This is a genomic window from Stenotrophomonas sp. YJH_SMC_65 (genome assembly GCF_059369475.1).
The window spans coordinates 397,121-510,198 of the sequence record NZ_JCAFSR010000001.1 but is presented as its reverse complement, the minus strand read 5'-3'; the positions used below and the strand labels follow the sequence as shown (position 1 = coordinate 510,198).

The 113,078-nt window shown below is 67.2% G+C and carries 102 protein-coding genes and 2 tRNA genes (2 of these 104 running past the window's edge); 51 read left to right on the top strand and 53 right to left on the bottom strand.

Annotation, left to right across the window (positions count from 1 at the left end; translation table 11 throughout):
* Positions 1-719: the 5' portion of a class II fumarate hydratase gene (locus AC5P7A_RS02305; protein ID WP_478409025.1), read on the bottom strand. The gene continues 709 nt to the left of window position 1, outside the view; 719 of the gene's 1,428 nt are visible here — the first part of the coding sequence; its start codon is at positions 717-719; its stop codon lies off the left edge, out of view.
* Positions 720-1,011: 292 nt separating this feature from the next.
* On the opposite strand from AC5P7A_RS02305, the gene purB reads away from it, so the two are divergent.
* From purB to lpdA, 6 genes are all read left to right on the top strand, one after another.
* Positions 1,012-2,379, top strand: coding sequence for an adenylosuccinate lyase (gene purB / locus AC5P7A_RS02300; RefSeq protein WP_495219849.1), 1,368 nt, complete (start codon positions 1,012-1,014; stop codon positions 2,377-2,379).
* A 752-nt stretch (positions 2,380-3,131) separates the two neighbouring features.
* The gene (locus AC5P7A_RS02295) at positions 3,132-4,544 is read left to right on the top strand and encodes a ribosomal protein uL16 3-hydroxylase (protein WP_134809078.1); all 1,413 of its coding nucleotides are present in this window, start codon (positions 3,132-3,134) and stop codon (positions 4,542-4,544) included.
* Positions 4,545-4,553: 9 nt separating this feature from the next.
* Positions 4,554-5,450, top strand: a complete 897-nt coding sequence (locus AC5P7A_RS02290) for a GNAT family N-acetyltransferase (RefSeq protein WP_495219848.1) — start codon at positions 4,554-4,556, stop codon at positions 5,448-5,450.
* A gap of 186 nt (positions 5,451-5,636) precedes the next feature.
* Entirely contained in the window at positions 5,637-8,468 is a 2,832-nt protein-coding gene (locus AC5P7A_RS02285) for a 2-oxoglutarate dehydrogenase E1 component (RefSeq protein ID WP_014647701.1), read from the top strand.
* Positions 8,469-8,508: 40 nt separating this feature from the next.
* The gene (gene sucB / locus AC5P7A_RS02280; RefSeq protein WP_014647702.1) at positions 8,509-9,711 is read left to right on the top strand and encodes a dihydrolipoyllysine-residue succinyltransferase; all 1,203 of its coding nucleotides are present in this window, start codon (positions 8,509-8,511) and stop codon (positions 9,709-9,711) included.
* Between the two features lie 63 nt (positions 9,712-9,774).
* On the top strand, positions 9,775-11,211 hold the full coding sequence (lpdA, locus tag AC5P7A_RS02275; RefSeq protein WP_014647703.1) for a dihydrolipoyl dehydrogenase: 1,437 nt from the start codon (positions 9,775-9,777) through the stop codon (positions 11,209-11,211).
* Positions 11,212-11,359: 148 nt separating this feature from the next.
* On the opposite strand, the gene AC5P7A_RS02270 is transcribed toward lpdA, so the two are convergent.
* The 11 genes from AC5P7A_RS02270 to AC5P7A_RS02220 all read right to left on the bottom strand — a co-directional run bounded on the left by AC5P7A_RS02270 (position 11,360) and on the right by AC5P7A_RS02220 (position 25,045).
* Positions 11,360-11,608 carry a hypothetical protein gene (locus AC5P7A_RS02270; RefSeq protein WP_053495588.1) on the bottom strand — a complete coding sequence of 83 codons (249 nt, stop codon included), beginning with the start codon at positions 11,606-11,608 and terminating at the stop codon, positions 11,360-11,362.
* Positions 11,605-11,817 (bottom strand): hypothetical protein, encoded by a 213-nt coding sequence (locus AC5P7A_RS02265; RefSeq protein WP_495219847.1) that lies wholly within the window; start codon positions 11,815-11,817, stop codon positions 11,605-11,607. Before AC5P7A_RS02265 ends, AC5P7A_RS02270 begins: the two co-directional genes overlap by 4 nt.
* Positions 11,818-12,027: 210 nt before the next feature.
* Positions 12,028-13,620, bottom strand: a complete 1,593-nt coding sequence (locus AC5P7A_RS02260) for an alkaline phosphatase D family protein (RefSeq protein WP_495219846.1) — start codon at positions 13,618-13,620, stop codon at positions 12,028-12,030.
* On the bottom strand, positions 13,620-15,863 hold the full coding sequence (locus AC5P7A_RS02255; RefSeq protein ID WP_495219845.1) for a TonB-dependent receptor family protein: 2,244 nt from the start codon (positions 15,861-15,863) through the stop codon (positions 13,620-13,622). The genes AC5P7A_RS02260 and AC5P7A_RS02255 overlap by 1 nt, the downstream gene beginning before the upstream one ends.
* A gap of 173 nt (positions 15,864-16,036) precedes the next feature.
* On the bottom strand, positions 16,037-17,467 hold the full coding sequence (locus AC5P7A_RS02250; RefSeq protein ID WP_014647708.1) for a replicative DNA helicase: 1,431 nt from the start codon (positions 17,465-17,467) through the stop codon (positions 16,037-16,039).
* Positions 17,468-17,765: 298 nt separating this feature from the next.
* On the bottom strand, positions 17,766-18,326 hold the full coding sequence (locus tag AC5P7A_RS02245) for an NADPH-dependent FMN reductase (protein ID WP_014647710.1): 561 nt from the start codon (positions 18,324-18,326) through the stop codon (positions 17,766-17,768).
* Between the two features lie 66 nt (positions 18,327-18,392).
* The gene (gene asnB, locus AC5P7A_RS02240; protein WP_049442440.1) at positions 18,393-20,336 is read right to left on the bottom strand and encodes an asparagine synthase (glutamine-hydrolyzing); all 1,944 of its coding nucleotides are present in this window, start codon (positions 20,334-20,336) and stop codon (positions 18,393-18,395) included.
* Positions 20,337-20,339: 3 nt separating this feature from the next.
* Positions 20,340-22,619, bottom strand: coding sequence for a thiamine pyrophosphate-dependent enzyme (locus tag AC5P7A_RS02235; protein WP_046431612.1), 2,280 nt, complete (start codon positions 22,617-22,619; stop codon positions 20,340-20,342).
* Between the two features lie 78 nt (positions 22,620-22,697).
* A complete protein-coding gene (locus AC5P7A_RS02230; RefSeq protein WP_495219844.1) occupies positions 22,698-23,354 on the bottom strand; it encodes a glutathione S-transferase family protein in 657 nt (218 codons plus the stop codon).
* Between the two features lie 176 nt (positions 23,355-23,530).
* Positions 23,531-24,073, bottom strand: a complete 543-nt coding sequence (locus AC5P7A_RS02225; protein WP_053495598.1) for a GNAT family N-acetyltransferase — start codon at positions 24,071-24,073, stop codon at positions 23,531-23,533.
* Between the two features lie 126 nt (positions 24,074-24,199).
* Positions 24,200-25,045 carry a glycine zipper 2TM domain-containing protein gene (locus tag AC5P7A_RS02220; protein WP_046431690.1) on the bottom strand — a complete coding sequence of 282 codons (846 nt, stop codon included), beginning with the start codon at positions 25,043-25,045 and terminating at the stop codon, positions 24,200-24,202.
* A 163-nt stretch (positions 25,046-25,208) separates the two neighbouring features.
* Here AC5P7A_RS02220 and AC5P7A_RS02215 point away from each other — a divergent pair, with 163 nt between their 5' ends.
* Together AC5P7A_RS02215 and AC5P7A_RS02210 are read left to right on the top strand one after the other, a co-directional pair.
* Positions 25,209-25,424 carry a DUF6116 family protein gene (locus tag AC5P7A_RS02215; RefSeq protein WP_014647716.1) on the top strand — a complete coding sequence of 72 codons (216 nt, stop codon included), beginning with the start codon at positions 25,209-25,211 and terminating at the stop codon, positions 25,422-25,424.
* A complete protein-coding gene (locus AC5P7A_RS02210) occupies positions 25,421-26,194 on the top strand; it encodes a TatD family hydrolase (RefSeq protein WP_046431615.1) in 774 nt (257 codons plus the stop codon). The genes AC5P7A_RS02215 and AC5P7A_RS02210 overlap by 4 nt, the downstream gene beginning before the upstream one ends.
* Positions 26,195-26,228: 34 nt before the next feature.
* Here the strand turns inward: AC5P7A_RS02210 and AC5P7A_RS02205 are convergent, their stop codons facing one another.
* Positions 26,229-27,053, bottom strand: a complete 825-nt coding sequence (locus AC5P7A_RS02205) for a tRNA threonylcarbamoyladenosine dehydratase (RefSeq protein WP_049442438.1) — start codon at positions 27,051-27,053, stop codon at positions 26,229-26,231.
* A gap of 79 nt (positions 27,054-27,132) precedes the next feature.
* Here AC5P7A_RS02205 and AC5P7A_RS02200 point away from each other — a divergent pair, with 79 nt between their 5' ends.
* On the top strand, positions 27,133-27,567 hold the full coding sequence (locus AC5P7A_RS02200) for a cytochrome c (protein WP_014647719.1): 435 nt from the start codon (positions 27,133-27,135) through the stop codon (positions 27,565-27,567).
* 136 nt (positions 27,568-27,703) lie between these two features.
* A complete protein-coding gene (locus AC5P7A_RS02195) occupies positions 27,704-28,198 on the top strand; it encodes a glycine zipper 2TM domain-containing protein (protein WP_005417545.1) in 495 nt (164 codons plus the stop codon).
* Positions 28,199-28,270: 72 nt separating this feature from the next.
* Here AC5P7A_RS02195 and AC5P7A_RS02190 read toward each other — a convergent pair whose 3' ends face one another.
* On the bottom strand, positions 28,271-28,480 hold the full coding sequence (locus tag AC5P7A_RS02190; RefSeq protein ID WP_014647720.1) for a cold-shock protein: 210 nt from the start codon (positions 28,478-28,480) through the stop codon (positions 28,271-28,273).
* 235 nt (positions 28,481-28,715) lie between these two features.
* Between AC5P7A_RS02190 and AC5P7A_RS02185 the strand changes: the two genes are divergently transcribed.
* The 3 genes from AC5P7A_RS02185 to arsC all read left to right on the top strand — a co-directional run bounded on the left by AC5P7A_RS02185 (position 28,716) and on the right by arsC (position 30,815).
* Complete coding sequence (locus AC5P7A_RS02185; protein ID WP_495219843.1) at positions 28,716-29,201, top strand: DUF456 domain-containing protein; 486 nt, start codon at positions 28,716-28,718, stop codon at positions 29,199-29,201.
* A gap of 118 nt (positions 29,202-29,319) precedes the next feature.
* Positions 29,320-30,474: a phospholipase A gene (locus tag AC5P7A_RS02180; RefSeq protein WP_032958894.1), complete on the top strand. Its 1,155-nt coding sequence runs from the start codon at positions 29,320-29,322 to the stop codon at positions 30,472-30,474.
* Positions 30,474-30,815 carry an arsenate reductase (glutaredoxin) gene (gene arsC, locus AC5P7A_RS02175; protein WP_049406119.1) on the top strand — a complete coding sequence of 114 codons (342 nt, stop codon included), beginning with the start codon at positions 30,474-30,476 and terminating at the stop codon, positions 30,813-30,815. The genes AC5P7A_RS02180 and arsC overlap by 1 nt, the downstream gene beginning before the upstream one ends.
* A gap of 71 nt (positions 30,816-30,886) precedes the next feature.
* On the opposite strand, the gene AC5P7A_RS02170 is transcribed toward arsC, so the two are convergent.
* The 3 genes from AC5P7A_RS02170 to AC5P7A_RS02160 all read right to left on the bottom strand — a co-directional run bounded on the left by AC5P7A_RS02170 (position 30,887) and on the right by AC5P7A_RS02160 (position 33,559).
* Complete coding sequence (locus AC5P7A_RS02170; RefSeq protein ID WP_049442437.1) at positions 30,887-31,522, bottom strand: glutathione S-transferase family protein; 636 nt, start codon at positions 31,520-31,522, stop codon at positions 30,887-30,889.
* A gap of 55 nt (positions 31,523-31,577) precedes the next feature.
* Positions 31,578-31,916, bottom strand: coding sequence for a hypothetical protein (locus tag AC5P7A_RS02165; RefSeq protein ID WP_014647725.1), 339 nt, complete (start codon positions 31,914-31,916; stop codon positions 31,578-31,580).
* Between the two features lie 125 nt (positions 31,917-32,041).
* Complete coding sequence (locus tag AC5P7A_RS02160; RefSeq protein WP_014647726.1) at positions 32,042-33,559, bottom strand: fumarate hydratase; 1,518 nt, start codon at positions 33,557-33,559, stop codon at positions 32,042-32,044.
* A 146-nt stretch (positions 33,560-33,705) separates the two neighbouring features.
* Here AC5P7A_RS02160 and AC5P7A_RS02155 point away from each other — a divergent pair, with 146 nt between their 5' ends.
* From AC5P7A_RS02155 to AC5P7A_RS02140, 4 genes are all read left to right on the top strand, one after another.
* A complete protein-coding gene (locus tag AC5P7A_RS02155; protein ID WP_288496563.1) occupies positions 33,706-34,602 on the top strand; it encodes an RNA polymerase sigma-70 factor in 897 nt (298 codons plus the stop codon).
* A 36-nt stretch (positions 34,603-34,638) separates the two neighbouring features.
* Entirely contained in the window at positions 34,639-35,091 is a 453-nt protein-coding gene (locus tag AC5P7A_RS02150; RefSeq protein WP_134809081.1) for a carboxymuconolactone decarboxylase family protein, read from the top strand.
* A gap of 239 nt (positions 35,092-35,330) precedes the next feature.
* A complete protein-coding gene (locus AC5P7A_RS02145; protein ID WP_075076679.1) occupies positions 35,331-37,202 on the top strand; it encodes an ABC transporter ATP-binding protein in 1,872 nt (623 codons plus the stop codon).
* 79 nt (positions 37,203-37,281) lie between these two features.
* Positions 37,282-38,061: a ferredoxin--NADP reductase gene (locus tag AC5P7A_RS02140; protein ID WP_014647730.1), complete on the top strand. Its 780-nt coding sequence runs from the start codon at positions 37,282-37,284 to the stop codon at positions 38,059-38,061.
* 75 nt (positions 38,062-38,136) lie between these two features.
* On the opposite strand, the gene AC5P7A_RS02135 is transcribed toward AC5P7A_RS02140, so the two are convergent.
* A complete protein-coding gene (locus tag AC5P7A_RS02135; RefSeq protein ID WP_046431634.1) occupies positions 38,137-38,616 on the bottom strand; it encodes a glutathione peroxidase in 480 nt (159 codons plus the stop codon).
* 130 nt (positions 38,617-38,746) lie between these two features.
* Between AC5P7A_RS02135 and AC5P7A_RS02130 the strand changes: the two genes are divergently transcribed.
* Positions 38,747-40,915 carry a M3 family metallopeptidase gene (locus AC5P7A_RS02130; protein ID WP_197605013.1) on the top strand — a complete coding sequence of 723 codons (2,169 nt, stop codon included), beginning with the start codon at positions 38,747-38,749 and terminating at the stop codon, positions 40,913-40,915.
* A 151-nt stretch (positions 40,916-41,066) separates the two neighbouring features.
* On the opposite strand, the gene cfa is transcribed toward AC5P7A_RS02130, so the two are convergent.
* The 3 genes from cfa to AC5P7A_RS02115 are packed head-to-tail and all read right to left on the bottom strand — an operon-like array spanning position 41,067 to position 43,423.
* Positions 41,067-42,182: a cyclopropane fatty acyl phospholipid synthase gene (cfa, locus tag AC5P7A_RS02125; RefSeq protein ID WP_126411165.1), complete on the bottom strand. Its 1,116-nt coding sequence runs from the start codon at positions 42,180-42,182 to the stop codon at positions 41,067-41,069.
* Between the two features lie 19 nt (positions 42,183-42,201).
* The gene (locus tag AC5P7A_RS02120; RefSeq protein ID WP_134809088.1) at positions 42,202-43,083 is read right to left on the bottom strand and encodes a DUF3298 and DUF4163 domain-containing protein; all 882 of its coding nucleotides are present in this window, start codon (positions 43,081-43,083) and stop codon (positions 42,202-42,204) included.
* 37 nt (positions 43,084-43,120) lie between these two features.
* Complete coding sequence (locus AC5P7A_RS02115) at positions 43,121-43,423, bottom strand: GNAT family N-acetyltransferase (RefSeq protein ID WP_006455911.1); 303 nt, start codon at positions 43,421-43,423, stop codon at positions 43,121-43,123.
* Between the two features lie 208 nt (positions 43,424-43,631).
* Between AC5P7A_RS02115 and AC5P7A_RS02110 the strand changes: the two genes are divergently transcribed.
* Positions 43,632-43,793, top strand: coding sequence for a hypothetical protein (locus AC5P7A_RS02110; RefSeq protein ID WP_288496565.1), 162 nt, complete (start codon positions 43,632-43,634; stop codon positions 43,791-43,793).
* 43 nt (positions 43,794-43,836) lie between these two features.
* Here the strand turns inward: AC5P7A_RS02110 and AC5P7A_RS02105 are convergent, their stop codons facing one another.
* On the bottom strand, positions 43,837-44,463 hold the full coding sequence (locus AC5P7A_RS02105; protein ID WP_014647735.1) for a rhomboid family intramembrane serine protease: 627 nt from the start codon (positions 44,461-44,463) through the stop codon (positions 43,837-43,839).
* Positions 44,464-44,470: 7 nt separating this feature from the next.
* A complete protein-coding gene (locus AC5P7A_RS02100) occupies positions 44,471-46,036 on the bottom strand; it encodes a POT-type proton-dependent oligopeptide transporter (protein WP_495219842.1) in 1,566 nt (521 codons plus the stop codon).
* 162 nt (positions 46,037-46,198) lie between these two features.
* Between AC5P7A_RS02100 and AC5P7A_RS02095 the strand changes: the two genes are divergently transcribed.
* On the top strand, positions 46,199-47,047 hold the full coding sequence (locus AC5P7A_RS02095; RefSeq protein ID WP_049405898.1) for an endonuclease/exonuclease/phosphatase family protein: 849 nt from the start codon (positions 46,199-46,201) through the stop codon (positions 47,045-47,047).
* 131 nt (positions 47,048-47,178) lie between these two features.
* Here AC5P7A_RS02095 and AC5P7A_RS02090 read toward each other — a convergent pair whose 3' ends face one another.
* Entirely contained in the window at positions 47,179-47,790 is a 612-nt protein-coding gene (locus tag AC5P7A_RS02090) for a superoxide dismutase (protein WP_005410310.1), read from the bottom strand.
* A 219-nt stretch (positions 47,791-48,009) separates the two neighbouring features.
* Here AC5P7A_RS02090 and AC5P7A_RS02085 point away from each other — a divergent pair, with 219 nt between their 5' ends.
* Both AC5P7A_RS02085 and AC5P7A_RS02080 read left to right on the top strand, forming a co-directional pair.
* Positions 48,010-48,462, top strand: a complete 453-nt coding sequence (locus AC5P7A_RS02085) for a guanyl-specific ribonuclease (protein ID WP_041863621.1) — start codon at positions 48,010-48,012, stop codon at positions 48,460-48,462.
* Complete coding sequence (locus AC5P7A_RS02080; RefSeq protein ID WP_014647739.1) at positions 48,462-48,875, top strand: barstar family protein; 414 nt, start codon at positions 48,462-48,464, stop codon at positions 48,873-48,875. The genes AC5P7A_RS02085 and AC5P7A_RS02080 overlap by 1 nt, the downstream gene beginning before the upstream one ends.
* An 83-nt stretch (positions 48,876-48,958) precedes the next feature.
* On the opposite strand, the gene AC5P7A_RS02075 is transcribed toward AC5P7A_RS02080, so the two are convergent.
* Both AC5P7A_RS02075 and AC5P7A_RS02070 read right to left on the bottom strand, forming a co-directional pair.
* Entirely contained in the window at positions 48,959-50,719 is a 1,761-nt protein-coding gene (locus AC5P7A_RS02075) for a hypothetical protein (RefSeq protein WP_445978824.1), read from the bottom strand.
* A gap of 10 nt (positions 50,720-50,729) precedes the next feature.
* A complete protein-coding gene (locus AC5P7A_RS02070; RefSeq protein WP_495219841.1) occupies positions 50,730-51,329 on the bottom strand; it encodes an NfuA family Fe-S biogenesis protein in 600 nt (199 codons plus the stop codon).
* Positions 51,330-51,419: 90 nt separating this feature from the next.
* On the opposite strand from AC5P7A_RS02070, the gene AC5P7A_RS02065 reads away from it, so the two are divergent.
* The 3 genes from AC5P7A_RS02065 to zupT all read left to right on the top strand — a co-directional run bounded on the left by AC5P7A_RS02065 (position 51,420) and on the right by zupT (position 53,091).
* On the top strand, positions 51,420-51,770 hold the full coding sequence (locus AC5P7A_RS02065; protein WP_197621052.1) for a 4a-hydroxytetrahydrobiopterin dehydratase: 351 nt from the start codon (positions 51,420-51,422) through the stop codon (positions 51,768-51,770).
* On the top strand, positions 51,767-52,183 hold the full coding sequence (locus AC5P7A_RS02060) for an energy transducer TonB (RefSeq protein ID WP_014647742.1): 417 nt from the start codon (positions 51,767-51,769) through the stop codon (positions 52,181-52,183). Before AC5P7A_RS02065 ends, AC5P7A_RS02060 begins: the two co-directional genes overlap by 4 nt.
* 98 nt (positions 52,184-52,281) lie before the next feature.
* Positions 52,282-53,091 (top strand): zinc transporter ZupT, encoded by an 810-nt coding sequence (gene zupT, locus AC5P7A_RS02055; protein WP_014647743.1) that lies wholly within the window; start codon positions 52,282-52,284, stop codon positions 53,089-53,091.
* 102 nt (positions 53,092-53,193) lie between these two features.
* Here the strand turns inward: zupT and AC5P7A_RS02050 are convergent, their stop codons facing one another.
* Positions 53,194-54,168, bottom strand: coding sequence for an RluA family pseudouridine synthase (locus tag AC5P7A_RS02050; RefSeq protein WP_495219840.1), 975 nt, complete (start codon positions 54,166-54,168; stop codon positions 53,194-53,196).
* Between the two features lie 407 nt (positions 54,169-54,575).
* Here AC5P7A_RS02050 and rne point away from each other — a divergent pair, with 407 nt between their 5' ends.
* Positions 54,576-57,827: a ribonuclease E gene (rne, locus tag AC5P7A_RS02045; protein ID WP_495219838.1), complete on the top strand. Its 3,252-nt coding sequence runs from the start codon at positions 54,576-54,578 to the stop codon at positions 57,825-57,827.
* Positions 57,828-57,996: 169 nt separating this feature from the next.
* On the opposite strand, the gene AC5P7A_RS02040 is transcribed toward rne, so the two are convergent.
* The 10 genes from AC5P7A_RS02040 to AC5P7A_RS01995 form a co-directional block, all read right to left on the bottom strand.
* On the bottom strand, positions 57,997-58,884 hold the full coding sequence (locus AC5P7A_RS02040; protein WP_032960121.1) for an endonuclease/exonuclease/phosphatase family protein: 888 nt from the start codon (positions 58,882-58,884) through the stop codon (positions 57,997-57,999).
* A 2-nt stretch (positions 58,885-58,886) separates the two neighbouring features.
* Positions 58,887-62,054 (bottom strand): discoidin domain-containing protein, encoded by a 3,168-nt coding sequence (locus AC5P7A_RS02035; RefSeq protein WP_495219837.1) that lies wholly within the window; start codon positions 62,052-62,054, stop codon positions 58,887-58,889.
* On the bottom strand, positions 62,051-62,887 hold the full coding sequence (locus tag AC5P7A_RS02030) for a carbohydrate ABC transporter permease (RefSeq protein ID WP_006456347.1): 837 nt from the start codon (positions 62,885-62,887) through the stop codon (positions 62,051-62,053). Before AC5P7A_RS02030 ends, AC5P7A_RS02035 begins: the two co-directional genes overlap by 4 nt.
* On the bottom strand, positions 62,884-63,765 hold the full coding sequence (locus AC5P7A_RS02025; RefSeq protein WP_005410323.1) for a carbohydrate ABC transporter permease: 882 nt from the start codon (positions 63,763-63,765) through the stop codon (positions 62,884-62,886). The genes AC5P7A_RS02030 and AC5P7A_RS02025 overlap by 4 nt, the downstream gene beginning before the upstream one ends.
* Positions 63,762-65,102, bottom strand: a complete 1,341-nt coding sequence (locus tag AC5P7A_RS02020; RefSeq protein ID WP_014647749.1) for a sugar ABC transporter substrate-binding protein — start codon at positions 65,100-65,102, stop codon at positions 63,762-63,764. The genes AC5P7A_RS02025 and AC5P7A_RS02020 overlap by 4 nt, the downstream gene beginning before the upstream one ends.
* A 4-nt stretch (positions 65,103-65,106) precedes the next feature.
* Positions 65,107-66,711: a glucoamylase family protein gene (locus AC5P7A_RS02015; protein WP_014647750.1), complete on the bottom strand. Its 1,605-nt coding sequence runs from the start codon at positions 66,709-66,711 to the stop codon at positions 65,107-65,109.
* Positions 66,712-66,954: 243 nt separating this feature from the next.
* Entirely contained in the window at positions 66,955-70,035 is a 3,081-nt protein-coding gene (locus tag AC5P7A_RS02010) for a TonB-dependent receptor (protein ID WP_046431674.1), read from the bottom strand.
* 78 nt (positions 70,036-70,113) lie between these two features.
* On the bottom strand, positions 70,114-71,151 hold the full coding sequence (locus AC5P7A_RS02005; protein ID WP_014647752.1) for a LacI family DNA-binding transcriptional regulator: 1,038 nt from the start codon (positions 71,149-71,151) through the stop codon (positions 70,114-70,116).
* A gap of 148 nt (positions 71,152-71,299) precedes the next feature.
* Positions 71,300-71,575 (bottom strand): BolA family protein, encoded by a 276-nt coding sequence (locus AC5P7A_RS02000; RefSeq protein ID WP_014647753.1) that lies wholly within the window; start codon positions 71,573-71,575, stop codon positions 71,300-71,302.
* Complete coding sequence (locus AC5P7A_RS01995; RefSeq protein ID WP_014037825.1) at positions 71,572-71,871, bottom strand: YciI family protein; 300 nt, start codon at positions 71,869-71,871, stop codon at positions 71,572-71,574. The genes AC5P7A_RS02000 and AC5P7A_RS01995 overlap by 4 nt, the downstream gene beginning before the upstream one ends.
* Before the next feature lie 375 nt (positions 71,872-72,246).
* On the opposite strand from AC5P7A_RS01995, the gene AC5P7A_RS01990 reads away from it, so the two are divergent.
* The 3 genes from AC5P7A_RS01990 to AC5P7A_RS01980 are packed head-to-tail and all read left to right on the top strand — an operon-like array spanning position 72,247 to position 75,674.
* A complete protein-coding gene (locus AC5P7A_RS01990; RefSeq protein ID WP_014647754.1) occupies positions 72,247-73,155 on the top strand; it encodes a segregation and condensation protein A in 909 nt (302 codons plus the stop codon).
* A 13-nt stretch (positions 73,156-73,168) separates the two neighbouring features.
* Positions 73,169-74,044 carry an SMC-Scp complex subunit ScpB gene (gene scpB, locus AC5P7A_RS01985; RefSeq protein WP_014647755.1) on the top strand — a complete coding sequence of 292 codons (876 nt, stop codon included), beginning with the start codon at positions 73,169-73,171 and terminating at the stop codon, positions 74,042-74,044.
* Positions 74,037-75,674 (top strand): pseudouridine synthase, encoded by a 1,638-nt coding sequence (locus AC5P7A_RS01980; protein ID WP_053495348.1) that lies wholly within the window; start codon positions 74,037-74,039, stop codon positions 75,672-75,674. The genes scpB and AC5P7A_RS01980 overlap by 8 nt, the downstream gene beginning before the upstream one ends.
* A 115-nt stretch (positions 75,675-75,789) precedes the next feature.
* Here AC5P7A_RS01980 and AC5P7A_RS01975 read toward each other — a convergent pair whose 3' ends face one another.
* Positions 75,790-76,578 carry an AraC family transcriptional regulator gene (locus AC5P7A_RS01975; protein ID WP_495219836.1) on the bottom strand — a complete coding sequence of 263 codons (789 nt, stop codon included), beginning with the start codon at positions 76,576-76,578 and terminating at the stop codon, positions 75,790-75,792.
* A gap of 90 nt (positions 76,579-76,668) precedes the next feature.
* On the opposite strand from AC5P7A_RS01975, the gene AC5P7A_RS01970 reads away from it, so the two are divergent.
* Positions 76,669-77,796, top strand: coding sequence for an MFS transporter (locus tag AC5P7A_RS01970; RefSeq protein WP_495219835.1), 1,128 nt, complete (start codon positions 76,669-76,671; stop codon positions 77,794-77,796).
* Here the strand turns inward: AC5P7A_RS01970 and AC5P7A_RS01965 are convergent.
* The 4 genes from AC5P7A_RS01965 to AC5P7A_RS01950 form a co-directional block, all read right to left on the bottom strand.
* Entirely contained in the window at positions 77,783-78,217 is a 435-nt protein-coding gene (locus tag AC5P7A_RS01965) for a hypothetical protein (protein WP_014037831.1), read from the bottom strand. The genes AC5P7A_RS01970 and AC5P7A_RS01965 overlap by 14 nt on opposite strands.
* 111 nt (positions 78,218-78,328) lie before the next feature.
* Positions 78,329-79,135, bottom strand: coding sequence for an amidohydrolase (locus tag AC5P7A_RS01960; RefSeq protein ID WP_111187907.1), 807 nt, complete (start codon positions 79,133-79,135; stop codon positions 78,329-78,331).
* A gap of 64 nt (positions 79,136-79,199) precedes the next feature.
* The gene (locus AC5P7A_RS01955; protein WP_111187908.1) at positions 79,200-79,817 is read right to left on the bottom strand and encodes a DUF4304 domain-containing protein; all 618 of its coding nucleotides are present in this window, start codon (positions 79,815-79,817) and stop codon (positions 79,200-79,202) included.
* Entirely contained in the window at positions 79,817-80,965 is a 1,149-nt protein-coding gene (locus AC5P7A_RS01950) for a pyridoxal phosphate-dependent aminotransferase (protein WP_032960092.1), read from the bottom strand. Before AC5P7A_RS01950 ends, AC5P7A_RS01955 begins: the two co-directional genes overlap by 1 nt.
* A 178-nt stretch (positions 80,966-81,143) precedes the next feature.
* Between AC5P7A_RS01950 and ccmA the strand changes: the two genes are divergently transcribed.
* The 11 genes from ccmA to AC5P7A_RS01895 all read left to right on the top strand — a co-directional run bounded on the left by ccmA (position 81,144) and on the right by AC5P7A_RS01895 (position 89,543).
* The gene (gene ccmA / locus AC5P7A_RS01945) at positions 81,144-81,773 is read left to right on the top strand and encodes a heme ABC exporter ATP-binding protein CcmA (protein WP_014037834.1); all 630 of its coding nucleotides are present in this window, start codon (positions 81,144-81,146) and stop codon (positions 81,771-81,773) included.
* Positions 81,770-82,465, top strand: coding sequence for a heme exporter protein CcmB (ccmB, locus tag AC5P7A_RS01940; protein WP_014647762.1), 696 nt, complete (start codon positions 81,770-81,772; stop codon positions 82,463-82,465). Before ccmA ends, ccmB begins: the two co-directional genes overlap by 4 nt.
* 43 nt (positions 82,466-82,508) lie before the next feature.
* A complete protein-coding gene (gene ccmC, locus AC5P7A_RS01935) occupies positions 82,509-83,279 on the top strand; it encodes a heme ABC transporter permease CcmC (protein WP_495219834.1) in 771 nt (256 codons plus the stop codon).
* A complete protein-coding gene (gene ccmD, locus AC5P7A_RS01930) occupies positions 83,276-83,464 on the top strand; it encodes a heme exporter protein CcmD (RefSeq protein WP_019660476.1) in 189 nt (62 codons plus the stop codon). The genes ccmC and ccmD overlap by 4 nt, the downstream gene beginning before the upstream one ends.
* Complete coding sequence (gene ccmE, locus AC5P7A_RS01925; protein WP_014647764.1) at positions 83,461-83,922, top strand: cytochrome c maturation protein CcmE; 462 nt, start codon at positions 83,461-83,463, stop codon at positions 83,920-83,922. Before ccmD ends, ccmE begins: the two co-directional genes overlap by 4 nt.
* On the top strand, positions 83,923-85,842 hold the full coding sequence (locus tag AC5P7A_RS01920; RefSeq protein WP_495219833.1) for a heme lyase CcmF/NrfE family subunit: 1,920 nt from the start codon (positions 83,923-83,925) through the stop codon (positions 85,840-85,842). It begins immediately after the preceding gene.
* 8 nt (positions 85,843-85,850) lie between these two features.
* Positions 85,851-86,468: a DsbE family thiol:disulfide interchange protein gene (locus AC5P7A_RS01915; protein WP_014647766.1), complete on the top strand. Its 618-nt coding sequence runs from the start codon at positions 85,851-85,853 to the stop codon at positions 86,466-86,468.
* Between the two features lie 4 nt (positions 86,469-86,472).
* The gene (locus tag AC5P7A_RS01910; RefSeq protein WP_049405998.1) at positions 86,473-86,922 is read left to right on the top strand and encodes a cytochrome c-type biogenesis protein; all 450 of its coding nucleotides are present in this window, start codon (positions 86,473-86,475) and stop codon (positions 86,920-86,922) included.
* Positions 86,916-87,905: a tetratricopeptide repeat protein gene (locus AC5P7A_RS01905; protein WP_126411176.1), complete on the top strand. Its 990-nt coding sequence runs from the start codon at positions 86,916-86,918 to the stop codon at positions 87,903-87,905. Before AC5P7A_RS01910 ends, AC5P7A_RS01905 begins: the two co-directional genes overlap by 7 nt.
* Before the next feature lie 180 nt (positions 87,906-88,085).
* On the top strand, positions 88,086-89,198 hold the full coding sequence (gene metX / locus AC5P7A_RS01900; RefSeq protein ID WP_111205996.1) for a homoserine O-acetyltransferase MetX: 1,113 nt from the start codon (positions 88,086-88,088) through the stop codon (positions 89,196-89,198).
* Complete coding sequence (locus AC5P7A_RS01895) at positions 89,199-89,543, top strand: DUF1294 domain-containing protein (RefSeq protein WP_075076331.1); 345 nt, start codon at positions 89,199-89,201, stop codon at positions 89,541-89,543.
* A gap of 112 nt (positions 89,544-89,655) precedes the next feature.
* Here AC5P7A_RS01895 and cydC read toward each other — a convergent pair whose 3' ends face one another.
* Together cydC and cydD are read right to left on the bottom strand one after the other, a co-directional pair.
* Entirely contained in the window at positions 89,656-91,335 is a 1,680-nt protein-coding gene (cydC, locus tag AC5P7A_RS01890) for a thiol reductant ABC exporter subunit CydC (RefSeq protein WP_075076330.1), read from the bottom strand.
* Positions 91,332-93,077 carry a thiol reductant ABC exporter subunit CydD gene (gene cydD / locus AC5P7A_RS01885; protein ID WP_197605032.1) on the bottom strand — a complete coding sequence of 582 codons (1,746 nt, stop codon included), beginning with the start codon at positions 93,075-93,077 and terminating at the stop codon, positions 91,332-91,334. Before cydD ends, cydC begins: the two co-directional genes overlap by 4 nt.
* 228 nt (positions 93,078-93,305) lie before the next feature.
* Between cydD and AC5P7A_RS01880 the strand changes: the two genes are divergently transcribed.
* The 10 genes from AC5P7A_RS01880 to pgaD all read left to right on the top strand — a co-directional run bounded on the left by AC5P7A_RS01880 (position 93,306) and on the right by pgaD (position 103,995).
* Positions 93,306-94,895 carry a cytochrome ubiquinol oxidase subunit I gene (locus AC5P7A_RS01880; RefSeq protein ID WP_005410352.1) on the top strand — a complete coding sequence of 530 codons (1,590 nt, stop codon included), beginning with the start codon at positions 93,306-93,308 and terminating at the stop codon, positions 94,893-94,895.
* A gap of 15 nt (positions 94,896-94,910) precedes the next feature.
* Entirely contained in the window at positions 94,911-96,062 is a 1,152-nt protein-coding gene (cydB, locus tag AC5P7A_RS01875) for a cytochrome d ubiquinol oxidase subunit II (protein WP_014647773.1), read from the top strand.
* Positions 96,063-96,120: 58 nt separating this feature from the next.
* The gene (gene cydX, locus AC5P7A_RS01870; protein WP_005410354.1) at positions 96,121-96,237 is read left to right on the top strand and encodes a cytochrome bd-I oxidase subunit CydX; all 117 of its coding nucleotides are present in this window, start codon (positions 96,121-96,123) and stop codon (positions 96,235-96,237) included.
* 55 nt (positions 96,238-96,292) lie between these two features.
* Positions 96,293-96,369: transfer RNA gene (locus AC5P7A_RS01865), tRNA-Pro, on the top strand.
* A 140-nt stretch (positions 96,370-96,509) separates the two neighbouring features.
* A tRNA-Pro gene (locus AC5P7A_RS01860) sits at positions 96,510-96,586 on the top strand.
* A gap of 221 nt (positions 96,587-96,807) precedes the next feature.
* A complete protein-coding gene (locus AC5P7A_RS01855) occupies positions 96,808-98,013 on the top strand; it encodes a CynX/NimT family MFS transporter (protein WP_032956113.1) in 1,206 nt (401 codons plus the stop codon).
* 341 nt (positions 98,014-98,354) lie between these two features.
* Complete coding sequence (pgaA, locus tag AC5P7A_RS01850; RefSeq protein ID WP_032956114.1) at positions 98,355-100,382, top strand: poly-beta-1,6 N-acetyl-D-glucosamine export porin PgaA; 2,028 nt, start codon at positions 98,355-98,357, stop codon at positions 100,380-100,382.
* Between the two features lies 1 nt (position 100,383).
* Positions 100,384-102,270, top strand: a complete 1,887-nt coding sequence (gene pgaB / locus AC5P7A_RS01845) for a poly-beta-1,6-N-acetyl-D-glucosamine N-deacetylase PgaB (protein ID WP_075076327.1) — start codon at positions 100,384-100,386, stop codon at positions 102,268-102,270.
* Between the two features lie 7 nt (positions 102,271-102,277).
* Positions 102,278-103,528, top strand: coding sequence for a poly-beta-1,6-N-acetyl-D-glucosamine synthase (pgaC, locus tag AC5P7A_RS01840; RefSeq protein ID WP_172412062.1), 1,251 nt, complete (start codon positions 102,278-102,280; stop codon positions 103,526-103,528).
* Entirely contained in the window at positions 103,525-103,995 is a 471-nt protein-coding gene (pgaD, locus tag AC5P7A_RS01835; protein ID WP_014647778.1) for a poly-beta-1,6-N-acetyl-D-glucosamine biosynthesis protein PgaD, read from the top strand. Before pgaC ends, pgaD begins: the two co-directional genes overlap by 4 nt.
* Before the next feature lie 112 nt (positions 103,996-104,107).
* Here the strand turns inward: pgaD and AC5P7A_RS01830 are convergent, their stop codons facing one another.
* From AC5P7A_RS01830 to AC5P7A_RS01790, 9 genes are all read right to left on the bottom strand, one after another.
* Positions 104,108-105,379, bottom strand: coding sequence for a glutamate-5-semialdehyde dehydrogenase (locus AC5P7A_RS01830; RefSeq protein ID WP_014647779.1), 1,272 nt, complete (start codon positions 105,377-105,379; stop codon positions 104,108-104,110).
* The gene (gene proB / locus AC5P7A_RS01825; RefSeq protein ID WP_014647780.1) at positions 105,376-106,533 is read right to left on the bottom strand and encodes a glutamate 5-kinase; all 1,158 of its coding nucleotides are present in this window, start codon (positions 106,531-106,533) and stop codon (positions 105,376-105,378) included. The genes AC5P7A_RS01830 and proB overlap by 4 nt, the downstream gene beginning before the upstream one ends.
* Positions 106,534-106,544: 11 nt before the next feature.
* A complete protein-coding gene (locus AC5P7A_RS01820; protein ID WP_014647781.1) occupies positions 106,545-106,808 on the bottom strand; it encodes a YciI family protein in 264 nt (87 codons plus the stop codon).
* The gene (gene argH / locus AC5P7A_RS01815) at positions 106,808-108,103 is read right to left on the bottom strand and encodes an argininosuccinate lyase (protein ID WP_014647782.1); all 1,296 of its coding nucleotides are present in this window, start codon (positions 108,101-108,103) and stop codon (positions 106,808-106,810) included. The genes AC5P7A_RS01820 and argH overlap by 1 nt, the downstream gene beginning before the upstream one ends.
* Before the next feature lie 20 nt (positions 108,104-108,123).
* Positions 108,124-109,077 (bottom strand): N-acetyl-gamma-glutamyl-phosphate reductase, encoded by a 954-nt coding sequence (argC, locus tag AC5P7A_RS01810; RefSeq protein WP_014647783.1) that lies wholly within the window; start codon positions 109,075-109,077, stop codon positions 108,124-108,126.
* Positions 109,074-109,673 carry a GNAT family N-acetyltransferase gene (locus AC5P7A_RS01805; protein WP_014647784.1) on the bottom strand — a complete coding sequence of 200 codons (600 nt, stop codon included), beginning with the start codon at positions 109,671-109,673 and terminating at the stop codon, positions 109,074-109,076. The genes argC and AC5P7A_RS01805 overlap by 4 nt, the downstream gene beginning before the upstream one ends.
* 4 nt (positions 109,674-109,677) lie before the next feature.
* Positions 109,678-111,006 (bottom strand): acetylglutamate kinase, encoded by a 1,329-nt coding sequence (locus tag AC5P7A_RS01800; protein WP_049406136.1) that lies wholly within the window; start codon positions 111,004-111,006, stop codon positions 109,678-109,680.
* 75 nt (positions 111,007-111,081) lie between these two features.
* Positions 111,082-112,170 carry an acetylornithine deacetylase gene (locus AC5P7A_RS01795; RefSeq protein ID WP_014647786.1) on the bottom strand — a complete coding sequence of 363 codons (1,089 nt, stop codon included), beginning with the start codon at positions 112,168-112,170 and terminating at the stop codon, positions 111,082-111,084.
* Between the two features lie 151 nt (positions 112,171-112,321).
* A protein-coding gene (locus tag AC5P7A_RS01790; protein ID WP_014647787.1) for an argininosuccinate synthase crosses the window boundary here: on the bottom strand, positions 112,322-113,078 show its 3' portion. It continues 440 nt past the right edge of the window; 757 of the gene's 1,197 nt are visible here — the last part of the coding sequence; its start codon lies off the right edge, out of view; it ends in the stop codon at positions 112,322-112,324.

Here is a 113,078-nt window from a genome sequence, read left to right as displayed (position 1 = left end):
GCATTGATGCCGGTACCGATGGCGGTGCCGCCCAGCGGCAGCCGGCGCACACGCTTGAGGCTGTCTTCGATGCGTTCCTGTGCCGAGGCCAGCTGTGCCGACCATGCGCCGAACTCCTGCTCGAAGGTCAGCGGCATCGCATCCATCAGGTGCGTGCGGCCGGTCTTGACCACCTTGCGCAGGCTGCGGCCCTTCTTGTCGAGGGTCTTGCGCAGGTGCACCAGCGCCGGCAGCAGCTGCTCATGTGCCGCCAGTACCGCCGATACGCGCAACGCGGTCGGGATCACGTCATTGGAGCTCTGCCCCTGGTTGACGTGGTCATTGGGGTGCACCGCGGTCTTGCCCGCCTTGCCGGCACGGTTGGCCAGGGTGGCGATGACCTCGTTGGCATTCATGTTCGAGGACGTGCCAGAACCGGTCTGGTAGACGTCGATCGGGAACTGCGCGTCCCAGGTGCCGGCGGCCACTTCGGCGGCAGCGGTCTGGATGGCCTTGGCCACGTTCTTGGGCAGATGGCCCAGCTCGGCGTTGATGCCAGCGGCAGCGCCCTTGACCAGGCCCAGGGCACGGATGAAACCGCGCGGCATGCGCTGGCCCGACACCGGGAAATTCTGCACGGCACGCTGGGTCTGCGCGCCCCACAGGGCGTCGGCAGGCACCTGCAGCTCGCCCATGCTGTCGTGTTCGATTCTGAAACCCTTGCTTGCAGCTCTGCTCATTGCATCAACTCCGCACTACTTCAGTTGGGGAAAGGGAAGCGGCGGCTGGCAGGGTGTCGCTTCCCGGGCTGGCGGCTGCGCCAACGATACTCCCTTGCCCGCAGCGTGGGATGACGAGGACGGGCCAGATCGTTCCGTCCGCAGGGCCGTGTTGTAGAGCCGAGCCCATGCTCGGCTGCCCGCGGGGCGCCGGATTCTCCGAAGCAGCCGAGCGTGGGCTCGGCTCTACAGGGCACGCCCCGCCGGCACGTCGTAGAATATCGGCCCCGCCGCTCGTCCCAGCCCTGCCGACATGTCCGATTCCGCCCTGCTCACCCTGTCCCCGCTCGATGGCCGCTATGCCGGCAAGGTCGACGCCCTGCGCCCGATCTTCTCCGAGTACGGCCTGATCAAGGCCCGCATCACGGTCGAGGTGGAATGGCTGCTGGCCCTGGCCGCCGAGCCGGGCATCGTCGAACTGGCCCCGTTCTCCGACGCTGCCATCGCCCGCCTGCGCGCGCTGGCCGCCAGCTTCAGCCCGGCCCAGGCCGCGCGCGTGAAGGAGATCGAGCGCACCACCAACCATGACGTCAAGGCGGTGGAGTACTTCATCAAGGAACAGCTGAAGGACGACGCCGAGCTGGCGTCGGCGCTGGAATTCGTGCATTTCGCCTGCACCAGCGAAGACATCAACAACCTCAGCTACGGCCTGATGCTGGAACAGGCGCGCCGCGAGGTGCTGTTGCCGACCCTGGACGGCATCGCCAGCACCCTGCGCACCCTGGCCCACACCCAGGCTGGCCAGCCGATGCTGTCGCGCACCCACGGCCAGACCGCCTCGCCGACCACCCTGGGCAAGGAACTGGCCAACGTGGTCGCGCGCCTTGAGCGCCAGCGCCGGCAGATTGCCGCGGTCGAACTGACCGGCAAGATCAACGGCGCGGTGGGCAACTACAACGCCCACATCGCCAGCTACCCGGACGTGGACTGGCCAGCCTTCGCCGAGCGCTTCGTGACCGGCCTGGGCCTGGTGTTCAACCCGTACACCACGCAGATCGAGCCGCACGACAACATCGCCGAGATCGGTGATGCCGCACGCCGCGCCAACATCATCCTGATCGACCTGGCCCGTGACATCTGGGGCTACGTTTCGCTGGGCTACTTCAAGCAGCGCCTGAAGGAAGGCGAAGTTGGTTCGTCGACGATGCCGCACAAGGTCAACCCGATCGATTTCGAGAATGCGGAAGGCAACTTCGGCATCGCCAACGCGCTGTTCGAGCACTTCAGCGCGAAGCTGCCGATCAGCCGCTGGCAGCGTGACCTGACCGATTCCACCGTGCTGCGTGCGCTGGGCACCGCGTTCGGCCACAGCCAGGTGGCACTGGATTCGCTGGCCAAGGGCCTGGGCAAGCTGGAAGTGAACCCGCAGCGCCTGGACGCCGATCTGGACGCGGCCTGGGAAGTGCTGGCCGAGGCCGTGCAGACGGTGATGCGCCGCCACGGCCTGCCGAACCCGTACGAGCAGCTGAAGGCGCTGACCCGCGGCCAGGGCATCACCGCCGAGTCGATGCGTGCGTTCGTGCAGGGGCTGGAGCTGCCGGCGGATGCGAAGCAGCGCCTGCTGGAGATGACCCCGGGCAGCTACACCGGCCTGGCTGAGTCGCTGGCGAAGAAGATTTAAGGGGATTCCTTTGCGGCGGCGGCCGCGGGCGCTGCCTGCGGCAGGCAACGGCAACGGCAACGGCAATAGCAACGTCAAGAGCGGCTCTGGATTGCTGCTAGCTGGGTGGGGCGGGAGGGGCCAGCGGGACACGCCGTGAACCCATCCATGGGGGCTCGATGGCGCCATCCATGGCGCCAACGGTCCCGCTGGCCCCTCCCGCCCCACCTCTGGCAGATTCCCGGTGACGGATCGAAGAGCATTGGGTTGTCGGGACGGAATTTGAAAGAGGGACGCGGCTTCGCCGCGTCCGTCTTTGTTTGAGGGTCTTTTGTAGAGCCGAGCCCGTGCTCGGCTGCTTTTGGGCGTGGGCAACAGCAAGCCGAGCGTGGGCTCGGCTCTACAAGGGCATCAGCAAGCGCAGCGCGCGACCCGCTGTTGCCTTTGATCTTCTTCTTCCATTCCGTGGCGGGCCGCGCAGGAAACTGTCAGGGGCCGGGCGGGTGGGCTGCGCGGGGGTGTCCGCCGCATGGATGCGGCGGCCAAGCTTACAGGGACGTACTTGCAGCGTCCCCCGCGCAGCCCACCCGCCCGGCCAAACCCGGCTTTTGCTTTCAGCGACCAACCCAGACCCCGCCACGAGGGGCTCCGCCGTTGGCCGGACACCCCGCGACAAACCACCGCACGTGCGCAATCCCGACGAACGGCGGACAATGGAACCCTTGGCGGCTCGCCACGCCGCCCCTCCCGCTTTCCGCTGCAAGGATTCCCCCATGGCCGCCCGCAAGTCCTCCGCCCCCCTGATCGAAGTCACCGCCCGCCCCGGCCAGCCGCTCGGCATGGCGCCGGCCACCTTCCTGCGCGACTTCTGGCAGAAGCGCCCGCTGCTGATCCGCAATGCCTTCCCGGATTTCCAGACCCCGGTACAGCCGGAAGACCTGGCCGGGCTGGCCTGCGAGGAAGGTGTGCTGGCGCGCCTGATCGAGCACGACAAGGCCCAGGACGGCTGGCGCGTGCGCACCGGCCCGTTCCAGGAAGACGTGTTCCCCGCCCTGCCCGACCACGACTGGACCCTGCTGGTGCAGGACGTGGACAAGTGGGACCCGGACGTGCGCGCCCTGATCCAACACTTCAGCTTCCTGCCGCGCTGGCGCATGGATGACGTGATGATCAGCTTCGCCGCCACCGGCGGCTCGGTCGGCGCCCATGTCGATCAGTACGACGTGTTCCTGCTGCAGGCCCACGGCCACCGTCGCTGGCAGATCGATGCGAGCGAATCGATCAAGGGCAGGCAGCCGCCGCTGGGCTTCCGCCCGGACGTGGAGCTGAAACTGCTGAAGGTGTTCAAGCCCACCCACGACTGGGTGCTGGCGCCGGGCGACATGCTGTACCTGCCGCCGAACGTGCCGCACCACGGCGTCGCCGAAGACCCCTGCCTGACCTTCTCGTTCGGCATGCGTGCGCCGTCTTCTGCCGAGCTGATCAGCGACTATCTCGACACCCTGATCGCCGATGCCGATGAGAACATCCGCTACCAGGATGCCGACCTGAAGGTGCCGGCCGACCCGAACGAAATCGACACGGTGGCGATGGCGCGGGTGATCGCCGCCCTCAACGCCATCCGCATGAACGACCCGGACAAGCTGGGTGACTGGTTCGGCCGCTTCATCACCACCTACCGCGCCGCCGGCGAAGTGATGGCCCACCAGGCTGCGCCGGCCGCGGAGCAAGTGGTCGAAGCGCTGGCCTCGGGCATGCTGCTGCAGCGCCACCCGTGGGCCCGCCTGGCCTGGCGCCGGGCCAAGCGTGGCGCCAGCCTGTATGTCAGCGGCCAGGACTTCGCGCTGCCGGTGAAGGACGCGCAGCGACTGGCCGGCGCCGAGCAGCTCGACGCCGCCGCCTATCGCGGCCTGTCCGACAAGGGCCGTGCCGTGGTCCAGCAGCTGCTGGTCGGTGGTGTGTTCCAGCTGATCGACCCGAATGAGGTGTACGAGGCCGAAGACGAGGAAGACAGCGAGGATGCCGTGGTGCTCGGCGAGGTCGTCGAAGGCCGCGACCGCGTCGAGGCGATCGACGCCGACGCGGTGTCCGACGATGTCCACTCCGTGACCGTGCACGACGACGGTATCGAGGTCATCGTCAACTTCGAGGACGACGACGAAGACGACAGCACCGGCCGGGCCTGAGCCATCGTCATGATCCGGGTCCAGCAGGTCAGCCACGCCGACGCCCACGTTGCCATCCACGACGTGCGCCAACGCGTGTTCGTGCAGGAACAGGGCATCGCCGCCGAGCTGGAACGCGATGCGCTGGACCCGGTCAGTGCCCATGTGCTGGCGCTGGACAGTGACGGCCAGCCGGTCGGCACCGGCAGGCTGGCTCCGGACGGCCGCATCGGCCGCATGGGCGTGCTGGCCACCCATCGCAGCAACGGGGTCGGCGAGGCCCTGCTGGCGGCCCTGGTCGAAGCCGGGCGCCGGCTCGGCCTGGCCGAACTGCACCTGCACGCCCAGCTGCCCGCGCGCGATTTCTATGCACGCCAGGGCTTCCTGCCCGAGGGCGAGGTGTTCGAGGAAGCCGGCATCGGACACCAGCAGATGCGCCGCCGGCTGGGCGTGGCCAGCGCCATCGACAGCCGCGTCGAGGCGGTGGCGATCACCACGGCCATCATCCACCGCGCCCGTCGCCAGCTGTGGCTGCACAGCCGCCAACTGGACCCGGGGCTGCTCGACGCGCCCCCGGTACAGTCCGCCCTGCGCCGCTTCGTCACCGCCCGCCACGACAAGCAGCTGCGGGTGATCGTGCACGACGCCGCCGCGATCGCGTCTGCCGGGTCGCCGCTGCTGGCGCTGGCCCAGCGCCTGCCCAGCGTGGTCCAGTTCCGCGAGGTCAGCGATCCGGTCGACCGCGCGCTGGCCTCGGCCTGCCTGCTCAACGATGCGGGCGACTTCTACTTTCGTCTGATCGGCCATCGCCTCGACGGCGAGGCCGGCATCGCGCTGCCAGCACGTTCGCAGCCGTTCGAGCAGCAATTGCAGCGTGTCTGGGACCGTTCGCGCGTCTGCAGCGAACTGCGTGCGCTCGGCATCTGAGTCGGCACAGCCGACCGAACCTGTCTGGAACCGGCATCGGCGGACGCGGGATACCTGTGGTGGTGCCCCTTCGTGTCCGGTTGGGGGTACAATTTGGCTGTTTGAACGCGCCCGCGCAGGGCTATTCATCTTCCTGCCGGGTCCTTCTGAAGCCATACCCCACAAAGCGAATCAACACCCTCCATCGTGGACAATCAACTGAAGCAGTTTGCGCAATCTTCGCAACTCGCCGGCGGCAACGCCTCCTATGTCGAGGACCTGTACGAGCAGTACCTGGTCTCCCCGGATAGTGTCGATCCCAAATGGAAAACCTACTTCGACGGCTTCAAGGGCCGCGAAGCAGGTGACATTCCGCACTCGGCCGTCATCTCCCACATTGCGGACGCGGCCAAGGATGCGCTGAAGGCCGGTACCGGTAACGGTGCAGGCGACGAGCGCGAGCGCAATGTCGGTCGTCTGATCACCGCCTACCGTTCGCGCGGCCACCTGGACGCCCGCCTCGATCCGCTGGGCCTGGCCGCACCGGTCAATACCCCGGATCTGGGCCTGCCGTTCCACAGCCTGTCCGATGCCGACCTCAACAGCGAGTTCAGCACCGGCGGCGTCGGCGGCCAGCCGCGCATGAAGCTGCGCGACCTGCTGGCACGCCTGAAGGCGACCTACACCGGCTCGATCGGTGCGGAGTTCATGCACATCTCCGAGGTCGAGCAGCGCCAGTGGATCTACAAGAAGCTGGAAGCGGCCGGTGGCAACTACCAGCTGGACGCTGACACCCAGCGCCGCACCCTGGAGCGCCTGACTGCGGCCGAAGGCCTGGAGCGCTACCTGCACACCAAGTACGTCGGCCAGAAGCGGTTCTCGCTGGAAGGCGGCGATTCGCTGATCCCGATGATGGACACCATCATCCGCAACGCCGGCAAGGATGGCGTCAAGGATGTGGTGATCGGCATGGCCCACCGTGGCCGCCTGAACGTGCTGGTCAACACCCTGGGCAAGAACCCGCGCAAGCTGTTCGACGAGTTCGAAGGCAAGTTCGAGCACGACGAGCACGCCTCGGCCGGTGACGTGAAGTACCACATGGGCTTCTCCGCCGACGTCGCCACCGATGGCGGCCCGGTGCACCTGGCGCTGGCGTTCAACCCGTCGCACCTGGAAATCGCCGACCCGGTCGTGGCCGGTTCCGTGCGCTCGCGCCAGGAGCGCCGCAAGGACACCGCGCGCAAGCAGGTCATGCCGATCCTGATCCACGGCGACGCGGCCTTCTCCGGCCAGGGCGTGGTCATGGAACTGTTCCAGATGTCGCAGGCCCGCGGCTTCGCCGTCGGCGGCACCGTGCACATCGTGGTCAACAACCAGGTCGGCTTCACCACCTCCAACCCGCTGGATACGCGTTCCACGCGCTATGCCACCGACGTGGCGAAGATGATTGCCGCGCCGGTGCTGCACGTGAACGGCGATGACCCGGAAGCAGTGGTGTTCGCCGCACAGCTGGCCTTCGAGTTCCGCCAGACGTTCGCCAAGGACGTGGTCATCGACCTGATGTGCTACCGCCGCTGGGGCCACAACGAGGCCGACGAACCGGCGATCACCCAGCCGCTGATGTACCAGGTGATCCGCAAGCACCCGACCACCCGCGAGATGTACGCCGAGCAGCTGGAAAAGGCGGGCGTGATCGCCGCCGGCGCCGGCAAGGCGATGGTCGATGCCTACCGCGAGAAGCTGGACGCCGGTGAAGTGACCACCGAGCTGGCCAAGGTCGAGAAGACCCCGCCGAGCAGCCCGCTGTTCGTCGATTGGCCGAAGCTGCTGGAAGGCAAGCTGTCCGACCCGGTCTCGACCAAGGTCGAGAAGAACAAGCTGGTCGAGCTGGCCAAGCTGATCAACACCATTCCCGATGAAGTGCAGCTGCACTCGCGCGTGGCCAAGGTCTATGACGACCGCCGCAAGATGGCCGCCGGCGAGATCCCGGGCGACTGGGGCTTTGCCGAGAACCTGGCCTACGCCACCCTGCTCGACGAAGGCCATGCACTGCGCCTGGTCGGCCAGGACGTGGGCCGCGGTACGTTCACGCATCGCCACGCGATCCTGCACGACCAGAAGACCGACAACTACTACATGCCGCTGCGGCAGCTGGTGGATTCGCCGGAGAAGGCCACCGTCATCGATTCGCTGCTGAGCGAAGAAGCGGTGATGGCCTACGAGTACGGCTTCTCCACCACCGATCCGAACACGCTGTGCATCTGGGAAGGCCAGTTCGGCGACTTCGCCAACGGTGCCCAGGTGGTGATCGACCAGTTCATCGCCGCCGGTGAAGCCAAGTGGGGCCGCATTTCCGGCCTGACCCTGCTGCTGCCGCATGGCTATGAAGGGCAAGGCCCGGAACACAGCTCGGCGCGCCTGGAGCGCTTCCTGCAGCTGTGCGCGCTGGAGAACATGCTGGTGGTCGTGCCGTCGACCCCGGCCCAGGCCTTCCACATGCTGCGTCGCCAGCTGCACATGACCACCCGCAAGCCGCTGGTGGTGATGTCGCCGAAGTCGCTGCTGCGCCACAAGCTGGCCGTGTCGACCCTGGACGAGCTGGCCAACGGCGAGTTCCAGCACCTGATCGGCGACGCCAACGCAGACGCCAAGAAGGTCAAGCGCGTGGTGCTGTGCTCGGGCAAGGTCTATTACGACCTGCTGGAGGACCAGATCAAGCGTGGCCAGGACGACGTGGCGATCATCCGCGTGGAGCAGCTGTATCCGTTCCCGCGTGCGCTGCTGGCGGCCGAACTGAAGAAGTACGGCAAGGCCACCGACGTGGTGTGGACGCAGGAAGAACCGCAGAACCAGGGCGCGTGGTACCAGATCCGCCACCATCTGCAGTTCTGCCTGGCCGATGGCCAGAACCTGCACTACGCCGGTCGCGCACGTTCGGCCTCGCCGGCTGCCGGTCACATGGCTGACCACGTCCGCGAGCAGCAGCAGCTGATCGCCGACGCACTGGTCAACCCGTTCAACGACACGTTCGCTGAATAATCCTCCCCCTATTTAGAAGACAAACCAGGAAGCTCCCGCAATGGCCACCGAAGTCAAAGCCCCGGTACTGCCCGAATCCGTCGCCGACGGCACCATCGCCACCTGGCACAAGAAGGTGGGCGACGCCGTCAAGCGCGACGAAAACCTGCTTGACCTGGAAACCGACAAGGTCGTCCTGGAAGTGCCGTCGCCGGTCGACGGCGTGCTGAAGGAAATCAAGTTCGCCGAAGGCTCGACCGTGACCTCCAGCCAGGTCGTGGCGATCATCGAGGAAGGCGCCGTTGCAGCTGCTCCGGCACCGACCGCCGAGGCCGCTCCGGCCGCTGCTCCGGCCGCCGCCGCTCCGGCTCCGGCCGCTGCCGCTGCGCCGGCCCCGGCCGCCAAGTCGGCCGCCGATGCGCTGCCGCCGGGCGCCCGCTTCACCGCCATCACTGAAGGCGTGAACCCGGCCGATGTCGACGGCACCGGCCGTCGCGGCGCGGTCACCAAGGAAGACATCGTCAACTTCGCCCGCAACGGCGGCGCCGGCAAGGCCGGTGGCGCACGCCCGGAAGAGCGCGTGCCGATGACCCGCATCCGCAAGCGCATCGCCGAGCGCCTGATGGAGTCGAAGAACTCCACCGCGATGCTGACCACCTTCAACGAAGTCGACCTGTCCAAGGTGTCGGCGGCGCGCAAGGAACTGCAGGACGAGTTCGTCAAGGCACACGGCATCAAGCTGGGCTTCATGAGCTTCTTCGTGAAGGCCGCCGCCAACGCGCTGCAGCGCTTCCCGCTGGTCAACGCCTCGATCGACGGCGACGACATCATCTATCACGGCTACTCGGACATCTCGATCGCCGTCTCGACCGAGAAGGGCCTGGTCACGCCGGTGCTGCGCAACGTCGAGCGCATGTCGTTCGCCGACATCGAGAAGACCATCGCCGACTACGCCAAGAAGGCCCGTGACGGCAAGCTGGGCCTGGAAGAACTGCAGGGCGGCACCTTCACCGTGACCAACGGCGGCACCTTCGGTTCGCTGCTGTCGACCCCGATCATCAACCCGCCGCAGAGCGCCATCCTGGGCATGCACGCCATCAAGGAGCGTCCGATCGCCCAGAACGGCCAGGTCGTGATCGCGCCGATGATGTACCTGGCGCTGTCCTACGACCACCGCATCATCGACGGCAAGGACTCGGTGCAGTTCCTGGTGGACATCAAGAACCAGCTGGAAAACCCGGGCCGCATGCTGTTCGGCCTGTAAGACACCTCCCGCCCCTCCGCGCCTGCGCGGAGGGGTTCTGGTAATGCATCAAGGAATAATTCAATGGCTGAACAATTCGACGTCGTCGTCATCGGTGCCGGCCCGGCCGGTTACCACGCTGCCATCCGCGCGGCCCAGCTGGGCCTGAAGACCGCCTGCATCGATGCAGCGCTGGGCAAGGACGGCAAGCCGGCCCTCGGCGGCACCTGCCTGCGCGTGGGCTGCATCCCGTCCAAGGCGCTGCTGGATTCCTCGCGCCAGTTCTGGAACATGGGCCACATCTTTGGCGACCACGGCATCAGCTTCAAGGATGCCAAGATCGACGTCGAGGCGATGGTTGGCCGCAAGGACAAGATCGTCAAGCAGTTCACCGGCGGCATCGGCATGCTGTTCAAGGCCAACAAGGTCGCCGCCTACTACGGCTTCGGTGAACTGCAGCCGGGCAACGTGGTCAAGGTCACCCAGCATGACGGTTCCATCGTCGAGCTGAAGGGCACCAACGTCATCATCGCGGCCGGTTCGGATTCGATCGAACTGCCGTTCGCCAAGTTCGACGGCGAGACCATCGTCGACAACGTTGGCGGCCTGGACTTCACCGAAGTGCCGAACCGCCTGGCCGTGATCGGCGCCGGCGTGATCGGCCTGGAACTGGGCAGCGTGTGGAAGCGCCTGGGCGCTGAAGTCACCATCCTGGAAGCCATGCCGGAGTTCCTGGCGGCTGCCGATGCCGAAGTGGCCAAGGCGGCTGCCAAGGAATTCAAGAAGCAGGGCCTGGACATCAAGCTCAATGCCAAGGTCTCCAAGACCGAGATCACCGGCAAGGGCAAGAAGAAGGAAGTCATCGTCACCTACACCGACGCGGAAGGCGAAAAGACCCTGACCGTGGACAAGCTGCTGGTGGCCGTTGGCCGTCGCGCCGCCACCAAGGGCCTGCTGGCCGAAGGCACCGGCGTCAAGATCAACGAGCGCGGCCAGATCGAAGTCGATGCGCACTGCCACACCGGCGTCAACGGTGTGTGGGCAGTCGGCGACTGCGTGCGCGGCCCGATGCTGGCGCACAAGGGCTTCGAGGAAGGCATCGCGGTGGCTGAGCTGATCGCCGGCCTGCCGGGCCACGTCAACTTCGACACCATCCCGTGGGTCATCTACACCGAACCGGAACTGGCCTGGGTCGGCAAGACCGAAGCGCAGCTGAAGGCCGAAGGCATTCCGTACAAGGCCGGCAGCTTCCCGTTCGCCGCCAACGGCCGTGCCGTGGCGATGATCGAGCCGGCAGGCTTCGTGAAGATCCTGGCCCATGCCGAAACCGATCGCATCCTCGGCATGCACCTGGTCGGCGCCAACGTCTCCGAGCTGGTGCACGAAGGCGTGCTGACCATGGAGTTCAGCGGTTCGGCCGATGACCTGGCCCGCATCTGCCACGCCCACCCGTCGCTGTCGGAAGTGGTCCACGACGCGGCGATGGCGGTCAGCAAGCGCGCCATCCACAAGGCGAACTGATCGGCATCATGGTAGGTGCCGACCGTTGGTCGGCACTCACCTGCAGACGAAAAACCCCGCCCCGGCGGGGTTTTTTGTTGCCCGTTTCCCTGTAGCGCCGAGCCCACGCTCGGCTGCCCTGCAAAGGCCGCCGAGCATGGGCTCGGCGCTATACCTTTCCAGCCGGCTTCTTCGGTGGATCCTCACAGACCCTGTGCTGTACCACCGTATCGCCGGCCTTCCATTGCTTGACCACCCGGCAGCGCGCCTCGGCTTTCGGCGCAGGGACCGCCGCTGCATTGGCTTCGTCAGCCGCAGCGCTCTGCTCGCGCTCCAGCCACGCCGACGGGGGTACCGGGGGTGCGGCCAGCACCGGGCCTGGCAACAGGACCAGACCGGCCAGCAGCACCCTCCTCATGCGGGAACCGCCCGGCCGCCAAGCAACCGCACCGGCAGCATGAACAGCGCGCGCAGGAAGGCGAACAACGCCGAGAAGGTGATGCCGACCAGGCGGAACGGCAGGCTCAGCAGCCACACGAGCGGCCAGGCGATCAGGGCGAGGATCGCCAGCGGCCAGCACAGCACGAACAGCAGGCACCACACACCGAGCGCGAACAGGGTCTTCATCACGGTCTCCTTGGGGCGGCACCCTGCCGCCTGCGGACACCTTGGCGCCCTGCCCTCGCCGCCGGCAAACGGTTTGCGACGAAACCCGGGCTGGGGGCGATGAAATCCGGTGCAGGGCCGTCGTTGTAGAGCCGAGCCCGCGCTCGGCTGCTCTTCGTTGCGATCACAGAAAACCCGCGCTGCGCGCGACAGCCGAGCGTGGGCTCGGCTCTACAGGAGCTGCACCGCGCCCGGGCGGCCATGGGTCACCTGGAATCGCGCCGCGGTACGCACTGCGGCATCCGGGCGCAGCACGCTGTCGGCGAAGCGGAGCTCGGCGTCCACGGTCTGCCGGTTCAGCTGCAGCTCCCACCAGCCGCGGCGGTCGCCGTCGAAATAGCGGATATGCGGGTTCTGCGGAATCGATGGCCCGTAGTACGGCCCGTACGGCGTGTCGTCGCCGCCACTGCTGATCGCCGGGGCGATGAATTCGGTGGCCACGACCGGCGCGCTGGCCGCGTCGAAATCCAGCTTCAGGTCGTTGACGAAGGTGGAATGCCAGTCGCCGCCCAGCACGATGGCATTGCCCTGCCCGCCCGCCTGCATCGCCTGCAGCAGACGCCTGCGTGCGGTGGGATAGCCATCCCAGGCGTCGTTCCAGAAGCGCTCGCGTGGCGTGCCGCCGTCCAGCCGCAGCTGCGACATCAGCAGCTGCTGCACCACGACGTTCCAGCGCGTGCCCTGCGCGGCGGCCATCGACTGCGTGAACCACGCTTCCTGCCCCGTGCCGAGCATGCTCATGCGCGGATCCAGCGCCGCTTCGCAGCGCGGTGACTCGCCCACACCGCAGGGATTGGCCGGGCGGAACTGGCGGCAGTCGAGCAGGGTCAGCTGTGCCAGATCGCCGTAACGCAGGCGCCGGTGCACGCGCAGGCCGCCATTGCCCGCAGGCGTGCTGCGCATCGGCAGGTGTTCGTAGAACGCGCGGTAGGCCACCGCGCGGCGAACGATGAAGTCCTCGATCGACACGCCGGGCTTCTCCGGATGGATGCCCGAGTAGTCGTTCTGCACCTCGTGATCGTCCCAGATCACCGCGAAGGCGTGTGCGGCATGGGCCGCCTGCAGATCCGGGTCGAGCTTGTACAGCGCGTACTGGTCACGGTAGCGCTCCAGGCTCACCGTCTCGCCACTGAAACGCGCCGCGTCCAGCATGGTGCCACGCACGTTCTGCAGCGGGCTGTATTCATACAGGTAGTCGCCGGCATGCAGCACGAGGTCGACATCGCTCCGTGCGATATCGCGCAGCACCGGATAGTAGCCACTGTTCCAGGCCTGGCAGGTGCACAGGGCCAGCCGCAGCTGCTGCAGCTGCGTGTCCGGTAGCGACGCGGTGCGGAAGTGGCCGACCGCGCTTTCCTCATCGCCATCGCAGGCGAAGCGGTAGTAGTAGTCGCGGCCCGGGCGCAGGCCATTGACCTCCACGTGCACCGAATGGGCCAGCTCCGGCACCGCGGCTGCAGTACCCCGCTGTACCAGCCGGCGCATGCCGGCGTCTTCGGCCACGAACCAGCGCACCGGCACCGCCCGCGACGGCATGCCGCCGCCGTTGAGCGGGTCCGGCGCCAGCCGCGTCCACAACACGGCCCCCTGTGGATCCGGATCACCGGCGGCGACACCAAGGGTGAACGGATCACGCCCCAGCCGCGGCCGTGGGCCGGCCGTGGCCAGCCCCGGCATCGCCGCCAGCGCGATCGCCGCCCCCGTGCCCTGCCACGCCATGCGCAGCAGGCGACGACGGCGTTCCGGATCCACAGGCCCGCGCATCAGAAGCGCACGGTGGCGGTGGCCATCACCTGGCGCGGCGCGCCGACCTGCATGGTCGCCAGGCTGCGGGTCGGGTCGGCGGCGTAGGTGCCGTTGGTGTTGATCGAGGACAGGTAGCGCTTGTCGGTCAGGTTGGTCAGGTTCAGCGACATGGTCAGGTTCTGCGCCGGGCCCAGCGCGCCGAAGTCATAGGCCACGGAGGCATTGACCAGCCAGTAGCTCGGCACCGACGCGTCGTTGGTATAGGTCACGTAGCGCTTGCCGACGTGGTTGGCCGACAGGCGCATGTCCCAGGGGCCCGGGGTCCAGGCCAGGGTGCTGGCGAACATCCATTCGGGGGTGTCGACGGTCTTCTTGCCGCGGGTCGGCACCACGCCATTGTTCACGTAGTCGTTGTCGTAGGTGCTGTCATTCCAGGACAGCGCGTTGGACCAGGCCAGGTCCTGCATCGGCTTCAGCTGCAGTGTCGCCTCGGCGCCGCGGCTGGTCACCGAACCGACGTTGGAGAACAGCGCCGGGCAGCCGAGGATGCCCACGCACTGGGCGATCGCCAGCAGGCGGTTGTCGAACTTGACGTCGTACACCGCAACCGAGGCTTCATAGCCCTTCCCGTAGCCGCGCCAGCCCAGTTCCAGGGTGCGTGACTGTTCCGGCTTCAGGTCCTGCGCGCTGGCATCGAACGCCGCCTGCGGCACGTTGAACGGGCTGCCCACGCCCAACGCGTAGGCGGCGATGTTCCTGGCGAACGAACCGAAGATCTCGTTGCCTTCGTTGAGCTTGAAGTTGAATCCCGCCTGAGGCAGCAGGCCCTTCTTCGAAGTCAGGCTGCTGTTGTTGGCATAGCTGCCCAGTGGCGTGCGCACGCGGGTGCGGGTGTGCGGCGACTTCGCACCGATGTCGATGGTCAGCCGGTCATCGAACAGGCGGAAGCGGTCCTGCACGTAGAACTGGCGGGTAATGGTGGTGTAGCGCTGGTGCCACACGCGCTGGTCCGGGTTGCGCAGGAAGAAGTCGTCGGTGACCGGGCCGTCGATGTAGTAGAAGTTGCGCTGCACGCTGTGGCCGTTGTCCTCGTACCAGAGACCGGCTTCCAGGTCGTGGCCACCGACGTTCCAGGTGAACGCCGAGGTCACGCCGGTACGGTCGATCGCGTACTCGGTGGTGCGGATCGAGATCGGAATCTCGCGACCGGTGCCCGGGTTGGACGGATTGGACGGGCTGAACCAGTGGCCCTGGCCACGGTTGCTGTGGTTGTAGACGTTGACCTTCAGCCGCATCGACTCGTTCAGGCCGAAATCGCCGGCGATGCTGGACAGGTCATCGTTGCGCAGGCCGTGGCCGGAGTAGTACGCATCCCAGGGGCTGTTGACGCCGCCCGTGAACCTGCCGCGCGCGGCGGCGACGGCACGATCCCAGTCCGGCGCGTAGTTGTCCCAGTCCCAGCCAAGGCGATCGATCATCTCCAGCGACAGGTCCTGGTAGTCCGCCTCGACGCGGCGCGAGGCGTTGAACAGCGCGGTGATCCTGCTGTCCGTTCCGAAATTGTAGGTGGCCTTGCCGTTGAACTGTTTCAGCTCCTGCGAGCCCTTGCCCTTCCACTTGTCGCCTTCGGAGTACACGCCGGACAGGTAGGCCGCAAAGCCCTGGTGCTCACCGGTCTCCAGGCGCGCATAGCTGCGCCGCGCGCTGTCGCTGCCGAAGCCCTGCGCCAGCACCACGCCGTACTCGGTGGACGGATCGATCGAATAGAACTGGAACACGCCACCGAGGTTGCTGGTGGACGGCGTACCCAGCGCGCCGATGCCGGTGGACACTTCGGCTCCGCCCAGGTTCTCGCTGATCACGGCACGGCTGATGTGCAGGCCGTTGCTGTTGCCATAGGCCATGTTGCCCAGCGGGATGCCATCGAGCGTGTAGCCCAGGCGGCTCTGGTTGAAGCCACGCAGGCTGATGGTGGTGGACCATTCGTAGGCGCCGGTGGCATCGGCCGACTCGAAGTGAACGCCCGGCTTGCTGGCCAGCAGCTTCAGTGGGTTCGCACCGGGCGGCAGGATCTTCATGTCCTCGGCGGTCACGCGCTGCACCTGGCGGGCTTCACCGCGGCCGATCACCGAGATCGAATCGAGGGTGGTCGCCGACGGTGCGTCGGGGGCGGGGGCGGGTTCAGCGGCAGCGAGCGACGGCAGCGAAGCACAGACCAGCAGGGCCAGCAGATTGCGGCGAAGCGGAGCGTGGGACGACATGGAGGCGGATTCCTTGGGCACGCTGGACGCCGAAGGGCGGCGTCGAAGGGCAGCAGCGGCGGAATCGTAGAAGCGGCGCGTTACATGTCATTTACACGCCACATGCGGAATCCTTGCGTTCCGAATGGTTTACCGTCCGGAAGGCGATTGCCGGCCAGCGGCCGGCATGGCCGTTATTCGAACGAGCCGACCGAATCGTGGGCCAGGTTGTCGAAGCGGGTGTACTCGCCGAAGAACTTCAGCTTGCACGAGCCGGTCGGGCCACCACGGTGCTTGCCGATGATGATCTCGGCCAGGCCCTTGTCCGGCGAGTTTTCCTTGTTGTAGTAGTCGTCGCGGTAGATGAACACGATCATGTCCGCGTCCTGCTCGATTGCGCCCGACTCGCGAAGGTCGGCCATCACCGGGCGCTTGTCGGTACGCGTTTCCAGCGAGCGGTTGAGCTGTGACAGCGCGATCACCGGCACATTCAATTCCTTGGCCAGGCCCTTCAACGAACGCGAGATCTCCGAGATTTCGGTCGCGCGGTTTTCGCTGTTGCCGGGCACGCTCATCAGCTGCAGGTAGTCGATCACGATCAGGCCGAGGTCATGCTCGCGCTTGAGGCGGCGGCACTTGGAGCGCAGCACTTCCGGCGACACGCCCGGCGTATCGTCGATGAAGATCTTGGTTTCCTTCAGCATCTTGATCGCGCTGGTGACGCGGCTCCAGTCCTCGTCTTCCAGCTGGCCGGTACGCAGGCGCTGCGCGTTGATGCGGCCATTGGAGGAAATCAGGCGCATCGCCAGCTGCGATGCCGACATTTCCATCGAGAACACCGCCACGCCCTTCTTTGACTTGATCGCCGCGTACTCGGCGATGTTCAGCGCGAAGGTGGTCTTGCCCATGGCCGGGCGCGCCGCGAGGATGATCAGATCGGTCGGCTGCAGGCCGGCGGTCATCGCATCGAAATCGGTGTACCCGGTCGGCAGGCCGGTGATGTTGCCGCCGTTCTCGAAGCGGTTGCGCAGCTCCTCGAATGCATCCTTCAGCGCACCGGGCATGGCCACGAAATCGGTGCGACCACGTGCGCCCTGTTCGGCAATGGCGAACACGCTCTTTTCCGCCGAGGCCAGCAGCTCGCTGCTGTCGCGGCCTTCGGGCTGGAAACCGTCGTTGACGATGTCGGTGCCCACCTGGATCAGCTGGCGCAACACTGCCTTGTCACGCACGATCTCGGCGTAGGCCACGATGTTGGCAGCCGACGGCGTGGTACTGGCCAGTTCGATCAGGTAGGCGCCGTCGCCCACCAGTTCCATCTTGCCCTGCGACTCGAACCACTCGCCCAGGGTCACCGCATCGAACGGACGCTCGCGCTCGGAGAGCTCGCGGATCGCCCGATAGATCATCTGGTGGTCGCGACGGTAGAAGTCGCCTTCGGTCAGCTGGTCATTGACCCGGTCATACGCTTCGGGCGCCAGCATCAGCCCCCCCAGCACCGCCTGCTCGGCTTCCACCGAATGCGGCGGTACCCGCAACTGGTCGATGCGCGACTCGTCGCGATCGCGATCGAAGCCATCACCGCGCTCTCTGCGGTTGGAACGGAAGCCGGGACGAGCGGACATGCTGCGGTGTTTCCTGCAAAAGTGGGCCAGACGAGTGTAGGCATGCGCCGACCCCGGCGACCATGGACAAGCCTGTGGATAAGCCGTGGAGAAACGGGGGATATCCGCCGGCGCCTGGCCAGACTGGCGTGGGGGCGTCGCACTGCCTGCGACAGGCGCCATTGCGGCACCCGAGCGGAGCATTATCGCAGATCAGGCGCCACGGGTCGGAGCCCGTCGCTGCGCGTCAGGATCCGACCCCGGGGCGTGGTTGGGGTCGGATCCCTCTGCGACGCAGGGAACTCCGACCCCGCAGGCGTCAATCGCCCTTGACGTGCACCGCGATCAGCGCCAGGAACCGGTCCACGTAGCCCTGCAGGAACTTCTGCGTGCCCTCGTTGTGGATCGTGCCGTCGGCATCGATCAGGCCCTCCTTGAAGTGGATGAACGCCTCGGGCTGCCCAAGCACATGCATGTCCAGGAAGGCCAGGGTGTTGCGCAGGTGCTGCTGGGCCACGGCGGTACCGATCTGCCCGATGGAGGCGCCGATCACCGCCGCCGGCTTGCCGGCAAACGCACTGTCACCGTAGGGACGCGAGCCGATATCGATGGCGTTCTTGAGCACGCCCGGCACCGACCGGTTGTATTCGGGGGTGACGAACAGCACCGCGTCGGCGGCGCGCACCTGGTCCTTCAGCCGGGTACCCTGCGCCGGGTACTGCGCGTCGAAGTCCTGGTCATACAACGGCAGGTCGCCGATCTGCACGTACTGGAAGCGTGCGCGATCACCGGCGATCTTCTCCAGCGCATGGGCCAGCTTGCGGTTGCACGAGTCCTTGCGCAGGCTGCCGACGAACACGGCGATGGTGGGGACGGACATCGGGACATACTCCTCATGGTGCGGGAGGCCCAGCCTAGTCGCCGGGCCCGTGCAGGCCGGTGAAGATCAGCCGCCCACAATGCCTGCGCGCACCTGCCGCCAATGCGCCTGCCAGGCCTGGAACATCAGCACGTTCCACAGATGGGTATGCCACTTGCGCTGCCCTCCCAGGAACTGCTGCCACAGCGGCTGCACCGCCGCCGCCGACAGCACGCCCTCACGCTCCAGCCGCGCCGGCTGCAGCAGGTCCTCGGCCCAGGGCCGCAGGTCGCCTTTCAGCCAGTCACTGACCGGCGCGCCGAAACCGCGCTTGGGACGGTGCACCATCGAATGCGGCACGTAACGGCCCAGCACGCGCTTGAGCAGCACCTTGCTGGTGGTCTCGCTGCGCTTGAAGCCCAACGGCAGCGACCAGGCGAACTCGGCCACCCGCCAGTCCAGCAGCGGTGCGCGCGCCTCCAGGCTGACCGCCATCGAGGTGCGGTCGACCTTGCACAACAGATCGTCCGGCAGGTAGGTCACGAAATCGGCCAGCATCATCGCGTCGGCCGGCGTACCCGCGCCGTGCAGCGGATCGGCCAGGTCGTAGAAGCTGCCGGCGGCCCGCGCGCCGGTCACCGCCGCGGCCGGGTCGCGCCAGCGCGAGATGCGGTTGCGGTAGACGTCGCCGATGCCACGCGCACCGGTCTCGGCCAGCAGCGCGGCCAGGCCGCCGGTGCGCGAGGCTTCGCCCTGCTGCTGCGCACGCGCGCCCATCCAGCGCCGCAGCGGCCCCGGCACGCGGCCGAGCATCTGCCAGTTGCGCAGCGCGCGTACATACCGGGTATAGCCGAAGAACAGCTCATCGCCACCGTCACCAGACAGCGCCACGGTCACGCCCTGCCGCGCCAGCCGGGCGACCAGCGCGGTCGGCACCTGCGACGCGTCGGCAAAAGGCTCATCGAACATCGCCGGCAACTGCGGCACCACCGCCAGCGCGTCGGCGCCGCTGACGTACAACTCGGTATGGTCACAGCCCAGGTGGGCCGCCAGCTCCCGGGCCAGCGGCGCCTCGTCATGTCCCGAATCGGTGAAGCCGATGCTGAAGCTGTGCACCGGCTGCCCGCTCTGGGCCTGCATCAGCGACGCCACCAGTGAGGAATCGGTGCCACCAGACAGGAATACGCCGACCGGCACGTCGGCCACCATGCGTAGCGCCACCGCGTCGCGCAGCAGCGTGTCCAGCTGTTCCTCGGCGTCCTCGATGCGGCCCTGGAAGGGTGCGGCCAGCGCCGCCTGCATGCGCGCGCGCGCATCCCAGTACGGCCGCTGTGCCTGTTCCGGACGATGCGCGGATGCGCCGGCAGCGACGGCCGCCGCGTCCAGGCGCAACACCCGGCCCGGCATCAGCTTGTAGCAGCGCTGGTGGATGCTGTGCGGCGCCGGGATGTAATCCAGCCGCAGCAGCAAGGTGAGCGCATCGCGGTCGATGTCGTTGTCGAACGCCGGGTGCTGCCAGAGCGCCTTCAGTTCCGAACCGAACACCAGCGTGTCGCCGGCCCAGCCGTAGTACAGCGGCTTCTTGCCGACGCGATCGCGGGCCAGCCACAGGCAACGCTCCTGGCGGTCCCACAGCGCGATGGCGAACATGCCGTTGCAGCGCTGCAGGGTGTCTTCCACGCCCCATTGCAGGATCGCCGCCAGCAGTACTTCGGTGTCGGAATGGCCGCGGAAGGCATGCCCCAGCGGCTCCAGTTCCTCGCGCAGGGCGGCGAAGTTGTAGACCTCGCCGTTGTAGGCCATCACGTAGCGGCCGTCGGCCGAGGCCATCGGCTGGTGGCCCAGCGGGGACAGGTCGAGGATGCTCAGGCGGCGATGCGCCAGCGCGATGCCCGCCTCGGCATCGACCCAGCTGCCGCCGTCATCGGGCCCGCGGTGGTGCAGCGCCAGGCCCATGGCCAGGGCCTGCGCCTGCAGCGCCTCGGCCGACGCCACCGGCGCCGGCAACAACATTCCCGCCAATCCACACATGCATCAGGGTTCCTGCGCCAGGTCGAGGGCGGCGCCAATCACCGCATTGTCGCTTGGAAGCCCGAACATTGCTGCCCCCGCCAGTGGCGTGTAGGTGTCGGCACCGCAGACCCGGCGCAACGGCAGATGGCCGAACCCGGCCTCGACCAGCGCGGTGACCACGCCCTCGCCCACCCCGCCGCTGTGGCGGCCTTCATCCAGCACCAGCACCCGCCGTGCGCTGGCGGCCTGGGCAGCGATGAAACCGGCGTCCAGCGGTACCAGCCAGCGCAGGTCGACCACCCGCACCTGCCAGCCCAGCTGCTGCTCGATCGCCCGCGATGCGCGCAATGCCATCGGCACGCCGTTGCCATAGGTATAGATCACCAGATCGCCGGCCTCCGGCGCATAGACCCGGCCCTCCCCCGGCACCAGCGACTGGCCCTGTGCGGGGAAGTCGAACAGCCACTGGCCATCGCCGGCTTCGTGCAGGTCCTTGCTCATGTACAACGCGATCGGCTCCAGGAACACCGCCACGCGCCCATCCACCCGCGCCAGTGCGGCCAGCGTGCGCAGCATCATCACCGCATCGTCGCCACGCGACGGGCAGCCCACCACCAGCCCCGGGATGTCGCGCAACGCGGTGATCGAGTTGTCGTTGTGGAAGTGGCCACCGAAGCCCTTCTGGTACCCCAGCCCGGCCACCCGCACCAGCATCGGGTTGCGGTACTGGTCGTTGGAGAAGAACTGCAGCGAACACGCTTCGCCGCGCACCTGGTCGATGGCGTTGTGCAGATAGGCCAGGTACTGGATCTCCGGAATCGGCAGCATGCCCAGGTTGGCCAGGCCCTGAGCCATGCCCAGGATCATGGTCTCGTCCAGCAGGGTGTTGAACACCCGGCGTGGGCCGAAGCGGCGCAGCAGATCCTTGGTGACGGTGTAGACACCGCCCTTCTGTGCGACGTCCTCACCGAACAGCAGGCTCTGCGGATACTTCGCCAGCAGTTCCTGCAGGGCATGGTTGATCTGGATCGCGAGGTGGCGTGGCGCCTGCCGTTCGGGCAACGCCTCCGCACCGCCATACAGCGCTTCACGCGTTCCGGCGGGCACCTCGCGCCGTGCTTCGGCCTGCACCGCAGCCGGCGTATAGGGCGCAAGCGGCTCCATCACTTCCCGCAGCGACTGCAGCTTCGGCCGTCCTTCGGCATCGGCGGCGGCGGCCATGCAGCGCGCGCGCATCGTCTCGTAGGCCACCTCGATGGCGGCCGCATCCATCCAGCCCGATTCCATCGCGATCTGTGCCGAGCGCAGCAGCGGATCCTGCGCCTCGGCCGCGCACAGCTCCGGCAACGCGCGCCATTCCACCTCGAAGTCGGTGCCGGCGTGCCCCATCAGGCGCGTGGTGCGCAGATGCAGGAAGGTCGGCCGCCGCGTACGCCGGCAGTGCTCCACCGCCGCCTGCACCTGCGCATGGCCGGTGGCCAGGTCGAGGCCATCGGCGTAGAAATAGTCCAGCCCGGGCTGACCGCTGAAGCGTTCGGCGATCCAGCCTTCAGGCGTTTTCACCGAGATGCCCAGGCCATTGTCCTCGCAGACGAACAGGACCGGTGCCGGCAGCTTCTGGTAGGCCGACCACATCGCGGTGTTGAACGCGGTCTGCGCGGTGGCATGGTTGGCCGAGGCGTCGCCGAACGAGCACAGTACGATGCTGTCGGCCGGAATCGGCAGTTCGTGGCCCAGCCGCTTGCCGCTTTCGAGGGCCAGCGCGGTGCCCAGCGCTTTCGGCAGATGCGAGGCGATGGTCGAGGTCTGCGGCAGCACCCACAACGGTTTGCTGCCCCACACCTTGTGCCGCCCCCCGCTGGCCGGGTCATCGGCGCTGGCAGCAAAGGACAGCGCGGCATCGCGCAGCGGGTCGATCCCCGGCACCTGGCGTGAGCGCTCGGCCATGAAGGCACCGGAGCGATAGTGCAGGAATGCTGGATCCGTATGCCGGCAGGCCCGCGCCAGCAGCGCATTGCCTTCGTGGCCGGATGAACCGATGGTGTAGAAGACCTTGTTCTGCACGCGCAGCACGCGCGCCATCAGGTCCAGCTGGCGGCTGGCCAGCTGCGAATCGAACAGCTCGCCAAACGCGGCGGCGGTAAGCGTGCTGCCCGGCAGGATCGGCGCATCCGGCGCCGGGCGCGGGCGCGGGGTACCGCGCCAGCCACGCACCGCGTCGAGGAAATTGGCGTCGCACACGTCGGCGCGGTTGAGCACGCGCATGCGTGCGGGAATCGGATCTGGAACCACAGCGAACATCGAACACCCTCCGTGTCGTTGTTGCATTCCGCCCGGGGTTGGCCAGGCGCTACCCTGTGGGGATCACCTTGGTGAGAGTCATGCGGCCTCGAAGCGGGCGCGCACCTCGGCGGTCACCGCCGGCATCGGCAGGAAGCGCGGCTGCCCGCGCACGCGCTGCAACCAGGCGCGAACTTCCGGGAACGGCTGCAGGCTGATTCCACCCTCGCCTGCGACGTCGGTGTAGGCGAACAGCGCGATGTCGGCGATGCCGTACCCACTGCCGGTGAACCATTGCGCATCACGCAGGTGCTGCTCCATCACCGCCAGTGCAGCGGCGGCGCGCTCGTGCAGGCGTGGCAGTTCGGCGCGGCGCGGCGACCCAGGCGGGGTCCAGCCGCGGATGAAGCGCGCGACCGCTACGCACGGCTCGTGCGTGTACTGCTCGAAGAACATCCAGCTCAGTGCCTGCGCGCGCTCCCAGCCATCGGTGGGCAGGTAGGGCGTGCCTTCGGCCAGCCAGAAAAGGATCGCATTGGACTCGGTCAGCACGCGGCCATCGTCGCGGACGATCAACGGCACCTTGGCATTGGGATTGAGCGCGAGGAACTCAGGGGTGTGGGTCTGGCCGTGGGCACTGTCCACTTCCACCCAGCGGTAGCGGCTGCCGAGCTGCTCCAGCAGCAGGCGGACCTTGTGGCAATTGCCTGACACCGACATGCCGTGCACCGTCAACGGGACGCTCTCTTCCACCATTGCCTGCTCCCTCGGATCCGGCCGGCGGCCGGCTGCGTGCAGTCTGGCAAGCACGCCAGTGAATGCCAAGCGCGGGTGCAGCATGACTACACGGTAGTGCCGGCCGCTGGCCGGCATCCTCGATGCAGCTGGATCCAAGCGATTGCCGGCCAGCGGCCGGCACTACCAAGCCACGCTCAGCGCGCGCGTTGCCGCCACTGTTCGCGCGACTGGCCCCAGATCTGCATGGGCTTGTCGTTGTATGGCGCTGGCAACTCCCCCATGCGCAGCAGGGTGCTTCCCAGCTTGCGTGCCACGGCCCGCGAGTTGTCGTTGTCCTCGGCGATGGTATGGATCACCTCAGCCCAGCCCAGCGTATCGAACGCCCAGTCGATCGCCGCGACCGCCGCCTCCGGCGCATAGCCCCGGCCCCAGCTGGCATGACGGATGCCCCAACCAACCTCGGTACCCGGCCAGTCCTGCGGCTGCCACGGTCCCATCCGCCCGATCCAGTCGCCGCTGGATTTCTCGATCACGCTGAACATCGAGAAGCCGAACAGCTGCCAGGCGCCAGCCAGGCTGCAGAAACCGCGCCAGGCCACCGAGGGTGGCTGCACGCCGCCCAGGGTACGCATCGTGGCCTCGTCGGCGCAGAACGCCAGGTACGGCTCGTAGTCCTCGCGAAGCAGCGGGCGCAGGATCAGCCGCTCGGTTTCGATGCGCAGGTCGAAGATGCTCATGCCGGCTCCATGTCGAAGGGGGCACCCATGATGGAGGATGGCTTCCCTGCGCGGATGAATATCGCCGGTCGCAATGAAACGGGCCGGCATGAGCCGGCCCGTCAGGTACTGCATGCTGCGCCGGGATTACTGGCGCGTGGCTGCGGCAGTGGCACCGGCGGCAGCGGTCTGCGTGACCAGCTGGCCATCGACCACCGGCAGGCGATCGCTGGCCGGCTTGTTGTCCATGCGCACGGTCTTCTCCGCGCCGTCATAGCGGTAGGTCACGTTGTAACCCTTCACCACGTCGTTGGTACCCATGGCAATGCGGTTGCCCGGCTTGCTGGCCATGCGCATGGTGCCGGTGGTGCCATCCTCATTGCGATAGGTCACGTTGTAGCCGGTGACGCGGCTCGACTCGGAGGTGGCGGTCTCGGTGTGGCACTGGCGCTCGGTGCGGTTGACCACGCGGCCACCCACATGGCGCTTGTCGATCTGGTTGCCGATGAAGCCGCCGGCCACGGCACCGGCGGCGGTCGCGGCCTTCTTGCCGTTGCCGCCACCGACCTGGTTGCCGAGCAGGCCACCGACCACAGCGCCGACCACGGTGCCGCCGACGTTGCCATCACGTTCCGGCAGGCGTTCCTGCACCGTCACGTCCTGGCAGACCTCGTGCGGGGTCTGGGTGGTGGAGGTCTCGCGCACTGGATCGGTGCCGATCACAGTGGCGTAGGCCTTCTGCTTCTCGGTGATCGGGTCAACCTTCAGCACATCGGCATATTCAAGCCCGCGCGGCGCGGACGGGTCCAGCTTGTCACCACGTGCGCCGTCGTCAGAAGCGTTACCTTCAACGAGGCGCGATTCACCATTGGGGGTTCCGGCGCTGATGGAATCGGGCGACTTGTCACCACTCTTCATGAAGGCGGCGGTGGCGATGCCACCGACCAGCAGCGCGCCCGCTGCGACCAGGACAGTTGTAGTTGTGCTTTTCATGACCTGCTCCTTGCGGACCATCCGCAACGTTCTCGGGGCAGATTGCAGCATGCGCTGCCTGAACGGAATCTCCACATTTCCTGCTCATTCCGATAACCCATTCAGCATCGGGAAATGCTGGGCCCGTGGTAGCGTTTGCACATTCCCCACGAGGCTCCCCGCCATGGCCAACCCGATGCTGCTGCCGGTACTGCAATGGGCCCGCCGGCTGCGCTACCCCACCCTGTTCAAGCTCACCGCCGGCCTGTTCGTGCTGACCTTGTTCATCCCGGACCCGATCCCGTTCGTCGATGAGCTGGTGCTGGGCTTCGGCACGCTGCTGCTGGCCAACTGGAAGAGCCGCAACGCCGCAACACCTCCGCCGCTGGAACAGCGTTGAGCATCCTGGTTGACAGCCACTGCCATCTGGATGCCAGCGGGTTCGACCGTGACCGCGCTGCGGTGATCGAGCGTGCGCAGGCCGCGGGGGTGCGCCAGCAGGTGGTACCGGCGGTGACCGCGGCCAGCTGGCCGAAGCTGCGTGAGGTCTGCCAGCAGGCGCCGGGGCTGTACCCGGCCTACGGCCTGCATCCGATGTTCCTGGCCGATCACCAGCCCGGGCACCTGCCACTGCTGCGCGAGTGGATCGAGCGCGAACGCCCCTGTGCGATCGGCGAATGCGGCTTGGACTTCTTTGTCGAAGGGCTGGACGCCGACGCCCAGCAGGCGTATTTCATCGGCCAGCTGGAACTGGCCCGCGAATTCGAGTTGCCGGTGATCGTGCACGCGCGACGCGCGGTGGATGCGGTGATCGCCGCCATCCGCCGCGTCGGCGGCCTGCGCGGCGTGGTGCACAGCTTTTCCGGCAGCCCGGAACAGGCCGCGCAACTGCACAGGCAGGGCTTCCTGCTCGGCCTCGGTGGCCCACTGACCTACGATCGCGCGCAACGGCTGCAGCGGCTGGTGCGCGAGATGCCGCTGGAACAGCTGCTGCTGGAAACCGACGCGCCCGACCAGCCCGACGCCGGCATCCGCGGCCAGCGCAACGAGCCAGCGCGGCTGGCGACCATTGCCCGGCACGTGGCCGCATTGCGCGGGATGGAGCTGGAAGCCGTGGCCCAGGCCACGACGGAGAATGCGCGGCGATTGTTCGCGCTGCCGGCAATGTAACGGGTAGGTGCCGGCCGCTGGCCGGCACGATCCATCACACCGCGCTGGCCTCTACCGCATCCACCTTCACCTTCTTCGGCTCCAGCAGCATCTCCAGCGCCTTGCCAACCGCCGCGAAGGCGAACGCGCCGGTGATGTGGGTTGCCGCGCCCAGGCCGGCACCACAGTCCAGCTTCAACGCCGCATCGGCGCCCAGGTTCGGACGGATGCCGCAGACGCTGCCATCGGCCTGCGGGTACTTCACATTCTCCAGCGAATACACCGCCGGTACGCCGAAATAGCGCTTGGCGTTCTTCGGGAAGTTGAATTCGCTGCGCAGCTTCTTGCGGATCAGCGCCAGCATGGCGTCGTGCTCGGTGCGAGAGACATCGCGGATGCGCACCAGGGTCGGATCGGTACGGCCACCGGCGGCACCGACGGTCAGCAACGGCAGCTTGCGGCGGCGGCACCATGCGATCGTCTCGACCTTGACCCGGAAGCTGTCGCAGGCATCGATCACCAGATCGAACCCCCGGTCCAGCAGCTCGGCCATGTTGGACACGGTCAGGAATGCCTGCACCGCGTCGACCCCGATGTCCGGATTGATCGCACGGCAACGCTCGGCCATCGCCTCGGCCTTGTTGCGGCCGTAGTTGCCTTCCATCGCCGGCAGCTGCCGGTTGGTGTTGGACACGCAGATATCGTCGGCATCGATCAGGGTCAGGTGGCCGACGGCCGAACGGGCCAGCGCCTCCACCACCCACGAGCCGACGCCGCCCATGCCGACCACCGCCACGCGGCTGCCCTGCAGGCGCTCGAGTGCACCCACGCCGTACAGCCGTTCGATGCCGGCGAAGCGTTGTTTGACCTGTTCGTTCATCGGGCTATTTTAACGTGCAGGTGCTGGCGCCCGCAGTACGCCGGCGTCGAACCCACCGTTGCACGCCCGGAGTGCCCGCATGAATGCCAGCCCGCCCCGCCGCCTGTCCAGCGCCCATCGCTACCTGTTCGTGCTCTGCCTGGGCCTGCTGATCGGCCTGATCGCCACGGTAATGGTCGGCCGCGCCCTGCAGGCGCGTCGCGATCCGTTCCCGGGCAGCCTGATGCAGGTGATGCAGCGGCAGTCACAGCTGCTGCAGCAGGCCCAGCTGCAGAACCGCTGCAGCCTGGCTGACAGCGTGCCGCGGCTGCAGGTGCTGCGCCTGCTGTCCAATGACCTGGACCAGGCGTTTCCCGGGCTGAAGGACAGTGCGCAGTTCCAGCAGCACGCCAGCCAGCTGCGCGGCAACCTCAACACGGCGCTGGCCTCACCCCCCGGCGACTGCAGGGCCCTCGCCCAGCTGGTGGAAACACTGCAGGCGGACTGCCGCGCCTGCCACCAGGATTTCCGCTGAGCCGCATTCATCCTGCAGCCGGGCAGCACGCACACGGTTGGCGCGTTGTTCACGTTCGAAAGGAGAGGATTCGTCCACCCTGCTGCACGACGCAGTACCACCCAACCCACCCGCCTTCACGGCCAGGAGACGCCCCATGAAGATCCAGCTCATCGCCGCCAGCGCCATCGCTACCCTCGCGCTGGCTGGCTGTGCCACCTCGCCCGGTTACAGCGGCGGTGGTTACAACAACGGCTACAACAACGGCGGCTACGGCAACAATGGCGGCTACAACCAGGGCCGTTGCGCTGACTGTGGCATCGTCACCCGCATCAACACCGTGCCCTCGGGCCGCACCGCGCCCAGCGCGACCGGCGCGATCCTCGGCGGCATCGTCGGCGCCGTGGCCGGCCATGAAATCTCCGACCACACCGGTGGCAGCCGTGGCAACAAGAACATCGCCGCCGCCGCAGGCGCGGTCGGTGGTGCCCTGGCCGGCAACCAGATCCAGAAGAACGTCACCAGCGATACCTATGACATCAGCGTGCGCATGGATGATGGCCGCACCATCGTGGTCAACCAGCGCGATCTCGGCGGCATCCGCGAGAACACCTACGTGCGCGTCGTCAATGGCAAGGTCATCCTGCGCTGACCTGCACCGGGCCAACGGCAAAGAAAAAGGCCCGCTTGCGCGGGCCTTTTTCATGCCGACGGGCGGCGGGTATTACACCGGCTGCACCTTGTCAGCCTGCAGGCCCTTCTGGCCCTGCACGACTTCGAAGCTCACAGTCTGGCCTTCCTTGAGGCTCTTGAAGCCCTGGGTCTCGATGGCGCGGAAGTGCACGAACACGTCCTCGCCATTCTGCCGGCTGATGAAGCCGAAGCCCTTCGCATCATTGAACCACTTTACGGTACCGGTCTCGCGCTCAGCCATCTCACTAACTCCCTTTGACTCTCTCTTGTTGTTGGAAACGCCCGGTGGGCGGCTGACAAGCAAGGGGGAAGCGAGGTGCATCGATGCAGCGGATCGGAAAGATCTTGCTTCATCAGGCCACGATCCACGGTGACCTTGCCAAGCTCAGCGACTGCAACTTAACCCGCCCAAAACGAAAAAGCAACTGGCAAAATCTTTCACTGTCAACCCCAAAACGGCCACCATACGGGACAGCATGGGACTCTCATTCATCTTATATCTGCTAGCGGTCATTTTTGTCCTGATCGGCATCGCCGGCATCATCCTGCCGGCCCTCCCGGGCATCCCGCTGGTGTTCATCGGGCTGCTGCTGGCGGCCTGGGCCGACGGCTTCGCCCACGTCGACTGGCCCACCCTGGTCGCGCTGGGCGTGCTGACCCTGCTTTCACTGTTGGTGGACGTGCTCGCCACCGTAGTTGGCGCGCAGCGCGTCGGCGCCAGCCGCAAGGCCCTGTGGGGCACCTTCGTCGGCAGCATCGTCGGCCTGTTCTTCATGCCCATCGGCCTGTTTGCCGGACCGCTGGTCGGCGCCCTGCTCGGCGAGTACTGGCACACCCGCGAACTCGGCCGCTCGACCAAGGTGGGCCTGGCGACCTGGCTCGGCATCCTGCTCGGCCTGGCACTGAAACTGGCGGTGGTGATCGCGATGCTGGGCCTGTTCGCGTTCGCCTGGTTCTTCTGAGCCACCTAGCCTTCACGCCACGCGCACGCCGTGGCCGTGCATAAACGGTGGGGCTGGCCGCGATCCGGTGCAGCCGCCACACTGTGCGATTCCCGTATCCATCGAAGGGCCTGCTGCAATGACCCTCCCCACGCTGCTTCCCCGTCTGGCGCCGCTGGCGCTTGCCCTGGCCAGTGCACCGTTGGCTGCGCAGGAGTTCGCGCCCAGCGCCGACACCTCGCCGGCCGCCTGCGCGGCGATCACCACCGACGCGGCCCGCCTGGCCTGCTATGACCGCCTCTTCGGGCACACCCCGGAGGCCACCGCCGCCGCCGATGCCGCCGCCGAATCGGCTGCGCAGGCGCGCCGCGAGGAACGACAGACCGCGCGCGTGAGCCAGGGCGAGGAAAAGCTGCGCGAGCGGGTCAGCGACCTGTTCCGTCCGGCGGCACCGGACAGCGCGCTGGCCAATGCTGGCCGCGGTTCGCTGCTGGACAGCCGCTGGGAGCTGGCCGAGGACTCCAAGCTGGGGCCCTTCCAGCTGCGTGCCTACAAGCCGGTGTACCTGCTGCCGGCGTTCTGGACCAGCGACCGCAACACCACGCCGCATTCGCCGAACCCGGCCAACAGCGTGACGACCCCGCAGGTACTCGACAGTACCGAGCTGAAGTTCCAGATCAGCTTCAAGACCAAGATCGCAGAGAACCTGTTCGGCGACAACGGCGACATCTGGGCTGGCTACACCCAGAGTTCGCGCTGGCAGGCCTACAACAGCGAGGATTCGCGCCCGTTCCGCGAAACCAACTACGAACCCGAAGTGATGATGGTGTTCCGCAACGGCTACTCGATCGGTGGCTGGCGCGGGCGCATGACCGGTATCAGCCTCAACCACCAGTCCAACGGACGGGCCGATCCGCTCTCGCGCAGCTGGAACCGGGTCATGCTCAACATCGGCCTGGATCGCGAGAACTGGGCGCTGGTGCTGCGCCCGTGGTACCGCATCCCGGAAAGCCGCAGCGAAGACAATAATCCGGACATCGAGGATTACATGGGCCGGGGTGACGCGACCCTGATCTGGAACCGCAACGGGCATGAGGTCGCGCTGATGGCGCGTCATTCGCTGCGCACCGGCAGCCGCTCCCACGGTGCACTGCAGCTGGATTACGGCTTTCCGATCAGCAATCTGCTGCGTGGCCATGTGCAGGTCTTCGACGGCTATGGCGAGAGCATGATCGACTACAACCACAAGGCCACCTATGTGGGCGTGGGCGTGTCGCTGCTGGAGTGGTTCTGATGGACGTGACGATCTGGCACAACCCGGCCTGCAGCAACTCGCGCGGCGCACTGAAGCTGATCCGCGATGCGGGCTTCGACCCGGTGGTGATCGAGTACCTGGGCACCCCACCCGACGCGGCCACGCTCCGCCAGGTGCTGGCCGAGTCGGCCCTGAGCGCGCGCGACCTGGTGCGCAGCAAGGAGACCCAGTTCGCCGCACTCGGGCTGGAAGATGCCGACGATGCCACCCTGCTGGCTGCGATGGCCGAACACCCGCGCCTGATCAACCGCCCCGTGGTGCGCACGCCCAAGGGCACACGGCTGTGCCGCCCGCCGGAAACGGTGCTGGAGATCCTGTAACGGAAAAGGGGACGGAGGGGATTAAGTCGTTTGTGCACAAACGACTTAATCCCCTCCGTCCCCTTTTCTGGTTACCGCCAGTCGGTGATGCCTTCGCGGCGGTAGGCCTCGGCGAACGCCGGGCGCGCCTTCATCGAGGTGGCATGTGCCTTGAGCGACGGCCAGGTGTCACTGGGCCTGGGCATGTTGCGCGACCAGCGCATCAGCATCACCAGCATGTAGTCGACCACGCAGGGCGTGGCGCCCAGCAGGTAGGGCCCATGCGCCAGCAGGTGCGTGGCCACATGCTGCCAGGCCGCTTCCAGGCGCTGTCGCGCCATCTCGCGACTGGCCTCCACGTTTGCCTCGCCCGCCACCTCGTGCGGATAGAACCAGGCGCGATAGGCCGGCTGCAACGTATTGGCACACCAGAACATCCAGCGGTAGGCATCGGCGCGCTGCGGCGTGCCCAGTGCCGGCAACAAACCGGCGTCCGGATGGCGGTCGGCCAGGTACAGGGCGATCGCCGCCGCTTCAGTCAGTACCAGGCCATCGATCAGCAGCGTCGGCACCACGCCGGCCGGATTCAGTGCCAGGTACTCCGCCGACTTGTGCTCGCGCGCGTCGAAATCCAGCAGCACCAACTCGTGCTCGATGTCGAGCTCGATCAGCAGCCAGTGCACCACCAGCGCGGCGGTGCTTGTCGAACCATACAGCGTGGTGCTCATGCGGCGGATCCTGTGCAGGTGGGCCGGCCGATTGCGCCCGTGCGGGAGCCGTCGCTCAGCCGCAGCTGCTCATGCAGGTATCGCGGCGCTCGCCACAGGACATCATCGGCGCGCGCAGCGTGCAGTCATGCGTCTTCAGTTCGCAGGCACGGCGCAGGTCCGGGTTGTCCACGTCCTTGCAGCGCTTGTCCGGCGCCGGCACCATCCGCTGCTCGCAATTGCTCTGGCGGCTGCCGAGAGAGTCATTCTGCGCCATGCAGCTGCGGTAGCTGGCCTGGCACTGCATGCGGCATTGCGCCGATGCAGGGAAATCCGCGCCTTCGTACGACGCCGGGGTGCTGCAGCCGGCCAGGGCCAGCAGCACGCCGGCCACGATGAAGCGATGCAGGGCCATGGACACGTCCTGTGCGAGGGTGTGCCAACCGTAGCAGAGCCAGGGCTACAGGCGCGTTAATCCTGCCTCCAGATACAGCAACGGCGCCACACGGGCGCCGTTGTCTGGACCGAAGCGTGCGGGAATTACTCCACCACCACCGGAATCTTGCCGATGCGGGCCTGCCACTCGCGCGGGCCGGTCTTGTGCACCGATTCGCCGGCGGAGTCGACGGCCACGGTCACTGGCATGTCCTGCACGGTGAACTCGTAGATCGCCTCCATGCCCAGGTCAGCGAAACCGACCACCTTGGCCGCCTTGATCGCCTTGGACACCAGGTAGGCCGAGCCACCGACGGCCATCAGGTAGGCCGACTTGTGCTTCTTGATCGCCTCGATCGCGGCCGGGCCGCGCTCGGCCTTGCCGACCATGCCCAGCAGGCCGGTCTGTGCCAGCACCTGCTCGGTGAACTTGTCCATGCGGGTCGCCGTGGTCGGGCCGGCCGGGCCCACCACTTCGTCACGCACCGGATCGACCGGGCCGACGTAGTAGATGAAGCGGCCCTTCAGATCGACCGGCAGCTGCTCGCCCTTGTTGAGCATGTCGACCATGCGCTTGTGCGCGGCGTCGCGGCCGGTGAGCAGCTTGCCGTTGAGCAGCAGGGTCTGGCCCGGCTTCCAGCTGGCCACGTCTTCCGGGGTAATCGTATCCAGGTCCACCCGGGTGCCCTTGGATGCGTCGTAGGTCAGCTTCGGCCAGTCTTCCAGCGACGGCGGGTCCAGCATCACCGGGCCGCTGCCATCCAGGGTGAAGTGCGCATGGCGGGTGGCCGCGCAGTTCGGGATCATCGCCACCGGCAGGTTGGCCGCGTGGGTCGGGTAGTCGTTGATCTTGATGTCGAGCACGGTGGTCAGGCCACCCAGGCCCTGCGCACCGATGCCCAGCGCGTTGACCTTCTCGTACAGCTCCAGGCGCAGCTCCTCGATGCGGTTGGATGCACCACGGGCCTGCAGCTCGGTGATGTCGATCGGCTCCATCAGCGCTTCCTTGGCCAGCAGCATCGCCTTCTCGGCGGTGCCACCGATGCCGATGCCCAGCATGCCCGGCGGGCACCAGCCGGCGCCCATGGTCGGCACGGTCTTCAGCACCCAGTCGACAATCGAGTCGGACGGATTGAGCATGGCGAACTTGGTCTTCGCTTCCGAACCACCGCCCTTGGCGGCGACGATCACGTCGACTTTGTTGCCCGGCACCACCTTGACGTTGACCACGCCCGGGGTGTTGTCCCTGGTGTTGATGCGCTTGCCTGCCGGATCGGCCAGCACCGAGGCGCGCAGCTTGTTGTCCGGGTGCATGTAGGCGCGGCGCACGCCTTCATTGGCCATGTCTTCCACGCCCATGGTGGCGTCATCCCAACGCACGTCCATGCCGATTTCCAGGAACACGGTGACGATGCCGGTGTCCTGGCAGATCGGGCGGTGGCCCTCGGCGCACATGCGCGAATTGATCAGGATCTGCGCCATCGCTTCCTTCGCGGCCGGCGACTCCTCGCGCTCGTAGGCGGCGGCAAGGTTCTTGATGTAGTCGACCGGGTGGTAGTACGAGATGTACTGCAGCGCGTCGGCGATGGACTGGATGAGGTCTTCCTGCTTGATCGATGTCACGTCTTGCTCGCTTGCTCGAGGCTGGCGGGGGTAATCCACCCATTTTACCCCCTCCCCCGGCCCCGGGGTGGTAGTGCCGGCCGCTGGCCGGCAAGATTCCCCCGACGCTCTGTCACGCCACGCGCCACTGCGGCGTCCTTGCCCACATGAACGCCGAAACCGCTTTCCAGACCCACCGCCCGCGCCTGATGGCGCTGGCCTACCGCCTGCTCGGCAGCCGCACCGACGCCGAAGACGTGGTCCAGGACGCCTGGCTGCGCTGGTCCGGCGCCGATCCTGCGGCCGTCCGCGATGCCGAGGCCTGGCTGGTCACCACCACCACCCGGCTCGGCCTGGACCGGCTGCGTGCGGCCAAGCGCGAGCGCGTCCACTACGTCGGCCCATGGCTGGCCGAACCGCTGGCGGTCACCCTGGAGCCGGACCCGGCGCCCGGTCCGGCCCAGCTGCATGCGCTGGCCGACGACGTCTCGGTCGCTTTCCTGACCCTGCTCGAACAGCTCGGCCCGGAGGAACGCGCCGCCTTCCTGCTGAAGGAGGCGTTCGACCACGACTACCGTCAGATCGCCGAGCTGATCGGCCACAGCGAGGCCAACTGCCGGCAGCTGGTGCACCGTGCCCGGCAACGCCTGCAGGCCGGACGACCGCGCTTCAATGCCGATGCCAGCCAGCACCGGCAGCTGCTGGCGCGCTTCATGGAGGCCTCGCAGCGCGGCGACAGCGACGCGATCCAGGCCCTGCTGCACGCCAACGCGGTGCTGGTTTCCGACGGCGGTGGCGTGGTCACTGCGGCGGTGCGGCCGCTGCTGGGCGCCGAACGCATCGGCCGCCTGTTCTGGGCCATCGCCCGCCGCGGCGCGGTGCATCCCGCCCAGCTGGGCTACGTCAACGGCGAGCCGGCGATCCTGCGCTTCCAGGGTGAGCGCCTGCATTCGGTCACCACCATCGAAGTGGTCGATGGCCGCATCGCCAACGTGTACAGCGTGTTGAATCCGGAAAAGCTGCCGGGTGTTGTCACGCGCGATGACGGTACGGCGTCCTGGTAGTGAAAGGCGGCCACCGTGGCCGCCGTGGAGCCGAAAATGTCCGACCACGCCTCTCCCCGCGTCCCCTACACCCGCCTGGCCGCCGAGGCCTTCAAGGGCCTGCTGGCCACCAGCCAGGCCGTGCATGACAGCTCGATCGATCCGACCCTGATGGAACTGGTGTTCCTGCGCGTGTCGCAGCTCAACGGCTGCGGCTACTGCATGGACATGCACGGCACCGCGCTGCGCAAGGGCGGCATCGAGCCGCGCAAGCTGGACACGCTGCCGGCATGGCACGAGAGCCGCTTCTTCGACGAACGCGAGCGCGCGGCACTGGGCTGGGCCGAGGCGCTGACCCGGCTGACCGACGGCGCGCCGTCGCAGGCCGCGTTCGATGCCCTGGCACCGCACTTCGATGAGAAGGGCATCAGTGACCTGAGCATGGGCATCGCGGTGATCAATGCCTGGAACCGCCTCGGTGCGGGGTTGCTGCCGCCGCTGCCGGCCTGACCCACCCCGCCTTCGACAGTTCATCGGTGCTGCTGGTAGGTGTCGACCTTGGTCGGCACGCTGGATCCACGCAATGCGTGGATGCAGGAGGGTCAGATCCCTTCGCTTCGCGAAGGGCTCTGACCCGCTGTGGGTCGCTGGGGTCAGAGCCCTTTGCCGCGCAAAGGGATCTGACCCCGGTGCCGGCAACACGGCTGCACTGACTCCCCCTGCACGTATCACGCGCGCACAATACGCGCATGCCTGCCATCCCCCCCGTTGGCGCTGCCGCCGCGAAGAAACCCAGCCTGCGCCAGCGCTTCAAGGCGATGCGCAACCTGCCGCCGTTCCTGCGCATGGTCTGGCAGACCAGCCCCGCGCTCACCCTGGCCAGCCTGGGGCTGCGCCTGATCCGTGCGCTGCTGCCGGTGGCGATGCTGTACGTCGGCAAGCTGATCATCGACAGCGCCCTGCACCTGAGCCAGCACGACGCCGGTTTCCCGCCGCTGGGCGAGGCGCTGTCCAGCGGCATGCTCAATCCGCTGCTGGGCCTGCTGGCGCTGGAATTCGGCCTGGCCATCGCCTCGGACCTGCTCGGCCGGCTGGTCAGCTATGCCGACGCGCTGCTGTCGGAACTGTTCGCCAACGTCACCAGCATCCGGCTGATGGAACACGCGGCGACGCTGGATCTGGAGGACTTCGAGGACCCGGACCTGCAGGACAAGCTGGACCGTGCGCGGCGCCAGACCATGGGCCGGATGAACCTGATGAGCCAGCTGTTCGGCCAGGTGCAGGACGCGATCACCGTGGCCAGCCTCGCCGTCGGCCTGCTGGTCTACGCGCCGTGGCTGATCCTGCTGCTGGCGCTGGCACTGGTGCCGGCCTTCATCGGCGAATCGCACTTCAACGCGGCCGGCTACAGCCTCAACTTCCAGTGGACGCCCGAGCGCCGCCAGCTCGACTACCTGCGCCAGCTCGGTGCCAGCGTGGAAACGGCCAAGGAAGTGAAGATCTACAACCTGCACCGCTTCCTGGTCGAGCGCTATCGGCGCCTGTCGGTGGCGCTGTTCCAGGCCAACCGTGCCCTGGCACGGCGCCGCGCGTTCTGGGGCACGCTGCTGGCTGCGCTGGGTACGCTGGGCTATTACACCGCCTACGCCTACATCGCCTGGCGCACGGTGCGCGGCGATTTCTCGATCGGCGACCTGACCTTCCTTGCCGGCAGCTTCCTGCGCCTGCGCCAGCTGCTGGAAGGCCTGCTGATCGGCTTCTCGCAGGTGGCCAGCCAGGCGCTGTACCTGGACGACCTGTTCTCGTTCTTCCAGATCGAGCCGGAAATCCACTCGCGCGAAGGCGCCATACGCGTGCCGCAGCCGATCCGCCAGGGCTTCGTGTTCGAGAACGTCGGCTTCCGCTATCCCGATGCCGAACAGTGGGCGGTGCGCCACCTTGATTTCCAGCTGCAGGCCGGCGAAGTGCTGGCCCTGGTCGGCGAGAACGGCGCCGGCAAGACCACCCTGGTGAAGCTGCTGGCACGCCTGTACGAACCGGACGAGGGCCGCATCCTGCTCGATGGCCGCGACCTGCGCGACTACGACCTGGACGACCTGCGCGCCAACCTCGGGGTGATCTTCCAGGACTTCGTGCGCTACAACCTCAGCGCCGGCGAGAACATCGGCGTCGGCCAGGTCGAGGCCATGGACGACCGGGCGCGCATCGCCGACGCCGCGCGCCGCGGCATGGCCGAGGAAGTGATCGAGGAGCTGCCCGGTGGCTACGACCAGCTGATCGGCCGCCGTTTCAAGCAGGGCGTGGACCTGTCCGGTGGCCAGTGGCAGAAGATCGCCATTGCCCGCGCGTGGATGCGCAATGCGCAGGTGATGATCCTGGATGAGCCAACGGCAGCACTGGATGCGCGCAGTGAATTCGAGGTGTTCCAGCGGTTCAGGGAACTGGCGGATAATCGCACCGCCGTATTGATTTCCCACCGTTTTTCCTCGGTCCGCATGGCCGATCGCATCCTGGTGCTGGCCGATGGCCGGATCGAGGCCAGTGGCACCCACGCCCAGCTGATGGCACAGGGCGGCCGCTATGCCGAGCTGTTCGAGCTGCAGGCGGCGGGTTACCGCTGAGAACGCCTCTCGTTCCGCCCAATGAGAACCCGTCTCATTTGAGATAGAATTCCCCCGACGACTTTTGACAGATACGCCCATGTCCTCCGCTTTTGGCGCCGAAACGGTGCTTGAGGTCCGTCACTGGACCGACGCCTACTTCAGTTTCACCACCACCCGCGACAGCGGCTTCCGCTTCGAGAACGGCCAGTTCGTGATGATCGGCCTGGAAACCGAGGCACGGCCGCTGCTGCGTGCGTACTCCATCGCCAGCGCCAACTGGGAAGAGCATCTGGAGTTCTTCAGCATCAAGGTGCAGGACGGCCCGCTGACCTCGCGCCTGCAGCACATCAAGCCGGGCGACAAGGTGCTGGTCGGCAAGAAGCCCACCGGCACCCTGCTGATCAGCGACCTGCACCCGGGCAAGAACCTGTACCTGCTGGGCACGGGTACCGGCATGGCGCCGTGGCTGTCGGTCATCAAGGACCCGGAGACCTACGAGCGCTTCGAGAAGGTGATCCTCTGCCACGGCGTGCGCTACGAAAAGGATCTGGCCTACCGCGATTACTTCGAGAGGGAGCTGCGTGAGCACGAGTTCCTGGGCGAGATGATCGGCGACAAGCTGCTGTACTACCCGGCCGTCACCCGCGAGCCGTTCGCCAACCAGGGCCGCCTGACCTCGCTGATGGAAAGCGGCCAGATGCAGCGCACCCTCGGCCTGCCGGAGCTGAGCCCGGAAAACGACCGCGCGATGATCTGCGGCAGCCCGCAGATGCTGGCCGACCTGCGTGCTGTGCTCGATGCCCGCGGTTTCCAGGTTTCGCCGCGCATCGGCCAGCCGGGCCACTACGTGTTCGAGCGCGCGTTCGTCGAGAAATGATGCTGCAACGGTAGTGCCGGCCGCTGGCCGGCTCTTCCTGGCCCACGGGGTTGCCGGCCAGCGGCCGGCACGACCTCACAGCAGCGCTTCAATCTCGCCGCGCAGCTGCTCCGGCCGGGTGGTGGGCGCATGCCGCGACACCACCCGCCCCTGGCGATCGACCAGGAACTTGCTGAAATTCCACTTGATGCGGGCACTGCCGAGCACGCCGCGCTTCTCCCGCGCGAGCCACCTCCAGAGCGGGTCGGCCCCATCGCCGTTGACCTCGATCTTTTCCGACAGCGGGAAGCTGACCGGATAGTCCAGCGAACAGAACTGGCGGATCTGTGCGGCATCACCGGGCTCCTGCGCGCCAAACTGGTTGCACGGGAAGCCGATCACCACCAGGCCGCGTTCGCGGTACGCCTGCCACAGCTGCTCCAGCCCGGTGTACTGAGGGGTGAAGCCACAGCGGCTGGCGACGTTCACCAGCAGCAACGGGTGGCCCTGGTACCGGGCCAGCGCCTGCGGCTGGCCGTCGAGGTCACGGAAGCTGAAATCGTAGGCAGTGGTCATGGCAGCGGGCCGTGGGCGGTGAATGCATGGTACCCGCGCCCGGCCCCGGCAACATGCCTTTTGACACAAGTGCAGTCGCCGCCGGCCGGGTTACCCTCGGGCCCTTGTTTGCCTTACCGGAGCTTCTACCTTGACCACTCGACTTGCCCTTGCCGTGGCCATGTCCCTCGGCCTTGCCCTGCCCGCCTTCTCGGCCGGCGCCGCCACCCCGGCTGCCAGCACCAATGCCCAGCAGGCCAACCCGTTCTTCACCGAAAGCCCGCTGCCGCTGCACTTCCCGCAGTTCGACAAGATCAAGGACAGCGACTTCGCCCCGGCCTTCGACGCCGGCATGGCGCAGCAGCTGAAGGAAGTGGAGGCGATCGCCAACAACAAGGCCAAGCCGACCTTCGACAACACCATCATCGCGCTGGAAAAGAGCGGTGACATCCTCGACCGTGCGACCACCGTGTTCTTCAGCCTGGTCGGCGCCGATACCAACGACACCCGCAAGAAGCTGCAGGCCGACTACTCGGCGAAGTTTGCCGCGCACAGCGATGCGATCGCGCTGAACGGCAAGCTGTTCGCCCGCATCCAGGCGCTGTACGACACCCGCAGCCAGCTGGGCCTGGACGCCGAAGGCGTGCGCCTGGTCGAGAAGTACTACGACAATTACGTGCGCGCCGGCGCCAAGCTGTCCGAGGCCGACAAGGCCACGCTGAAGGACATGAATGCCGAACTGGCCAATCTGGGCACCAAGTTCAGCCAGAACGTGCAGTCGGAAGTGAACGCTTCGGCAATCACTGTCGACGACGTCAAGGAGCTGGCTGGCCTGTCCAAGGAGCAGATCGCCGCCGCCGCCGAAGCCGCCAAGGCCCGTGGCCTGGAAGGCAAGTACGTGATCACCCTGCTCAACACCACCGGCCAGCCGCCGCTGACCAACCTGGCCAACCGCGCCCTGCGCCAGAAGATCTACGAAGCCTCGACCACCCGCGGCAGCCGCGGCGGTGAGTTCGACAACACCGCGCTGGTCTCGCGCATCATGCAGCTGCGTGCCGACAAGGCCAAGCTGATGGGCTTCCCGAACTTCGCCGCCTACAACCTGACCAACCAGACCGCCAAGACCCCCGAAGCGGTCAACGCGATGCTCGGCAAGCTGGCTCCGGCCGCGGTGGCCAATGCCAAGCGCGAAGCCGCCGACCTGCAGGCGATGATCGACAAGGAGCAGAAGGCCGCGCGCAAGCCGACCTTCCAGCTGGAACCGTGGGACTGGGCCTTCTACAGCGAGAAGGTGCGCCAGGCCAAGTACAACTTCGACGAGTCGCAGCTGAAGCCATACTTCGAACTGAAGAACGTGCTGGAGAACGGCGTCTTCTACGCCGCCGGCCAGGAATTCGGCCTGACCTTCAAGCAGCGCACCGACCTGCCGGTCTACCACGATGACGTCACCGTCTACGACGTGTTCGACGCCGATGGCAGCCAGCTGGCGATCTTCATCTTCGATCCGTATGCACGCGCCTCCAAGCGTGGCGGTGCGTGGATGAACTCCTACGTCTCGCAGTCCAAGCTGACCGGCTTCAAGCCGGTGGTAGCCAATCACCTGAACATCCCGAAGCCGCCGGCCGGCCAGCCGACCCTGCTGACCTGGGATGAGGTGAACACCACCTTCCACGAGTTCGGCCACGCCCTGCACGGCATGTTCTCCAACGTGAAGTATCCGTACTTCTCGGGCACCTCGGTGCCGCGCGACTTCGTCGAGTTCCCCTCGCAGGTGAACGAGATGTGGGCCGACAACCCGGTCATCCTGAAGAACTACGCCAAGCACTACCAGAATGGTTCGGCGATGCCGCAGGCCCTGCTGGACAAGGTGATTGCCGCATCGAAGTTCAACCAGGGCTTTGCCACCACCGAATACCTGGGGGCGGCGATGCTGGACCAGAACTGGCACCAGATCGGCCCGGACCAGGTGCCGGCGGCCAAGGACGTGATGGCCTTCGAGCGCGCCGCGCTGGAGAAGGACGGCATCTACTACGCGCCGGTTCCGCCGCGCTACAAGACCCCGTACTTCAGCCACATCATGGGCGGCTACTCGGCCGGCTACTACGCCTACATCTGGTCGGAAGTGCTCGATGCCAACACCCAGAAGTGGTTCAAGGACAACGGCGGCCTGAGCCGCAAGAACGGCGACCACTTCCGCGCCACCCTGCTGTCCAAGGGCGGCAGCGTCGACGCGATGCAGCTGTTCCGCGATTTCGCCGGCCACGAGCCGCAGATCGAACCGCTGCTGGAAAAGCGTGGCCTGACCGGCGCCGGCAACTGATCGCCAGCGCAGTCGCCTGAAACGAAAACCGCCCGGGAGACCGGGCGGTTTTTTGTTGTGGTCGGGGTCAGAGCCCTCTTCTGCGAAAAGGGATCTGACCCCGGGGTCGGATCCCTTTCCGACGGAAAGGGCTCCGACCCCAGCCACGCCATCAACGCGGCGCCACGTACCCACCCGGCACGCCTTCCGGCGACAGCACCAGCTGCCACAGCTGCGCGTGCCGGCAGCGGAAGGTGGCCATCGACCCGGCCAGGTAGAAGCGCCACATGCGCCGGAAGTGCTCGTCGTAGTGCGCATCCAGCCGCGGCCACGCTGCTTCCACGTTGCGCCGCCATGCCTGCAGGGTCAGGTCGTAGTCGGTGCCGAAGTTGTGCCAGTCCTCCAGCACGAAACGGCCTTCGAACGCCTTGGTGATCTGCACCGCCGACGGCAGCATCGAGTTGGGGAAGATGTAGCGTGCAATCCATGGATCGGTGCGATGCCGTGAGACGTTGGTGCCGATGGTATGCAACAGCAGCAGGCCACGTGGCGACAGGCAGCGCTTGGCCACTTCGAAGAAACCGGCGTAGTTCTTGTCACCGACGTGCTCGAACATGCCGATCGAGAAGATCGCATCGAACGGTTCGTCCAGTTCACGGTAATCCTGCAGGCGGATCTCGATCGGCAGGCCAGCGCACAACTGCCGCGCGAACTCGGCCTGCTCCTGCGATATGGTCACGCCGACGCCGCTGACACCGTAGCGCTCGGCGGCGAACTTCAGGGCTTCGCCCCAACCGCAGCCAATGTCCAGCACGCGCTGGCCCGGGCGCAGGCCCAGCTTGCGGCAGACCAGGTCGAGCTTGGCCTCCTGTGCGGCGTCGAGGTCGTCGGCGTTGCGCCAATAGCCACAGCTGTAGACCAGGCGCTGGCCGAGCATGGCCTGGTAGAGATCATTGCCGAGGTCGTAATGGCGGCGACCGACTTCGTAACTGCCCTGCCCCGCCTGCAGGTTGAACAGGCGCGCCTTCAGCGCGTCTGCCACTTCGCGCCAGCCGTGCACCCGTTCATCCAGGTGCGCCTGCATCAGGTGGACGAGGAATTCATCCAGGACATTGGCATCCCACCACCCCTCCATGTAGCTCTCGCCCAGGCCGAGCGAGCCGTGGCCCATGACCCGCGCGAAAAAGCGCGGGTCATGCACCTGGATGTCCTGTGGCTGGGTGCCGCCGATGCGGACCCCGGCTTCGTGGAGCAGGCCGGCGACCCGCTCCTGCAACCCTGTATCCACGCCACCTCCTCGACTGCGGTCAACCGCGTGCGAACAGCTCCACGTAGTCCTTGGCCACGTGCGGCAACAGCACCGCTGCCGGTACATCGGCGGTCTGGGTGCCGTCCGAGTATGGACCCACCTGGTACGGCGGGAAAACAAAGCGCAGCGCGGTGATCTGCCCCTTGTCGTCGGTCAGTGGCTGGAACTGGCTGAAATTGTCGGCCTGCGGGCCGGTTCCGTCGGCGATCATGCGCGATGCGTTGCGCAGCGATTCCTGCAGCTGGGCCGGGTCCATGTCCTCGCCACTGAGGCGGGTGGCCACGCGTTCGCGCAACTGGTCGGCGACGAAATCGCTGATCGCCTTCCAGCCCTTGGCATCGGCCACAAGCTTTTCGGCGCTGAGCATCTGCTGCTGCTGCGGCAGCCACACGAAGCGCGCCACCAGCGGTTCGCCGTGGGCGCCACCCGTGTAGCGGCTGCCGTCGGCACTGACCACCACCAGCTGCGGGGTTTCAAGCAGCTTCTCGAAGCTCAGCGACAGCTCGTAGGGCATGGTCGGCTTGTCGTTGCCCAGCCCGTCCAGCGCCTGCTGCAGGTCGCTGCGCGCACTCGTGGCATAGCTCTGCAGCGCGCGGGCCAGGCCCGGATAACGGTCGATACCGGCCGGGTAGCTGATGCCCACCACTTCGCGCTCGTTGTTCTCGATCACGTCGCGCAGGTCCAGCGGCGCTTCCGTGGCCGGCGTTTCGCCCGCGGCCGTCGCCTCGGCGGCGGGCGCCGCGTCGGTCGCCGGTGCCGGCTCGCTTTCACGCTGGCAACCGGCCAGCAACAGCACGCCCACCACGCCGGCCAACACGCTGCCGTGCAATGGCCGGTTGTTTCCAATCTTCATCGGGATCCCCTGTTCATGTTTGTACATCATCGCCTGCCATGGCTGAAGCGTGACCCGCTGGCGTTCAGCCAACGAGCAGGTCGTGGTACTCCTCGTGGCGCTGCAGGAAGGCTTCGGCGTAGGAACATGCCGGCACCACCTTGTATTTCTGCTCGCGGGCGAAACGCAGTGCCACGCGGGTCAGCTCACCGGCGATGCCACGGCCGGCGATCGGCTCGGGCACCTCGGTATGGGTGATGACCATGCGCCTGCGCTTGATCTGGTAATCGAGCACCGCCAGCTGTCCGCGCACACGTGCGGTGAAGCGGTGGTTGGCCAGGTCGTGCTCGACCTCATAGGCCAGACCGGGGGGCGTGACCGAAGCCATGGAACTGTCTCCTGCGGCGACTGCGTGGATGGTGCGCAGCCGGGCGCCATGATCGCGTGAAGCCTGAACAGGGGCAAGTCCAGTCCATTCACGTCAGTTTTCGCCCTCAAGCTGGAGGCGGGCCGGCCGCTATCGCCTATGGAGGGGTACGGCCAGGCTGGCACGACCCTTGCGACCGTTGACCATGCGCACCACCGTGGAGGCTCCCATGCACACCAGCAATTCCCATTCCGATACCGACCGCGCCCTGCTGGAGGGCCTGCTGCAACTGGCGGTGGAAGGGCAGACCGAGGATCAGGATTTCCAGCGCATCGGCGAGGAAGTGTTCGCCCGCCTGCTGGATACCTACGGCCAGCAGACCGCAGCCTGACCCGGCCGGGGCGGATCGGACCCGATCCGCCCCGCTACCCGCATCAACCGCCGCCGAGGCGGAAGGTCGGGTTGGAGAGTTCGCGCAGGAAGTGGGTGAAGATGCTCGGCTGCATGGCCAGCATGAAGATCACGCCAAACGCCGCACCTGCCAGGTGCGCGCTGTGGTTGATGCGGTCGCCACCGCGCCTGTCCATCCAGATGCTGTAGCCGACGTAGAACGCGGCATAGATGATCGCCGGTGCCGGGATGAAGAACACCAGGATGATCGACCACGGCTTGATCAGGATGAAGGCGAACAGCACCGCCGATACCGCCCCGGACGCCCCGAGGCTGAGGTAGTTCGGGTTCTTCTGGTTCTTCAGGTAGCTGGGCAGGATCGAGACCAGCAGCGCGCCGATGTAGAACGCCGGGTAGGTCAGGTAGCTGCCGGTCAGCTGCACCATCACGCTCTCGATGAATCCCCCGAAGAAGAACAGGGTGATCATGTTGAAGATCAGGTGCGACCAGTCGGCGTGGATGAAGCCATAGGTCACCAGCCGGTCGTACTGGCGGTGACGGTCGATGGCCGGCGGCCACAGGATCAGGCGGTCGGCCAGCTTGCGGTTGTTGAACGCCATCCACGACAGGATGGCGGTGATGGCGATCAACAGCAGATTGACGGGGGTCATGTCAGGCTCAGGCGCTACGGTAGTTGTCGACCATACGATAGCGTTTCGCGTACCAACCGAAGGCCAACGCCGCGACGAAGGCGAAGCCGGCGAAGAAGAACATCAGGAACGCAGCCTCGCTCAGGCCCGTGCCCGCGATCTGGTGGGTGACCGTGTCGTTGCGCACCGCCGCGTTGGACAGCAGCACCCACAGGTTGCCAATGGTGGTGGTCAGGTTCCAGAAGCTCATCACCACGCCCTTCATCGCCTGCGGTGCCTGGCTGTAGGCGAACTCCAGGCCGGTGGCCGAGACCAGCACCTCACCGAAGGTCAGCAGCGCGTACGGCAGCATCTGCCAGAAGATCGACATGGCGTTGCCGCCGTCTATCACCACCTGGATGCCACCCACCACGATCCAGGCCAGGCCACTGAAGGCGATGCCGGCGGTCATGCGGCGCAGCGCGGTCGGTTCGAAGCCGAAGCGGCGCAGGGCCGGATACAGCACCAGGTTGTTGAACGGAATCAGGATCATCACCAGCAGCGGGTTCAGCGCCTGCATCTGCGAGGCGGTGAACCAGCTTGGCATTTGCATCTGCTGGCCCTGCAGGACCCAGGTCGAGGCCTTCTGGTCGAACAGCGAGAAGAACGGCGTGGTCAGCGCGAAGATCACCAGCACGCGCAGTACCGAGCGCACGCCTTCCACGGCTTCGGCCGGATGCTGGCCACGGGCGCGGTCCAGCTGCAGCCAGGTGCCGCCACCGATGCCGGCAAGGATGGCCACCAGCGCCAGGCACAGGCAGATCACGATGCCCAGCGAACCGACCAGGCCGAACGAGGCCACCGCCAGCGCCAGGCCAAGCACGGCGATCACCAGGCCCGGACGGCCCTGGCCAGCCACGCGCGTGGTCAGCGCGGTACGCACCACGTTGGCGAACGAATGCGGGTCCTTCGGCGGCAGCGGCACCAGCACGTAGCGCCTGCGGCCCAGCCAGAACACGAAGGTAGCGATGAACATCAGGATGCCCGGGATGCCGAACGCCCACTGCGGGCCCCAGTTCTTCAGCACCAGCGGGATCAGCAGCGAGGCGAACAGCGAGCCGAAGTTGATGATCCAGTAGAAGGCGTCGAAGACGATCTTGGCCAGGTGCTTGTTGCTCTGGTCGAACTGGTCGCCCATGAACGAGGCCACCAGCGGCTTGATGCCGCCGGCACCGAGCGCGATCAGGCCCAGGCCGAGGAAGAAGCCCTCGCGGCTGTTCTCGAACAGCGCCAGGCACAGGTGGCCGGCGCAGTAGACCAGGCTGAACCAGAGGATGGTGTGGTACTTGCCGAAGAACCGGTCGGCCAGCCAGCCACCGAGCAGCGGGAAGAAATACACGCCGATCATGAAGCTGTGCATGATGTCCTTGGCTTCACCGGCACGGCCTTCGGCAGTGATTTCCTGCAGCAGCAGCGAGGTGATCAGGAACTGCACCAGGATGTTGCGCATCCCGTAGAAACTGAACCGCTCGCAGGCCTCATTGCCGATGATGTACGGAATCTGGCGCGGCATCTTTCCCTGGCCGGCGATGGGGGCGACTGCGTCGTGGCTCATCCTGTAAGGCATTCCTGCAAAGCGAAAGGCGCAAGGTTACCGGAACCGGGGCTTGCGAAGCACGCTGCAGGGCTGCATGACAACGGTGCCAATCCATGGCAGGCAGTGCAGGCCCTGCCGGAAGTCACGGCACCTGCACGACAAAAGCGTAAACTTATCGTTATGCGCCCCCTCGCCCACGCCCGCCTCCTGCTCAGCTGCCTTGCGCTGTTGCTGGCGTTGCAGGCGCAGGCACGACCACAGGCGCCGGCCGCCGTTGCCAGCGAGAGCGACCCCAGGCAGCTGACGGTCGCCGCGCTGGAGCTGCCCAGCCGCGATGACGCGCAATGGAAGCAGCGCCGCGAGCAGGTCGCTCAGCTGCTGACCGAGCTGCAGCCGGACGTGATCTCGGTGCAGCAGGTGCTGCAGCAGCAGGGCCGCAACCCGGCCTGCTGGCTGGCCAGCCGGCTGCGCTACAGCTGCGACTTCGTTACCGCCGATCCGCCCAGCCAGCCGCTGCGGCATGGCAACGCCATGCTGACCCGGCTGCCGGTCAGCGAGGACGGCGTGACCCTGCTGCATCCTCCCGGCACCTTCAGCGCGGCCGGCATGATGCGGCTGAGGCTGGGCGAGGCGCTGGTCAACATCTATGTGGCGCGGCTGCGCCCGGACCCGGACGAGGCCAGCGCCCGCCAGCACCAGACCAGCGACCTGATGACCTGGATCGGCGCCACCGCCGAAGGCATGCCGAGCCTGATTGCCGGCGATTTCTCGGCCAGCACGGTGGAACTGGTGCGCAGCACGCCGGGGTTCCAGCCGGCCCGGCGCAATCCCGGCGGCCGTGCCGAGGCGCCGGCGGCCAGTGGGGGCGGCAGCAGCGGCCACGGCCTGGATGTGCTGTTCCAGGTCAAGCATTTCGGCGGCATCCGCCAGCAGCCGATCCTGCTGCCGGCCGACGGCGACCTGCCCGGCCTGCGTCTGGGTGTGATGGCGACCCTGCGCCTGCAGGGCGATACGGCCACTGCGGAATAGGTAGTGCCGGCCGCTGGCCGGCTCCCCCGGTACTGCACGGTTGCCGGCCTGCGGCCGGCACTATCGAACGACTGCTGCAACAGAAAAGGCCGGGGTCTCCCCCGGCCTTCTCATGTCATCCCGTCACGCGATCAGGCGATCGCTTCCTGGTAACGGCGCTCGACTTCGTTCCAGTCGATGACGTTGAAGAACGCGCCGATGTATTCCGGGCGGCGGTTCTGGTACTTCAGGTAGTACGCGTGTTCCCACACGTCCAGGCCGAGGATGGGGGTGTTGCCTTCCATCAGCGGGCTGTCCTGGTTGCCGGTGCTCTCGACCACGACCTTCTTGTCCGGGGTCACGCTCAGCCACGCCCAGCCACTGCCGAAACGGGTCAGCGCGGCCTTGGTGAAGGCATCCTTGAACTTGTCGAAACCGCCCAGGTCCTTGTCGATGGCCTTGGCCACGTCGCCCACCGGGTTGCCGCCGGCATTGGGGGCCATCACGGTCCAGAACAGCGAGTGGTTGGCATGGCCACCACCGTTGTTGCGCACCGGGCCCTGCAGGTTCTCCGGTAGCGACTTGAGCTTCTTCACCAGCTCTTCGACCGGCAGGTCAGCGTACTCGGTGCCTTCCAGCGCCGCGTTGACGTTGTTGATGTAGGTCTGGTGATGCTTGGTGTGATGGATTTCCATCGTCGCCGCATCGATATGCGGTTCCAGCGCGTCGTAGGCGTAGGACAGCTTGGGCAGGGTGTAGGCCATGATGCATCTCCTGATTGCGAGGGCACCCGACGATGTCGGGCGGTGCGCGGTGAATGATGGGGACAGACCGCCAGATTACCAAGGGGGATGTAAAGGAAATTGCGTCCTGCCAGTGAGCACGACGGCAATTGTTACGCAGCAGTGACGCAGCGCTCTCCTCATGCACCGTGCAGCGCACAGGCGCTACAGTGCGTGTACTACCCTCGCCCGCCCCTGCCCATGCGCAACCCCCGGCTGCTGATCACCGCCATCGCCCTGCTGCTGCTCGGCCTGGTCGCCAACCATTTCCTGCAAAGGCCGCCAGCGCCGCAGTTCGCGCCCGACCTGCAGGGCACGCCTGTCGCGCGCGCGCCGGCCACCGCCTCGCCCGGCAAGGACAGCGGACTTCCCGCGTTCCTGCCCGCCGAAGCGCGCGCGACCATCGCCCTGATCCAGCGTGGCGGTCCATTCCCGCACCGCCAGGACGGCAGTACCTTCGGCAACCGCGAGCAGCAACTGCCGCAGCGCGCGCGCGGCTACTACCGCGAATACACCGTCGACACCCCTGGCGCGCGTACGCGTGGCACGCGTCGCATCGTCACCGGCGGCGATCCGCCGGAAGCGTGGTACTACACCGACGACCATTACGCGTCATTCCGCAGCTTCACCGTACCGGCCCAGGGAGCGCAGTGATGAGCCACGATGATTTCGGCCTTGGCCTGCATGACATCAACAACGCCGGCGTCTACGCCATCGACAGCGACGACATCGGCGCACTGGCCGCGGCGATGCGCGATGCCGGCCTGAAAGTGATCCGCATCGATCTGGAGGGCGTCGCGGACAAGCGCACCCTGCTCGCCCGTTTGGCCGCACAGCTGGATTTCCCGGCCGGTTTCGGCGGCAACTGGGATGCGCTGTCGGACAACCTGCGCGACCTGCAATGGCTGCCGGCCAATGGCTACGCGCTGTTCCTGGCCGACGTGGACGCGCTGCGCGCCGGTCCGCAGAAGGACTTCGACACCCTGCTGGACGTGATGGACGAGACCAGCCGTGACTGGGTCGGCCGCGACGTACCGTTCTGGGTGTTCCTGTCGCAGAGCGCGTAAGGTCACTGCCTTGGCCGGCATGCACTGACGCCTTGGCAGAGGCCAAAGCGCGGGCCGGCCAGCACGTCGGCGCGGCCCCCTGCCTAGCGGCTCCCGTTGTCTTCCTGCAGTTCCTTCTTGAACGGGATGTCCGGCGGCGGTCGTGCCACGGCCGGCTGGTCCTGCATGTTGGGGTTGGTCAGGCCACAGCCGCCACCGGCCTGCAGGATCGAAATGACGCAGGAGATCCTTGTGTTGGTGCCCGGCAATGGAATCTCCATCGCCTTGACGCCCTTGCGCACCCATTCGGCCAGCAGCGATTCCTGCGGCACCCAGTATTTGTCGAACGAGGTCGGCGTGTAGTCGTACGGCGGGCGCTTCAGCCAGGTGCCGGACTGCGCAATGCGCTCCTTGCTCCAGCCGTCGTTGGCACCGCCGGGCGCACCGCGCGCGGCATGGCCATCGCCCTCCTGGCCAGGCACGCGCACGCTGCCATCGGCATTGAACAGGCCGCTGCCCTTGCCGGCGGTACTGGCCTGGCGGGTACCGTTGCTGCTGCCGTCGCGGTTGCGGCTGGAAGACCCCCAGTCATCGCCCTTGGCAGGCATCGCCCAGTTGCCTGGATCAGGCGCCGGGCGCGCTCCCGCGTTTGCGGGTGTGCTGCTGGATGCTGACGGACGCGCGCTGCTGCTCGCCTGCGTCGCGCTGCCCTGGGCCGCAGTCGCAGGCGTCGCCGTGGCACTGCCACTGGAGGATGCCGGTGCTGCCACCGGTGCCGAGGCCACTTCACGTTCCCGCACCTGCACGTCGCGGCCAGTGGGCGCGCGTACGGCGGGCTCACGCCCGGCCACCGCCGCCATCCGCACCTGCGGATCGGCCACGGCCTGCACTTCACGTTCGCGCACCTGCACGTCCTGCTGCGGCACGCGCACCTGCACTTCCGCGCTGCGCAGCGGTTGGGGAGCGACCGGCGCGTCGACCGTACTGACTTCGCGTTCGCGCACCTGGATGTCACGCACCTGCGGCGTGCGCACGGCCAGTTCCGGGGTACGCACCGGGCTTGGTGTCGGCGGCGCCTGCACCGGCTGCACGCTGCGCTCGCGCACGGCGGGTGTGCTGTCACGCGGCACGACGCTGACTTCGGTGCGCGGCACACTGACCGGCGGCACCACGAAATCCGTGCTGGCCTGCGCCACTTCGGTGGCCTGGACGGGCGAAGGCGGCGGCGCGGCCACCGGCGCCGGCTCGGCGTCGGCCGGCGGTGGTGGAACGCTGGCGGTCGGCGCGGATGCCGGGGATGAGGCGGTGGTTTCGGCAGCCACCGGACGTGGCGCAGGGGCCGAGGCAGCGCCCGCCTCCTGGCCCGGCGCAACCCGACCTGCCGCCGCAGCCGCAGCCGCTTCGGCGCCCGGCTGATCGCCACCGCCTTCCTGCGACGCGCGGCCGACGAACTCCACCTGCACGCGCTCGCCCTCGGTGCCCTCTTCGTCCGGCGCGCTGGTACGGATCACCGCCACCCACAGCAACAGCACGAAGAACAGCAGATGCAGCAGTGCACTGACCAGTGCCGAGGTCCAGCGCATCCAGCGCTGGTCGCGCGGCGCGGCGTCCCAGTCCTGCCAGAACAATCGGCGCAGCGCCTGCCACGGCGACAGCCGCGGCGACTGGCCTGGCGGGCCCGGCAGCGGGCGCGGCAGGAAAACTGCGATCACCTCGCGGGCATGGAACGGCCGCGGCAGTGGCCCCAGCGAGCGCAGCCACAGCGCCCAGCCATAGGGCAGGCGCGTGGACTTCTCGAGGACGGCGCGGGGCTGCTGGCGCGCCAGCAGCAGATCAATGAGTTGCTCGGCCCGGGTCAGAGGCACGCGTCAGCGATCAGGCGACGTTGCCGCGCGGAATGTAAGGCGCGTGGCCGCTGTCATGATCGGTCGCGTCACGCACGGCGGTCACGCCCGGCACGCGGCCCATCAGGGTTTTTTCGATGCCCTGCTTGAGCGTCACATCGGCCATGCCGCAGCCCTGGCAGCCACCACCGAAGCGCAGCAGCACCACGCCGTCGGACGAGACTTCCTGCACGGCCACCTTGCCGCCATGCGAGGCCAGCTGCGGATTGACTTCGTTCTCCACCACCCAGTGCACGCGTTCGACCAGCGAGGCCGCATCACCCGGCGCTTCGCCCTTGATGCGCGGCGCCTTGATGGTCAGCTGCTGGGCACCGGCGGTGCCGGCGACGATGTCGATCTCGGCGCCATCGAGCCAGCCAACGCTGCCGGCGTCGACATAGAGGGTGAAACCATCGCAGTCCACCGCCCACTCGTCACCGAGCAGGTCGGTCGATTCGGCGAATTCCAGCCGGGCATCGGCGCGCGGCGTACCGGGGTCGACCGCGCTCAGGCGCACGCCCATGCCGGGCACGCCCTCGCGTTCGATCAACTTGCGGAAATGGGTCTGGGCAGTGTCGGAGATCTGGATCATCAGGCTATTCTAGCCAAGTAAGCGTCAGCCGCTCATTCGGTTTATACACCGTCCGGCGCATTGTTCAGTCAACACGAGGTGGAGATTCCCATGGCCGACCTGATTCCACTGGCCCACGCCCGTTGCGTGCCGCGCAAAGGCAGCGACCACAAGCTCGGCGAGGCCCGCCTGGCCGAACTGCTGCCGCAGGTTCCCGGCTGGGAGCTGAGCGAGGGTGACCAGGCCCTGTCGCGTACCTTCCGCTTCAAGGATTACTACGCCACCATGGCCTTCGTGAACGCGCTGGCCTGGATCGCCCACCGCGAGGACCACCACCCGGACCTGGGCGTGCACTACGACCGCGCGGTCGTGCGCTTCTCCACCCACGATGTGGGCGGGCTGAGCGAGAACGACTTCATCTGCGCGGCCAAGACTTCGGCCCTGACGGAGCAACTGCCATGAACGTACGTTTGCTGAGCCTGTCCCTGATCGCTGCGACCGGCCTGGCCGGCTGTGGCGCGTCCGAACCGCCGTCACCGCCACCACCGCCGCCGACCGAAGTGGCCGCGGTGAAGACGCCGCCGCCGCAGTACCCGCTGGAACTGGCCTGCATGGGCGTGGGCGGCACCAGCACCTTCAAGGTGACCATCGGCACCGACGGCAAGCCGAGCGAGGTTGCGCTGTTGACCGGAGCCGGCAACCCGCAGCTGGACGAACTGGCCAAGACCGCCGTGCAGGGCTGGCAGTTCAAGGCCGCCACCCGTAACGGCCAACCGGTGCCGGCCACCATCCAGGTTCCTGTCAGCTTCAACCCGCCACAGCCGAAGCCGGACCAGTGCTTCGCCATCGAAGAACGCCTGCGCCGCGGCGGCTGATCGCGCACACCCCGACGGGGCCTGCCGACGCCCGCCTCGCCCTCGCCGCCCCGGCCCTGCCCGGGGCGGCTGTCTGTTGACCAGGATCGCGTGGGTTGATGCTGCAGATTCCCCCTGAAAACATCTGGATCGCACTGGCGGTCACGCTTGCCGCAGGCCTGGCCACCGCGATCGGCAGCCTGCTGGTGCTGTTCTCGCGCCGCCCCAGCCCGCGCCTGCTGGCGTTCGGCCTGGCCTTTGCCGGTGGCGCGATGGTCTATGTGTCGCTGTCGGAGATCCTCAACAAGTCCATTGCGTCGTTTGCACTGGCGTATGGCGAGCGCACCGGCTTCACCTACGGCACCCTGGCCTTCCTGCTGGGCGTGATCGTGATCGTACTGATCGACCACTTCATTCCCAATCCGCATGACAGCCTGGACAAACAGGACCCTGCGTTCCGCGAGAACAGCCGCGAGTACCTGAAGCGGGTCGCGCTGCTGACCTCGGTTGCGATCACCGCACACAATTTCCCGGAAGGGCTGGCGACCTTCTTCGCCACGCTGGAAAGCCCATCGGTGGGCATGCCACTGGCCTTCGCCATCGCCATCCACAACATTCCCGAGGGCATCGCGATCGCGGTGCCGGTGTACTTCGCCACCCAGAACAAGTTCTACGCGTTCAGTGCCAGCCTGCTGTCGGGCTTGGCCGAGCCCGTGGGCGCGGCGCTTGGCTACTGGCTGCTGTCAGGATCGCTGTCGCACGCCACGTTCGGCTGGGTGTTCGGCCTGATCGCCGGCGTGATGGTGTTCCTGGCGCTGGATGAGCTGCTGCCGGCGGCCAAGCGCTATGCCAAGGGCCACGAGACGGTTTACGGACTGGTGGCCGGCATGGGCACGCTGGCGATCAGCCTGGTGCTGTTCAAGTGGTGAGGGGTTCCCGGCTCGCCCTGTAGAGTCCAGCCATGCTCGACTGGCTTTCCGCGCGGCCCGACCGAGGCGCAGTCGAGCGTGACTCGACGCTACGGGAGATCCTTACTTCAGCCGGTCCAGCGCCTCGACCAGCTCATCCGCCAGCGGCGCGTTCAATACGTATGGGCTCTTGCCGTCATCCAGCGCGAACTCCAGCGAGGCCGCATGCAGGAACAGGCGCTTCAGCCCGATCTGCTCACGAAGCCGCTTGTTGACCGCTGGATCGCCGTATTTGTCGTCACCGGCCACCGGATGCCCCAGATGCTGGGCGTGCACGCGGATCTGGTGGGTACGGCCGGTCTCGATGCGGACTTCGCAGTACGAATGGCCACCGCGGCGTTCCAGCACCCGGAAGTGGCTGATCGATTCCTTGCCGATCGCATTGACCTGCACATGGCGCTCGCCGCCCTGGCGCAGGCCCACGTGCAGCGGGGCGTCGACCGTCATCACGCCGCCGGGCATGCGCCCGGCCAGCAGGGTCAGGTAGCGCTTGCGGATGCCGGCGCCGTGGTCTTCACGCAGCAAGGCCTGCAGTTCGCTCAGCGCCGAGCGCTTCTTGGCCACGACCAGCAGGCCCGAGGTGTCGCGATCCAACCGGTGGACCAGCTCCAGGGTCTGCCCCGGGCGCAGCGCGCGCAGCGTCTCGATGGCGCCGAAGCTGATGCCGCTGCCGCCGTGGCTGGCCACGCCGGTCGGCTTGTTCAGGGCCAGCAGGCGGGCGTCCTCGAAGACGATGGCCTGCTCCAGGCGGCGCATGAACGCCTCCGGCGGACCGGCCTTGTCTCCTTCCTCAGTGAGACGGACCGGCGGCACGCGCACCTCGTCACCGGCCTCGAGCTTGCGTTCGGCCTTGGCGCGGCCACCGTTCACCCGTACCTGGCCACTGCGCACCAGCTTGTAGACCAGGCTGCGCGGGGCGCCCTTCAGCTGGCCGAGCAGGAAGTTGTCCAGGCGCTGGCCGGCGCGGTCGGCGGGAACGGTGATCATGCGCACGGAAGGCTTGTCGCCAGCGGGTTTGGTGGGGTCTTGGACGGTCATCAGGCTGTTTATTCTGTTACACTCGGGGGGCGAGATAAGGGATTGATTTCGTTGGAAGTTACTCAGGGCCAGAAGCCCAGCTTCCGACGAATCCGGCACAGTGCGCGACCACCGCCCGCGGGGCGGCCATGTTAGCGGCTCACCGGCCTTCCCGGCCATCGCCGGATGCCTGACACGCAACCGTGCTGAACATGTCCCGCGTGGCGCTCCAGCCTGGCTGACAGCTGCCTGCGGCCTGTAACACCCCAAAACCCATAAGAGTGAAGCGCTCCCGCGGCCTGCCGTGGTGTCGTAGCGCTGGAAACCCAAGCCGCCCTCCCCGCGCTTGCGCGAATGGGCGGCGAACCGTGTCCAGAGGCGAAACCCCATGGCGTTCCGCGCGGTAGCCGCTTGCGAGGAACGCAACAATGAAGCGAATGCTGATCAACGCCACGCAGGCTGAAGAGCTGCGTGTTGCCATCGTGGATGGCCAGTCGTTGTATGACATCGACATCGAACAGCCGTCGAAGGAACAGAAGAAGTCCAACATCTACAAGGGCCGGATCTTCCGCATCGAGCCCTCGCTGGAAGCCGCCTTCGTCGAGTACGGCGGTGGCCGCCATGGCTTCCTGCCGCTGAAGGAAATCTCCCGCGACTACTTCCAGGCCGGTGTCGACCACAACAAGGCCGGCATCCGCGAGCTGCTGAAGGAAGGCCAGGAGATCGTCGTCCAGGTCGACAAGGAAGAGCGTGGCAACAAGGGCGCCGCCCTGACCACGTTCATCTCGCTGGCCGGCCGCTACATGGTGCTGATGCCGAACTCGCCCAGCGCCGGCGGCGTTTCCCGTCGCATCGAGGGCGAAGACCGGGCCGCGCTGAAGGACGCCCTGGACAAGCTGAACATTCCCGACGACATGGGCGTGATCATCCGTACCGCCGGCGTCGGCCGCGATGCGGAAGAGCTGCAGTGGGACCTGGACTACCTGCTCAATGTCTGGCGCGCCATCGCCGAAGCCGCACTGAGCAAGCCGGCTCCGTTCCTGATCTACCAGGAATCGCGCCTGATCGTGCGCGCCCTGCGTGACTACCTGCGCGCCGACATCGGCGAGATCCTGGTGGACACCGAGGAGATGTACGAGCACGCCCGCGAGTTCATGCAGCAGGTGATGCCGCAGACCCTGCGCAAGCTCAAGCATTACAAGGACGACATCCCGCTGTTCAACCGCTTCCAGATCGAGTCGCAGATCGAGGGCGCCTACGAGCGCAACGTGCGCCTGCCGTCGGGCGGCTCGATCGTGGTCGACCAGACCGAAGCGCTGACCGCGGTCGACGTCAATTCCTCGCGCGCCACCAAGGGCAGCGACATCGAGGACACCGCGTTCCAGACCAACCTGGAAGCGGCCGAGGAAGTGGCCCGCCAGCTGCGCCTGCGCGACCTGGGCGGCCTGGTGGTGATCGACTTCATCGACATGGCCTCCAACAAGCACCAGCGCGAGGTCGAGAACCGCCTGGCCAACGCGCTGAAGTACGACCGTGCGCGCGTCCAGGTTGGCCGCATCTCGCGCTTCGGCCTGCTGGAAATGAGCCGCCAGCGCCTGCGCCCGAGTCTGGGTGAATCCAGCCAGATCGTCTGCCCGCGTTGCGACGGCCACGGCCGCATGCGCAGCGTCGAGTCGCTGTCGCTGTCGATCATCCGCGTTGCCGAAGAGCATGCGATGAAGGAAAACACCGGGCAGGTGCTGGTCCAGGCGCCGGTGGAGATCGCCAATTACCTGCTGAACGAAAAGCGCAGTGCCCTGCGCGAGATCGAGCAGCGCCACGAGGCGCCGATCGTGATCGTCGCCGACGAGCAGCTGCACACCCCGCACTACACCGTCACCCGCCTGCGCGAGAACGAGCTGGGTGAAGAGAGCAACAAGCCCAGTTACCAGCGCGGCACCCCGCGCAAGCTGCCGGTGCATGCCCTGACCAAGGGTCAGCTGAACATCCCGCCGCCGGCGGTGACCCAGGTCAAGCACACCTCCCCCGCCCCGGTGCGCGAGGAAGTGGAGCCGGCCGCAGCGGCACCGGCCCCGGTCGTGGCAGCGCCGGTTGCAGCGGCCCCGAGCGGCGGCGTGATCGGTTGGCTCAAGCGCGTGTTCGGTGGCGAACCGGCGCCGGCACCGGCACCGGCGGCTCCTGTTGCCCGCCAGCAGCAGGACGGCGGCCGCAAGGACCGCAACAAGGATCGCAACAAGGACCGCAAGGATCGCCGCGACGACAACCGTGGCAACGGCAACGCTCAGCAGCAGAAGGATGGCGGCAACCGCAAGGAGCGCGGTGAGCAGCGCAAGGACGGCCGCAACGGCAACAACGGCAATGCCCAGCAGCAGCCGCAGCAGGGCAGGCAGAAGGAGCCTCAGCAGAAGGACGGCCAGCAGCCGCATCAGCAGAACAAGCCGCGCAACGAGCAGCAGGGCCAGAACCAGAACCAGCAGCAGCCGAAGCTGAAGCAGCCAAAGCAGCCGCGCCAGCCGCAGGACGGTGACAAGCCGGCCGAGAAGCCGCAGCGCAGCACCGCCGAGGCACCGACCGAGGCCGTGACCGCGGCTGCCGCCGTGGCCGCCACGGCGGTCGCCGCCAATGGGGTGACCGCTCAGGAAGCCACTGCGCCGGTGGCGCCGGTTGCGCCGGCCGCCTCCGCTCCGGCGGAAGCCACTGCACCGGCCGACACCACTGCCAACGCCGGCAACGGGGCCGAGGCGATTGCCGTGACCGGTGAAGAGGCTGCTGTCGACGCCAACGGCGAGCAGGCCGGTGAAGGCGCGACCCGCCGCCGCCGTGGCCGTCGTGGTGGCCGTCGCCGCCGTCGTGGTGGCGCCGAGAACGCTGCCGGCAGCGATGGCCTGGGCGATGATCAGGACGACGCGGACGACAGTGATGACACCGATGCCGCTGATGTCGCCGAGCAGAGCAACGACAGCGTCGCCGGGACCACTCCGGTCGCCGCTGCGCAGCCGGCCCGTTCGCAACCGGAATTCGATTTCGATGACGAAGTCGAACCGACCGCTGCCGAATCCGGAAAGCCGGTCCGTGCCGCCGCCGCTGTTGTCGCCGCGCCGGTCGCGGTGGTGAGCAGCGCCGTGGTCGATGCCGCTGCACCGGTGGTGGCCGAGGTACAGGCCCCGATCAATACCGTGGCCAAGGCCGAACCGGCATCTTCGCCGGTGCAGACCAGCATGCTCGATGCCATCGACGCGGCGACCCCGGCCCAGCCGCTGGTGGCTGCAGCACCGGCGGTCGAAGCCAAGCCGGTCGTGGTTGAGGCTGCCCCGGCCGTTGAAGCCACTCCGGTGGTCGAAGTGAAGCCGGTCGTGGAATCGAAGCCAGAGATCGCTGAAGCCGCTCCGGCGGTCGAAGCCGAGCCGCTGGCCGTTGAGGCCGCCCCGGTGGTGGAGGCCGCTCCCGCGGTTGAAGCCAAGCCGGTTGTCGAGACCGCACCGGTCGCCGAACAGCCAGTCGCTCCGGTGGCGGTTGAAGCCGCACCGGTGGAAGCTGCGGCCCCGGTCGCCGATGCGGTGGTGACGCCGTCGATCGATCCGGCCGCCGATGGTCACACCGATGCCGCCGCCCAGGCGGCCGAAACCAAGGCCGACGAAGAAGACGAAGACGCCGCCAAGCGCACGCCGCCGGCGAACTGATCGCGATCTGGTCGCGTGAAAAGGAACGGCGGGGATCGATGATCCCCGCCGTTTCTGTTTGTGCGCCGGGCGCGTGCAGCGCTCTGGTAGAGGCCAACCTTGGTTGGCGCCGTTGTTCGAGCGAACGCGGACACGTCCGTGCCAACCAAGGTTGGCACCTACCAGGACATCAGCGCGTCGGCGCGAACTGCAACCGGGTCCACACGCCGTAGTGGTCCGAGGCCCAGCGACCGCTGTCATCTGGCTGGTCGAACAGGAGCTTCGCTTCGCGCGCGACCATCCGGTCCTGCTGGAAGAAGATGTGGTCGATACGCGAAGGTGCCTGGTAATAGTGCCGGTTCAAGGTGCTGACCCCGGCCAGGTCGGTGTTGACGTGCACGCTGCCATAGCTGTCGCCGTAATGGCTGCGCAGCTCGCTCAGGTCACCTGCGTCCACCAGCGCATTGAAGTCGCCCGCGATCACCACCGGCGCGCCGGCCGAGGTAGCGGTGATGAAGCGCAGCAGGTCCTCGACCTGGGTACGGCGGATGCGCTGACCACTCTCGTCGTTGCGCTCGTTGAGATGCGTGGCGTAGACGTTCACCGGCGTGCCGTCGACGTCGATGCGCAGGTGGGCCACCGTGCGGTAGTCGTCCAATGGCAGCAGCAGATGGTCCCCCTGGGCGAGGATCGGCCGCCGGGTCAGCAACGCATTGCCGTAACGCTTCGGCGCACCCACCGGATCGGTGGACACGAATACGTACTTGTAGCCGAGTTGGCTGGCCAGCCACTGCGCCTGGTTGCGCACGTTGCGGCGCTGGATCACCTCCTGCAGCGCGATGGCATCGGGCTGCAGGCGCTTGAGTTCGGCCAGGATGGTACGGCGGCGGCTTGGCCAGTCTTCGCGGTCATGATGGAGGTTGAAGGTGACCATGCTCATGCCTGGCGCGCTGGCGATGTCCACCGCTGGCGATGCGACCTGCGGCACCGCCGCCAGCGTCAGCCCTGGCAATGCCAATGCAATGGCCAGCCCCAGGGCGCGCACCGTCGCACGCGCTCCCTCCCCTTGTTGCTTCATCGTTACTGCCCCTTGCGCTCGGCGCGGCGCACCGCGCCCGGTACATCGATCTCGATCCGTGCCGGCAGCTGGTGCACGTGCAGTTCCTTGTTGATCCATTCGGCCGCTTCGCCGTTGATGGTCGCCTCGCCCGGATCACCGGCGTACGGCCACGGCAACACCACGCCACCGACCGGTGGCACCAGGCCCGGCTGCACCTCCAGCACCAGCTGCTTGTCGCTGCGCTGCAGGCGGTAATTGAGCTGGCCCTGCGGCGTGCGAAGGCCCTGCACGGCGATGCCCTCGCCCTGCAGCCAGGCCGTCGGGATGCCGGCGGCCAACACCAGCGCATCGTCCATGTCACGACTGTAGGCGAACATGTCCAGGGCCGAGCGCACGAAGTCCGAGGCGACCCAGGCATGCGGCAGGTCACCGACGAAGAACGGCTTGCGCGGCGTGCGCGAGACCACTTCGGCCCACTGGTTCCAGGCCTGCGGCGCACGGTCCTTGAAGAAGAACTCGGTCGCCTGCCAGGCGCGATCGCGCCAGCCCAGGCGAACGAAGGCGGCCACGTTGCGCCACTCGTACGGCGTGTAGTCCTTCCACTCGCGCTTGCCATCGCGGCGGGCCACGAATTCCTTCCAGTAGCGCTCGAAGGTCGCCTCCAACGCCTGCTGCGGCAGCCGGCCCTGCTCGCCGCCCGGCGCCAGCGCGATGGTGGTCGAGGTCGCGTCGAAATCGCCCAGCTCGGCCGAGCCCGGCAGGTAGTCGATGTTGTGCTGCTGCATCGCCGACAGCAGTGACGCCTGCAGGTCATCACGGAACTGGTCACGCGACTCGGCGATCTGCATCGCTTCGACCTTGCCCAGCTGGGCCGCCAGCGATGCTGCGTCCTTGTAGCCGCGCAACGCCCAGAAATTATCCCAGTACGAATGCATCGGCTTGGCCGAATAGCCTTCGTGGCTGATCGAGGCCGGCATCATCCCGTAGAACGCCGGATTGCGCGCACGGTTCTCTTCGGTACGCTCGCTGGCACGCAGCTGCTCCATGTAGCTGTAGGCGCCCTGCACGTGCGGCCACATCAGCTCGGCGAAGGTGCTGTCGCCGGTATAGCGCCCATATTCGGCGATGCTGTAGATCAGCTCACCGTGGCTGTCGTTCTCCGGTACCGGGTCGCTGCCGCGCGCATCGACACAGCACGGCACCTTGCCGTTCTCGAACTGGTAAGGCGCATACCAGTTGATGTAGTCACGCACGGCATCGCTGCGCCCCATGCGCAGCAGGCCTTCGGAAATCATCGCGCCGTCGCGGATCCAGCTGCGCGCGTACGAGCGCGTGCCCGGCTGCAGGCGCGGGCCGACCCGGGAGATCAGCATGTGCGCCACGGCGGTGCGCAGGGTGTCGACCAGGGCCTGGCCTGCCGCCGGCACCTGCAGCGAGACCACGCCCAGCGCGTGCCGCCACTGTTCGGCCACCTGCGCCTGCGCCTTGGCCACGTCCAGCGCCTGCGGCGCCCAGCTCCCGGTCTGCGGCAGCACCACTGCCACTTCGCGGCTCTGCCCGGGTTCCAGCTTGATCGTATACAGCAGCGCACCGGACGCCATGCCGGTACTGTCCTTCACTGCCGTAGTGGCCGGATACTTTCCGGACGCAAGATGCATCGCATCGAGCTTGCCATCGAACGTGCTGGCGAAACGGGCATCGGGCACCTGCAGTGGATAGATGCGCGGCTCGCCGTTGATGCGTACCAGCTGTTCGCCCACGTCCAGCGCATCGATGCGGCTGAAGCCGCCGACGGTGTTGAGGAACTGGGTCGGCGGGTTGACCTGCCAGGGGCGGATCGCCAGCGCCAGGGTGTACTCGTGCGCCACCTTGTCCGGATTGCTCAGCCGGTAGCGGCCGATCAACTGCGCGCGCTCCGGCGTGCCCTGCACGAAGCTGGTCACCGCCAGGCCGGCCTTCTCGTGCACCCAGTCGACGTTGGCGATCGGAAGATAGTGGTCCTGCAGCGACTGGGTAGTGGCCACCTTCGACCAGTCCAGCAGCTTGCCGTCGAGGCGGATGAACGGCTCGATGCTGAAGCTGCCCTTGGCCGGCTCCAGCGCACCGTCCTCGCTGATCAGCGCCTGTTCCTGGCCGCCATCGAGGCCGAGCAGGGTCCAGTACGGCTGTTCGCCCACATACGCACGCGGCAGCGAACCGCGCGGCAGGTCGGCCGCCACCGAGGACAGGAAGGCGTTCGGCGTGGCGGCGAACGCCAGCGGCTTGAGCGTGATGTCACGGATGCCATAGCGCCAGTTCGGGCCATCGAGCAGATCGAAACGCACGTAGCGTGCGTCGGTGTCCGGCAGCGCCAGCCAGTCGCGGCCACCCGCACCGCCGGTCACCTCGCGCACAGTGCGCCAGTCCCGGCCATCTTCGGACGTCCGCACGGTGTAACGATTGGCTTCCAGGTTCGGCAGCCAGTCGATCACCGCACCGCCGATCTCGCGGCTCTTGTGCAGGTCCAGGCTGATGGTCTGCTGCTTGACCCCGCCGCTGATCCAGAACGTATCGCCCTTGCCATCGATCATGCGGTCCTGCAGCGCGGTGGCGGTATCGGCGATGACCGATGGCACCAGTGCCGAATCATCCTGCGGTGGCAGGCCCTGCAGGGTCAGCTTGTCGAAGCACACCGTGCCGCGGCCACCGACCTTGCTGTAGATCGTGAACTCGACCGCGGCGCTGCGCGCCATCTCCTTCTCGGGCGACGGCCCCCACGCCTTGTCGATCTGGCGACGCCGGTATTCGACCGGTGTCCACGCCTTGGGGAAGCTGTAGCCCGGGCGGTTGACCCACCAGACGTTGTCGCCGCTGGCATCGATCAGCTTGAACTGCAGGTCGTTGGCCGGCGAATCACCACGCAGCTGGAAGCCGAAACGGTAGTTGACCGGGTAGTCGATGTTCAGCGCGCGGCGGATGCCGACGTAGCCGGAGACCTTGTGGAAATCATAGTCCAGGCACAGGGCACGGCCGCCGCCGGCGCCGCTGACCGGCCGCAGCGAACCACTGACCTGGTCGGACAGCACCAGTTTCCAGGCGCCGATATCGTCGAAGTCGTCCAGCACCTTCGGCGCCGGCAGTGCCGGTGGTGCGGCGATCGCCAGGGAGGTCCACAACAGTCCCAGTCCAACGGCGATCGCTCGCTTCATCCCTTGACGCTCCCCAGCAACAGACCTTGGATGTAGTACCGCTGCAGCACCAGGAACAGCGCCAGCACCGGAACCACGGTGACCACCGCGCCAGCCATCATCATTTCCACGTCCATGATGTGTTCGCGCGAGAGGGTGGCCAGCGCCACCGGCAAAGTGTAGTGCTCCTGGTCGGTCAACACGATCAGCGGCCACATGAAATCGTTCCATGCGCCCATGAAGGTGAAGATCGCCAGGGTCACCAGCACCGGCTTGAGCATCGGCAGCACGATCTGGAAGAAGATGCGCAGCTCCCCTGCCCCGTCGATGCGCGCCGCTTCCAGCAGTTCGTCTGGGATCGAACGTGCGTACTGGCGTACCAGGAAGATGCCGAACACGCTGGCCAGCGCCGGCACGATCACGCCGCCGAAGCTGTTGACCAGCCCCAGCTGCTTCATCAGCAGGAACAGTGGCAGCATCGCCACCTGCGCTGGAATCACCAGCGCCGCCATCAGTACCTGGAACAGGCGCTCGCGGCCGACGAAGTTGAGCTTGGCGAAAGCGTAACCGGCCATGGTGTTGAGCAGCAGCGAGCCGATCGTGATGCCCAGCGACACCAGCAGGCTGTTGGCAAAGTTGCCGCCCATGCCGGTGCGCGCGAACAGTTCATGGTAGTTGTGCGTGGTGATGCTCGAAGGCAGCAGCGGCGGCGGGAAATGGCTGGCCTCGCCCTGCGGCATGAACGAGACCGAGACCATCCACAGCAGCGGTGCCAGGCTGACCAGGGCCAGCACCAGCAACGCACCATTGATCATCCACGGGTACCAGCGCGACTGGCCGATTTCACGACTCATACCAACTGCCTCTTGCGACCGAAACGCAGCATCACGGTGGTCACCGCCAGGATGATCAGGAACAGCAGGAACGCCACGGCGGAGGCGCGTCCCAGGTTCCACCACTTGAAGCCTTCCTCGAACATGAAATACAGCACGCTGACGGTGCTCTGCAGTGGGTCGCCGCGGGTCATCACGTAGGGTTCGGCGAACAGCTGGAAGTAGCCGGACACGGTAATCACCCCGACCACCAGCAGCACCGGGCCGAGCATCGGCAGGGTGATGTGCAGGAACTGCTTCCAGCGCGAGGCACCATCGATGCGCGCCGCTTCGTACAGGTCATGCGGGATCGCCTGCAGGCCGGCCAGGAAGATCACCATGTTGTAGCCGAAGTTCTTCCACACCGCGAACAGCATGATGGTCGGCATCGCCCAGTTGGGATCACCCAGCCAGTCGATCGGGCTGATGCCCAGATGGCCCAGGCCGTAGTTCACCAGGCCATAGCTGGTATGGAACAGGTAGCGCCAGATCACCGCCACCGCCACCAGCGTGGTCACCACCGGCGCGAACAGGGCCGTGCGGAACAGGGCCTTGAAGCGCGCGGCCGGTGCATTGAGCAGCATCGCCGCGCCCAGCGACACGCCGATCGACAACGGCACGCCGATCAGCACGAAGTAGGTGGTGTTCCACAGCGACTTCCAGAACATCGGCGTCTGCAGCAGGTCGATGTAGTTGCCCAGGCCGACGAAGCGCAGGTTGCTGCTATCGGCCAGTGCATAGAGGTCGAAGTCGGTCACGCTCAGTGCAAGCGCCGAGGCGACCGGCAGGCCGAAGAACACGCCCAGCACGATCAGCGAGGGGCCGGCGAAGATCCAGCCGGCCAGCGAAGTACGTTTCATTGCGCGCTCCCGGCGGCCACGGCGCTGCTCGATTGCGGCGACGGCGCGCGCTCCTGCAGGCGTTGTTGTTCATGCATCCAGCGGCGCTTGGCCAGCACCTTGTCCACGCGCTGGTCCAGCTCTTCCACGGCCTTGTCCTGCGGCAGGCCACCGCGCACCACCTTCTCGGTGACGATGCGCATTTCCTGCACGATGCGCTCCCATTCGAGCACCTTCGGCGTCGGCCTGACCCGCTCCAGCTGATCGCGGAACGCGGCCGCCAGCGGGTCATTGGCCAGCGACGGCGTGTTCCACGCACTGCGGCGCGGCGGCAGGTCGCCAATGATCGAATGGAAGCGTGCCTGGATTTCCGGCCGCGACAGGAATTCGATCAGCTTCCAGGACGCCTCCTTCTGCTGCGACTTGCGGAAGATCACCAGGCTGGTACCACCGGCGATGCCCGCGCCCGGACCGTCCGGCCCCGGCAGCGCGGCGGTGCCCCACTGCCCTTCCAGTTCCTTCGGCTGTAGCTTCTTGAACTCGCGGATGTTCCAGGGGCCGGAGATGTAGAACACGTTGAAGCCGCGGAAGAATTCGTCCCAGACATTGGAGATCTGCGTCTCGGACATCTTCGGCGCCCAGCCCTGCTCGAACATGTTGGCGTAGAAGCCCAGCGTGCGGCGGAACCCCGGGCTGGAGAAATTGCCCCGGGTGTCGTCGTCACGCAGCAGCGGGTCGGGCTGCTGCAAGGCCAGCGACAGCTGCTGCTCGAACTCGTTGATCGGCATCAGCACCGCGTAGCGGCTCGGGCCCTGCATGCGCTTGATCGCCGCCATCTGCTCTTCCCATTCCTGCCACGTACGCGGCGGGTGGTCGTAGCCGGCCTTGGCCAGCAGGTCCTTGCGGTAGTAGATCAGACGCGTATCGACGTACCACGGCACGCCGACCAGCCCGCCGTGGATCACGTTGGTATCCCAGATGCCCTGGAAGTAGTCCTTCGGGTCGACCACGGTGGAGCGCTGCACGAACGGCTGCAGCGGGGTCAGCGCGTCGAGTTCGGCGAACTCCGGCACCCAGGTGTTGCCAAGCTGGCACACGTCCGGCAGGCCGTCGGCGGCGAACGCGGTCAGCAGCTTCTCATGCGCGGCGGTCCACGGGATGTTCTGCACATCCACCTTGATGCCGGGGTTTTCGGCCTCGAATTCGTGGATCAGCTCGCTGACCACCTCGGCTTCGCGGCCCATCGCCCAGAAGCGCACGGTGGTGGTGCCCGGTTCGGTACGGGCGCAGCCGGCCACGGCCAACGCGGCCAGGGCAGGCAGCGCCCAGCGGCGCAGGCGGTCGATCCAGTTCGGCATCGGGCTACTTGCCCTGGCCTGTGGTGCGGTTGGCATTGTTCTTCTGTTCCTGCGCGGCAGCCGCGCGTGATTCGGCGATACCCACCGCGCGTGCTGCCGCGGCCTTTTCGTCTTTCTGCAGTTCCAGCGGCTGGAACGACCCTTCCGGCGCCAGCCAGCCGCCACTGAACCCGGCCCGCTCCAGGCCCTTGCGGATGTACGGGTTCTTCTTCATCACTTCCCAGACGAAGTCATCGCGGTAGTTGGCGATCATGGTCAGGATCGGGCCCTGGTCGATGGCGATGTAGTCGCTGGCGACCCAGCCGCGATCGGGAACCAGACGACCGGTCTTGATCGGGATGTCGTAGTTGAAGCTGGGGTTGAACGAATCCAGGAAGCCGTAGCTGGAATAGATGTAGTCGCCAAAGCGCTTGTGCATCTCCAGCGTGGCCGGGATCACCTGCTCGGGGGCGAACACCACCGAGGCGATCGCAGCGGTCGGGGCGATGGTGCCGTCATCAAAGTTCTCGCGCAGGCCGGCGCCGCGCGAGGAGTAGTGGCGGAACTGGCGCTGCTCGCCGCGGTACTCCTGCGTGGTGTTCTGCGGACCATCGCTGGCGGTCAGGCCCCACACGTTCTCGCCATACTCCTTCCACTGCATCGGGTTGGCGATGGCATATTCGCGCTGGGCCAGCGCGGCCGACCGGCTGTTGAGGAAATAGGTGCTGCCGCGCTCGCGCATGTAAGCGTCCTGGATGTCGCGGAAGTCGATCCAGACGTGGCTGTACTGGTGGCCGAACAGCGGGCCGAAGGACAGGTATTCCTGGCCCTGGTAGACGCCCCAGTCGTTGTCGTAGGTACGCGTCCACACCGTCCACGCGTCCGGGCTGACCGGGTGCGTCGGCGAGCCCAGGGCGAGGATGTACACCATCATCGCCTCGTTGTAGCCCATCCAGTCGTGGTCGATGAAACCGCTCTCCGGGAACCAGCCCATCGAGATCAGCGGTGCACGCTGCTGCAGCCACGGCCAGTCGACCTTCTTGTACAACGTATCGGCGATCTGGCGGATTTCCTTCTCGCGCGGATCATCACCGTCGTAGTACGACTGCGCGAACAGCACGCCCATCATCAGCAGCGCGGTATCCACCGATGACAGCTCGACCCAGCTGTCGTAGCGACGGCCTTCCTGCATGTCCAGGAAGTGGTAGTAGAAGCCCTTGTAACCGGCCTTGCCGGTGCGCTGCGGGCCCATCGGCACGTCGCGGAAGAACTTCAGCGTGGTCAGCGTGCGGTCGATCGCCTGGTTGCGGCTGACCCAGCCGTTCTCGATGCCGATCGGATAGGCGGTCAGCGCGAAGCCGACCGAGGCGATGCTGGCGAACGGCCGCGACGGGTAGCGGTCCGGGGTCAGCCCGTTGACCTCGTTGGTGGTATCCCAGAAGAACTGGAAGGTGCGGCGCTCGATGTCATCGAACAGCGGCGGCAGCTCAGGCTTCATGGGCCGAGGCGGTGCATCGGCCTCGATCAGGATCACCGGCGGGCGCGGTTTGGCAGGTTCCTGCTGGGCCGGCTGGCAGGCGGCCACGGCCAGGCTCAGCGCTGCGGCGGACAACAGATGGCGTGCCTGCATGGCGCGGTTCCTCCGGTGGTCTGATCGATGGGAAAGCATACCGTCCAATGATCTGAAATCGTTTACAAGGTGTGTGCTTAAAAAACCACGAAAAACGTGGCCTGACACCGCGATCATTGCCCACGCCGCTGCCCCCTGGCCGGCAGCGGCGTGGGCAATGGACCGGCACGGGGCCGGCCATTGCCGTTTTCACCGATGCCGCCAGCGAGCCGGCGGCATCGGGTCATGCATCACCGCCCGGGCTTAGAAGCGGAAGCCCACTTCGGCCTTGACCTGGCGCGGCGTACCGACGATGTCGCCGGTCTCGTTGTAGCTCACCAGCAGCTTGCCGTCGCTCTTCACGTAGTTCAGGTTGGAGAAGTTGTCGAAGTTGAGCACGTTGATGATGTCGATACGCGCATACAACTCGGTATCGCCGGCCAGCTTGAAGGTCTTGGTCGCCTGCAGGTCAAGCGACCGGTAGCCGAAGATCTTGCCGCCGAGCAGGAAGCGGCCGTTGCCCCCCGGGTAGCCGGCGGCCGGGGTCGGCAGGCAGTTCGGGTTGCCGGCCTGTGCCACGCAGGACCAGTCGTTGCCCGCCACCGGGGTGGCCAAGGTCAGCTTGCCACCGAAGGTGATGCCCCAGAAGCCATCGTAGGAGCCCGTGACCACCAGACGGTGGCGCGGCGCGCCGTTGGACTTGATGTATGGGTATTCGCCGATGGTGCCGCGATCGAACGAGTAGTGCTCGTCGATGTTGCGGTTGTGGCGCGCAGTGGTCCAGGTATAGGCGATCGAGGTACCCCAGCCACTTTCCTTGGTGTACGGCTTCTGCGCAGACAGGAGGATCTGGGTAGCGCGGGTCTTGATGCCCTGCTGGCCAATGATCAGGCTGCCGAAGCCGGGGATGTTGCAACCCCACGGTTGGCCGTAGGTTGGCTTTTCGGCACCACACAGCATCTGGTTGTCGAAGAAGTTGCCGTTGCGGAAGCGATTGCCCAGGGTGTAGGCGAAGCCATCATAGGTCAGCGTGCGCGAGATGGTGGCGTCGGTCAGCCACTCCCCGATCTGGTTGCTCATGCCCAGGCTGAACTGGTCCGCGTAGGGCACCTTCAAGTTGTTGTTGAGCAGGTCCACTTCCAGGCCTTCGTTGCTGGTACTGCCCAGCAGGGCCTGCACGTTGCCGATGCCATTGAGCAGGTTCGGGTTCCAATCGAAGCACGGGTTCTGCCCGTACAGGCAGGCTCCGCTGCGCGGGTCGCGGAAGTACACGGTCGGCTGCGGCAGGGCCAGCTTGGTGGTTTCCAACGCCAGGTAGTCGAAAAGATCACGGTCGTAGGAACGACCGGCGCCACCATGGATCACATGCTGCTCGTCGGCATTGATGTCATACGAGAAGCCCAGCCGCGGCTGCCAGGCATCCTTGAATGCCTTGCGGTTGTGGCCGTTGCTGATGTAGTCGTTGATGTTCAGGCCGCTCAACGCGAGCGTCTGCGCGTAGCTCTGCCCGGCCGGGCCATGCGGATCCTGCGCATTGAGCGCGCTGACCACTTCCGGCGGGGTCACGAAGTCCAGGTAGGTCGGGTTCTTCTCGTAGTCCCAACGCAGGCCAAGGTTCAACTGCAGGTGGTCGTTGACCTGCCAATCGTCCTGAATGAACAAGCCAATCTGCGTGGTCTTCGAGCGTACTTCCGGCAACACGCCACTGACACCAGTAATCGGCTTGGTGAACTGCGCCTTGTACGGCGTATCAATGCCAAATTCCGGGTTGCCCACGGTGTAGTAGAACTGCGGGTTGATCTGCTGCGCGTCGGAGGCGTACAGATTGATCTTCTTGTACTTGGCGCCCATCTTGATGGTGTGGTCGCCAGCCCACTCCAAGCCGTCCAGGGTCAGGTTGTCTTCGATCGACCAGCCCTTCTGGCCCTTCACCTGCGAGGCGAAGGCGCTGGCACCACCGATTTCCACAATGGTGCGTTCCTGCGGGGTGTTGCCGTCAATGTCACGGCCGTCCGGCGCGGTGTACACGTAGCCGTTGCCCAGGGTCAGCGGCAGCGGGTTGTTGAACGACTTCTCGTGGGTGACCATCAGCTCGTTGTAGAAGCGCTCACCGCTGTGATTCCAGCGCAGCGCGAAACGACGGTCTGTGTTGTCAGTGACCTTGCCATGCTCCTTGGAGGTCTGGTCACTGAACTGCTGCTGATTCTCGTCACGATCCTGGACTGTGAACTCGATGCGGTCGTTGTCGGTCGGCTCGACGTCGATCTTGGCGAAGATCAGGTCCTGCTTGAACGGCTGGCTGGCCGGGCCCAGGCCGGCGGCGGCCGCCGCCGGCAGCTGCGAGGCAGCACTGGTGACCGCGCCATTCGGGGCAATGGTCACTGGCAGATCGAAACGCTTGGCTTCGTAGGTCACGAAGAAGTGGGCCTTGTCCTTGATGATCGGACCGCCCAGCGCGAAGCCGTATTCCTTCTCCGCCGATTCTTCCTTGCTCTTTCCCGGCTGGCGTTCGGCCGGGGTCATCGCACGCATACTGTCGTTGGTGTAACGATAGAAGGTCTCGCCCTTGAACTCGTTTGTACCCGACTTGGTCGCAGCGGTGATCGCGGCGCTGGACACCTGGCCGTACTCGGCCTTGTAGTTGCCGCTGATGACCTTGTATTCACCGATGGCGAGCTGCGGGAACGGGTTGCCTGCGCTGCCGGACTGGCCGGCCACGCCGCCGCCCTTGACGTAGCTCTTCTGGCCCACACCGTCAATGTACACGTTGGTGCCGTCGGCGTTGGTCGCACCGCCGCGCAGCGAGGTGTTGCCCTTGGCGTCACGGGTGAAGATCATGCCCGGCACCGCGTCGGCGAACTCCAGGAAGTTGCGCGACACCTGCGGGGTGGTCTGGATCTGCTGCAGGCTGACGGTCTTGCCGACTTCGGAGGTGCGCACTTCCTGCAGCAGGGTCGGCGCGACGACGTTGACGGTGTCCAGGTTGGTGGCCGCGGTCGAACCGGGGGTGCTGCTGGCGGCACCGGCAAAGTTCAGCGTCGCGGTCGAGGCCACGGTGACGGTGACCTTCTGGGTCTGGCCGTTGGCGACCACGTCATAGGTACCCGGGTCCAGGCCCATCAGCGAGTAGCTGCCGTCGGCGCGGATGGTGCCACGGCGGACGGTACCGGTAGCCACGTTGGTGGCGGTCACTTCGGTACCTGCCTGGGCGCCGGCAACCTGGCCGCGCAGGCTGGCGTTGGCCGACTGCGCCATGACGTTGGGGGCGGCGGCCAGCATCAGGCAGCTGACCAGTGCGGTGCTCAGCAGCCGGCGCGCCGGCATGCGGAAGGTGGTATGCATCATCAACTCAATCTCCGGGTGGCGGTAACCGCTTGCGCGGTCCCTGCGATCAGTCAAAAAAAAGAAGGAACGCCTCTGGCTTCAATGGCCGGATGGCGGAGTGGTGGAATCGCGAACTATCAAGCGGGGAACCAGGGTCTGCTTGTCCCCTGTCCCATCCGTGGAGGTGCCGTCCATCAACTGCATCAGACGCGTCATGGCCCGGTCGCCGAGCTCGGCGATGCTGACCTGCATGGTGGTCAGCGACGGGTGGACGAAACGCGCCAGTGGAATGTCATCGAAACCTGCCAGGGCAACATCGGCCGGCACACGGACACCAGCCTGCGTGAACGCATACAGGCAGCCCAGGGCCATCATGTCGTTGGCGGCGAACACGGCATCGGGCAGCGCTCCGGCTGCCAGCAACTCCTGACCGGCGCGATGGCCGGAAGCTTCGTCGAAATCACCGGGCAGCTCGATGCCTTCGGCGCCACTGCCAAACGCCACCAGCGCGTCACGGAAGCCGCGCAGGCGCTCGCGCGCGTCGAAGTTGAGGTCCGGGCCAGAAATGAAGGCAATGCGGCGGTGGCCGGCGTCCAGCAGGTGGCGGGTCATCGCCATCGCACCGGCGTGGTCGTCGATGCTCAGCACCGGATGGTCCTGCCCGGGCAGATAGGTGTTGATCAACACCGTCGGCAGCGACTGCGGCAGGTTGTCGGTCAGGAAGCCCGGGCTCTCGGCATAGGGCGAGAGCACCAGCAGGCCGTCGACGCGGCCGCGCATGGCACGCAGGGCGGCGCCCTGCTGTTCCTGGTCGCCGTGGTAGCTGGACACCAGCAGGTGCTGGCGGCGGTTGCGGGCCACGCCGTCGATGCCGCGCATCAGTTCGGAGAAGAATTCGCCGTACAGGTCAGGCAGCACCACGCCCACCGTATTGGTGCGGCGGCTGCTAAGGCTGCGGGCGGCGGCATGCGGGGTGTAACGCAGCCGTGCGGCCACCTCCAGCACAAGCTGGCGGACCGGTTCGGCGACATTTTCATGCCCGTTGAGCGCGCGGGAAACCGTGGCCACGGAGACCCGGGCTTCGCGTGCGACGTCTTTGATTGTGATAGCTGCCTTGTTCACGAAGCCGCCCTCCACGGCTTGGACCTACCAGCATTGGCGCGGAATGTAAGCGTTTCCATCTGGGCTTGTAAACAGTCCGTTAGGCGAATGTCCCGAAATGGACATGAAAACCTGTCCGTGGCCAGGCCCTTGCGGACCCGCCAGGACAGTGCGGGACAAGGGCTCAGCCCTGTTCTGACGGGGTATGTGCGCGGATGGACAGCGCGTGGATATCGGTGTCCATCATCGACCCCAGCGCGGCATAGACCGCGCGATGCCGGGCCAACGGAGCCAGTCCGGCGAAGCGTTCACTCACCACATGGACGTTGAAATGGCCGCGCCCGTCGCGCGCGCCGGCATGGCCGGCATGGCGATGGCTGTCATCCTCGATCTCGAGCACGCTGGGTGCCAGCGCCTGCTGCAGCGCATCACGGATCCGCTCGATCCGTTCCGCGTTCACGGCAGGACCTTGCGGAACGGGCGTACCTGCACGCGGGTGTAGACGCCGGCAGCCACGTACGGGTCGGCATCGGCCCAGGCCTGGGCCTGCGGCAACGACTCGAACTGCGCGATCACCACCGAGCCGCTGAAACCGGCCGGGCCCGGGTCTTCACTGTCCACCGCCGGGCACGGGCCGGCCAGCAGCAGGCGTCCCTCGTCGCGCAGCGCGTGCAGCCGCGCCAGGTGTTCCGGCCGCGCCTGCAGCCGCTGCGCCAGCACATCCTGGCCGTCATACCCTTCGATCACATACCACACCGGCATTTCCTCGCTTGCGTTGTCGGGTCCGCAGATTCTAGCCAATGCAGCCCCCGCCCCGGTCCGGCTGGACACTGGCGCGGCAAAGGCTTACCCTAGACTCCATTGCACGTGGCTGGATGCAGCGGCCCGTCGGTTTTTGCGGCCAACGCAGCCCCCGACGACCGTCCCGCTGCTTCAAACCGGACCACCCGGCCGGGCCACGTAGACGACCTCCCCGTAGTTCTGTCGCTGCCGTTTACCGCGGCGCGTCCCGCTGTTTGATATGTGTGGAATCGCGCCGATCCCGGCGTGTCTGGCGCCTTGGGGCTCCGTGGCGTTGGCCCGGCGAACCCGGTGCCGCGACTGGTCCGTTGCAATCCTGATCTCCATTAGATGACTTCCGAACTCGCGCTCGACGCGAACCCGCCAACCCGGCCGCCCGCCCCCCAGCAGCAGGAAATGCCGCTGGCCGTGGTGCATGGGCAACCGGTCCTGCAGATTCCGCAGGACCTGTACATCCCGCCGGACGCGCTGGAAGTCATCCTGGATGCCTTTGAAGGCCCGCTGGACCTGCTGCTGTACCTGATCCGCCGCCAGAACCTGGATGTACTGGACATTCCCGTTGCCGAGATCACCCGGCAGTACGTGGAGTACATCACCGTGATGCGCGAGCTGCGCTTCGAGCTGGCGGCCGAATACCTGGTGATGGCCGCGATCCTGGCCGAGGTGAAGTCGCGGATGCTGCTGCCGCGCCCGGTCAGCGAGGAAGGCGATGAAGCCGACCCGCGCGCCGAACTGGTGCGCCGGCTGCAGGAGTACGAACGCTTCAAGCAGGCCGCCGAGAACATCGACGCCCTGCCCCGCCAGGACCGCGATACCACCGTGGCACATGCCTTCATGCCCGAACGTGCCACGGTGAAGCTGCCGCCGCCGGTGGACCTGAAGGAAATGCTGCTGGCCCTGCACGACGTGCTCAAGCGTGCCGAGCTGTTCAGCGGCCACGCCATCAAGCGTGAGGCACTGAGCGTGCGGCAACGCATGGGCGAAGTGCTGGGACGCCTGGAAGATGGCAAGTTCTATCGTTTTGAAGGGCTGTTCACCGCCGAAGAAGGCAAGCTGGGCGTGCTGGTCACGTTCCTGGCGGTGCTGGAGCTGGCCAAGGAACAGCTGCTGGACATCGTCCAGGAAGAACCGCTGGCGCCGATCTACGTGAAGTCGCTGGCGGCCGGCAACACCAATGCCCCGCTGCAGTTCAGCAGCGAGTTCGACGACAACGACGACGACGCCAATGCAGACGAGTGAGCGCTGACTGCCGATGGATCAATCGCTGATCAACCGCATTGTCGAGGGTGCCCTGCTGGCTTCCAGCCAGCCGCTCACCCTGGCCCAGCTGAAGGACCTGTTCCCGGAAGAGGAACCGGCACCGCCGGGCAGCATCGAACGTGCGCTGGAACGCCTGCGCGAGGCCTGCGAAGGCCGCGGCGTGGAACTGGTCGAGGTCGCCTCCGGCTTCCGCTACCAGGTCACCGGCGAAGTGCATGGCTGGATCAGCCGACTGTGGACCGAACGCAAGACCCGCTACACCCGTGCCACCCTGGAAACCCTGGCGCTGATCGCCTATCGGCAGCCGATCACCCGCGGCGAGATCGAACAGGTGCGCGGCGTGGCGGTCAGCAGCAACATCATCCAGGCGCTGGAAGAACGCGAGTGGATCCGCGTGGTCGGCCACCGCGACGTGCCCGGCAAACCGGCGCTGTTCGGCACCACCAAGGGCTTCCTGGACTACTTCGGGCTGAAGCGGCTGGACGAACTGCCGCCGCTGTCGGAGCTGAAGGACCTGGGCGAGCTGGAACCGCAGCTTGCCCTGGACCGCGATGCGCCGGCCGTCGCCGGTGCCGAGGGTCCGGACATCTCGGCCGGCGCCGATGGCGCTGCCGCGAACGATGATGCCAGCCTGGCCGGCAGTGACACCCCCGATTCCGCCGATGCAGCCCCTGCGTCGGCCACCGATGAGCAAGCACCTTCGCCCCTCGATGATGGGCACCCCGATTCCGCGCCGGGCGAGCGCGCGGTGCCCCTGAACGAACGCGAAGACAACGCCGTCGCGATGACGACCGTGGCTGTTGACCAAGCCGATTCCGAACCAGAGGCCGACCTCGAAACCGTCGGCCGGAGCAAAACTGATGAGTGACACCCCCCGTAACAAGCTCTCGCTGAAGCGCGAAGCCACCTCCGAACAGTTCAAGCTGGAAGAACGCCTGCACAAGGTGCTCGCCCAGGCCGGCCTCGGCTCGCGCCGCGCGCTGGAACAGCGCATCGCCGAAGGCCTGGTCAAGGTCAACGGTGAAGTCGCGCAGACCGGCATGTCGGTCAAGAGCGGCGACAAGATCGAACTGGATGGCCGCGGCTTCGTCGCCACCGCCCTGGCAGAGCCGTCGCGCGTGCTGGTCTACAACAAGCCGGAAGGCGAAGTGACCACCCGCGATGATCCGGAAGGCCGCCCGACCGTGTTCGAGTCGCTGCCGCCGCTGAAGGGCGCGCGCTGGATCGCCATCGGCCGCCTGGACATCAACACCACCGGCCTGCTGCTGGCCACCACCGACGGTGAGCTGGCCAACGCCATGATGCACCCGTCGTTCGAGGTCGAGCGCGAGTACGTGGTGCGCGTGCGTGCGCCGGAAGGCGAGGAAAAGGTCTCTGACGCGATCGTCGACCGCCTCACCCGTGGCGTCGCGCTGGAAGACGGCCCAGCCAAGTTCGATGAGATCGAACGCATCGGCGGCACCGATTCGCACGACTGGTTCCGCGTCGTGGTGAAGGAAGGCCGCAACCGCGAAGTGCGCCGGCTGTGGGAGTCGCAGGGCTGCCAGGTCAGCCGCCTGAAGCGCACCCGCTATGGCAAGGTGAGCCTGCCGCGCGAACTGGCCCGTGGCCATTCGGTGGAACTGGGCACCACGCAGGTTGAAGCCCTGCGCGCCCAGCTGAAGCTGGAAGAAGGCGCACCGTCGGCACTGACGCTGCAGCCGGTGATCGGCCAGCGCCGCGCGGCCAAGACCACCGTGCGCGTGCGCGAAGGTGGCCGTGGCAACGCCTACGTCAACGGCCACAACACCGCCGACGAAGGCCGCGAGCTGCGTCGTTTCGACAACGTCCGCGAAGACCGCGGCCGTGGTCGCGGCGGCAAGGGTGGCGGCTTCAAGGGCGGCCTGACGGTCAGCGGTGAAGCGGCAGCCAAGCAGTCGCAGAAGCCGTTCAAGCAGCGCGCCCAGAAGAATGATCGTTCGCTGCCGGAAGGCAATCCGGCCGCGTTCCGCACCTGGTACGTGCCGGATGGCGTGAGCACCGGCCCGAGCGGCCATCGCAACGCCGGCCCGGGCGCACGCGGCCCCGGTGCCCGTGGTCCGGGTGCAGGCGGCCAGGGCCGTCCGTACGGCAAGCCGAAGGGCCCGGGCGCAGGCGCCGGTGGCGGCCAGGGCCGTGGCGGCTTTGGTGGTGAAGGCCGTGGCGGCGCAGGCGGCCAGGGTCGTCCGGCCGGTGCGGGCAACCGCTCGCAGGGCCAGGGCAACAAGCACCCGTACGGCCATCCGGGCAACGCCCCGAGCTTCCCGTCCGACCACGCCACCCCGGGCTTCAACCCGTATGGCAGCCCGAAGCCGGCACACGGCGCCCGTCCGGGCGGTCGCGGTCCGGGCGGTGGCAACCACCGTGGCCCGGGTGGTAACCGTGGTCCCGGTGGTCCGGGTGGCAACCGAGGCCCGGGCGGCCCCGGTGGCAACCGCGGTCCCGGCGGCCCGCGCCGCAGCGGCCCGCGCGGCGGCTGATCGGCAGCCACGTTGAAATGCAGAACCCCGGCTCCGGCCGGGGTTTTTCTTTGAAAAGGGGACGGAGGGGATTAAGTCGTTTTCGCCACGCCGTGCGTCGAAGGGCGAAAGCGACTTAATCCCCTCCGTCCCCTTTTGCGTGGCGCTGGAAAGCGGCGGGCGTGGTGCCGGTCATGCTGCGGAAAAAGGCGATGAACGGACTCTCGGCGGAAAAACCAGTGTCCTGCGCAACGTGCCCGATGCGATGGCCAAGCAGCAGCAGCTCCATGGCGCGCATCAGGCGCCATTGCTGGCGCCAGGCCTGGTAGCCCATGCCGGTGTCGCGTTGCATCAACCGGCCGACCGTGCGCACGCTCAGGCCCGCACGCGCAGCGAGCTCACCCAGTTCAGGCGGCAACTGCTCGGCCAGCGGCAGGCAGCGCGCGATGCGTGGATCGCGTGGCAGCGGCAGGTCCATCGGCGCCACCGGTGCGGCGGCGATCTCCAGCACGCACAACGCCAATTGATGGTGCGCGCGCGGCGCCCGCCAGTCATGGTCGAACGGCGCCTGCGCGATCGGTTCCAGCAATGCCTGCAGCAGGGGACCGACGCCGATGATCGCCGGCTGCCGCGGCAGCCGTGCCGACAACGTGGCATCGAAATACAGCGAGCGGTAGTCCACGGCCTGGCGCATCTGTGCGCGATGGCGCAGGCCGCCGGGAATCCATGCCGCGCGCGAGGGCGGCAGCAGGCTGATGCGGTCGCCGAAGGTCAGCCGCGTGCAGCCCCGCCGGGTGTACAGCAACTGCGCGCGCGCGTGCTGGTGCCAACCCGAATCATGATCGGCCAGCGACGACGCGATGCCCAGCACCGGTGCGCTCCAGGCATCCGCATCGAAGTGCGCATCCGGTTGCAGCCACGCCATGTCCGATTTCATCCATTTCCTGGCCGGACCGACAGAGTGCGCCACTACGCCGGCCACCACAATACGCGGCCCTGTTTGCGGAGCACCCGCATGTCGCGTCGCCTGTTGTTGCTCACCATCGCGCTGCTGATGTTCCCCCAGTTGGCGCAGACCCTGTACAGCCCGGCCCTGGCCGACCTCGCCGGGCGCTTCGCACTGCCCCCCGGCGCCGCCAGCCAGGCCATGAGCCTGTACCTGTTCGGTTTTGCCGCCGGTGTCCTGCTATGGGGGCGGCTGGCCGACCATGTCGGTCGTCGCCCTGCCCTGCTCTGCGGCCTGGCCGTGTTCGTACTGGCCGCCTGCGGCGGCCTGCTGGCCAGCACGTTCGGCCAGGTCCTGCTGGCGCAGGCACTGGCCGCACTGGGTGCGGCGGCGGCCTCGGTGGTAACCCAGACCGTACTGCGCGATCACCTGAAGGGTCCGGCGTTGGCGCAGGCGTTCTCGTGGATCGGCATGGCGCTGGCCTTGAGCCCGGCGATCGGGCTGGCACTGGGTGTGCTGCTGGTGGACAGCCATGGCTATGCCGGCGTCCAGGCCGGCCTGCTGCTGATGGTCAGCCTGCTGATGCTCGGATGCGCAACGGGCCTGCGAGAGAGCCCTGCGGAAGTCGCGCACACTCCCATGCTGCCACTGTTGTGGCAACTGCTGCGTGATCGCGGGATGTGGTCACGGGCGCTGCTGGTGATGGCGTTCAACGTGGCGATGTACAGCTGGTACGCGCTGGGCCCGTTCGTGTTCGAACGCCTGCACTGGCCGCCGGCTTGGTTCGGTGCCAGCGGCGCGCTGCTGGCGCTCGGCTCGGCGCTGGGTGCATGGGGCAATGCTCGCCTGCTGCGCGCAGGCGTTGCCTCTGCCACGCGCATCCGGCTCGCCGCAGGGCTGGTGCTGGCCGGTGGGCTGTTGGCTGCCTTGCTGCACAATCAGCCGGCACTGGTCGCGGCGATGGTACCGGTGGTGGCCGGGTTCGGCCTGGCCACTCCCAATGTGCTGGGCCAAGCCCTGCGCGGATACCCGCACTGCCTGGGCAGCGCCGGCGCCCTGTTCGGCCTGCTCTACTACCTGTTGATCGGCGTGGCGATGGCCGTGGTCGGCGCACTGCAACTGCTGGCGCCGACACTCATCGTGTGCGGCCTGCTTGCCCTGTGGCTGCAGCGGCCGGCACGGCTCAGCGCCGGCTGATGGTGAAGGCGGCGCCGTCCACGCCCAGATCCCAGCCCTTGCCGGTGCCGGACAGGGCCAGCGAGATGTCGCCCTTGGTCATCACCTGCGCGTTGCTGGACTTCACGGCACCCGCATGCGCGCCAACCGAGGCGTAGGTGCCCAGCAGCTCGTTGACGCTGACGGCGCCGGTGAAGCTGCCACGGCCATTGGTGATCTTCGACTTGCCCACGGTCAGGCCGCCGCCCTTCACTTCGATACGCACCGGCAGGCTGGTGCCGTTGCTGCAGCTGACCGTGCCGTTGCCGGAAGCGGTCTTGTAGATCAGTGACCAGCCGGACAGGTTGTAGCGCAGCTGGCAATCGAGGTTGCCGGCGGCGTGCGCGGCCGGGGCCAGCGTGGCAGCGGACAGGGCCAGCAGCAGGGCGAAGGGCTTGTTCATGGCAGGACTTCCAGTTCGGTCGGACTGCCGGCGAATCTAGCAGCGCGCGCGTGCACGCTGGATGCAGGCGCGCGCGCTGCGTGGCAGGCATTCAGCCGCCGTCGTGCTGTTTCAGGCCTGCTCGTCCAGGTGGAAGGCATCAGCATCGAGCATCGCCGGGAAACGCGCGCGATGTGCAGCCAGTGCTTCGGCCGAAATGGTGGTGGTCACCACCTGTTCGCGTTCGCGGATCTCCACCTGCGGCTGGCCGAGGAAGTCGATCACCGCGCTGTCGCCGGCGTAGTGCAGCTGGTTGCCGTCCACGCCGACGCGGTTCACCGCCGCCACGAAGCACAGGTTCTCGATCGCACGCGCACGCAGCAGGGTCTTCCATGCATAGGCGCGCGCCGACGGCCAGTTGGCGACGAAGATCTGCAGGTCGAAATCCAGCTGCTGCGGGCGTTCGACGTTGTAGCGGTTGCGGCAGAACACCGGGAAGCGCAGGTCGTAGCAGACCTGCGGATTGATCCGCCAGCCCTTCCATTCCACGCTCAGGCGCTCACGGCCGGCGGCATAGCGCTCGTGCTCACCGCCGTAACGGAACAGGTGCCGCTTGTCGTAGTACTGCAGGCCGCCCTCTGGCGTTGCGAACAGCAGGCGGTTGTAGACGCCGTTGCCCTCGCGCAGCTGCACGCTGCCGATCACTGCCGCGTTCAAGACCTTGGCCTGTTCGCGCACCCAGGCCACGGTCGGCCCGTCCATGCCTTCGGCCTGGGCGATGGCGTCGTTGGAGAAGCCACTGGTGAAGGTCTCCGGCAGGATCACCAGGTCGGTGCTGCCCGCCAGTGGTGCCAGCAACGCACCGTAGTAGGCGCGGTTGCCGGCCGGGTCATGCCAGCGGGTGTCGCCCTGGACGAGGGAAATGCGCAGGTCATTCATTGTCATGGATTCACTGATGTTGAAGAAGCAGTAGGTGGCAATGACGCGATCATGGAATTCGACATCACCCTTCGCTTTCGATGAACCGGCGCAACTGCGCCCTGAGCGAGCTTGCAGCCGGAGCTGCCCGCTCCAACCCCAAGTGAGCCAGCGCCAACGCCTGCTCCTTACGCCGCAGATTGGCCGCCACACGCGCGAGGGTGAGCAGCTCAATGGCCCGAGCTCGCTCAAGATTTGCCCCGTCCAACATGACCTGATAGTCGTCCGGGAAAGCCTGGTGAGCCGCGAAAAAGTGGCTACCGGCGCTCTCCCATGCGGAACAAAGCGCTTTCACTGAGGTGGTGCTCTCCTGCTCAGAAGCCCCATAGACCCAGCCACCGCCTGTACTTGCACCGTCCCCGGCAAGCCGCTCTCTGAAAACACAGCCGGATTCGTCAATCGTCGCTGGCGAATACTCACCGCCACCGTGCTGAGGCAAGAAATCCAGATGCGCCCCCATCTCCAAATAGCACCACTGCCCGCTGGAACCGGCCTGACATTCGACTACATGAATCAGCGGAGTGCGAATCCTGCGGAAGGTCAGCCCTTTGCGAACGAATCCCTCCTGCAGCAGACGCGGAAAGAACTCCGACTCAAGCAGCTCGAAGAATCTCTTCCGATCCGAACCCGGCCCCACTGACATCACAGCAGGCGCAGGCGTTCGATCGCCGCGTCCATGGTCGCTTCGTTCTTGGCAAAGCACAGGCGCACCAGGCGCTGGCCGGCCGGCGGAGTCTCATAGAACGGCGACAGCGGAATGGCGGTGACGCCCTTCTCGATGGTCAGCCACTTCACGAACTCATGGTCCGGCAGGTCGCTGATCGCCGAATAGTCGACCAGCTGGAAGTAGCCGCCCGGCACCGGCAGCGCCTTCAGGCGGGTACCGGCCAGCTGCTCACGGAAGCGGTCGCGCTTGGCCTGGTAGAACGCGCCCAGTTCCAGGTGGTGTTCGGGTTCGTCGCGGATCATCGCGGCGAAGCCATGCTGCGCCGGGCCGAAGCTGGTGAAGGTGTTGTACTGGTGCACCTTGCGGAACTCGGCGGTCAGCGCCGGCGGGGCGATCGCATAGCCGATCTTCCAGCCGGTGCAGTGGTAGGTCTTGCCGAAGCTGGAGATGACGAACGCGCGCTCGCGCAGTTCCGGGTAGCGCAGCGCCGATTCATGGCGACGGCCGTCGTAGATGATGTGTTCGTACACCTCATCGGAGATCAGGTAGATCTGCGTGCCGCGCAGCAGTTCGGCCAGCGCCTGCATGTCCTGCGCCGACAGCATCGCGCCGGACGGATTGTGCGGGGTGTTGACGATCAGCATGCGGGTGCGCGGGGTGATCGCTGCGCGCACGCGGTCCCAATCGACCGCGAACGTCTGCGGATCGAGCGACACATGTACGGCCCTGGCACCGGCCAGGTCGATCGCCGGTTCGTAGCAGTCATACGCCGGGTCCAGCACGATCACTTCCTCGCCGGCACGCACCACGGCGTGGATGGCGTTGAAGATGGCCTCGGTGCCACCGCTGGTGACGGTGATCTCGCTGTCCGCATCGACCTGCGCGCCGTAGCAGTCCAGCACCTTCTGTGCGATGGCCTGGCGCAGCGGCGCCACGCCGGTCATCGGCGGGTACTGGTTCAGCCCGGCGGCCATCGCCCTGGCGGTCTCGTCGATCAGGCGCTGCGGCGCCGAAAAGTCCGGGAAACCCTGGCCCAGGTTGACCGCGCCGTGTTCGGCGGCGAGCTGGGACATCACGGTGAAGATCGTGGTACCGACCTTGGGCAGCTTGGTGGTGGGTTGCATCGGCCTGGGCTGTGGGGGAACAGACCTGCGAGTTTACGCAATCCGCGCGTCGGTAGTGCCGGCCGCCGGCCGGCAACCTCGGCTGGCAGATGGCGAAATTGCCGGCCAGCGGCCGGCACTACCCTGTGAATTCACCGCTACAATTGCCGCCGCACTCCGGCATGAAGACCTTTGCCCCTTGAACACCCCTGCATTGCTGGCTGCCAGCGGCCTGAGCTTCTCCCGCAATGACGAGCCGGTGTTCGGCCCGCTGGACTTCCATGTGGACGCCGGCGAAGCCCTGCTGGTGCAGGGCGGCAATGGCGCCGGCAAGACCACCCTGCTGCGCGTGCTGGCCGGCCTGGCCCGGCCCGGTGCCGGCCAGGTGCGGATCGACGGCAAGCCGGCCAGCAATGCCGAGCGCGCGCGCTATGTCGCCTACCTCAGCCACCTGCCAGCGCTGAAACCGGACCTCGGCACGCTGGAAAACCTGCATTTCCTGTGCGGCCTGCACGGACGGCGTGCGCGGCAGATGCCCGGCAACGCGCTGGCCATCGTCGGCCTGGCCGGTTATGAGGACACCCTGGTACGGCATCTGTCGGCCGGACAGAAGCGGCGGCTGGCACTGGCGCGCATCTGGCTGTCGCCGGCACCGTTGTGGCTGCTGGACGAACCCTATGCCAACCTCGACCTGGAGGGCATCACCCTGGTCAACCGGATGATTTCGGCGCACCTGCGCGCCGGTGGCGCTGCGCTGGTCACCACCCACGGTGCCTATGCCGCACCGCCGGTGCGCACCCGCCAGCTCGACCTCGGCGGTGCCGCGTGATCGCGCCGGGCACCGAACCGGGCCTGTGGCAGACCGCAGGCGCCCTGCTCAGGCGCGACCTGCGCCTGCTCTGGCGCCGCCGCGGCGATGCGCTGCAACCGCTGCTGTTCGCGGTGCTGGTGGTGGTGCTGTTCGCGCTGGCCCAGGGCCGCGAACCACAGCTGTTGGCCGCCACCGCCGGTGCAGTGCTGTGGCTGGCCGTGCTGCTGGCCGGACAGCTGTCGCTGGATTCGCTGTTCCGCTCCGACGCCGAGGATGGCTCGCTGGAACAATGGCTGCTGGCGCCGGTACCGCTGGCCTGGCTGGTGCTGGTGCGCGTGCTGCTGCATTGGGCCACCACTGCGCTGCCGCTGATCGTGGTCAGCCCGCTGCTGGCCGAAATGCTGCATCTGCCGCATGACCAGCTGCCGATGTTGCTGGCATCGTTGCTGCTGGGCACGCCGTTGCTGAGCCTGATCGGTGGCGTGGTCGCCGCGCTGACCGTAGGCATCCGACGCTCTGGTATTCTCGTGGCGCTGCTGTCGTTGCCGCTGTACGTGCCGGTGCTGGTGTTCGGTGCAGGCAGCCTGGCGGCAGCCGGACGCGGACAGGATCCGGTCGGTGCGCTGCTGATGCTGGGCGCCGGCCTGCTGGTCGCGCTGGTGCTGGCGCCGCTGGCCACTGCCGCTGCAATACGTATTTCTCTGAGTTGACCGAGCTGAGAGCCAATCCACCCCTGCTGGATAGCCGCCACGCATGAATCCGATTGTCCGCTGGTTCCACCAACTCGGTTCGCCCCCCACGTTCGACCGTTTCGCTGCCCGCTGGTCGCGGGTGTTCTACCTCGCGGCGGTGCCGGTGCTGCTGGTCGGCATGTGGCAGGCGCTGCTGGTGGTGCCACCGGAAGCCAAGCAGCTGGACAGCTTCCGCATCCTCTACATCCACGTGCCCAGTGCCTGGATGAGCCTGTTCGTCTTCGCGCTGATGGCGCTGTATGCGGCCATCGCACTGGTCTGGCGGATCAAGGTCTGCGAGATCCTGTCCATGGCCTGCGCGCCGATGGGCGCCGGCTTCACCCTGATCACCCTGTTGACCGGCAGCATCTGGGGCAAGGGCACCTGGGGCACCTGGTGGGACTGGGACCCGCGCATGACCAGCGAACTGGTACTGCTGTTCCTGTACCTGGGCGTGATCGGCCTGTACCACGCCATCGAGGACCGCCGCAGCGCCGCGCGCGCCGCTGGCCTGCTGGCCATTGTCGGTGTCAGCCTGCTGCCGGTGATCCGCTACTCGGTGGACTGGTGGGGCGGCCTGCACCAGCGCCAGTCGATCAACGTATTCGGTGAATCGGCGATCAGCAGCGCGATGATCGCGCCGCTGTGGTGGATGGTGATCGGCACCAAGTTCTGGTTCGCCGGTTCGGTGCTGGCCAAGGCCCGCGCCGACAATCTCGACCGCGAGGCCGGCAAGGCCTGGGTCGGCGGCCGCGTCGATGCCGGACGCCCGGCCCGGGAGGCCCAGCCATGACCCACCTGCCCTATGTGATCGGTGCCTACGCGGTGTTCGTGCTGGTGCTCGGCGCCGATGCCATCGGTTCGTGGCTGCGCCTGCGCGTGGCGCGCCGGCTGGCACTGGCCCGCCAGCAGCGCCAGCAGACCCGCGCCGGCAGGCAGGACGCAGCGACGCCGTTGTCGACGGAGCTGGAACGATGACCCCGGTACAGCGCCGCCGCCTGGTGTGGGTGCTGCTGGCCCTGCTCGCCTCCGGCCTGGCCACCGCACTGGTGGCGATGGCACTGGAGCGCAACATCGCCTACCTGTACACGCCGTCGGAAGTGCTGCGCGGCGATGTCGATGCACAGTCGCGCTTCCGCCTCGGTGGCATGGTGGTGAAAGGTTCCTTCAACCGACCGGTCGGCTCGCTGGAGGCGCGCTTCGAGGTGACCGACGGCGACGCGCAGCTGGCGGTGACCACGTCGCGGATCCTGCCGGACATGTTCGCCGAAGGCACGGCGGTGGTCGCCAGCGGCCGCCTGCAGGACGGCACCTTCGTCGCCGACGAGGTGCTGGCCAAGCACGATGAGAAGTACGTGCCGAAGGAAGTGGCCGACAAGATGGGCGACGCCCATCGCAAGCACGACGTGCCGGTGACGGCACCCGAGGTGCGCTGAGTGCTGCCCGAACTGGGTCAGATCCTGCTGCTGTGCGCGTTGCTGGCCTCGCTGCTGCAGGCCGGCCTGCCGCTGGTCGGCGCGCAGCGCAACAATACGGCGTGGATGGCGGTGGCACGACCGGCCGCGTTCGCGCAGCTGCTGCTGGTCGCCGGCGCGTTCGTGGTACTGACCGCCGCGTTCGTGCAGCAGGACTTCTCGGTGCGCTACGTGGCCGAGAACTCCAATACGCTGCTGCCGATGGTCTACCGCTACTCGGCGGTCTGGGGCGCGCACGAGGGCTCGCTGCTGATGTGGGCGCTGGTGCTGGCGCTGTGGACCGGCGCGGTGGCGCTGTTCTCGCGGCACTTGCCGGCACCGGTGCAGGCGCGCGTGCTGGCGGTGATGGGCGTGGTCAGCGTCGGCTTCCTCGCCTTCCTGATCTTCACCTCCAACCCGTTCCTGCGCCTGAACCCGGCACCGCTGGAAGGCCGCGACCTCAATCCGCTGCTGCAGGACCCGGGGCTGATCATCCATCCGCCCATGCTGTACCTGGGCTATGTCGGCTTCGCGGTGCCGTTCGCCTTCGCGGTTGCCGCACTGCTGGAAGGCCGCGTGGACGCACGCTGGCTGCGCTGGACGCGGCCATGGACCAACGTCGCCTGGGGCTTCCTGACCCTGGGCATCGCGCTGGGCAGCTGGTGGGCCTATTACGAGCTGGGCTGGGGCGGCTGGTGGTTCTGGGACCCGGTGGAGAACGCCAGCTTCATGCCGTGGCTGGTCGGTGCGGCATTGATCCATTCGCAGGCCGTCACTGAAAAGCGCGGCACCTTCGGCAGCTGGACCCTGCTGCTGGCGATCGCCGCCTTCGCGCTGTCGCTGCTGGGCACGTTCCTGGTGCGCTCCGGCGTGCTGACCAGCGTGCATTCGTTCGCCGCCGATCCCTCGCGCGGCTTGTTCATCCTGGTGTTCCTGTCGGTGCTGGTCGGTGGCAGCCTGCTGCTGTACGCGCTGCGTGCCAGCCAGCTGAGCGTGGACGCCGAGGACCCACGCCGTGGCTTCACCGCCACCTCGCGCGAGACCCTGCTGCTGGCCAACAACCTGCTGCTGGCCACCGCCTGCGCGATGGTACTGCTCGGCACGCTGTACCCGCTGCTGGCCGATGCGCTGTCGCTGGGCAAGATCTCGGTCGGCCCGCCCTACTTCGGCAGCCTGTTCCTGCTGCTGATGGCGCCGATGATCCTGTTGCTGCCGTTCGGCCCGCTGGTGAAATGGCAGCGTGACCAGCCCTCGCGCGCCTTCGCGCTGCTGGCACCGTGGCTGGGCCTGGCGCTGCTGCTGGGCGCGCTGGCCTGGTGGCAGGCGCCGCAGAACGGCTGGAAGGCCGGCATCGGCGTGGCCGCTGCGGCCTGGGTCGCGCTCGGCACCGCACGCTTCGTCTGGCAGCGCCTGCGCGGCAATGGTCGCTTCACCGCCGAAATGCTCGGCATGATCGTCGCCCACGCCGGCATTGCCGTGTTCGTGGCCGGCGCGCTGCTGGTGGAGGCGCTGAACGTGCAGCGCGAAGTGGCGCTGGCACCGGGCCAGCAGCTGGTGGTCGGTCGCCACGAAGTGCGCTTCGAAGGCGTGGACCATCGCGAAGGCCCCAACTTCATCGCCGACCGCGGCCACCTGCGCGTGTTCCGCGACGGCCGCGAGCTGGCCCTGCTGCACCCGGAGAAGCGCCAGTACGCCAGCGGCGGCCAGGTGATGACCGAGGCCGGCATCGATGCACGCTTCAATGGTGACGTCTACGTGGCATTGGGCGAGCCGCTGGGCAACAATGCATGGGCGGTCCGGGTGCACATCAAGCCGTACGTGCGCTGGATCTGGCTGGGCGCGCTGTTGATGGCCCTGGGCGGATTCATCTCCGCCGCCGATCGCCGTTTCCGTCGTCCGTAGGAGTTCCCATGTCCGAGTCCCCCACCCCGCGTCCCTCCCGCCCGCTGCCGCCGGTAGCCATCGTGATCGGCGTGCTGTTCTTCTTCGGCCTGCTCGGGCTGATGATCTACGGGGTGATGAAATCAGGCGATCCGCAGCGCGACGTACTGCCGTCGGCACTGATCGACAAACCGGCGCCGGCATTCGCGCTGCCGGTGCTGCACGACCCGGAAATGATCGTGCACAGCGACGACCTGCGCGGCGCGCCCTACCTGCTGAACGTGTGGGGCAGCTGGTGCGCGGCCTGCCGCGAAGAACACCCGGTGCTGACCCGCTTCGCGGAAAGCAAGCGTGTGCGCGTGATCGGCTACAACTGGAAGGACGACCCGACCGACGCGCTGCACTGGCTGGAACAGCTGGGCAACCCGTTCATGGTCGTGCTCAGCGATGTCGAGGGCCGCACCGCGATCGACTGGGGCGTGACCGCCGCACCGGAAACCTTCCTGGTCGATGGCAGCGGCATCGTGCGCTGGAAGTACAGCGGTGCGATGACCCAGCGCGTGGTCGACGAGAAGCTGATCCCGGCGCTGCAGAAGATCGAGAAGGCCCAGGGCAGTGCCGGCAACACCCTGCATACGGCGCCCTGAGCCCATGCGCTGGCTGCTGGCGTTGCTGCTTCTGACGCTGCCGCTGGCCGCGCTGGCCCAGCAGCCGCTGCACGATCCGCAGCCGCTGCAGTTCCGCGATGACGCCGAGGAACGCCGCTTCCATGACCTGGCCGCGCAGCTGCGCTGCGTGCAGTGCCAGAACCAGTCGCTGGCCGATTCGAACGCGCAGATCGCCCAGGACCTGCGCCGCGAGGTGCTGCAGCTGATGCAGCAGGGGCACGACGACGCACAGATCAAGCAGTTCCTGGTCGCGCGCTACGGTGAGTTCGTGCTCTATCAACCACCGTTGCAGCCGGGCACCTGGCTGCTGTGGGGTGGCCCCCTGCTGGTGCTCGGCGCCGGTGCACTGGTAGTGCTGGGCATCGTCCGCCGACGTGGACGCACCGTCGGCGCGGCGCCGGCCGGCAAGGCCGATGAAGGAGACGAATGGTGAACCATTGGCTGCCGATGCTGGCCGGGCTGGTCGCCGCGCTGATGGCAGCGCTGGTGCTGTGGCCACTGCGCCAGCGCGGTCGGCGCGGTTTCGTGGTCGGCGTGCTCGCGCTGGGCGTGGCCGGTGCCTGCCTGTATCTGCTGGTCGGTGACCCAAGGGCGGCACAGGTACAACCGACCCCGTCGGCAGCCACCCTGCGCGATGGCGTGCAGGCACTGCAGGACGCACTGGAGCGCGACCCGCAGCGTGCCGACGGCTGGGCATTGCTCGGCCGTTCGCAGGCCGAACTGGGCAACGCCGCAGCCGCGGCGGATGCCTTCGCGAGGGCCGCCGCATTGGCACCGGAAGATCCGGGCGTGCTGGTGGAAGCCGCGCAGGCGCGCGCGCAGGCTGATGCCGGCAAGCAGTTCGATGACACCGCAATGGCCTGGTTGCAGCAGGCGCGCGCACAGGCTCCCGATGCCGAGCGCGCCAGCTGGCTGCTGGGCATCGCCCTGCGCCAGCGCGGAAAGAACGCCGAGGCCGCGGATGTGTGGAGCGGCCTGCTGCCACGACTGGAGCCGGGCGCCGCGCAGGCGCTGCAGGCACAGATCGCCATCGCGCGCGAGGCCGCTGGCCAGGCGCCCGATGCTGGCGCTGCGGCGCCACCGGCGCTGCTGCAGGTGCGCGTGCAGCTGCCGGCACTGAAGAACGCCGAGTGGCCAGCCAGCACCCAGGTGTTCGTGCTGGCCCGTGCCGTCGGCGGCCCGCCGATGCCGGTGGCCGCTCGCAAGCTGCCGCTGAGCGGATTCCCGGACACGGTCGGGCTGGGCGACGGTGACAGCCCGATGCCGACCGCACCGCTGTCGGCCCATCGCGAAGTGGAAGTGGTGGCACGCATCTCGCGCAGCGGCAGCGCCAACCGCAGCGAGGACGACCTGCAGAGCGTTCCGGTGAAGGTAAGCCTGCCCCACGACGGTGTTGTGGAGCTGCGCTTCCCTTGACCTGTAGAGCCGAGCCCATGCTCGGCTGCCCGGCGCCGGCAACTCAACCGCAGCCGAGCATGGGCTCGGCTCTACAGTAGATCCACGCCATGCGTGGATGCGACGGTCCGGTCCGCGTCCATCCATCCATGGAAACCAGCGTGTCGCCAGCTCCACATGCAGCCCCGCTAGAATGACTGCATGACCGAATTCATCCCGCCCGGCACCCGCTTCCACGCCCTGCCCTCGCCGTTCCCGTTCAAGCGCGGTGGCGCCCTGCATGGCGCACGGGTGGCTTACGAGACCTGGGGAACGCTGGCCGCTGACGCCAGCAATGCGATCCTGATCGTGACCGGCCTGTCGCCGGATGCGCATGCGGCGGCCAACGAGGCCAATCCTGCGCCGGGCTGGTGGGAAGCGATGGTTGGCCCCGGCAAACCCATCGATACCCGCCGCTGGTTCGTGGTCTGCGTGAATTCGCTGGGCAGCTGCAAGGGATCGACCGGCCCCGCCTCGATCAACCCGGCCAGCGGTGAGCCCTACCGCCTGGACTTCCCCGAGCTGTCGATCGAAGACGGCGCTCGCGCCGCGATCGAAGTCGTGCGTGCGCTGGGCATCGCGCAGCTGGCCTGCGTGGTCGGCAATTCCATGGGCGGGATGACCGCGCTGGCCGTGCTGATGCTGCACCCGGGCATCGCGCGCAGCCACGTCAACATTTCCGGCAGTGCGCAGGCGCTGCCGTTCTCGATCGCGATCCGCTCGCTGCAGCGCGAGGCCATCCGTCTCGACCCGCGCTGGAATGGCGGCCACTACGACGATGCCGAGTACCCCGAGTCCGGCATGCGCATGGCGCGCAAGCTGGGCGTGATCACCTACCGCTCGGCACTGGAATGGGATGGCCGCTTCGGCCGCGTGCGGCTGGATTCGGACCAGGCCGACGACGATCCGTTCGGGCTGGAATTCCAGGTGGAAAGCTATCTGGAAGGCCACGCACGGCGCTTCGTGCGTTTCTTCGATCCCAACTGCTATCTGTACCTGAGCCGTTCGATGGACTGGTTCGACCTGGCCGAGTACGCCGACGGCGACGTGCTGGCCGGGCTGGCGAAGATCCGGGTGGAGAAGGCACTGGCCATCGGCGCCAACACCGACATCCTGTTCCCGGTGCAGCAGCAGCAACAGGTCGCCGACGGCCTGCGTGCCGGCGGTGCCGATGCGCGCTTCATCGGCCTGGAATCGCCACAGGGCCATGATGCCTTCCTCGTCGATTTCGAGCGTTTCGGCCCGGCCGTGCGCGGCTTCCTCGACGCGCTGTAAGTGGCGTGGCGGCGTAACCTCGCGCTGGCCGCCTTCGGCGCGCTGACCGCCTTGATGATCAGCGGTGTGCTGCCGTTGTGGCTGGGTGGCTGGTGCCTGCTGGCCAGTGCGGTGTCGTTCGGCCTCTATGGCCATGACAAGCGCGCGGCGCAGCGAAAGCGATGGCGCATTCCCGAGCGCACCCTGCAGCTGCTGGCCTTCGCCGGAGGCTGGCCCGGCGCGCTGCTGGGCCAGGCGCGGTTCCGCCACAAGCATCGCAAAGCCGCATTCCAGTGGGTGTTCTGGCTGTGCGTGCTGGCCAACGTGGCCTCGATCGCGGTGATGCTGCGCGAGTTCTCCCATTGACCGGCCTGTAGAGCCGAGCCCATGCTCGGCTGGCTTGCTTCCGGAGCCGAGCATGGGCTCGGCTCTACAGTAGATCCACGCCATGCGTGGATGTGCCGACCAAGGTCGGCATCTACCGAAGCACTTCGCGCTCCAACACCCCATCGCGCAACCGGTACTGCGCATCGACCACGCCTTCGGGCAGGTCGTCGTGGGTGATCATCAGCAGGCTGCGCCCGTCCAGCAACCCGGAAAGGTCCTGCAACAGCGCACGTGCGGTATCCACGTCCAGGCCTTCGGTGGGTTCGTCCAGCAGCAGGATCGGCGCATTGCGCAGCAGCGCGCGCGCCAGTGCCAACCGCCGCGCCTGGCCGGCCGACATCGTCGCGCCGTTCTCGCCCACCCAGGCCTGCAGGCCACCGTTGCACTCGGCCCAGTCCCCCAGGCGCACGCGACGCAGGACCGCCCACAACGCGGCATCACGGGCGTCGGGATCCCCCAGCCGCAGGTTCTCGGCCACGGTACCGGCAAACACCGGTGCGTTCTGCGGAAGCCAGGCCAGCTGGCGGTGCCACTCGGCCTGGGCGACGTCGCGCAGGTCGCGTCCGCCATAGGTGATTCGCCCCTGTTGCGGATCCCACAACCGCAGCAGCAGGCTGGACAGCGTGGTCTTGCCGCTGCCGCTGTCGCCACGGATCGCGATGCGTTCTCCCGGCGCCAGGGTCAGCTGCAGGCCGGACAACACCGGCCGCGCGGCACCTGGCCACTGGAAGTGCACGTCATCCCAATGCACGCGCGCCGCCTGGGGTACCGGCTGCGGCGTCTGCGGATCCTCCACCGTCGGCGGTTGTTCGACGATGGCCTGCAGGCGGTCGGCAGCGATGCGCCCGGACTGCAGCGACTGCCAGGCCAGGCCCATGCCGGCCCAAAGTTCGATCAGCGCCACGGTCAGGAAGACGAGGCCCGCGGCCATTTCCGGCGCGATGTGCTGCTGTTCGGCGGCGTGCAGGGCCAACGCCAGCATCGCCACCAGGCCCAGCCCCGCCACCAGGCCGTGCAGGGTCGAGGCCGCGATCAGGCGCCAACGCCGACGACGATCACGCGAGGCCAGCTGCTTGGCGGCCACGCGTAGCTTCAGCTGCCAAGCCGCATCGGCATGCAGCGCAGCCAGGTCACCGGCCCCCTCCAGCCCTTCGAATGCAGCGGTGCGCAACGCCGCGCGGTGCGCGGCACGATCGGCCTCTTCGTCGTCATGGCCACGCACGCCCAGCCACGGCACGCCGAAGGCGATCAGCAGCGCCAGCACCGCCAGCAGTACCGCCGCCGAGGGCAGGATCAGCGCTGCCGAGGCAACCGCCACCAGCGACAGCGCGCCCAGCGCCACCAGCGGCCCGATCGCACGCACCAGCAGGCCATCCACCTCACCGATGTCCCCCAGCAGGCGCGCCAGCAGCTCGCCGGTGCGCGTAGCCCCCAGCCGTGCAGGTGCCAGTGGCAGCGCGCGACGGAAGAACCACACGCGCAGATCACGGGCGATGCGCAGGGTGGCATCGTGGCCGACCAGCTTTTCGAAGTAGCGCGACACGATGCGCGCCATGGTCAGGCCACGGATGCCGGCCGAGGGTGAGAAGAAGTTGAAGCCCTGGCCGAGGCCGGCCGCACCGGCCAGCGCGGCCGCCGTGAGGAAACCACCGGACAGGCCCAGCAGCGCCGTGCCGGCCAGCATCGTGGTCCACAGCAGCAGCAGGGTCAGCAACAGGCGCGGCCGGTGCCGCAGGAATATCGCGCGCAGCGAATCAGGCGAACGGCTCATGCGCGCACCGCCTGTGCCGGCTCGACCAGGCGGCCTTCCGGCAACAGCAGGCAACGATCGGCCCAGGCGATCACCGCCGGGCTGTGGGTGGCGACCACTACGCTGCGCCCGCGTGCATACGCGGCCAGACTGCGCAGCAGCGCCGCCTCGGTATCGGCATCGAGGAACGCGGTGGGTTCGTCCAGCAGCAGCACCTGCGGGTCGCGCAGCAGCAGGCGGGCCAGGCCGATGCGGCGCGCTTCGCCACCGGACAGGCCGAAGCCGCGTTCGCCGATCACCGTATCCAGCCCCTGCGGCAGGCGCTGTGCGAACTGCAGTACCTGCGAGGCCTCGGCCACCGCGCGCAGGCGCGCATCGCTGGCGCCGGGATCGGCCAGGCGCAGGTTGTCGGCGATGCTGCCGTGGAACAGGTACGGTCGCTGGCTGGCATAGGCCACCTGCACGCCGGGGCGCAGCTGCAGCTTGCCGGCACGCGGCGGCAACCAACCGGCCAGCGCCTCCAGCAGCGTGCTTTTGCCGGACCCGCTGGGACCGACCAGGGCCAGGCGCTGGCCCGGCTCCAGCAGCAGGTCCAGATCCCGCAGCACATCCTGCGGCGCCCCCAACGGGCGCAGTACCAGTCCTTGCGCCTGCAGTGGCGGCAAGGCGGCCTCGGCCGGCTCCACCGCCAGCGGCGCAACCTCGTTCTCGATCAGGCCCTGCTCGTCCGGCAGCGACTGCAGCAGGCGTTCCACTTCGGCGGCGGCGGCCAGTGCATTGGCGCGATCATGGTAGTGCGCAGCCAGCCGTCGCAGCGGCGCATAGAACTCCGGCGCCAGCAGCAGGCAGAACAGGCCCGCACCCAGCGTCGGCACCGCTGCATGCAGCGACATCATGCCCAGATAGCTCAGGCCCAGGTACAGCGCCACCATCGCCACGCTCACCGAGGCGAAGAATTCCAGCACGGTGGACGACAGGAAGGCGATGCGCAGCACCTTCAGGGTGCGCACGCGCACGCCTTCGGCGGCGGCCTCGATGCCGGCCAGTTCGGCTTCGCCGCGGCCATACAGGCGCAGCAGGCCCAGGCCCTTGATGCGGTCGGCGAAGTGGCCGCTCATGCGCGCCAGCTCGCCCAGCTGCGCGCGCCCGGCGGCTTCAGCACCCCAGCCCACCAGCATCATGAAGAACGGCACCAGCGGCGCGGTGAACAGCAGGATCAGCGCCACCACCCAGTCCACCCAGGCGACAGCGGCCAGGATCAGCAGCGGCACCACCACCACTTCGGTGCGCACCGGCAGGAAGCCGCTGTAATAGCTCTCGATCGCATCACCGTGATGCAGCATCAGTTCGCCCAGTTCACCGGTGCGGCGCTGCCGCAGCCAGAGCGGGCCCTGGCCCAGCAGGCGCGCGAACACGCGTTCGCGCAATGCCAGCCGGGCGGCGTCGGCCACGTCACCGGCGGCGGCCTGGGTGGCGCTGCCCAGCAGGGTGCGCAGCACCAGGATCACCGCCAATCCCGCCAGCACCGGCAGGCCAGAGGCCAGCGGCGCGCGCTCCACCAGCACCTGCTGCACCAGCCAGGCGATGGCGGCAGCCTGGCCGATCAACAGCGCGCCGGACAGGCTGATGCACAGCGCGGCCAGGCGCTGGCGGCCCCGGGCGGAGCGTGCCAGGTCGGCCAGCCAGGCCGTGCGCACACGCCGCTGGCGGGCGGTTTCAGCTTCCGGGGACAGGCCGTCAGGGGTCGTTTCGGCAGCGCTCAAGAGGTCTTCACGGGCAACGGGGGAGACACGGCATTGTAGGCGCAGGCAATAGCCCGCCCCTGCGGCCGGCGGTCGCAGTCTTCATCAGGTTGGCATACGATCAGCCGGGGCACCTGTTCATACATTGATCTGGATCAAGGCTGTTTGAAGTAGTCGGTCACATCATTCACGTCGTAGACCACCCTTCCCGCCACCTGCAACGGCACTATCCAACGAGGTAGCCAGGCCATGATTGATCAGACAGTCGTAGAACTGTCGCGGCTGCAATTCGCGCTGACCGCGATGTACCACTTCCTATTCGTACCGCTCACCCTCGGCCTGTCCTTCATGGTGGCCATCATGGAGAGCGTGTACGTGATGACCGGCAAGGAGATCTGGCGCAGGATGACCCTGTTCTGGGGCGTCCTGTTCGGCATCAACTTCGCCATGGGCGTTGCCACCGGCATCGTCATGGAATTCCAGTTCGGCATGAACTGGTCCTACTACAGCCACTACGTGGGTGACATCTTCGGTGCGCCACTGGCGATCGAAGGCCTGATGGCGTTCTTCCTGGAAGCGACCTTCGTCGGCCTGTTCTTCTTCGGCTGGAACCGCCTGAGCAAGGTCAAGCACCTGATGGTGACCTGGCTGATGGCGCTGGGGACCAACCTGTCGGCGATCTGGATCCTGGTGGCCAATGGCTGGATGCAGAACCCGACCGGTGCGGTGTTCAACCCGGAAACCATGCGCATGGAAGTGGTCGACTTCATGGCGGTGGTGTTCAACCCGGTGGCGCAGGCCAAGTTCGTGCACACCGTCAGCGCCGGCTACGTGACCGGTGCGGTGTTCGTGATGGCGATCAGCGCCCTGTTCCTGCTGCGCAACAAGCACAAGGACCTGGCCCGTCGTTCGTTTGCGGTGGCCGCGGCGTTCGGCCTGCTGTCATCGCTGTCGGTGGTCGTGCTGGGTGACGAGAGCGGTTACGCCGCCAGCGAACACCAGAAGATGAAGCTGGCCGCGATCGAGGCGATGTGGGAGACCGAGCGTGCGCCGGCCGACTTCACCGCCTTCGGCATCCCCAACCAGGAGACTCACCAGAACGACTACGCGGTGAAGATCCCCTACCTGATGGGCCTGATCGCCACCCGCTCGTTGAACCAGCCGATTCCCGGCATCCTGGAACTGGTCGAGCGCGCCGAACACCGCGTGCGTGGCGGCCAGCTGGCCTACGGTGCATTGGAACGCCTGCGCGCCAACAAGAACGACGTTGAAGCGCGCGAGATGTTCGACCGCCACTGGCAGGACCTGGGCCACGGCCTGCTGCTCAAGCGCTATCGCGATGACATCCTCAACGCCACCCCGCAGGAGATCTCGCAGGCGGCGATGGACACGGTGCCGCGCGTGATGCCGTTGTTCTGGACCTTCCGCGTGATGGCCGGCCTGGGCTTCTACCTGATCGCCTTCTTCGCACTGGCCTTCTACTACTCGTGCCGCAACAACTTCCAGGACAAGCGCTGGTTCCTCAAGCTGGCCCTGTGGACGCTGCCGGCACCGTGGATCGCGATCGAGTGCGGCTGGTTCGTGGCCGAGTATGGTCGCCAGCCGTGGGCGGTCGATGGCGTGCTGCCGACCTTCTATGCGGCGTCGGGCCTGGCCCTGCATGAAATCGTGCTGACCCTGGCCGGCTTCACTGCCATCTACACCGCGCTGATCGTGGTCGAGATCAAGCTGATGCTCAAGGCGATCCGCAAGGGTCCGGACGAGGTGCTGCCGTCGCTGCAGTCGCCCCAGCCGCATGCTTCCCACAATGCCTCGGCGCCGGCCGCCGGCCAGGCCTGAGGCAGGAGAACCAAGATGGATTTCATTCTTCTGGACTACACCACGCTGCGCGTGATCTGGTGGCTGCTGCTCGGCATCCTGCTGATCGGTTTCGCCGTGATGGATGGTTTCGACCTGGGCGTGGGCACCCTGCTGCCCTTCGTCGCCCGCAACGACGCTGAGCGCCGGCTGGTGATCAATACCATTGGTCCGGTCTGGGAAGGCAACCAGGTGTGGCTGATCCTGGGCGGCGGCGCGATCTTCGCCGCCTGGCCGCCGCTCTACGCGGTCAGCTTCTCCGGGTTCTACCTGGCGATGTTCGTGATCCTGTTCGCCCTGATCCTGCGTCCGGTCGGCTTCAAGTTCCGCAGCAAGATGCCCAGCGAGCGCTGGCGCAACACCTGGGACTGGGCGCTGTTCATCGGTGGCTTCATCCCGGCGCTGATCATGGGCGTGGCGGTGGGCAACGTGGTGCTGGGCGTGCCGTTCCACTTCGATGACAGCATGCGCATCTTCTACACCGGCTCGTTCTTCGGCCTGCTGATGCCTTTCGCACTGCTGGCCGGCCTGCTCAGCGTGTCGATGCTGGTCGCCCACGGTGCCGCCATGCTGGTGCTGAAGACCGACGGCCCGGTGGCCGAGCGTGCGGCCCGCTTCGGCAGCATCGCCGCGATCATCGCTTTCGTGCTCTTTGCGGTCGGCGGCGCCTGGGTGGCCTTCGGCCTGCCGGGTTACCAGATCACCTCGCAGGTGGTCACCGACGGCGCCACCAATCCGCTGCTGAAGACCGCCGAACTCGGCGCCGCCGGTGGCTGGATGCGCAACTACAGCACGATGCCGGCCACGATCCTGGCCCCGCTGCTCGGCCTGGCCGGCCTGCTCGCCAGTGCGGTGCTGCTGCGTGCCCGCCGCGGCGGCCTGGCCTTCATTGCCTCCGGTGCGGCCATCGCCGGCATCATCCTGACCGTCGGCTTCGCCATCTTCCCGTTCCTGCTGCCGTCCTCGAGCCAGCCCACCTCCAGCCTGACCGTGTGGGATGCCTCGTCCAGCCACCTGACCCTGTGGATCATGCTGCTGGCCACGGCGGTGTTCCTGCCGATCATCCTCGCCTACACCACCTGGGTGTACCGCGTGCTGAAGGGCAAGACCACCACCGAAGAGATGGGCAACAACCCGAACGCGTATTGATTGCTTGCACGTGTGCCGACCAACGGTCGGCACCTACCCGGAATGAAGGAGACTGATCATGTGGTATTTCGCCTGGATTCTCGGTGCCGGCCTCGCCTCGACGGTGGCCATCCTCAACGGCATGTGGTTCGAAGCCCGCGAGCAGAACCGCATCGAGAAAGAAAATCGTCGCTGAGCTGTAAAAAAACCTTGCCGCCTTGGCCTTCACACGGTATCTTAGGCGGCTCCTTCGGGGTGTAGCTCAGTCTGGTAGAGCGCTACGTTCGGGACGTAGAGGTCGCAGGTTCGAATCCTGTCTCCCCGACCACTTCGGTGGTCGCATTGAAGCCTGGTGAAGTCGTCCAGGCTTTTTTGTTCCCTGAAGTGGCACTGCTTCGGCAGTGTGAAGAAAACAGCATTCACCCCTTGCCGCCATCGGGGTGAATCGCTAGAATAGGCGGCTCCCTTCGGGGTGTAGCTCAGTCTGGTAGAGCGCTACGTTCGGGACGTAGAGGTCGCAGGTTCGAATCCTGTCTCCCCGACCACTTCGGTGGTCACCAAGAAGCCTGGAAGACATCACTGTCCTCCGGGTTTTTTTGTATCAGGCACCTGGCCGCCCGCATGACGGGACCTTGCCGGAGCCCGCACGTACAATGGCCGCGCTGCCGGCCCGCCAGCAGCCCCTCCCCCACCTGCCGCTTCGGCGTAGACCGATGCCGGCGCTGCATGCCATTGCCCCGGCGTGCGACACCTGCAAGGACCACCGATGAGTTCCTCCCCTTCCGATTCGCCGTCGCTGCTGCACGGCCGCGTCCTCGCATTCGCCGCGATCCTGCTGGCAGCGATCAACCTGCGCACCGCGGTCACCTCGATCACTCCGCTGCTGGACGTGCTCGGCCAGCAGTTCGGTTTCGGTACCACCATGACCGGCGTGCTGGGCATGCTGCCGACCGCGTCGTTCGCACTGTTCGGCGTGGCCACGCCGGCACTGGCGCGGCGCCTCGGGCTGGAGCGCACCACGCTGCTGGCGATGGTGATGGCGATGGCCGGCCTGCTGCTGCGTTCCAGCGCCGGCAACGTCGGCACGCTGCTGTTGGGTTCGGTGGTGGCACTGGCCGGCATGGGCATCGGCAACGTGGTGGTGCCGCCGCTGGTGAAGCGCTATTTCGCCAACAAGGTCGGCACCATGAGCACGCTCTACATCAGCGTGCTGCAGCTGGGCACGATGCTGCCGGCACTGCTGGCGGTGCCGGTGGCCAACGCCGCAGGCTGGCGCGTGTCGCTGGGCATGTGGGCGCTGCTGGCGCTGGCTGCCGCACTGCCGTGGCTGGTGCTGGCCACGCGCGCGCCGAAGCCGCAGTCCGACGTGTCCGATCCGACCGCGCAGCCGCACGGCAAGGTCTGGCGCACGTCACTGGGCTGGAGCATGACGCTGATGTTCGGCATGACCTCGCTGATGACCTACTCGATGTTCACCTGGCTGCCGCGCATCGTGGTCGAGGCCGGTGGCACGCCCGCGTTCGGTGGCGTGATGGTCGCCGTGTTCTCGGCGCTGGGCCTGCTGCCATCGCTGGTCATTCCGTCGATGGCGGTGCGCATGCAGAACCCGTTCCCGCTGGTGCTGATCGGCTTTTTCTCGTTCGTGATCGCCTTCACCGGCCTGCTGCTGGCACCGATGAAGGCCCCCCTGCTGTGGGCCTGCCTGCTCGGCGTCGGCCCATCCACCTTCCCGCTGGCACTGACCCTGATCAACCTGCGCACCCGCACCCCGACCGGCTCGGCGGCGCTGTCCGGCTTCATGCAGGGCGTGGGCTACAGCTTCAGCTGCCTGGGCCCGTTCCTGGTCGGCTGGCTGCACACGGTCAGCGACGGCTGGACCCTCCCGTTCAGCTTCCTGTTCGGCTGCGCCGCCCTGATGCTGTGCGCCTCGTGGGTGGCCTGCAAGCCGCGCAAGCTGGAAGATCTCTGGTAAGCCACGTGGGGCCCGCAACCGGGCCCACCTACCATTCGTCAGCCCGTCTGCGCATTTTGACGCCGGGCTGACAATTCCGGGCGGATAGTGCCCACGAATGCCCATCCTTGCCGCGTGCCGGCATCGGGCATGGGGGCGGCAGCGCCGCCCGGGCCACCACTCGGTGTGCGGGGGACTTCGTTTCAGACAAGACATCGCAGATCGCTGTCCGGGTTGTATCCGTCTTCGCTGGGCGGGAATGCACGAAGGGAGTGACGCGGGCCACGGCCACGCCAAAAGCTGGCATGTGATGTGCGTCACATTTTTCAGGTTGTCTGGTTCGGAAGCCAAGGGGGTCCCCAATGGTTGTCCACCGCCGGCTGGCGCTCTGCGTCGGCCTCGCCTGCACCGCCCTGGCCTGGGCCAGCAGCGCTGCCCCGCCCGACCGCGAAGCAGCGTTGGCCGAGATCGGCCGCTATCGAGACCAGGCGCGTTGGCTGGACGCCCTGGGCGCGATCGAGCGCGCCAGCCAACAGCAACCCAACGACGACCTGCTGTTCAAGCTGCGCGTATTGACGCTGGGCGACATCGGCAACGCCTGGCGTGCGTGGGAGCTGTACCAGCAGCGCCCGCAACTGTTCGACGCTGCGCAGAAACAGCGCCTGGAGGGCGACTACCTGGCCAAGCTGGTGGTCTGGAGCCTGGCCTACAGCAGCAGCGAGGACAGCCGCCTGGAAGAAGCCGAATCGACCCTGGCCCGCATGCAGCGCTACCTCGGCGGCGAAGGCACCCCGCCCTCGCAGGCACCACTGCGGATCCGCATGGACCGTCTGATCCTGCTCAACCGGCTGGGCCGCCATGCACAGGTCCGCGAGGAAGCGCGGGCACTGCAGGCCGAAGGCCACACCCTGCCCGACTACGTGCTGCCCGCAGTGGGCGATTCGTTGATGGGCACCCTGCACCCTGAAGAAGCCATCCCGGTGCTGCAGGCGGCCGTCGCTGGCGACCCGACGCGCGACGCCTCGCATTCGGAACTGGCTTACGCCTACCTGGAAAGCGAGCAGCAGGAAAAAGCCATCGACCTGCTGCAGGCATGGCGCGACAAGGAGCCGGCGTGGCGCTGGAGCAACGGCAAGTCGCCGTACGCGAACTGGTCGCGCTACGAGGCCGATCTCAACCTGGCGATGGTGCGCGCCTACAGCGGCGACCTGCACACCGCGCAGCACGACCTGGAGTCGATGGTCGAGATCGCACCCGGCAACGGCGGGCTGCAGAGTGCGCTGGGCAGCGTCTACATGATGCGCGGCTGGCCACGCCGGGCGCTGCAGCGCCAGCAGATGGCACACGCGCTCGATCCGCGGGACATCGAACCGCGGCTGGGCATGGAAGAGGCCTATGTCGCCCTGCAGCGCGACGACCTGGCGCGGCCGCTGCACGATGACCTGGTCGCACGCTACCCCACCCAGCCGGCAGTCGAACGCATGGACCAGGCCTGGCGCGCGCATCGCGGCTGGCAGCTGAAGGCATGGACCGACATCGGCCGCAGCTCCGGGGGCGGTGGTACTTCGCCCCTGGGCAACAACGACCGCCACTACGGCGTGGACGTGGAGACGCCGGTCCTTGATGACCGCTGGCGTTTGTTCGCCCTCGCCGACCGTCGCGTGACCGACTTCCAGGACCAGCGCATCGATCCCCTGTGGCTGGGTGCGGGCGTGCGTTACCGCTTCGGGCAGCTGGATGCGGAAGCGGCGGTCCTGCGCGCCAACGATCACATCGGCGACACCGGCCTGCGCGTCGGCGTCGGCTGGCAGTTCAACGATTCCTGGCACGCCGGCGTGGTGGTCGCACGCAATGACCCGGAGGCCTCGATGCAGGCGCGCGCGGCCGGCATCACCGCCGACAGCGTGAGCGCACAGGTGGACTACCGGCGCAGCGAGCTCACCCACTGGACGTTCGGCGCGAGCCGCTTCCGCTATGACGACGGCAACCACCGCGAGCTTTTCGGCACCAGCGTCCAACAGCGCCTGCTGACCCGCCCACGCTGGCTGGTCGATGGCCTGGCCAGTGCCTACACCAGTCGCGGCAGCCGCGATGATGCGCCCTACTTCAACCCGAAGCGCGACCGCATGGTCGAGATCGGCCTGCGCATCGACCAGCAGCTGTGGCGGCACTACGAGCGCCACTTCCGGCACCGGCTGACCGTCTCGCTGGGCGACTACTGGCAGGACGGCTTCGGCAGCGCGTTGGTGCCGTCGGTGTCCTACATGCACGAGTGGCAGCTGGGCCCTGGCCGCGTGTTCGAGTATGGCGTGCGGTGGTCACGACCGGTCTACGACGGCCATCGCGAGCGCCATATCGGCTTCGAAGCCGCATTGCGCTGGGGAGACTGACATGGCCCGCTTCCTGCGACTGATCGTGCTCCTGCTGCTGGCCTGCGTGCCACCGGCGTTCGCGCAGCAGCCCCTGCATCTTGATGCGATCGACAACGGCCTGCTGATCCTCAGCTACCACGACATCCGCGATAAGGTGGCCGCCAAGGGTGATGCCGATTCCTATGCGGTGAGCACGCAGAACTTCGCCGCGCACCTTGACTGGCTGGGCGCGCACGGCTACCACCCGGTTTCGCTGTCGCAGCTGATCGAGGCCTCGCAGGGCCGCGCCACGCTGCCTCCCAAGCCGGTGCTGCTGACCTTCGACGATGGCCTGCGCAGCGTCTACGACAAGGCGTTCCCGCTGCTGCAGGCCTACCACTACCCGGCCCTGGTGGCGGTGATCACCGATTACGTGGACATGGCACCGGGCCGCACCATCGACTACGGCTACCGCCCGTTCGGCCACGATGACTTCGTGACCTGGGCGCAGCTGAAGCAGATGCACGACAGTGGCCTGATCGAAGTGGCCAGCCATACCGACGACCTGCACCACGGCGTGCTTGCCAATCCGCAGGGAAACTCCACGCCCGCCGTGGTCACCCGCATCTACACCCCGGCCACGCGCAGCTACGAGAGCGGGACACAGTATGAGCAGCGCCTGCGCACTGATCTTTCGCGCAGCGTGCAGCGCATCCAGCAGCACCTGGGCGTGCGCCCGCGCGCCATCGTCTGGCCATATGCCGCGTACAACCAGTTGAGCAACGACATCGCCGAGCAGCTGGGCATGCCGGTTTCGTTCGACCTGGAAGGCCGTAGCACGCCAGTGGCCAGCGACCTGCACGGGCTGGCACGATTGCTGGTGAGCAACAACCCGACCGTGGAAGGCCTGGCCTACGAACTGCGCCGAGACGTGGCGCTCGATGGCATCCGCGCCCTGCAGATCGATCTGGATGATATGTATGACCCGGATCCAGCGCAGCAGGCACGCAATCTCGATGCATTGATCGAGCGGGTCAAGCGCATCGCGCCGACCCATGTCTATCTGCAGGCCTTTGCCGACCCGGACGGCAACAACACCGCCGATGCGCTGTATTTCCCGAACCGGCACATGCCGATGCGGGCGGACCTGTTCAGCCGCGTCGCCTGGCAGCTGAAATCCCGCGCGGGCGTGAAGGTCTACGCGTGGTTGCCAGTGCTCGGCTTCGAACTGCCCGACCCGGAGCAGCGCAAGGTGCTGGCGATCCGCAATGGGGATGCCGACGGCATGTACCGGTTGGATTTCACCAACCCGAAGGCCAGGCAGATCATGCTCGACATCTACGAGGACCTGGCGGTCAATTCCTACTTCGAAGGCCTGCTGTTCCATGACGACGGCTACCTGCGCGACACCGAGCTGCCCGCCCTGGCGGCCGGCGAAGATGGCAGCGCACGTACCCAGGCACTGATCGACTTCACCCTGGCCCTGCGCAACAGCGCGCAGCGCTGGCGGCCGAAACTGGCAACGGTGCGCAACCTGTATGCCGAGCCGGTACTCCGCCCGCAGAGCGAAGCCTGGTTCGCGCAGCGCCTGGACCTGTTCAACAAGGCCTACGACCAGACGGCGCTGATGGCGATGCCGTGGATGGAAGGCAGCAGGCACCCCGAGCGCTGGCTCGACCAGTTGCTGGCCGCGGTACGCGCGCACGACCCGCAGCTTCAGCACACGCTGTTCGAGCTGCAGACCGTCGATTGGCGCAGCGGGCAGCCGATTCCCGCCGGGCGCCTGCGTGCGCAGATCCGCCAGTTGCAGGCGCAGGGCGTGCACCACTTCGCCTGGTACCCCGATGACTTCATCGCCGACCAGCCCTCCACCCGCGATGCCCGCGCGGCAATGTCCGCCGGCAACTTCCCGTACCCGGAGAAGTGACGTGGACATGCATCCGCTGCTGCAGGTCCTGTTCCAGTTCGCCTTCTACTACCCGATGGTGATGGCTTTCTTCTGGATGTCCGGTGGCCTGTACTACTACTTCCGGCGCGAGCGTCACTCACGTCCGCGCAACGATCCGCCCTTGATGATCGCCCCTCCCTTCGCGACCTTGCTGGTGCCCTGCCACAACGAAGCAGAAAACCTGGACGACACGCTCACTGCGGCGCTGGCCCAGCGCTACCCCGCCGATTACGAAGTGATCGCCATCGACGATGGCAGCAGCGATGACACCGGCGCACGGCTGGATGCGCTGGCGGCAAGGCATCCACGGCTTCGCGTGCTGCACCTGGACCGCAACCTGGGCAAGGCCAATGCGCTGCGCATGGGCGCACTGGCCGCACGCTCGGAGTACCTGGTGTGCATCGATGGCGATGCGATGCTGGAAGAGCATGCACTGCACTGGATGGTCTGGCACCTGGTCAGTGGCAACCGGGTCGGTGCGGTCACCGGCAACCCGCGCATCCGCAACCGCTCCACCCTGCTCGGACGCCTGCAGGTGGCGGAATTCTCCTCGATCATCGGCATGATCAAGCGGGCACAGCGCGTGTATGGCCGCATCTTCACCATCTCCGGCGTGATCGCCGGCTTCCGCCGCACTGCCCTGCACCAGGTCGGCTGGTGGTCGGATGACATGGTGACCGAGGACATCGACATCAGCTGGCGCCTGCAGCGCGCGCACTGGGACATCCGCTACGAACCCAATGCGCTGTGCTTCATCCTGATGCCGGAGACGCTCAAGGGCCTCTGGCGGCAGCGCCTGCGCTGGGCCCAGGGCGGCGTGGAAGTGATGCTGCGCCACGCGCGCTCGCTGCTGCACTGGAAAGAGCGGCGCATGTGGGGCGTGCTGCTGGAGTACGTGTTGAGCGTGGTCTGGGCCTACACGATGCTGTTCATCGTGCTGCTGTGGGCACTGGGCAAGTTCATCGAGCTGCCGCCGCAGCTGCATATCGCCAGCCTGCTGCCGGAGTGGCATGGCGTGATCCTGGCGTTGGTCTGCCTGCTGCAGTTCGCCAGCAGCCTGATCATCGACCGGCGTTACGAAACACAGATTGGACGCAATTACTTCTGGGTCATCTGGTACCCGATGGCGTACTGGCTGATCAGCCTTTCCACCACCCTGGTGGCGCTGCCCAAGACGCTGCTGCGCCGTCGCAGCAAGCGCGCCACCTGGACCAGCCCTGACCGGGGGATCCGATGAACGCGCAACGCCCGTCCAACCGCTTCGACTCGCGGATGATCCGCAAGCCGCATCGCCAGCCACACTTCCAGCGCACGGCCTGGGGCTTCGTCACCCTGGCGTTCTGGGGCTTCTACTTCTATCTGTGGGCCCCCCTGGTGACCCTGCTCTCGTGGTTGATCGGTGGCCAGCTGGCCTGGCGGCAGCTCTACGAACGGCAGAACCAGTTCGACCCGTACGTGCTGGTCGCGCTGCCATTGATGCTGCTGTGCGCCAGCGTGCTGCTGATCGCCTGGGCCGAGTACAACCGCGCCCGCTTCCGTGGCCGCGAACGCCGCCTGCCGCGGCCCCTGGCCAGCCTCAACGAAGTGGCCGCCGATCTGGGCGCCAGCACCGGGCTGGCCGAACGCCTGATGGGCTGCAAGGCAGCCACGCTGCACATGGATGATCACGCACGGCCGGTCGGCATCCGCCGCGAGGTGGTGTAACCCGACGACCTGGTAGCTGCCGACCTTGGTCGGCGCTTGGGCCTGGTGGGTGCCGGCCTTGGTCGGCACCGGGGTTTGCCGCGAAGAGCATCTACGCGCCGCGTGGATCCACTTATGTGCGCGTCTGCCCTTCGCCGCGCACGACAAATCGTTCAACGGTGAGGGCTTCCAAGCCCATCGGGCCGTAGGCGTGCAGGCGCGTGGTGGAAATACCGATCTCACTGCCCAGGCCCAGCTGGCCACCATCGGAGAAGCGCGACGAAGCGTTGACCATCACCACCGCCGAGCGCAGCGCGTTGACGAAGCGCTCGGCGTGGCCGGTGTCCTCGGTGGCGATCACTTCGGTGTGGTCGGAGGTATAGGTGCGGATGTGCGCGATGGCTGCATCAAGATCATCGACCACGCGCACCGCCAGCACCAGATCGAGGAACTCGGCGGCGTAATCCTCCTCGGTCGCCGCCGTGCTGCCCGGCAGCAACGGCTGCGCCTGCGCATCGGCGCGCAGCTGCACCCCACGCTCACCCAGCGCCTGCGCCACGCGCGGCAGGAACGCGTCAGCCACGGCGCGGTGCACCAGCAGCGTCTCCAGCGAATTGCACGCCGCCGGCCGGCTGCACTTGCCGTCCACCAGCAGGTCGATGGCCTTGCCGAGGTCGGCGCTGGCGTCCACGAACAGGTGGCACACCCCCTTGTAATGCTTGATCACCGGCACGCGCGCGTGCTCGGCCACGAAACGGATCAGGCCTTCGCCGCCACGCGGAATGGCCAGGTCGATCAGCTCATGCAGCTGCAGCAGTTCCAGCATCGCCTCGCGGCGCAGGTCGGTGAGCACGGTCACCGCCGCCGGCGGTACGCCGTTGGCCTTCAATGCACCGGCCAGCGCCTGGGCGATGGCGGTATTGGAGTGGATCGCTTCGGAACCACCGCGCAGGATCACGCCATTGCCGGCCTTCAGGCACAGCGCGGCGGCTTCGGCCGTCACGTTCGGGCGCGCCTCATAGATCATCGCAATCACGCCCAGCGGCACGCGCACCTTCTGCACGCGGATGCCGTTGGGACGTACGTCGTCGCGCGTCACCTGGCCGACCGGGTCAGGCAGCGCGGCCACCTCGCGCACCGCCTCGGCCATCGCGAACAGCCGCGGCGGGTCCAGTGCGAGGCGGTCGAGCATGGCACTGCCAACGCCCTTGTCGCGCGCGGCGGCGAGGTCGCGTGCGTTGCCGGCCAGGATCAGTCCGGCATTTACTTCCAGGGCCTGCGCCATCGCCAGCAGCAGCGTGCGTCGCGCCGCACTGTCCAGGCCGGCAACGATCTGCGCTGCATCACGGCAGGCGCGCGCCTGGGCTTCGATTTCGCTCATCGGGGTGTCCTTCAAACCGGTCATGGCAGCACCAGGTCGTCACGATGGACGACGCTACCACCGTAGTTGTAGCCCAGCACGGCCTGGATGTCGCGCGAATGATGGCCGGCGATCCGGCGCACGTCGTCGGCCGCGTACTGGCTGACGCCGCGGGCGACACAGACACGCCCCTGCGGTGCGATCCAGCACACCTGCACCATGTCGCCGCGGCGGAATGCCCCCTCGGCAGCGGTGATGCCGCCGGGCAGCAGCGAGGCGCCCTTCTCCCGCATCGCCTGTGCCGCACCGGCATCGACGACGATCGCGCCCTCGGCCAGCGGCGCGTGCCGCAGCCAGTGCTTGCGGGCAGCCTCGCGGCTGCGTGCGGCGTGGATGCGGGTGCCGAACAGGCGGTCCTGCGCCAGCGCGCGCACCACATCGCTGCTGCGGCCGTTGAACAGGTAGGTCTCGATGCCGAGGCGGCCCGCCTTGGCCGCCGCCTCCAGCTTGGTACGCATGCCGCCGGTGCCGGCGCGCGAGCCGGCGCCGCCGGCCATCGCCAGCACATCGTCACTCAGTTCCGGCACGTCGTGCAGTGGCCGCGCGTCGGCCACGGTGCGCGGATCTGCGCTGTACAGGCCGTCGATGTCGGTGGCGATGAACAGTGCATCGGCATCGACCAGCGCGGCCACGGTCGCGGCCAGGTTGTCGTTGTCACCGAGCTTGAGCTCGTCCACCGATACGGTGTCGTTCTCGTTGACCACCGGCAGCGCACCCAGCCGCAGCAGTTCGCTCAGCGTGGCGCGTGCATTGAGGTAGCGGCGGCGGTTGCGCAGGTCGTCGTGGGTCAGCAGCACCTGCGCCACCGGGCGCTCGAAGAAGCGCTGCCAGAGCCCGATCAGCTGCGCCTGGCCGAGCGCGGCCAGGGCCTGCCGCGCCGCCATCGCCGCACCGGGTTCATCGGCCCGCGGCAGGATCGCGCGCCCCGCCGCAACCGCGCCGGAGGAGACGATCACCACCTCGCGCCCAGCCAGTACGTTGGCGGATACAAACTGGGCCAGGCCCAGCGCGTGGCGTGGCGACAGGCCGCCACCATCGGCCGCCAGCAGGCTGCTGCCAACCTTCAGCACCGCACGCCGCCATGGCGGCAGCGCCTGTTGCGGGAACGGCGAAGCGACGGTGGCGGCGTGCAGGGTCATCGGTCAGGGCCTCAGCGGGTATTCCATTCGTGCACGGTCAGCTCGGAAGCGTGCATCGTCACCAGCGGATCGGTGGCGACGATGGCCCGCGCCTGTTCCAGACTCTCGACATTGCACAGCACATAGGCGCCACCGCTGCCATCGGCGAAACCACCGGTCAGCTGCAGCTTTCCCTGTGCCTGCAACGCCTCGAGGAAATCGCGGTGCGGCTGCACCGCCGCATCGTTGAAGTCCGGCCGGCGCATCGCCATCACCAGATAGACAGTGCCCGCCATCAGGACAGCGCCTGCCAGCGTGCGCGCAGTTCGTCCAGGCGCAGATCGGCAGCCGAGCCCGGCGATACACGCGCAGCCAGGCTGCCTTCCGGGGTACGTCCCTGCCCTGCGCTGTCGGCACCGGCTGCAGCGGCCTTGTAGGCCTCGCGGAACGGCACACCGGCCACCGCCGCTTCCACGGCGACGTCGGTGGCATACATGCCCGAATCGATCGCTGCGCGCAGCCTGTCGTCACGCCACTCCAGATTGGCCAGCAGCGCCGGCAGCAGTTCCAGCGCGGCCAGGCCACGGCCGAAGCCGTGGAAGATGGCGCCCTTGGACGACTGCAGGTCACGGTGATAACCCGAAGGCAGCGACAGCAGCTGCTCGATCTCGGTGCGCGCGGCGGCGACGCTGGCGTGGGTCGCACGCATCAGCTCGATCACGTCCGGGTTGCGCTTGTTGGGCATGATCGAACTGCCGGTGGTGTACTGCGCCGGCAGCGCGACGAAGCCGAACTCGGCGCTGGTGAACAGCGACAGGTCCCAGGCGATGCGGCGCAGGTCCAGCGTAGCGCCACCGAGCGCTTCCAGCGCGGCCAGCTCGAACTTGCCGCGCGACAGCTGTGCGTAGATCGGCGAGATCTGCATGCGCGCGAAACCGAGCGCGGCCGTGGTGTGCTCGCGGTCCAGCGGCAGGTTCACCCCGTAGCCGGCGGCGGTGCCGAGCGGATTGGCGTCGACCAGCGCATGGGTGTCACGGGCGCGGATGGCGTTGTCGATGAAGGCCTCGGCCCATCCGGCCCACCACATGCCGGCCGAAGAGACCACGGCGCGCTGGATATGGGTATAGCCGGGAATCGGCAGGTCCTTCTCGGCCTGCGCACGGTCCAGCGCGATCTTGGCCACGTCGGTGCTGAGCCCGGCCACGCGCAGCAGCTTCTCCTTCAGCCACAGGCGGGTGGCGACCAGGATCTGGTCATTGCGGCTGCGGCCGGTGTGGATCTTGCGGCCAGCGTCGCCGAGGCGTTCGGTCAAACGCGCTTCGATTGCTGAGTGACCGTCTTCGTACTGCGTATCCAGCACGAAGCGGCCTTCACGGAAATCCTGCGCCAGCACGTCGAGCTCGCGCAGCAGGCCTGCCAGCTCGTCGGCGCTGAGGATGCCGATGTGCTGCAGGCCCTGCGCATGCGCGGCGCTGGCAGCGATGTCATGCAGGAAGAACTCGCGGTCGAGGATCACATCGTCGCCGGCGAGGAAGGTCTGGATCTGGGCGTCGACAGCGACGCCGGGCTTCTGCCAAAGAAGGTCTGCCATGGGGGCTCCGGAAGGCGTGTTCAGTGCGGGATCGACGTCAGTTCGTCGATGCCCAGCGCAAGGTTGAGGTTCTGCATGGCCTGGGTGGCCGCGCCCTTGAGCAGGTTGTCCAGGGTCGCCACCACCACCACCCGCTTGCCGCCCGGGGCCAGGGTGAAGCCACCGACCTGGGCACCGTGGCGGCCGGCGATGCGGCTGACCCACGGCGCTTCATCCACCACTTCGATCAGGGGTTCGCCGGCATAGGCCTGCTGGAAGCGCTCGACGATCTGTTCGCGGGTCTGCACGCGGTTCAGCCACAGGTTGGCGGTCAGCGTGATGCCGCGGAAATGCGGCGCGACGTGCGGCATGAACTCGACGGCCACGCCCAGCTGCACCGACACCTCGCGCTCGTGCACGTGGTTGGTCAGCGCATACGGCATCAGGTTGTCGGCCAGCAGTTCGACGTTGTTCTTGTCCGACGGCGTGGTACCGGCACCGGAGTAGCCGGAGACACCGAAGCACTGCGGCGGGCCGGCCAGCAGGTCCAGCAGCGGATGCACCGCCAGCTGCATCGCCGTGGCATAGCAGCCCGGGTTGCTGATGTGCTTCTGGCCGTTGTAGCGGCCGCGGGTCAGCTCCGGCAGGCCGTAATACCAGCTGTTGTCGAAGCGGTAGTCGGCCGAGAGATCGACGATGACGGTGTCCGGCTTGGCGGCTTCAAGCGCGGCCACGAACGGTGCGGCCAGGCCGTTGGGCAGGGCCAGGATCACCGCGTCCACGCCTTTGGCGGCCACCGCGTCGGCATCCAGGTTCTCGTACTGCAGCTCGCCCTGGAACTCCGGGTGGTGGTCGGACAGGCGCTGCCCGGCGCGCTCGCGCGAGGAGACGAAGGCCAGTTCCAGGCGCGGATGGGCGGCCACCAGCTTGATCAGCTCGGCGCCGGTATGGCCGCGGGCCCCGACGATGCCCAGGGTGAAAGTCGAATCGTTCATGCGTGGCTGTCCAGGCGGTACTGCAGGTGGCGCTTCACGCCCTGCCATTCCGCATCGATGATGGAGAAGATGACGGTGTCGCGCGGCGTGCCGTCGGCGTGCCGCTTGTGGTTGCGCAGCACGCCATCCTGCTTGGCGCCGAGGCGTGCGATGGCGGTGCGCGAGGTGAAGTTGAACCAGCTGGTCTCGAACACGACGCTCAGGCACTGCAACCGCTCGAACGCGTGGCTGAGCAGCATCAGCTTGGTCTCGGTGTTGACCCCGGTGCGTTGCGCAGACTCGCCATACCAGGTGTAACCGATACTCAGGCGCGGCACGTCCGCTTGCAGATCGTAGTAGCGGGTGGTGCCGACAATCTGGTCGTTGGCATCGAACACCACGAACGGCAGCACCCTGCCTTCGGCCTGCGCCTGCAGCGCTGCCTGCACGTAGCCGGCCATGGTCTTCGCATCGGGCACCTGGGTGTACCAGAGCCTGGACAACGCGCCATCGCCAAGCGCGCCGCGCAGGCCATCGATATGCCCCATCTGCAGCGGCTCCAGCCGCGCATGGGTGCCCGCCAGCGTAGGGACCTTGGTCCAGTCGGCATGGTTCATGTGTTCAGCCCTGCAGGCTCGGCGCGCGCCGGGCGCAATGGTCGACATAGGTCTTGATCCGGTCGATGCCGTCGGCGCCGAACCAGAACACCTTCCAGTGGTCCTGCTTGTAGCAGCCGTCGGATTCAGCGTAATAGAAGTGGTTGATCGGATTGCCATGGCGCGAACGCCAGAACAGCTGCGGGGTTTCCTCCAGCATCACGTTCCAGACCGCGCGGCCCAGGCCCTCGCCCTGCGCATCGTCGAGCACGGCGAACTTGTCCAGGTACACGCCCTCGGCCTCGTCGGTGAGGATCACCGCGGTGCGGTAGTTCTCGCTGACGTAGGCGCGCAGCAGCTTCGTCTTTTCGAAGTACTCCGGCACCAGGGTGCGGCCGAAGCTGGATTCGATCAGGCCCTTCAGGCGCGGCAGGTCCAGCGCGTTCCAGGCGGTGGCGCGCAGCACCTTCTCGCCCTTGCGCACCAGCGTGCCCGACCCCTTGTGGGTGAACAGTTCCTTGGCCAGATCGGCCGGGCGCGTGATCGACACCGACGATTCCAGCGGCAGGCGATCGAGCAGATCCTTGATCTGTTCGATCTTCACCTTCATGCCGCCGTGGATCCACGGCTGCGCGATCAGGTGGTCGTACTCGGTGGACAGGTTGATCGAATCGATCACGTTGCCCTGCTCGTCCAGCAGGCCGCCAGTGCCGGTCAGGAAGATGATCTTGTATGGCTGCAGTTCCTGCACCAGCTCGTTGGCGGCGAAGTCGGCGTTGACGTTGAGGATCTGGCCGCCAGCGGTCTCGCCCAGGCTGGTGATGACCGGGATCGACCCGGCACGCAGGCTGGCCTCGATCGGTGCCAGGTTGACCTTCTTCACCTCGCCGACCAGGCCGTAGGTGTCCACGTCCAGGTACTCGGCCTCGAACACGCCGCCGGTGATCGAGGTGGCGCGCGCGCCGTTCTGCTGCAGCGCCTCGACCAGGCGCAGGTTGGACTGCTGGAACACCCGGCGCACGATCGCCAGCGCTTCCGGCGACGTCACGCGCAGGCCGTTGACGGTCTGCTTCTCGATGCCGGCGGCCGACAGTTCGGCATCCAGCTGCGGGCCGGCACCGTGCAGCACGATCGGGGTCAGCCCGACTTCCTGCAGGAACGACAGCGAAGAGGTCAGCGCGTCGAGGTCGTCGCGCAGCACCGCGCCGCCGACCTTGACCACGGCGAAGCGCTTGGCGTCCAGCTGCGAGAAGCGCTTGAGGTACTGGCTGATCTCCTTCGCGCTGGCCATGCTGGAAAGCAGGCGCACGATGGTCTGGCGGGTCTGGCGGTGGGGCTGGAGGGCAGGAGACATTTCGGTTTCGTCACAGGCGGCGGTCGCCGCGTTGCAGTTCCACCCGGCCAGGGCCGGGCGGCGTTGTAGGGTCGATCAGGCGCCGGCGGCGATGATGCGATGCACGGCGTCGGTGTAGCGCTGCAGCTGCTCCAGCGTCACGAACTCATCAGCGGTGTGGGCCTGGGCGATGTCGCCCGGGCCGAACACCAGCGTGGTGTAGCCACCGGCGGAGAACAGCGAGGCCTCGGTCCAGAAGTCCACCGCGTTGCCGATCGGCAGCTCCAGCGCATCGGCCACATCGCGCGCCAGCAGGCGGCGGTTCTCGGCCTCGGCGATGTCACCGGCCGGCAGGCTGGGGCCACGGAACGTTTCGGTGAAAACGGCGGCTTCCGGTTCGGCGAAACCGGCGAAGGTCGCCAGCAGGCCATCGATGTCCATCGACGGCAGCGGGCGGAACCCGAAGCGCACCTCAGCAGCCGGTGCGATCATGTTGGCCTTGATCCCGCCTTCGACGCGACCGATGTTGAAGCGCAGCCCGGTCAGCCCGCCGAAGCGGGCCGAGGCCAGCGATTCCACATGGTCCAGTGCACGGTTGCCCCAGCGCATGGCCTGGTGCAGCGCGCTGGCGGCCGCGTCCTGCTTGCCGGACGCATGGCCGGCGCGGCCGGCGAACTGCATCAGCACCGAGCTGATGCCACGATGCGCCAGCACCGCTTCACTCATGGTCGGCTCGGCCACCAGCACCGCTTCATACGGCAGGCCACGGGCCAGGAACGCGGCGATACAGCGCGGATCGTTGGCTTCCTCGTCGCTGGAGAACAGGAAGGCGGCATCGCCATCGCTGGCATTGGCCGCCGCCACCAGCGCAGCGGCGGCGCCCTTGATGTCACACACGCCCAGGCCGACCACGCGGTCGTCCAGGCGGCGCATCACATGCGGGTCGGCACTCCAGTGCGGCGAGTCCGGCACGGTGTCCAGGTGCACGTTGAACAGATACTTCGGCGTGCCTCGCACGGCGTACAGGCTGACTGCGCCCGCGCCATGGTCGATCACCTCGACGTTGAAGCCGGGCAGGTTGTCGCGCAGGTAATCGAAGATGCCACCGGTGGTGATCGCACGCGGCGGGTTGCGGGTGTCGAAGGACACCAGGGCCTGCAGGTGATCGAGCGTCTGTTCAAGCATGTGTCTGAATATCCGTAGGGTTCGAAATCGGTAGTGCCGGCCGCTGGCCGGCTCCGCAATGATCCAGCCGTGCCACGAGCCGGCCAGCGGCCGGCACTACCCTCCATCGACGTTGCGAGGCGCCGGCCAGCGGCCGGCACCCCGTCACAGGTCAACCGCGATTGACCTGCGCATAGACAGTGGAGCTCATCCCGAACAGCTTGATGAAGCCTTCAGCCTCCTCCACGCCCCAGTCGGCCGACTGCGCGTAGGTGGCGCCCTTGGTGTTGAGCAGGTGCGGCGACTTCACGGCCACCGCATCGACGCGGCCACCACGGGTTTCCAGCACCACTTCGCCGTTGACCTTGGCCTGCGAGGACTTCAGGAAGGCTTCGATGTCGGTCTTCAGCGGGTCGTGGTAGAAGCCTTCGTACACCAGCTCCACCCACTTGCGCGCCACGTCCGGCTTGAAGCGGTTCTGCTGCTTGGTCAGCACCGCATCTTCCAGCGCACGGTGTGCGGCCAGCAGCGAAACCAGGCCCGGGGCCTCGAACACGATGCGGCCCTTCAGGCCGATCACGGTGTCGCCGGTGTAGACGCCGCGGCCCACGCCGTACGGGGCGAACAGCTTGTTGAGCTGGGCCAGGATCTGGTCGCCCGGCAGCGCCTTGCCGTCCAGTTCGACGGCTTCGCCTTCAACGAACTTCAGGGTCACGGTCAGGGCCTGCTCCGGCCACTCGCTGCGCGGTGCGCACCAGCCACGCGCGCCCTCGCCCGGAGCTTCCCACCGGTCGATCTCGCCGCCGGACATGGTCAGGCCCAGCAGGTTCTCGTTGATGGTGTAGGCCTGCTGCTTGGCGCGCACGCCGAAGCCACGCTCTTCCAGGTACTTCTGCTCGTAGGCGCGGGTCTGGGTGTGTTCCTTCTGG

Excerpts from the sequence above, each read along its gene's own strand:
- AC5P7A_RS02110 (WP_288496565.1), top strand. The coding sequence starts at position 43,632 with ATGCACACCAGCAATTCCCATTCCGATACCGACCGCGCCCTGCTGGAG.
- AC5P7A_RS01795 (WP_014647786.1), bottom strand. The coding sequence starts at position 112,170 with ATGCTTGAACAGACGCTCGATCACCTGCAGGCCCTGGTGTCCTTCGAC.
- AC5P7A_RS02150 (WP_134809081.1), top strand. The coding sequence starts at position 34,639 with ATGTCCGACCACGCCTCTCCCCGCGTCCCCTACACCCGCCTGGCCGCC.
- cydC (WP_075076330.1), bottom strand. The coding sequence starts at position 91,335 with ATGAGCCGTTCGCCTGATTCGCTGCGCGCGATATTCCTGCGGCACCGG.
- AC5P7A_RS02025 (WP_005410323.1), bottom strand. The coding sequence starts at position 63,765 with ATGAAACGTACTTCGCTGGCCGGCTGGATCTTCGCCGGCCCCTCGCTG.
- ccmE (WP_014647764.1), top strand. The coding sequence starts at position 83,461 with ATGACCCCGGTACAGCGCCGCCGCCTGGTGTGGGTGCTGCTGGCCCTG.
- AC5P7A_RS02050 (WP_495219840.1), bottom strand. The coding sequence starts at position 54,168 with ATGACCGTCCAAGACCCCACCAAACCCGCTGGCGACAAGCCTTCCGTG.
- AC5P7A_RS01855 (WP_032956113.1), top strand. The coding sequence starts at position 96,808 with ATGAGTTCCTCCCCTTCCGATTCGCCGTCGCTGCTGCACGGCCGCGTC.
- pgaB (WP_075076327.1), top strand. The coding sequence starts at position 100,384 with ATGGCCCGCTTCCTGCGACTGATCGTGCTCCTGCTGCTGGCCTGCGTG.
- AC5P7A_RS02060 (WP_014647742.1), top strand. The coding sequence starts at position 51,767 with ATGAACGTACGTTTGCTGAGCCTGTCCCTGATCGCTGCGACCGGCCTG.
- AC5P7A_RS02095 (WP_049405898.1), top strand. The coding sequence starts at position 46,199 with ATGCGCCCCCTCGCCCACGCCCGCCTCCTGCTCAGCTGCCTTGCGCTG.
- AC5P7A_RS02115 (WP_006455911.1), bottom strand. The coding sequence starts at position 43,423 with ATGGCTTCGGTCACGCCCCCCGGTCTGGCCTATGAGGTCGAGCACGAC.
- AC5P7A_RS01800 (WP_049406136.1), bottom strand. The coding sequence starts at position 111,006 with ATGTCTCCTGCCCTCCAGCCCCACCGCCAGACCCGCCAGACCATCGTG.
- AC5P7A_RS02185 (WP_495219843.1), top strand. The coding sequence starts at position 28,716 with ATGGGACTCTCATTCATCTTATATCTGCTAGCGGTCATTTTTGTCCTG.
- AC5P7A_RS01805 (WP_014647784.1), bottom strand. The coding sequence starts at position 109,673 with ATGAACCATGCCGACTGGACCAAGGTCCCTACGCTGGCGGGCACCCAT.
- AC5P7A_RS02245 (WP_014647710.1), bottom strand. The coding sequence starts at position 18,326 with ATGTCCGTCCCCACCATCGCCGTGTTCGTCGGCAGCCTGCGCAAGGAC.
- AC5P7A_RS02255 (WP_495219845.1), bottom strand. The coding sequence starts at position 15,863 with ATGTCGTCCCACGCTCCGCTTCGCCGCAATCTGCTGGCCCTGCTGGTC.
- AC5P7A_RS02205 (WP_049442438.1), bottom strand. The coding sequence starts at position 27,053 with ATGAACGAACAGGTCAAACAACGCTTCGCCGGCATCGAACGGCTGTAC.
- sucB (WP_014647702.1), top strand. The coding sequence starts at position 8,509 with ATGGCCACCGAAGTCAAAGCCCCGGTACTGCCCGAATCCGTCGCCGAC.
- scpB (WP_014647755.1), top strand. The coding sequence starts at position 73,169 with ATGGATCAATCGCTGATCAACCGCATTGTCGAGGGTGCCCTGCTGGCT.
- pgaC (WP_172412062.1), top strand. The coding sequence starts at position 102,278 with ATGCATCCGCTGCTGCAGGTCCTGTTCCAGTTCGCCTTCTACTACCCG.
- AC5P7A_RS01820 (WP_014647781.1), bottom strand. The coding sequence starts at position 106,808 with ATGGCGGGCACTGTCTATCTGGTGATGGCGATGCGCCGGCCGGACTTC.
- metX (WP_111205996.1), top strand. The coding sequence starts at position 88,086 with ATGACCGAATTCATCCCGCCCGGCACCCGCTTCCACGCCCTGCCCTCG.
- AC5P7A_RS02065 (WP_197621052.1), top strand. The coding sequence starts at position 51,420 with ATGGCCGACCTGATTCCACTGGCCCACGCCCGTTGCGTGCCGCGCAAA.
- AC5P7A_RS01915 (WP_014647766.1), top strand. The coding sequence starts at position 85,851 with ATGTCCGAGTCCCCCACCCCGCGTCCCTCCCGCCCGCTGCCGCCGGTA.
- cydB (WP_014647773.1), top strand. The coding sequence starts at position 94,911 with ATGGATTTCATTCTTCTGGACTACACCACGCTGCGCGTGATCTGGTGG.
- AC5P7A_RS01960 (WP_111187907.1), bottom strand. The coding sequence starts at position 79,135 with ATGAATGACCTGCGCATTTCCCTCGTCCAGGGCGACACCCGCTGGCAT.
- AC5P7A_RS02010 (WP_046431674.1), bottom strand. The coding sequence starts at position 70,035 with ATGATGCATACCACCTTCCGCATGCCGGCGCGCCGGCTGCTGAGCACC.
- AC5P7A_RS01830 (WP_014647779.1), bottom strand. The coding sequence starts at position 105,379 with ATGACCGGTTTGAAGGACACCCCGATGAGCGAAATCGAAGCCCAGGCG.
- AC5P7A_RS02015 (WP_014647750.1), bottom strand. The coding sequence starts at position 66,711 with ATGCAGGCACGCCATCTGTTGTCCGCCGCAGCGCTGAGCCTGGCCGTG.
- AC5P7A_RS02085 (WP_041863621.1), top strand. The coding sequence starts at position 48,010 with ATGCGCAACCCCCGGCTGCTGATCACCGCCATCGCCCTGCTGCTGCTC.
- AC5P7A_RS02235 (WP_046431612.1), bottom strand. The coding sequence starts at position 22,619 with ATGTTCGCTGTGGTTCCAGATCCGATTCCCGCACGCATGCGCGTGCTC.
- AC5P7A_RS01880 (WP_005410352.1), top strand. The coding sequence starts at position 93,306 with ATGATTGATCAGACAGTCGTAGAACTGTCGCGGCTGCAATTCGCGCTG.
- AC5P7A_RS01905 (WP_126411176.1), top strand. The coding sequence starts at position 86,916 with ATGGTGAACCATTGGCTGCCGATGCTGGCCGGGCTGGTCGCCGCGCTG.
- purB (WP_495219849.1), top strand. The coding sequence starts at position 1,012 with ATGTCCGATTCCGCCCTGCTCACCCTGTCCCCGCTCGATGGCCGCTAT.
- AC5P7A_RS02140 (WP_014647730.1), top strand. The coding sequence starts at position 37,282 with ATGTCCTCCGCTTTTGGCGCCGAAACGGTGCTTGAGGTCCGTCACTGG.
- rne (WP_495219838.1), top strand. The coding sequence starts at position 54,576 with ATGAAGCGAATGCTGATCAACGCCACGCAGGCTGAAGAGCTGCGTGTT.
- AC5P7A_RS02215 (WP_014647716.1), top strand. The coding sequence starts at position 25,209 with ATGGCCAACCCGATGCTGCTGCCGGTACTGCAATGGGCCCGCCGGCTG.
- AC5P7A_RS02170 (WP_049442437.1), bottom strand. The coding sequence starts at position 31,522 with ATGAGCACCACGCTGTATGGTTCGACAAGCACCGCCGCGCTGGTGGTG.
- AC5P7A_RS02270 (WP_053495588.1), bottom strand. The coding sequence starts at position 11,608 with ATGAGGAGGGTGCTGCTGGCCGGTCTGGTCCTGTTGCCAGGCCCGGTG.
- AC5P7A_RS02290 (WP_495219848.1), top strand. The coding sequence starts at position 4,554 with ATGATCCGGGTCCAGCAGGTCAGCCACGCCGACGCCCACGTTGCCATC.
- AC5P7A_RS02070 (WP_495219841.1), bottom strand. The coding sequence starts at position 51,329 with ATGATCCAGATCTCCGACACTGCCCAGACCCATTTCCGCAAGTTGATC.
- ccmC (WP_495219834.1), top strand. The coding sequence starts at position 82,509 with ATGAATCCGATTGTCCGCTGGTTCCACCAACTCGGTTCGCCCCCCACG.
- argC (WP_014647783.1), bottom strand. The coding sequence starts at position 109,077 with ATGAACGATTCGACTTTCACCCTGGGCATCGTCGGGGCCCGCGGCCAT.
- AC5P7A_RS02195 (WP_005417545.1), top strand. The coding sequence starts at position 27,704 with ATGAAGATCCAGCTCATCGCCGCCAGCGCCATCGCTACCCTCGCGCTG.
- arsC (WP_049406119.1), top strand. The coding sequence starts at position 30,474 with ATGGACGTGACGATCTGGCACAACCCGGCCTGCAGCAACTCGCGCGGC.
- AC5P7A_RS01910 (WP_049405998.1), top strand. The coding sequence starts at position 86,473 with ATGCGCTGGCTGCTGGCGTTGCTGCTTCTGACGCTGCCGCTGGCCGCG.
- AC5P7A_RS02100 (WP_495219842.1), bottom strand. The coding sequence starts at position 46,036 with ATGAGCCACGACGCAGTCGCCCCCATCGCCGGCCAGGGAAAGATGCCG.
- asnB (WP_049442440.1), bottom strand. The coding sequence starts at position 20,336 with ATGTGTGGATTGGCGGGAATGTTGTTGCCGGCGCCGGTGGCGTCGGCC.
- AC5P7A_RS02225 (WP_053495598.1), bottom strand. The coding sequence starts at position 24,073 with ATGAGCATCTTCGACCTGCGCATCGAAACCGAGCGGCTGATCCTGCGC.
- pgaD (WP_014647778.1), top strand. The coding sequence starts at position 103,525 with ATGAACGCGCAACGCCCGTCCAACCGCTTCGACTCGCGGATGATCCGC.
- AC5P7A_RS02265 (WP_495219847.1), bottom strand. The coding sequence starts at position 11,817 with ATGAAGACCCTGTTCGCGCTCGGTGTGTGGTGCCTGCTGTTCGTGCTG.
- AC5P7A_RS02090 (WP_005410310.1), bottom strand. The coding sequence starts at position 47,790 with ATGGCCTACACCCTGCCCAAGCTGTCCTACGCCTACGACGCGCTGGAA.
- proB (WP_014647780.1), bottom strand. The coding sequence starts at position 106,533 with ATGACCCTGCACGCCGCCACCGTCGCTTCGCCGTTCCCGCAACAGGCG.
- AC5P7A_RS02155 (WP_288496563.1), top strand. The coding sequence starts at position 33,706 with ATGAACGCCGAAACCGCTTTCCAGACCCACCGCCCGCGCCTGATGGCG.
- AC5P7A_RS02260 (WP_495219846.1), bottom strand. The coding sequence starts at position 13,620 with ATGCGCGGGCCTGTGGATCCGGAACGCCGTCGTCGCCTGCTGCGCATG.
- AC5P7A_RS02295 (WP_134809078.1), top strand. The coding sequence starts at position 3,132 with ATGGCCGCCCGCAAGTCCTCCGCCCCCCTGATCGAAGTCACCGCCCGC.
- AC5P7A_RS02200 (WP_014647719.1), top strand. The coding sequence starts at position 27,133 with ATGAATGCCAGCCCGCCCCGCCGCCTGTCCAGCGCCCATCGCTACCTG.
- AC5P7A_RS02230 (WP_495219844.1), bottom strand. The coding sequence starts at position 23,354 with ATGGTGGAAGAGAGCGTCCCGTTGACGGTGCACGGCATGTCGGTGTCA.
- AC5P7A_RS02080 (WP_014647739.1), top strand. The coding sequence starts at position 48,462 with ATGAGCCACGATGATTTCGGCCTTGGCCTGCATGACATCAACAACGCC.
- AC5P7A_RS02250 (WP_014647708.1), bottom strand. The coding sequence starts at position 17,467 with ATGTCCGCTCGTCCCGGCTTCCGTTCCAACCGCAGAGAGCGCGGTGAT.
- lpdA (WP_014647703.1), top strand. The coding sequence starts at position 9,775 with ATGGCTGAACAATTCGACGTCGTCGTCATCGGTGCCGGCCCGGCCGGT.
- AC5P7A_RS02145 (WP_075076679.1), top strand. The coding sequence starts at position 35,331 with ATGCCTGCCATCCCCCCCGTTGGCGCTGCCGCCGCGAAGAAACCCAGC.
- AC5P7A_RS02190 (WP_014647720.1), bottom strand. The coding sequence starts at position 28,480 with ATGGCTGAGCGCGAGACCGGTACCGTAAAGTGGTTCAATGATGCGAAG.
- AC5P7A_RS01950 (WP_032960092.1), bottom strand. The coding sequence starts at position 80,965 with ATGCAACCCACCACCAAGCTGCCCAAGGTCGGTACCACGATCTTCACC.
- AC5P7A_RS01990 (WP_014647754.1), top strand. The coding sequence starts at position 72,247 with ATGACTTCCGAACTCGCGCTCGACGCGAACCCGCCAACCCGGCCGCCC.
- AC5P7A_RS02030 (WP_006456347.1), bottom strand. The coding sequence starts at position 62,887 with ATGAGTCGTGAAATCGGCCAGTCGCGCTGGTACCCGTGGATGATCAAT.
- AC5P7A_RS01970 (WP_495219835.1), top strand. The coding sequence starts at position 76,669 with ATGTCGCGTCGCCTGTTGTTGCTCACCATCGCGCTGCTGATGTTCCCC.
- AC5P7A_RS02135 (WP_046431634.1), bottom strand. The coding sequence starts at position 38,616 with ATGACCACTGCCTACGATTTCAGCTTCCGTGACCTCGACGGCCAGCCG.
- AC5P7A_RS01980 (WP_053495348.1), top strand. The coding sequence starts at position 74,037 with ATGAGTGACACCCCCCGTAACAAGCTCTCGCTGAAGCGCGAAGCCACC.
- AC5P7A_RS01975 (WP_495219836.1), bottom strand. The coding sequence starts at position 76,578 with ATGGCGTGGCTGCAACCGGATGCGCACTTCGATGCGGATGCCTGGAGC.
- AC5P7A_RS02165 (WP_014647725.1), bottom strand. The coding sequence starts at position 31,916 with ATGGCCCTGCATCGCTTCATCGTGGCCGGCGTGCTGCTGGCCCTGGCC.
- zupT (WP_014647743.1), top strand. The coding sequence starts at position 52,282 with ATGCTGCAGATTCCCCCTGAAAACATCTGGATCGCACTGGCGGTCACG.
- AC5P7A_RS01965 (WP_014037831.1), bottom strand. The coding sequence starts at position 78,217 with ATGAACAAGCCCTTCGCCCTGCTGCTGGCCCTGTCCGCTGCCACGCTG.
- ccmD (WP_019660476.1), top strand. The coding sequence starts at position 83,276 with ATGACCCACCTGCCCTATGTGATCGGTGCCTACGCGGTGTTCGTGCTG.
- pgaA (WP_032956114.1), top strand. The coding sequence starts at position 98,355 with ATGGTTGTCCACCGCCGGCTGGCGCTCTGCGTCGGCCTCGCCTGCACC.
- AC5P7A_RS02180 (WP_032958894.1), top strand. The coding sequence starts at position 29,320 with ATGACCCTCCCCACGCTGCTTCCCCGTCTGGCGCCGCTGGCGCTTGCC.
- AC5P7A_RS02120 (WP_134809088.1), bottom strand. The coding sequence starts at position 43,083 with ATGTACAAACATGAACAGGGGATCCCGATGAAGATTGGAAACAACCGG.
- AC5P7A_RS02220 (WP_046431690.1), bottom strand. The coding sequence starts at position 25,045 with ATGAAAAGCACAACTACAACTGTCCTGGTCGCAGCGGGCGCGCTGCTG.
- cydX (WP_005410354.1), top strand. The coding sequence starts at position 96,121 with ATGTGGTATTTCGCCTGGATTCTCGGTGCCGGCCTCGCCTCGACGGTG.
- argH (WP_014647782.1), bottom strand. The coding sequence starts at position 108,103 with ATGGCAGACCTTCTTTGGCAGAAGCCCGGCGTCGCTGTCGACGCCCAG.
- AC5P7A_RS02105 (WP_014647735.1), bottom strand. The coding sequence starts at position 44,463 with ATGACCCCCGTCAATCTGCTGTTGATCGCCATCACCGCCATCCTGTCG.
- AC5P7A_RS01955 (WP_111187908.1), bottom strand. The coding sequence starts at position 79,817 with ATGTCAGTGGGGCCGGGTTCGGATCGGAAGAGATTCTTCGAGCTGCTT.
- AC5P7A_RS02040 (WP_032960121.1), bottom strand. The coding sequence starts at position 58,884 with ATGAAGCAACAAGGGGAGGGAGCGCGTGCGACGGTGCGCGCCCTGGGG.
- AC5P7A_RS02020 (WP_014647749.1), bottom strand. The coding sequence starts at position 65,102 with ATGCCGAACTGGATCGACCGCCTGCGCCGCTGGGCGCTGCCTGCCCTG.
- AC5P7A_RS02035 (WP_495219837.1), bottom strand. The coding sequence starts at position 62,054 with ATGAAGCGAGCGATCGCCGTTGGACTGGGACTGTTGTGGACCTCCCTG.